The 115343-nt window shown below is 64.2% G+C and carries 96 protein-coding genes, 2 tRNA genes and 4 pseudogenes (1 of these 102 running past the window's edge); 45 read left to right on the forward strand and 57 right to left on the reverse strand.

The features are described 5' to 3' along the window. Positions 1-55: 55 nt before the first annotated feature. The 14 genes and pseudogenes from RT582_RS09055 to RT582_RS09120 all read right to left on the reverse strand — a co-directional run. Positions 56-499 (reverse strand): annotated as a pseudogene (locus RT582_RS09055) (hypothetical protein); the annotation flags it as partial. Positions 500-1084: 585 nt separating this feature from the next. After that, positions 1085-1843, reverse strand: a complete 759-nt coding sequence (locus tag RT582_RS09060) for a hypothetical protein (protein WP_313477191.1) — start codon at positions 1841-1843, stop codon at positions 1085-1087. Between the two features lie 480 nt (positions 1844-2323). Continuing rightward, positions 2324-3184, reverse strand: coding sequence for an XAC2610-related protein (locus RT582_RS09065; protein ID WP_313477192.1), 861 nt, complete (start codon positions 3182-3184; stop codon positions 2324-2326). After that, positions 3181-5499, reverse strand: coding sequence for a hypothetical protein (locus tag RT582_RS09070; protein ID WP_313477193.1), 2319 nt, complete (start codon positions 5497-5499; stop codon positions 3181-3183). Before RT582_RS09070 ends, RT582_RS09065 begins: the two co-directional genes overlap by 4 nt. Positions 5500-5552: 53 nt before the next feature. Further along, entirely contained in the window at positions 5553-7601 is a 2049-nt protein-coding gene (gene tssI / locus RT582_RS09075; RefSeq protein ID WP_313477194.1) for a type VI secretion system Vgr family protein, read from the reverse strand. A gap of 21 nt (positions 7602-7622) precedes the next feature. Then, a complete protein-coding gene (locus tag RT582_RS09080; RefSeq protein WP_313477195.1) occupies positions 7623-8600 on the reverse strand; it encodes a serine/threonine-protein kinase in 978 nt (325 codons plus the stop codon). Beyond that, complete coding sequence (locus RT582_RS09085) at positions 8597-9328, reverse strand: PP2C family protein-serine/threonine phosphatase (RefSeq protein ID WP_313477196.1); 732 nt, start codon at positions 9326-9328, stop codon at positions 8597-8599. The genes RT582_RS09080 and RT582_RS09085 overlap by 4 nt, the downstream gene beginning before the upstream one ends. Continuing rightward, on the reverse strand, positions 9328-12867 hold the full coding sequence (gene tssM, locus RT582_RS09090) for a type VI secretion system membrane subunit TssM (protein ID WP_313477197.1): 3540 nt from the start codon (positions 12865-12867) through the stop codon (positions 9328-9330). The genes RT582_RS09085 and tssM overlap by 1 nt, the downstream gene beginning before the upstream one ends. Before the next feature lies 1 nt (position 12868). After that, positions 12869-13750, reverse strand: coding sequence for a type IVB secretion system protein IcmH/DotU (gene icmH / locus RT582_RS09095; RefSeq protein WP_313477198.1), 882 nt, complete (start codon positions 13748-13750; stop codon positions 12869-12871). 5 nt (positions 13751-13755) lie between these two features. Next, positions 13756-15087 (reverse strand): type VI secretion system baseplate subunit TssK, encoded by a 1332-nt coding sequence (tssK, locus tag RT582_RS09100; RefSeq protein ID WP_313477199.1) that lies wholly within the window; start codon positions 15085-15087, stop codon positions 13756-13758. A gap of 2 nt (positions 15088-15089) precedes the next feature. Next, positions 15090-15572 (reverse strand): type VI secretion system lipoprotein TssJ, encoded by a 483-nt coding sequence (gene tssJ, locus RT582_RS09105; protein WP_312170431.1) that lies wholly within the window; start codon positions 15570-15572, stop codon positions 15090-15092. Between the two features lie 4 nt (positions 15573-15576). Next, positions 15577-16773, reverse strand: coding sequence for a type VI secretion system-associated FHA domain protein TagH (gene tagH, locus RT582_RS09110; RefSeq protein ID WP_313477200.1), 1197 nt, complete (start codon positions 16771-16773; stop codon positions 15577-15579). Between the two features lie 20 nt (positions 16774-16793). Further along, positions 16794-16928: a hypothetical protein gene (locus RT582_RS09115; RefSeq protein ID WP_014822124.1), complete on the reverse strand. Its 135-nt coding sequence runs from the start codon at positions 16926-16928 to the stop codon at positions 16794-16796. A 346-nt stretch (positions 16929-17274) separates the two neighbouring features. After that, positions 17275-17351 (reverse strand) — tRNA-Arg (locus tag RT582_RS09120). Positions 17352-17519: 168 nt separating this feature from the next. Between RT582_RS09120 and RT582_RS09125 the strand changes: the two genes are divergently transcribed. Then, entirely contained in the window at positions 17520-18215 is a 696-nt protein-coding gene (locus RT582_RS09125; RefSeq protein ID WP_172602790.1) for a cytochrome b/b6 domain-containing protein, read from the forward strand. A gap of 36 nt (positions 18216-18251) precedes the next feature. Here RT582_RS09125 and RT582_RS09130 read toward each other — a convergent pair whose 3' ends face one another. Beyond that, a complete protein-coding gene (locus RT582_RS09130) occupies positions 18252-18704 on the reverse strand; it encodes a c-type cytochrome (RefSeq protein ID WP_041015466.1) in 453 nt (150 codons plus the stop codon). A 313-nt stretch (positions 18705-19017) separates the two neighbouring features. On the opposite strand from RT582_RS09130, the gene gabD reads away from it, so the two are divergent. From gabD to RT582_RS09155, 5 genes are all read left to right on the forward strand, one after another. Then, positions 19018-20466, forward strand: a complete 1449-nt coding sequence (gene gabD, locus RT582_RS09135) for an NADP-dependent succinate-semialdehyde dehydrogenase (RefSeq protein ID WP_014822122.1) — start codon at positions 19018-19020, stop codon at positions 20464-20466. A 154-nt stretch (positions 20467-20620) separates the two neighbouring features. Then, entirely contained in the window at positions 20621-21826 is a 1206-nt protein-coding gene (locus RT582_RS09140; protein ID WP_313477201.1) for an HDOD domain-containing protein, read from the forward strand. A 232-nt stretch (positions 21827-22058) separates the two neighbouring features. After that, complete coding sequence (locus RT582_RS09145) at positions 22059-24164, forward strand: 3-hydroxyacyl-CoA dehydrogenase NAD-binding domain-containing protein (protein ID WP_313477202.1); 2106 nt, start codon at positions 22059-22061, stop codon at positions 24162-24164. Positions 24165-24207: 43 nt separating this feature from the next. Beyond that, positions 24208-25404 carry an acyl-CoA dehydrogenase family protein gene (locus RT582_RS09150; protein ID WP_179485239.1) on the forward strand — a complete coding sequence of 399 codons (1197 nt, stop codon included), beginning with the start codon at positions 24208-24210 and terminating at the stop codon, positions 25402-25404. 12 nt (positions 25405-25416) lie between these two features. Beyond that, positions 25417-26559 (forward strand): acyl-CoA dehydrogenase family protein, encoded by a 1143-nt coding sequence (locus RT582_RS09155; RefSeq protein WP_179485238.1) that lies wholly within the window; start codon positions 25417-25419, stop codon positions 26557-26559. A 352-nt stretch (positions 26560-26911) separates the two neighbouring features. Here RT582_RS09155 and RT582_RS09160 read toward each other — a convergent pair whose 3' ends face one another. The 5 genes from RT582_RS09160 to RT582_RS09180 all read right to left on the reverse strand — a co-directional run bounded on the left by RT582_RS09160 (position 26912) and on the right by RT582_RS09180 (position 33449). After that, positions 26912-27955, reverse strand: coding sequence for a hypothetical protein (locus tag RT582_RS09160; RefSeq protein WP_313477203.1), 1044 nt, complete (start codon positions 27953-27955; stop codon positions 26912-26914). Continuing rightward, a complete protein-coding gene (locus RT582_RS09165) occupies positions 27952-29850 on the reverse strand; it encodes a hypothetical protein (RefSeq protein ID WP_313477204.1) in 1899 nt (632 codons plus the stop codon). Before RT582_RS09165 ends, RT582_RS09160 begins: the two co-directional genes overlap by 4 nt. Continuing rightward, positions 29850-30734 (reverse strand): SH3 domain-containing protein, encoded by an 885-nt coding sequence (locus RT582_RS09170; RefSeq protein WP_313477205.1) that lies wholly within the window; start codon positions 30732-30734, stop codon positions 29850-29852. Before RT582_RS09170 ends, RT582_RS09165 begins: the two co-directional genes overlap by 1 nt. Positions 30735-31073: 339 nt before the next feature. Next, entirely contained in the window at positions 31074-32420 is a 1347-nt protein-coding gene (locus RT582_RS09175) for a spinster family MFS transporter (protein ID WP_313477206.1), read from the reverse strand. Positions 32421-32564: 144 nt separating this feature from the next. Then, complete coding sequence (locus tag RT582_RS09180) at positions 32565-33449, reverse strand: alpha/beta hydrolase family protein (RefSeq protein ID WP_104098343.1); 885 nt, start codon at positions 33447-33449, stop codon at positions 32565-32567. A 99-nt stretch (positions 33450-33548) separates the two neighbouring features. Between RT582_RS09180 and RT582_RS09185 the strand changes: the two genes are divergently transcribed. Further along, positions 33549-34127, forward strand: coding sequence for a TetR/AcrR family transcriptional regulator (locus RT582_RS09185; RefSeq protein WP_104098344.1), 579 nt, complete (start codon positions 33549-33551; stop codon positions 34125-34127). A 3-nt stretch (positions 34128-34130) separates the two neighbouring features. Here RT582_RS09185 and RT582_RS09190 read toward each other — a convergent pair whose 3' ends face one another. Then, the gene (locus tag RT582_RS09190; protein WP_023444207.1) at positions 34131-34916 is read right to left on the reverse strand and encodes an IclR family transcriptional regulator; all 786 of its coding nucleotides are present in this window, start codon (positions 34914-34916) and stop codon (positions 34131-34133) included. A 169-nt stretch (positions 34917-35085) separates the two neighbouring features. Between RT582_RS09190 and RT582_RS09195 the strand changes: the two are divergent. From RT582_RS09195 to RT582_RS09220, 6 genes and pseudogenes are all read left to right on the forward strand, one after another. Next, positions 35086-36712: pseudogene (locus tag RT582_RS09195) on the forward strand (AMP-binding protein). Positions 36713-37006: 294 nt separating this feature from the next. Next, positions 37007-37243, forward strand: coding sequence for a 50S ribosomal protein L28 (gene rpmB / locus RT582_RS09200; RefSeq protein WP_003284186.1), 237 nt, complete (start codon positions 37007-37009; stop codon positions 37241-37243). A gap of 11 nt (positions 37244-37254) precedes the next feature. After that, positions 37255-37410 (forward strand): 50S ribosomal protein L33, encoded by a 156-nt coding sequence (gene rpmG, locus RT582_RS09205; protein WP_003284185.1) that lies wholly within the window; start codon positions 37255-37257, stop codon positions 37408-37410. Positions 37411-37601: 191 nt separating this feature from the next. Further along, positions 37602-39752 carry an adenosylcobalamin-dependent ribonucleoside-diphosphate reductase gene (locus RT582_RS09210; protein ID WP_313477207.1) on the forward strand — a complete coding sequence of 717 codons (2151 nt, stop codon included), beginning with the start codon at positions 37602-37604 and terminating at the stop codon, positions 39750-39752. A gap of 61 nt (positions 39753-39813) precedes the next feature. Further along, positions 39814-40521, forward strand: coding sequence for a TSCPD domain-containing protein (locus tag RT582_RS09215; RefSeq protein ID WP_003284183.1), 708 nt, complete (start codon positions 39814-39816; stop codon positions 40519-40521). 361 nt (positions 40522-40882) lie between these two features. After that, a complete protein-coding gene (locus tag RT582_RS09220) occupies positions 40883-41755 on the forward strand; it encodes a DMT family transporter (RefSeq protein WP_313477208.1) in 873 nt (290 codons plus the stop codon). Positions 41756-41794: 39 nt separating this feature from the next. Here RT582_RS09220 and ppnN read toward each other — a convergent pair whose 3' ends face one another. From ppnN to RT582_RS09250, 6 genes are all read right to left on the reverse strand, one after another. Continuing rightward, positions 41795-43168 carry a nucleotide 5'-monophosphate nucleosidase PpnN gene (gene ppnN / locus RT582_RS09225; protein ID WP_313477209.1) on the reverse strand — a complete coding sequence of 458 codons (1374 nt, stop codon included), beginning with the start codon at positions 43166-43168 and terminating at the stop codon, positions 41795-41797. 202 nt (positions 43169-43370) lie between these two features. After that, positions 43371-44300: a phosphatidate cytidylyltransferase gene (locus RT582_RS09230; protein ID WP_313477210.1), complete on the reverse strand. Its 930-nt coding sequence runs from the start codon at positions 44298-44300 to the stop codon at positions 43371-43373. A gap of 1 nt (position 44301) precedes the next feature. Next, positions 44302-44922 (reverse strand): lysophospholipid acyltransferase family protein, encoded by a 621-nt coding sequence (locus tag RT582_RS09235; protein ID WP_313477211.1) that lies wholly within the window; start codon positions 44920-44922, stop codon positions 44302-44304. Positions 44923-44974: 52 nt separating this feature from the next. After that, a complete protein-coding gene (locus tag RT582_RS09240; RefSeq protein WP_228207810.1) occupies positions 44975-45601 on the reverse strand; it encodes a CDP-alcohol phosphatidyltransferase family protein in 627 nt (208 codons plus the stop codon). A 165-nt stretch (positions 45602-45766) separates the two neighbouring features. After that, positions 45767-46720: a homoserine kinase gene (locus RT582_RS09245; RefSeq protein WP_313477212.1), complete on the reverse strand. Its 954-nt coding sequence runs from the start codon at positions 46718-46720 to the stop codon at positions 45767-45769. Between the two features lie 24 nt (positions 46721-46744). Then, positions 46745-47029 (reverse strand): DUF2782 domain-containing protein, encoded by a 285-nt coding sequence (locus tag RT582_RS09250; RefSeq protein ID WP_003291686.1) that lies wholly within the window; start codon positions 47027-47029, stop codon positions 46745-46747. Between the two features lie 76 nt (positions 47030-47105). Between RT582_RS09250 and polA the strand changes: the two genes are divergently transcribed. From polA to RT582_RS09270, 4 genes are all read left to right on the forward strand, one after another. Further along, a complete protein-coding gene (gene polA, locus RT582_RS09255; RefSeq protein WP_313477213.1) occupies positions 47106-49850 on the forward strand; it encodes a DNA polymerase I in 2745 nt (914 codons plus the stop codon). Positions 49851-50378: 528 nt separating this feature from the next. Next, positions 50379-50897 carry an Hcp family type VI secretion system effector gene (locus RT582_RS09260; protein WP_003286458.1) on the forward strand — a complete coding sequence of 173 codons (519 nt, stop codon included), beginning with the start codon at positions 50379-50381 and terminating at the stop codon, positions 50895-50897. Positions 50898-51080: 183 nt separating this feature from the next. Beyond that, complete coding sequence (gene tssI / locus RT582_RS09265; RefSeq protein ID WP_313477214.1) at positions 51081-53228, forward strand: type VI secretion system Vgr family protein; 2148 nt, start codon at positions 51081-51083, stop codon at positions 53226-53228. A 3-nt stretch (positions 53229-53231) separates the two neighbouring features. Then, complete coding sequence (locus tag RT582_RS09270; protein WP_313477215.1) at positions 53232-54053, forward strand: DUF4123 domain-containing protein; 822 nt, start codon at positions 53232-53234, stop codon at positions 54051-54053. A gap of 137 nt (positions 54054-54190) precedes the next feature. Here the strand turns inward: RT582_RS09270 and RT582_RS09275 are convergent, their stop codons facing one another. After that, positions 54191-54832 carry a hypothetical protein gene (locus tag RT582_RS09275; RefSeq protein ID WP_313477216.1) on the reverse strand — a complete coding sequence of 214 codons (642 nt, stop codon included), beginning with the start codon at positions 54830-54832 and terminating at the stop codon, positions 54191-54193. Here RT582_RS09275 and RT582_RS09280 point away from each other — a divergent pair. Together RT582_RS09280 and RT582_RS22450 are read left to right on the forward strand one after the other, a co-directional pair. Continuing rightward, positions 54779-57823 (forward strand): hypothetical protein, encoded by a 3045-nt coding sequence (locus RT582_RS09280; RefSeq protein WP_313477217.1) that lies wholly within the window; start codon positions 54779-54781, stop codon positions 57821-57823. The two genes, RT582_RS09275 and RT582_RS09280, sit on opposite strands and share 54 nt — an antisense overlap. A 9-nt stretch (positions 57824-57832) precedes the next feature. Further along, positions 57833-58877 (forward strand): annotated as a pseudogene (locus RT582_RS22450) (hypothetical protein). 67 nt (positions 58878-58944) lie between these two features. Here RT582_RS22450 and RT582_RS09295 read toward each other — a convergent pair. From RT582_RS09295 to RT582_RS09320, 6 genes are all read right to left on the reverse strand, one after another. Further along, positions 58945-60900 (reverse strand): DUF7844 domain-containing protein, encoded by a 1956-nt coding sequence (locus RT582_RS09295; RefSeq protein WP_313477220.1) that lies wholly within the window; start codon positions 60898-60900, stop codon positions 58945-58947. Then, entirely contained in the window at positions 60897-61217 is a 321-nt protein-coding gene (locus tag RT582_RS09300; RefSeq protein ID WP_014822100.1) for a DUF2388 domain-containing protein, read from the reverse strand. Before RT582_RS09300 ends, RT582_RS09295 begins: the two co-directional genes overlap by 4 nt. A 43-nt stretch (positions 61218-61260) precedes the next feature. Continuing rightward, positions 61261-61557 (reverse strand): DUF2388 domain-containing protein, encoded by a 297-nt coding sequence (locus tag RT582_RS09305; RefSeq protein ID WP_278401652.1) that lies wholly within the window; start codon positions 61555-61557, stop codon positions 61261-61263. Positions 61558-61669: 112 nt separating this feature from the next. Next, positions 61670-61987 carry a DUF2388 domain-containing protein gene (locus RT582_RS09310; protein ID WP_023445583.1) on the reverse strand — a complete coding sequence of 106 codons (318 nt, stop codon included), beginning with the start codon at positions 61985-61987 and terminating at the stop codon, positions 61670-61672. Between the two features lie 108 nt (positions 61988-62095). Then, the gene (locus RT582_RS09315; protein ID WP_041015440.1) at positions 62096-62296 is read right to left on the reverse strand and encodes a DUF1127 domain-containing protein; all 201 of its coding nucleotides are present in this window, start codon (positions 62294-62296) and stop codon (positions 62096-62098) included. A gap of 165 nt (positions 62297-62461) precedes the next feature. Then, the gene (locus tag RT582_RS09320; protein WP_101276938.1) at positions 62462-63262 is read right to left on the reverse strand and encodes an AraC family transcriptional regulator; all 801 of its coding nucleotides are present in this window, start codon (positions 63260-63262) and stop codon (positions 62462-62464) included. A gap of 87 nt (positions 63263-63349) precedes the next feature. On the opposite strand from RT582_RS09320, the gene RT582_RS09325 reads away from it, so the two are divergent. Together RT582_RS09325 and RT582_RS09330 are read left to right on the forward strand one after the other, a co-directional pair. Beyond that, entirely contained in the window at positions 63350-64339 is a 990-nt protein-coding gene (locus RT582_RS09325) for a bile acid:sodium symporter family protein (protein WP_125860840.1), read from the forward strand. A 120-nt stretch (positions 64340-64459) separates the two neighbouring features. Continuing rightward, entirely contained in the window at positions 64460-65050 is a 591-nt protein-coding gene (locus RT582_RS09330; protein ID WP_003301920.1) for an NAD(P)H-dependent oxidoreductase, read from the forward strand. Positions 65051-65119: 69 nt separating this feature from the next. Here RT582_RS09330 and RT582_RS09335 read toward each other — a convergent pair whose 3' ends face one another. Genes RT582_RS09335 through RT582_RS09345 form a run of 3 tightly spaced genes read right to left on the reverse strand, consistent with a single transcriptional unit; the run spans position 65120 to position 68012 of the window. Continuing rightward, positions 65120-66556: an NAD(P)(+) transhydrogenase (Re/Si-specific) subunit beta gene (locus RT582_RS09335; protein WP_003301919.1), complete on the reverse strand. Its 1437-nt coding sequence runs from the start codon at positions 66554-66556 to the stop codon at positions 65120-65122. A gap of 3 nt (positions 66557-66559) precedes the next feature. Continuing rightward, on the reverse strand, positions 66560-66877 hold the full coding sequence (locus RT582_RS09340; protein ID WP_003284152.1) for an NAD(P) transhydrogenase subunit alpha: 318 nt from the start codon (positions 66875-66877) through the stop codon (positions 66560-66562). A 13-nt stretch (positions 66878-66890) separates the two neighbouring features. Then, the gene (locus RT582_RS09345) at positions 66891-68012 is read right to left on the reverse strand and encodes a Re/Si-specific NAD(P)(+) transhydrogenase subunit alpha (protein ID WP_313477221.1); all 1122 of its coding nucleotides are present in this window, start codon (positions 68010-68012) and stop codon (positions 66891-66893) included. A gap of 522 nt (positions 68013-68534) precedes the next feature. On the opposite strand from RT582_RS09345, the gene gspE reads away from it, so the two are divergent. The 9 genes from gspE (at position 68535) to RT582_RS09390 (ending at position 76197) form a co-directional block, all read left to right on the forward strand. Continuing rightward, on the forward strand, positions 68535-70049 hold the full coding sequence (gene gspE / locus RT582_RS09350; protein WP_313477222.1) for a type II secretion system ATPase GspE: 1515 nt from the start codon (positions 68535-68537) through the stop codon (positions 70047-70049). Positions 70050-70205: 156 nt separating this feature from the next. Next, entirely contained in the window at positions 70206-71420 is a 1215-nt protein-coding gene (gene xcpS, locus RT582_RS09355) for a GspF family T2SS innner membrane protein variant XcpS (RefSeq protein ID WP_313477223.1), read from the forward strand. Between the two features lie 5 nt (positions 71421-71425). After that, on the forward strand, positions 71426-71860 hold the full coding sequence (gene gspG, locus RT582_RS09360) for a type II secretion system major pseudopilin GspG (protein ID WP_101276930.1): 435 nt from the start codon (positions 71426-71428) through the stop codon (positions 71858-71860). A gap of 3 nt (positions 71861-71863) precedes the next feature. Continuing rightward, entirely contained in the window at positions 71864-72433 is a 570-nt protein-coding gene (gene gspH, locus RT582_RS09365; protein WP_313477224.1) for a type II secretion system minor pseudopilin GspH, read from the forward strand. Next, on the forward strand, positions 72430-72849 hold the full coding sequence (gene gspI, locus RT582_RS09370; RefSeq protein ID WP_102833377.1) for a type II secretion system minor pseudopilin GspI: 420 nt from the start codon (positions 72430-72432) through the stop codon (positions 72847-72849). The genes gspH and gspI overlap by 4 nt, the downstream gene beginning before the upstream one ends. After that, positions 72846-73559, forward strand: coding sequence for a type II secretion system minor pseudopilin GspJ (gene gspJ, locus RT582_RS09375; RefSeq protein ID WP_313477225.1), 714 nt, complete (start codon positions 72846-72848; stop codon positions 73557-73559). Before gspI ends, gspJ begins: the two co-directional genes overlap by 4 nt. After that, the gene (gspK, locus tag RT582_RS09380) at positions 73556-74545 is read left to right on the forward strand and encodes a type II secretion system minor pseudopilin GspK (protein ID WP_313474432.1); all 990 of its coding nucleotides are present in this window, start codon (positions 73556-73558) and stop codon (positions 74543-74545) included. The genes gspJ and gspK overlap by 4 nt, the downstream gene beginning before the upstream one ends. Positions 74546-74548: 3 nt before the next feature. After that, positions 74549-75682 (forward strand): type II secretion system protein GspL, encoded by a 1134-nt coding sequence (gene gspL / locus RT582_RS09385; protein WP_313477226.1) that lies wholly within the window; start codon positions 74549-74551, stop codon positions 75680-75682. Further along, positions 75682-76197, forward strand: a complete 516-nt coding sequence (locus RT582_RS09390) for a type II secretion system protein M (protein WP_046618123.1) — start codon at positions 75682-75684, stop codon at positions 76195-76197. Before gspL ends, RT582_RS09390 begins: the two co-directional genes overlap by 1 nt. 57 nt (positions 76198-76254) lie before the next feature. Here the strand turns inward: RT582_RS09390 and RT582_RS09395 are convergent, their stop codons facing one another. The 3 genes from RT582_RS09395 to RT582_RS09405 all read right to left on the reverse strand — a co-directional run bounded on the left by RT582_RS09395 (position 76255) and on the right by RT582_RS09405 (position 80731). Then, positions 76255-77658: an aminoacyl-tRNA deacylase and HDOD domain-containing protein gene (locus tag RT582_RS09395; protein ID WP_041015428.1), complete on the reverse strand. Its 1404-nt coding sequence runs from the start codon at positions 77656-77658 to the stop codon at positions 76255-76257. Between the two features lie 75 nt (positions 77659-77733). Beyond that, the gene (recG, locus tag RT582_RS09400) at positions 77734-79806 is read right to left on the reverse strand and encodes an ATP-dependent DNA helicase RecG (RefSeq protein ID WP_125878229.1); all 2073 of its coding nucleotides are present in this window, start codon (positions 79804-79806) and stop codon (positions 77734-77736) included. Between the two features lie 4 nt (positions 79807-79810). Further along, positions 79811-80731, reverse strand: a complete 921-nt coding sequence (locus RT582_RS09405; RefSeq protein WP_014822082.1) for a hydrogen peroxide-inducible genes activator — start codon at positions 80729-80731, stop codon at positions 79811-79813. A gap of 136 nt (positions 80732-80867) precedes the next feature. Between RT582_RS09405 and RT582_RS09410 the strand changes: the two genes are divergently transcribed. The 4 genes from RT582_RS09410 (at position 80868) to RT582_RS09425 (ending at position 84693) form a co-directional block, all read left to right on the forward strand. After that, complete coding sequence (locus RT582_RS09410) at positions 80868-81728, forward strand: SDR family oxidoreductase (protein ID WP_125878228.1); 861 nt, start codon at positions 80868-80870, stop codon at positions 81726-81728. A 145-nt stretch (positions 81729-81873) separates the two neighbouring features. Further along, complete coding sequence (locus RT582_RS09415) at positions 81874-83046, forward strand: zinc-dependent alcohol dehydrogenase (RefSeq protein ID WP_313477227.1); 1173 nt, start codon at positions 81874-81876, stop codon at positions 83044-83046. 66 nt (positions 83047-83112) lie between these two features. Further along, a complete protein-coding gene (locus RT582_RS09420) occupies positions 83113-83631 on the forward strand; it encodes a transcriptional regulator (protein ID WP_278401670.1) in 519 nt (172 codons plus the stop codon). A gap of 129 nt (positions 83632-83760) precedes the next feature. Next, positions 83761-84693 carry an AEC family transporter gene (locus RT582_RS09425; protein WP_313477228.1) on the forward strand — a complete coding sequence of 311 codons (933 nt, stop codon included), beginning with the start codon at positions 83761-83763 and terminating at the stop codon, positions 84691-84693. A gap of 103 nt (positions 84694-84796) precedes the next feature. On the opposite strand, the gene RT582_RS09430 is transcribed toward RT582_RS09425, so the two are convergent. Together RT582_RS09430 and RT582_RS09435 are read right to left on the reverse strand one after the other, a co-directional pair. Beyond that, positions 84797-85744: a class I SAM-dependent methyltransferase gene (locus RT582_RS09430; protein WP_313477229.1), complete on the reverse strand. Its 948-nt coding sequence runs from the start codon at positions 85742-85744 to the stop codon at positions 84797-84799. A gap of 22 nt (positions 85745-85766) precedes the next feature. Next, positions 85767-87188, reverse strand: a complete 1422-nt coding sequence (locus RT582_RS09435) for an iron-containing redox enzyme family protein (RefSeq protein ID WP_313477230.1) — start codon at positions 87186-87188, stop codon at positions 85767-85769. Between the two features lie 190 nt (positions 87189-87378). Here RT582_RS09435 and RT582_RS09440 point away from each other — a divergent pair, with 190 nt between their 5' ends. Beyond that, a complete protein-coding gene (locus RT582_RS09440) occupies positions 87379-87591 on the forward strand; it encodes a hypothetical protein (protein WP_014822075.1) in 213 nt (70 codons plus the stop codon). Positions 87592-87662: 71 nt separating this feature from the next. On the opposite strand, the gene RT582_RS09445 is transcribed toward RT582_RS09440, so the two are convergent. After that, on the reverse strand, positions 87663-88847 hold the full coding sequence (locus RT582_RS09445; RefSeq protein WP_313477264.1) for a lactonase family protein: 1185 nt from the start codon (positions 88845-88847) through the stop codon (positions 87663-87665). Between the two features lie 129 nt (positions 88848-88976). On the opposite strand from RT582_RS09445, the gene RT582_RS09450 reads away from it, so the two are divergent. Continuing rightward, entirely contained in the window at positions 88977-90134 is a 1158-nt protein-coding gene (locus RT582_RS09450; RefSeq protein WP_313477231.1) for an acyl-CoA dehydrogenase family protein, read from the forward strand. Continuing rightward, positions 90131-92917: a response regulator gene (locus RT582_RS09455; protein ID WP_313477232.1), complete on the forward strand. Its 2787-nt coding sequence runs from the start codon at positions 90131-90133 to the stop codon at positions 92915-92917. The genes RT582_RS09450 and RT582_RS09455 overlap by 4 nt, the downstream gene beginning before the upstream one ends. Here RT582_RS09455 and RT582_RS09460 read toward each other — a convergent pair. From RT582_RS09460 to RT582_RS09470, 3 genes are read right to left on the reverse strand one after another with little or no spacing between them, the layout of a single operon-like run. Next, positions 92880-93101: a hypothetical protein gene (locus tag RT582_RS09460; RefSeq protein ID WP_044314010.1), complete on the reverse strand. Its 222-nt coding sequence runs from the start codon at positions 93099-93101 to the stop codon at positions 92880-92882. The genes RT582_RS09455 and RT582_RS09460 overlap by 38 nt on opposite strands. After that, the gene (locus tag RT582_RS09465; RefSeq protein WP_313477233.1) at positions 93098-94225 is read right to left on the reverse strand and encodes a PepSY-associated TM helix domain-containing protein; all 1128 of its coding nucleotides are present in this window, start codon (positions 94223-94225) and stop codon (positions 93098-93100) included. Before RT582_RS09465 ends, RT582_RS09460 begins: the two co-directional genes overlap by 4 nt. Further along, positions 94225-96432 (reverse strand): TonB-dependent receptor, encoded by a 2208-nt coding sequence (locus RT582_RS09470; protein WP_313477234.1) that lies wholly within the window; start codon positions 96430-96432, stop codon positions 94225-94227. Before RT582_RS09470 ends, RT582_RS09465 begins: the two co-directional genes overlap by 1 nt. 277 nt (positions 96433-96709) lie before the next feature. On the opposite strand from RT582_RS09470, the gene RT582_RS09475 reads away from it, so the two are divergent. The 3 genes from RT582_RS09475 to RT582_RS09485 all read left to right on the forward strand — a co-directional run bounded on the left by RT582_RS09475 (position 96710) and on the right by RT582_RS09485 (position 98857). After that, positions 96710-97168, forward strand: a complete 459-nt coding sequence (locus RT582_RS09475; RefSeq protein WP_313477235.1) for a YybH family protein — start codon at positions 96710-96712, stop codon at positions 97166-97168. Positions 97169-97256: 88 nt separating this feature from the next. Then, on the forward strand, positions 97257-97613 hold the full coding sequence (locus RT582_RS09480) for a YciI family protein (RefSeq protein WP_041015414.1): 357 nt from the start codon (positions 97257-97259) through the stop codon (positions 97611-97613). A gap of 2 nt (positions 97614-97615) precedes the next feature. After that, positions 97616-98857 carry an RNA polymerase sigma factor gene (locus RT582_RS09485; protein ID WP_125860880.1) on the forward strand — a complete coding sequence of 414 codons (1242 nt, stop codon included), beginning with the start codon at positions 97616-97618 and terminating at the stop codon, positions 98855-98857. A gap of 266 nt (positions 98858-99123) precedes the next feature. On the opposite strand, the gene RT582_RS09490 is transcribed toward RT582_RS09485, so the two are convergent. Both RT582_RS09490 and RT582_RS09495 read right to left on the reverse strand, forming a co-directional pair. Further along, the gene (locus RT582_RS09490; RefSeq protein WP_301633100.1) at positions 99124-100467 is read right to left on the reverse strand and encodes a sigma-54-dependent transcriptional regulator; all 1344 of its coding nucleotides are present in this window, start codon (positions 100465-100467) and stop codon (positions 99124-99126) included. Between the two features lie 181 nt (positions 100468-100648). Beyond that, the gene (locus RT582_RS09495; protein ID WP_313477236.1) at positions 100649-102406 is read right to left on the reverse strand and encodes a sensor histidine kinase; all 1758 of its coding nucleotides are present in this window, start codon (positions 102404-102406) and stop codon (positions 100649-100651) included. A gap of 201 nt (positions 102407-102607) precedes the next feature. Here RT582_RS09495 and RT582_RS09500 point away from each other — a divergent pair. The 3 genes and pseudogenes from RT582_RS09500 (at position 102608) to RT582_RS09510 (ending at position 106078) form a co-directional block, all read left to right on the forward strand. Then, positions 102608-103822 (forward strand): annotated as a pseudogene (locus tag RT582_RS09500) (HD-GYP domain-containing protein). 292 nt (positions 103823-104114) lie between these two features. Continuing rightward, entirely contained in the window at positions 104115-105212 is a 1098-nt protein-coding gene (locus tag RT582_RS09505) for a SulP family inorganic anion transporter (protein ID WP_313477237.1), read from the forward strand. Positions 105213-105226: 14 nt separating this feature from the next. Beyond that, complete coding sequence (locus RT582_RS09510) at positions 105227-106078, forward strand: universal stress protein (protein ID WP_042922937.1); 852 nt, start codon at positions 105227-105229, stop codon at positions 106076-106078. Positions 106079-106117: 39 nt separating this feature from the next. On the opposite strand, the gene cfaB is transcribed toward RT582_RS09510, so the two are convergent. Next, positions 106118-107299, reverse strand: a complete 1182-nt coding sequence (gene cfaB, locus RT582_RS09515) for a C17 cyclopropane fatty acid synthase CfaB (protein WP_023444794.1) — start codon at positions 107297-107299, stop codon at positions 106118-106120. A gap of 154 nt (positions 107300-107453) precedes the next feature. On the opposite strand from cfaB, the gene RT582_RS09520 reads away from it, so the two are divergent. Further along, positions 107454-107828: a DsrE family protein gene (locus tag RT582_RS09520; RefSeq protein WP_313477238.1), complete on the forward strand. Its 375-nt coding sequence runs from the start codon at positions 107454-107456 to the stop codon at positions 107826-107828. Further along, the gene (locus tag RT582_RS09525; protein WP_313477239.1) at positions 107825-108289 is read left to right on the forward strand and encodes a glycine cleavage system protein H; all 465 of its coding nucleotides are present in this window, start codon (positions 107825-107827) and stop codon (positions 108287-108289) included. The genes RT582_RS09520 and RT582_RS09525 overlap by 4 nt, the downstream gene beginning before the upstream one ends. A gap of 95 nt (positions 108290-108384) precedes the next feature. On the opposite strand, the gene RT582_RS09530 is transcribed toward RT582_RS09525, so the two are convergent. The 8 genes from RT582_RS09530 to fdnG form a co-directional block, all read right to left on the reverse strand. Next, the gene (locus RT582_RS09530) at positions 108385-108702 is read right to left on the reverse strand and encodes a hypothetical protein (RefSeq protein WP_046618102.1); all 318 of its coding nucleotides are present in this window, start codon (positions 108700-108702) and stop codon (positions 108385-108387) included. Between the two features lie 132 nt (positions 108703-108834). Continuing rightward, positions 108835-108930, reverse strand: a tRNA-Sec gene (locus RT582_RS09535). A gap of 38 nt (positions 108931-108968) precedes the next feature. Next, complete coding sequence (selB, locus tag RT582_RS09540) at positions 108969-110885, reverse strand: selenocysteine-specific translation elongation factor (protein WP_313477240.1); 1917 nt, start codon at positions 110883-110885, stop codon at positions 108969-108971. Further along, positions 110882-112291 carry an L-seryl-tRNA(Sec) selenium transferase gene (gene selA, locus RT582_RS09545; RefSeq protein WP_313477241.1) on the reverse strand — a complete coding sequence of 470 codons (1410 nt, stop codon included), beginning with the start codon at positions 112289-112291 and terminating at the stop codon, positions 110882-110884. The genes selB and selA overlap by 4 nt, the downstream gene beginning before the upstream one ends. Beyond that, positions 112288-113205 carry a formate dehydrogenase accessory protein FdhE gene (fdhE, locus tag RT582_RS09550; RefSeq protein ID WP_313477242.1) on the reverse strand — a complete coding sequence of 306 codons (918 nt, stop codon included), beginning with the start codon at positions 113203-113205 and terminating at the stop codon, positions 112288-112290. Before fdhE ends, selA begins: the two co-directional genes overlap by 4 nt. A gap of 131 nt (positions 113206-113336) precedes the next feature. Next, positions 113337-113960 carry a formate dehydrogenase subunit gamma gene (locus RT582_RS09555; RefSeq protein ID WP_003284087.1) on the reverse strand — a complete coding sequence of 208 codons (624 nt, stop codon included), beginning with the start codon at positions 113958-113960 and terminating at the stop codon, positions 113337-113339. A gap of 57 nt (positions 113961-114017) precedes the next feature. Beyond that, positions 114018-114956, reverse strand: a complete 939-nt coding sequence (gene fdxH / locus RT582_RS09560) for a formate dehydrogenase subunit beta (protein WP_313477265.1) — start codon at positions 114954-114956, stop codon at positions 114018-114020. Continuing rightward, positions 114956-115343 carry the end of a formate dehydrogenase-N subunit alpha gene (fdnG, locus tag RT582_RS09565; RefSeq protein WP_313477243.1) on the reverse strand. The gene runs 2687 nt beyond the window's last position, so only the last 388 of its 3075 coding nucleotides appear in the window; the start codon falls outside the window, past its right edge — the gene reads right to left on this strand; the stop codon is at positions 114956-114958. The genes fdxH and fdnG overlap by 1 nt, the downstream gene beginning before the upstream one ends.

Below are 115343 nucleotides of genomic sequence, written 5' to 3' on the forward strand. Positions count from 1 at the left end.
CGCAGAATCGGCCGACTGCCTGCTCGTTTGAAGATGGAGTTTATGGAGCGCTTACGATACGAATGGCCTGACCCCCGTAGCGCAGCTCGCCGGTGTGGCAGGCCGCGCAGGTCACATCCAGATAGGCGCGACCGGTCTCATCATCCTCGTGGCGGGCAAAGCCCACCGGCAGGTTGCCGGGGTTCAGCGCGGTGGCTTTTTGCGCGGGATCGACCAGAAAGCCGAAGCGCGCGAGGTAGTCGGGCGTGGCGAACCTGTCCCGGCTGAAGGGCAGCTCCAGCGCACGGAACCAGTCGTACTCCAGTCCCTTAACCTGGGTGCCTTGCGGCGTGTAGTAATAGGTCTGCCGCTGCGTGGTGTCCCACTGCTCCAGATAATGCAGCGCTTCGGGCGCTTCGTACTCTGGAAGGTTCGGGTAGGCCACGAAATACAGCCCGACACCCACGGCCAGCACAGCCAACAACAAGACAGCCCCCAGGGCTCGGCGCAGCAATCGCATCGGTACATCCTTGTAGCGTCATGGCGAGTGCGCTTTTATGGCAGGGTTGTGGGGTGATGGCAATAAGATGTCGTATGTTTTGCACCACAGGCAACAAGTGGTCGCCGCTTTAGGTAATTATTCAACGTCAAGCAGGTTTCCGCGCACGGAGGCTGGAATGCATGAGGTATAAGTTAAGTATTTTGAATTTTTCTTAACTAGTATTCCGTGCTCGGGTATTTGAACATCAGCTACTCTGTTAATTCTGGATATCACTGTATGCGAGTAGGCTCCATTGGTGAACGTGATGGAGTTGCTCAGTTCGCTGCCAGTTGCGTTACCTATTAATATGTCAACCTCATCCACTAATCTATTTAATTCAAGCTCGGGTGTGCGACCCGGATACCCAAATTTATAGCTGATCGTATTGTTCTGTTTATATAACTCTAGGGTTTTATCGGATTTCGATTTGCAGTAAAAAAATGGTGGTAGACGTTCCGTTGCTGCTGTAAGTGGAACAGTCAGCACCACGATAATAGTATAGGTGATGGCGTGTATAAATCTAAGCATGAATATTGGGTGGGGTGCATCAGATGGTGAGAAAGTTCAGTTTTTCTTAATAGCTTGCAATAGCTCTGTAGCTGTCAGGCGCTTCAATGAATGTGCTATAGGGTCCGTTTCCACATCCAGAGCTGATGCTGTAGCACCATCGACGTCATACACCAAATAAGCGTTACCGATGGTCACTACATAAGTTTTCCCGGCTACTGACGCTATGGTTTTCGGAGTAGCAGACATTAGATCTTCGATCGAGTCGTAGCGCAGCGCAACAAGCACATTGCCTAGCTTGCCGAGGGATGTTACAGCGGCTTCAGCAGGCTCGGCCATAACAGATTGTAGGGACGCTCTATTAGATTCCTCAATCCAGGCGTCTGTGTAACGGAAAGCTGTATCCTGGTAATCGCTCGATAATATTTTTTTAAGGCAAACAGCTTTTCGAATGGAGGCACCATTCTGCCCGTTGCGAATATTGCTGTATATGCAGTCGATAAGAGGGATATTATCTTTGACTTTTAGGGTATAAAAGACTTCGAAATGTATATTCGATCCAGAGTTTTCATAGCTCAGTGCGGGCCCGCCATTGAACCGCACCAAAGTTCTGGCTGTCTGCCCTGCGTAGCCAACAATGTCGGCGATAATTGTCGTTTTCGTTCCCTGCTTGATCGTCAGAGTGCCCGCGTCCATGTCTGCTGTATAGATTTCCGCCACCCCGTCATCATTTAATGAAATGGTGTAAGCGCTTGCGTGTGCGCTGATGGTCAGCGTTAGTGAGATAAGCAGAGCTAAAAACCGTACGTGTTTCATGGAGCGAAGACTTCCTTTGCCGAGGACGTTTTTCTTAGATGGATTCAAACTTTCTTGCATAGCCGGCTATAAGTTGCTGCTGATCAGAGCCGTTGATTATTCTGCGAGCCTCTACATAATCTACCTCAACAGAATTAATATAGTCGCTTAGTTTTTTCCGGTAAAAATTACCTTCTTTCATATCCCGGATCATAATCGGACAGAATGTTCGGGCTCGGCTGCTTTATCCGGTTGGCTTACGAAATTGACATCGGCTTGTAGAGTGCGGGCGGATCGTAAGGTTGATACTCATCATTTGATTCAGCAGCCCCGGCGGGTTGATCTTGAACCTTCAGTCATTACTTGGCGCGCCGTGGGCATGGTTAGCGATAGCGGGCTACAGATGGTCCCCTTCGATTGCAATCAATTGAAGAACTAGAAGATTGATCGTTATGTTCTCCGTCCACCAATCCTTGTTCTGCTTTTTTGAAGATGGAGTACCTATAAGCCATCAGCTCCCATGGGAGTAAGATATTTTCGCTCGAAGTATTTCTGGCTTATTAATCTAGTTGTGGTTGTATTTGTTTTGAAATCAGTTACGCGTTCAACCCCTGTAAGCTTCTCATACTCGAATTCGGCAGAGTGCTTTTCGTGGCCCGCTGATTTGGAGGCGATGTAACGACAACAGCCATCTCGAGATAAGGATAGTATCGCCCTTTCGCTATGCAGGACCTTAGGGCTCGACAGTATTGACATTTCCTCAGAGTATTCAAATGCTTTTTTGCTTGGCTCGTAAGTCCATGCAATGTAAGTTGTATTGGAGCCAGTGCTGCTCTCGAGTACTCTCAAGTCAGGGAAGCCGTCGAAGTTGTAGTCCTCGAACACGATCGATGTGGTATCCGTTAGGGTCTCTATTTCAAAATTTTGGGCTCTGCCGTCTATAAATTTAATTGCTATATTAGTGTTTGGGTGATTTTTTGAAATGTCTATTCCGTTAATGAGATTTTTGTAGCTTTTGCTGAGGGCGCTGGCATGAATACTGTGGCTAATCCTGTCACCTTTCCAGGTGCCCTTCATCAATTGATTGTCAAGCTCGGCACTTATCTTTGCCTCGCCTAAGGTGGACTTTTCTATCAATATTATATGGTTGTTTTCAATTGAGCCTCGCAGCGGTATGGCTGTGCCATATTTTTTATAATGGTAGCCTCCTACAATATCGCCGTTAGTTTCCGATAGCGTCATAAAAATTTCGCTTCCAGCGACCTTGCCTTCATAGGCTATTATCTCTGTTACAGATGCAGTTTCAGCATGGCATACGTGCAGATAAGCTAATGAAAGAACTGCAGTGATAACTCTCTTCATAGAATTCCCAAAGCTCGCTTTGCTCGTTCCAGCATTTGCGCGCGGTGATGCATGTTGTTAGGTTCTTTGCTTCTGTTTGGGTAGAATGGACTTTCCTGCCTTGCCCATCCATTCACGTAGACTGATACCCAGTATAAGTCATCGCTATCAGCGGCTGCATTTAAGTTAGGTTTCAGCTTAGCCCAGTAGTAGCCGGATGCGAGTGCTGCTAGCTTTGGATTGTACGCCAGCTGCTCTGCGCGCTCAGTGGAACTTGTAATATCGAGGTTTTCGAATTCTTTTATGTTTTTTAGAAAGGCTTCGCAGGCTTCGTAATTGCTTCGCCCAGTTATTTGCAAGAGTCCGCGCCCCTTAAATTTTTGCCCGTCGCCTGCTTGGGTGTTGCCTAGGTCTGAACGACCTTCGTATTGTTTGCCAGAGCTGAGTTCCGCAGAGTACCGTAGCTCTCCGGTTTCATGCCCTATTTGAGACAAAAAATGTGCTATACGAAGAGGTGTATTTATTTCAAATGCTTCAAGCGTATTGTTGATCGGAAGAAGGTACTTATCGAGTATCTCGTCGGAAGCTGAGTTCATGATATACGCAAGCGTTGCTCTAGAAACCAGAAGAGCCCTGTTGGCGAAGCTTGATAAGAAACCGTTTGGTGAAATATTCCAAATTATTCCGCTTGTAGGAATCCCATGTCTCCCAGCCAGATCGTTCCACCAACTTAACTTCTCGATTCGCTGCTTTTCCACTTCCCAAACGAGGTTCGGCTTTCCGGACTCTTCCGCTAACAATGGATCGAGTTCATCCCACTTGTCCTTGTTCCAGAACCACTCGCTTTCATATTTGGCGACCAGTTGGCCAAGCACTTGAGCGTGCCAAGGCCTGGTCAGCGCTGCTTGGATTTCAGCGCTGGTCAATACGCCATCCTTGTCGGTATCGGCGATATCGTAGAGTCGAGCGAGCGTTACGATTGGGCCGCCATCGGCTTTGCTGATCTGCGCCCGGTAGTTGTGCTCTTCGTCTGTGCTTAGCAGGCCTCTGGCATTGAAGGCGTAGGTGAGCTTTTCGACGGGCGTTCCGGTTTCCTCGATGCACTGGAAGCCTTCCCACTCCCACGGACTGTGACGAGTAGTGATCAGCTCCTGCTCGGCGAGCCAGCCGTCGATGGGGTTACCGTTAGCGTCGGCGAACAGGCCGTCCAGCCGCCACCAGTGCATGGTGTTGTCAGCGCCATCCTTGACCTGGATTTTTCTCGAAGCGGAGAGTCCATCCAACAAGGACTGCGGAATGATCAGGTCGACGCCGATCTGCGTGCCATCGTCGTCCAATTTGGGCGGGTTCTCGGCATTGATGTCGTCCCGGTGCGGAATCAGCTTGCTTGCGCCTTTATAGACCTTGAGCAGGGTCTTCTGGTCGTCGGGCAAGCGGCTCGCCCAGGCGCGGCTCCGGGCGATGAATGCAGGCACATCGTCGCAGCTGAATAGTTCTACATGGACCATGTGCTGAGCGGCGCTGTCGTGGTTCTGGTACAGACCGGGATGGCCAATAAGTTCACCCGCCTTGATCGACACTCCGCTGTCGAGAACGACTACCTTGTCGTATTCCGCTGGCTCGCTGTGCGGTTTGAGCAAGCTGGTGGATACATAGCCGGGTAGGTGCCCCTCGTCGTCAGCTGATAGGGCGGGTTGTGCCGTCCCGCTGATCAGACTGACCAGCTTGCTGAATTCGCCCTCCGCTCTGTCGATGGTGATCTCGGCACCCTTGGACAGCTCCGACAGCTTAGTGGTGTTCTTGCTCGGCCCGGAGCGGACGCTCAGCCCATCCTGCTGCGTATTCACGGTGTAGCGTTTGGTTTCCCAAAAGGTGGGGCGCGGCAGGTCCGGTTGCGCTTGGTAGCCCGCCCAATCCAGCAGGTGCATGTACAGGCTGTAGAGAGTGAGGCTTGGAGGAGTTTGCCCTTCGACGATGCTGCCGTCAGCGTTCTTCAGTGGCGGCGGCTGCAGGCTGTGCTTGACCAGAACGAACCCCGTGGAAAAGGGTGCACGTTTGACCAAGGGGATGTCGTCTGTGAATTCGCTGACTGGGTAGCGCTCGTCGATGCGGTAGGCAATCACCTCTCCGTCGGCGATACAGCGCACGCTCGACTGGTCGAATGCAGCGGCCGTGCCTTCGTCGAAGTGGACGCCGCCATGCCATAAGCCGTTCTCGCCGGTGGGGTAGAACCCGCCCTTGGCCTGGGCCATATGTGTAAGCAGCTGCAGCGGATTGTTGCTGCTGTCCTTGCCAGGAAACGGGTATGCCCAGCTGATCGGGTTGGATTGGTTCATGTTCGATGCATCCTTGCGTTCGAGCCGGCGGGGCAGCCGGCTCTGTCCTTTTCTTAGCCTGAAAAATTGAGCGAGCGCTTGCGTTTGCTGAGCAGACTTTCCGCCTCACCTGGCATTGCCTGCTCCAGTAGGCTTCCGGCCTTGTCGCTATCGGCCATTCCCGGCAGCACCGGTGATTTGATCTTGATCCCCGAGCCCTTGCCCGGCGTGCCGCCGGCGTTTATTCGTGCCAGCGGGCCGGAGACGGTGATGCCGCCTGGGTCGAGCTTGATGAAGCTGCCGCCGGCCTTGAGGGTCAGTTCGATGCCGGCTTCGATGACCATTTTCTGCCCGGCCTTGAGGTGGATCTCGCGGCCGGCCTTGGTCAGATGGGCAGTGCCGAGCTTGATGTGCTGGGTATGGGCGACAGTGAGGTGGTCGTCGGGTTTGACTTCGACCTTGCGGTCGCCGGCAACGGCCAGGTGCTCCTCGGCGCGGAATTCGCTGTAGCTGTTGGCCTCCACCGTGTCGTGACGCTCGTGGCCGACGCGGATCTTCTGGTCGTGCTCGATGTTCTCGTCCCAGTCGCGCTGGGCGTGGAGGTAGATCTGTTCGGCGCCCTTGCGGTCTTCGATGCGCAGCTCGTTGTAGCCGCCACCGCCCGGGCTGCTCAGGGTCTTGAACACCGTGCGGGTCTTGTTCGCCGGCAGGTCGTAGGGAACCTGGTGTTCCTTGTGGTACAGGCAGCCGGTCACCAGCGGTTGATCGGGGTCGCCTTCGAGGAAGGTCACCAGCACTTCCATGCCAACACGCGGGATGGCGATGCCGCCGTAGCGGTCGCCGGCCCAGCTGGAGCTGACGCGCAGCCAGCAGCTGGTCTTGTCATCGGCCTGGCCTTCACGATCCCAGTGAAATTGAACGCGCACGCGGCCGTATTCATCGCAGTGGATTTCTTCGCCCGCCGGCCCGGTGACGACGGCGGTCTGGCTGCCGAGCACCTTCGGCTTCGGATGGTTCAATGGCGGACGGAAAGGAATGTCCCAGGGCGTGGCGCTGAAACGGTTGCGGTAGCCCTGGGCAAAGCCGTCACCGGTATCGACATGATTAGTGATCGACTCTTCCAACACCTGCGGCTGCTTGCCTTCATGCAGCACCTCAGTGAGCAGCCAGAGGTCGTTCCATTCCCGGCGTGGATGGTCGGATATCTCCAGCAGATGACCGCTGACCAGGCTGGGCTGATCGCTGCTGCCCTTGGCGAGGCGGCAATCGCTGCGATGGCGCTCCAGAGCGCGTTGCGACAGGTGCTTGCCACGGGCGCGCTCGGTGAAGCGACCCGGATAGTCGTAGTCTTCGAGGTCTGGTTGCGAGTTGGAGGCCTGTGCTGGCTCGGCGCGATAGGCCGCTTCCATCAGTAATCTGGGCTGTTCGAAATCATAGTCACGACGGCTGACGCGGCTGGTGCGTGTCGCGACACGCACGGCGAAGCGCTTGATCACCGGCTCGTCGGCCGTCATGCCGTTGTCCTGCAGATAGGCGGTCGGCTGACCGAGTCTGGCGAAGCTGGTCTGGTCATCGCCGAAAACCAGCACATGACCTCTGGTGCTGTGCTCGAAGTGGTAATGGATACCTTCTTCCTCACACAGGCGCTGGATGAAGTGCAGGTCGGTTTCGTCGTACTGCACGCAATATTCGCGCGGCGGGTAGATCACCGGGCCGAGCTGGAAGCGGTAGGCGTTGGCCTGGATGCCGTGCTCCTCGAGCACCTGGGCGACGATCTGCGGCACGCTGAGGTGCTGAAAGATGCGCTGGTTAGTGCGATGGGCGAGGTAGGCCAGTTGCGGAACGAGCGTAAGGCGATAGCGGGTCAAGCGTTTGCCCGATTCACCCTGGGCGATGCGGTGGACCAGGCCGTGGATGCCCATGGCGGCGGGGTCGAAAGCGAGAAAGGCGGGTTTATGCAGCAGCGCCTGCAGATCCAGATCAGGCAGCTCGCTGACCAGCTCGAGGTCGAAGCGATACGGTTGGCTGATGGCTTCCCGACCACTGAAGGCGAGGACCTGCAGGTCGTGCTCCACGCCCTCGAGCGTCAGGCTGAAGTGGGTTTCATTGGCCGCGTTGAACATGGGGCTTTCCTTGTCCTGATGTCATCCATGGGAGTGACCGAACCAGCGCTGCAAGCGGCTCGGTGCGGGGCGGCTGAAGGCGTGCAACAGACCTGCCGCATCGATGCTGCGCTGCGCTTCGTCGAATGCCAGCGCCAGACGCAGTGCCGGCCAGCAATGCGCGGGCAGCTGCGGTGGCCGCTGCAGCGCGCGGTCCAGTTCCATTGCCTTGGCCTGGCGGGCGCTGAGCCGACGATATGGGTGGCTGCCGCTGGCCAGCTCGTAGAGCACGCAAGCCAGCGCATAGATATCGGCGCTGGCGGTCAGCTCGCCGCCATCGAGCAACTCCAGTGCCGCATAACGCGGCGTCCAGGCTGCAAAACGCGTGCGGCACAGGCGCGGCAGACCGGGCAACAGGCCTTCCAGCGGTTGGCCAAGGCCGTAGTCGAACAGGCGCAGGCCGTCATCGGCGAGCATCACGTTGCTCGGTTTCAGGTCGCCATGCAGCACGCCCAAGCTGTGGGAGTAGGTCAGCGCTTCCAGCAGCGGTAACGCGATGCCCTGCAGTTCGCTCCAGGCCATGCCTTGCGGGCGTTCGCACAGCAACTGATCGAGGGTCGGCCCCTTGAGTAGCTCCAGCGTGATGAAGGCACGCTGGCTGGCCGGGTCGATATCGAAGTTGTACAGGCGCACCACGTGCCGATGGCTGAGGCGGGTGGTCAGCGCGTACTCGCTGTAGAGCAGCGCGCTGGCGTCGGGGTATTCGGCGAAATCCTCGCTGAGGGTCTTCAGCGCCACGTATGGTTCCGGATCACCAAACTGTTCGCGCAGCAGATCGCGCGCACGATAGACCGCACCCATGCCGCCGACGCCGAGCAGGCGCTCGATCCGGTAGCGGCCACCGAGCACGTCCGGCAGCTCGCCAGGGGCTGTCTTCGGTTTGACCGCTGCTGGCGTGGCCGCGGTGGACGCCAGGGCAAAGTAGGTGAGGTCGCTGGCCTGCAGTTGCGGTGCGTTCATCGGCGGATCACCACGGCGCTAAGGTTGTCCCGCGCCGGCCCCTTCAATGCCTGACGAAACAGCCTTTCGAGTGCCAGGTGAGTGGATGGCAGGCTGAGTGCAGCACCGAGGGCATCGGCGGACATGCTTTGATGAAGCCCATCGCTGCACAGCAGCAGCGTGTCACCGGGAAACACGTCGAACTCGAGGATATCCAGCTCCAGCTCTTCACGGGCCCCGATGGCGCGGGTCAGCGCATGGGCCGCAGGATGCCTGGCTGCTTGTTCGGGGGTCAGTTGTTGCTCGTCGAGCAGCTGCTGCAACAGCGAATGATCCCGCGATAGCTGATAGAGCCGCCCACTGCGCCACAGATAACAGCGGCTGTCGCCCGCCCAGATGCATGCCGCGCGGTCATCCTCCACGAGCAGGGCGACCACGGTGCTGCCGATCACCGGGTCCGGGCGTTCGGCGGTGACCGTAAGTTCCTGGCTGAGCCGACGATTCAGCTCGTGCAGACAGCGCCGCAACGCCAGCACCCGCTCCGGCAGGTCGCCCGTAGAGGACAGATCGGCCAGCTGCTCGACGATCAGGCGACTCGCCAGCGCGCCGTTCTGGTGTCCGCCCATGCCGTCGGCCACGGCCCAGAGGCCGGCCTGCGGGAGGTCGAGGAAGGCATCTTCGTTGCGCGCCCGCACCTTGCCAGTGTCGGTGCGCGCCGCGCTGCGCCAGCTACACGCCGTCGCGCTCATCACAGCGTCGCCGGCAGCTTGAAGCCGCGCAGCAGCGCGAGGTCGAAAGGATTCGGCGAGCGCTGCGCGTGCAGCAGGTAGTTAGCGCGCAGGCCGCCGAGATCGGCCTTGAGCATCAGCACGTCGCGGCCGCTGTGGTAGTCGACCTGCATCAGGTCGATCAGGCGGAACAGCGACCAAGGGCCGGTGTTCTTCTCGATGCCGACGCGACGCCCGCCGAGTTCTTCCACCACCAGGCTGGTGCGCCCGTCGTCGGCCTCGGCTGGCCAGCGGAATGCGGTCTGCACGATCGGACCGTGGCGATACTCCATCTGCTGGTTGCCGAAGCGGAAGTCGGCACGACCGAGGCTCGAATCCAGCGAATAGGGCTCCAGCTTGAACAGGATCAGCGGCTCGTTGGGGTTCTCGGCGAAGAAGCTGCGGCGAATGGTCTGCGCCCGGCTCATCTGCGCGAGGAACTGCTCGGACAGTGGCATGCCGCGACCGTCGACCCGGCGCAGTTGGTACTGACCGGCGCTGCCGCTGACGAAGGGTTTGAGGTAGCGCTCGAAGAAGCTGTCTGCCAGACCCTGGGCCTTGAAGAACTCGCGGAAGTCAGCGAGGGCGACGTCGCTGGCGCTGTGTGCGCTGAACGGATAACGCTCGCGCAGCGAACCGCGGTAGCTGGCGTAGAGCTCGTTGCGATAGCGCTGGTTGAGGTAGTGATAGGCGTCGCTGAGCACCAGCGACCAGCTGTCCTCGGCCAGCAGACCAAGCCACTTGCCGACTGGTTGCGGGAGCCGTGAAGCACTGCTGCGCAGCTGGTTGATGGCGTCGCGCTGACCACCCATGCGCGCCTTGGCCATCTCGAATGCGGCCTGTTCCGGTGCGCTGGCGTGGGCCAGTGAGGCCAGCTGCAATTGCAGGGCGTCGAGCGCCTGCAGGCTTGCCGTCAGCTCCGGCCCAGCCGCGCCGTTTTCGTCGAGCAGCTGGTGCAGCGGCGCGAAGCGGCGTTCGAGGGTCTTGCGTGCGGTGTCCGGTACGTTCTTCAGCAATGCAGCCTGTGCCTGCTCCGCCGCGGCGGTGGCAAGCTTGGCCGCCTTGCCAAGCTTGCCGCCAGCGTTCTGGGCGGCATCGGCCAGTTCGCCGGCCTCCGCAGTCGCTTCCGCGAGACCGGCGAAGCGGGTGTTGTCGCGCACCGCCAGCAGTAGTTGCAGCAGCGGCGAGTTGGCTGCGGTGAGCCCGGCGAGCTGCGCGGCACCCTGCGCCGCACTACCGGCCGGGAGGACGTTCAGCTGGGCGATTGCTTCGCTCCAGTGCGTGGCGTAGTCACGGAAGTAAAGCTGCTCCATTTCCACCAGCAGGCGGCCGAGGTCCTTGGCACTGAGGCTGTCACCTTCGCCCAGCACCCAGTTGTCGCGCAGGATTTCGCTGACCAGCTCGGCGCCTTGGGCGGCGAACAGCTTCTGATAGCCACGCTGGGTATAGAAGCCGGGAATCGCATAGTTGCCGCCGACGAACAGTGACGCCTGCGGGCCGAGCTGCGTGTTCAGACGGTAGTCGGGAAGGTTGCGCGCCTGATCGCGCAGCATGCGGTAGACCACTGCTGCCAACGATTCGCTGCGCAGCTGGGCGCGGGCCTTGGCCACCAGATTGTCGTTCAGCTGATAGGGCGCGAACGACTCCTCCAGCAGACGAGCAAAATGGGTGTTCAGGCCTTGCTGGGCAACTGCGTTGCCGCTATGGCGCAGCGACCAGTCGGCGGCCAGCCAGTCCTTGAGAAACGCCGCATCACGGCGCTCGGCCAGGTTCAACATGAGGTACGCGCGCAGGCTGCCGAGCAGCTGTTCGCGGTCGTTCAGGTTGGCGCGAATCTGCGCTTCCAGCTGCCGACCGACCCGTGGCAGCAGCAGCGTTTCCAGATTGCGACGGTAGGCGTCGTGCAATGTCGGGTCGACTGCCTCGCCTTGGTACAGGCCGCCACGGCGTAGCCAGGACACATCGTCCCTGGGCGGAAATATCTGGGTCGCCACGTAGCTCGCGTCCAGCGCCTTGAGGGTGCGCAGTGCCTCGTCTTCCGCTTCGATGGTCTTGCGTTCGCCACCCAGCGTCTGGGCGATGCCGCGCAGCTGTTCGAGGCGCTCGTGGTTGCTGGAGAAGTTCAGTGCCCAGGCGCCGCCGAACAGCACCAGGCAACCGAAGGCGCCTGCATAAAGCGCGCGCTGGCCCCAGTCGATGCGGCGAACCTCGCGCTGATCGAGGCCCGCCAGTTCGGCTTCGGGAAAGATCACCCGGCTGAGCAGTTGATTGATGAAGCGTGCACGGCCGCTGCGGAAGGTCGGCAGTGCGCTGCTGGCCAGGCCGAGCTGGCGGCCGATGCCGGCAGTGAGCGGGTCGAGACCTTCGCGTAGCTGCGGCGCGCTGGTCAGGTAGAAGCCACGTAGCTGGCTGGCACGCTGATAGCGGTTGCCGGCAAACGCGAGTTCGATGAACAGGCTCAGGCGCTCGCCGATCTGCCCCAGCTGATGGGGAAAGTCGAGGATGCGGCCGCGGCGCTGGGTGTCACGTTCCTGGTGCATGCGCATGATCACCTGGCTGTTCAGCCGGCGCAGGAGTTCCTCGAACTCCTCGCGCACCACCTGCGCATCGCTGCCATTCTGCTCCTTACGGAAGCTTGCACCGAGCACCTGATCGCTTTCCTCGCGGGACAGCTGATCGAAGAACTCGTCGAAACCGAGAATCCGATCGGCCTTGCTCAGCACCAGATAGACGGGTGCATCGACGCCCAGGCGCTGGTGGATTTCATGCAGGCGCTGGCGGGCCTGACGGGCAAGGTTCTCCAGCTCCAGTTCATTGCCGCCTAGCAGCTGATCCACCGGCAGGTTGACCAGCACGCCGTTGAGCGGTCGGGCACGGCGCTTGCGCAGCAAGCCGAGCAGGGTGTCCCAGGCGCTACCGTCGACGACGGCGTCGGACTGCGTCAGATAGCGGCCGGCGGTGTCGATTAGCACGGCATGATCGGCGAAGTACCAGTCGGCGTAGCGGGTACCGGAAACGTCCTTGGTCAGGCGCTGCTGTTCGCTGCGGTTGAGCGGGAAATCCAGGCCGGAGAAGTCCAGCAAGCTGGTCTTACCGCTGCCCTGCGGGCCGATCAGCAGGTACCAGGGCAGCTCGCTGCGCCATTTCTCGCTGCGCCCGCGGTAGAGGCTGGAGGTTTTCAGGGTGCGCAGCGCCTGCTTGAAGCGATGGCGCAGTTCCTGTTGCTCCTCGCCGATCAGACCGTCGCGGCGCAGCTGCTCCTGAATGTCCTGGTCCTCGGCGTCGCGCTTCTTGCGTGCGCTGGCGCGCCAGCTGGCGAAGACCATGGCCAGGCCCCAGCCGAGGAACAGCACGCTGATGCTCAGCAGACGGCTGCTGGATGACTCCCAGAAGCGGTGGTCATTCACCGCCAGCAGCGGCCCGACGAACCACACCAGAACCGCAAGCAGCAGGACCAGCAGCAGGCTCCAGACCCAGGTTCGGCGCAGCACGGCGCCGAGTTTGCCGAAGAACGTCTTCATCTCATTTCATCCCTGAAAAGGTGGAGCCGCCGGCGTCCATGTCCAGCGAGCGATAGGGTTGCAGCACGCTCTCGCGTTGTTCGCCGAGCACCCAGGCGAAACCGCCGTAGATCACCCCGAGGCACATCAGGGTGAACAGCGCGACCATCCACCAGGGCACGATGCGCACCAGGCGCCGACGGGTATCCTTCAGGCCCTCCCAGTGCGGCGACAGCTCGCGCGGTATGTCGCCACGCATCTGCCGGATCTGCCGGTAGAGGCTGTCGCGCACCGCTTCCAGTTCGAGCATGCCGCGCGGCAGCACGCGGTACTTGCCCTCGAAGCCGAGGGACAGGCACAGGTACATCAGTTCGAGCATCGGCAGGTGCTTGACCGGGTTGCGCGACAGCCGCTCGAGCAGCTGGAAGAACTTCTCGCCGCCGAAGGTCTCGTTGTGGAAGCTCGACAGCAGGCTCATCTGCGACCACTCGCTTTCGTTGCCCCAGGGCGTGGTCACCACGGCCTCATCGAGAGTGGTGCAGAGCACGTAGCGCGCTGCCATCACCTGGCTGCTCTCGGCACCATCGTGCAGGGCTCGGTGCTCGAACAGCTTGATCGCGCTGCTCAATTGCCGGTGCAGTGCCTGCAGGTCTTCGCTGTCCAGGCTGTGCTTGAGCCGTACCACTTCCGAGAGCAGCGGCGAGGCGGCAGCCACCAGCGGATTGAGGCTGATGTTGAACGTCTCCGCCGGGCGCAGGCGGGCGGCGTAGATCATCCGCTCCTCCAGCTGCTCGAAGCGCGGCGGGGTGTCGAAGTCGGTCAACGTGCTCTGTGCCGGGGCCTCGCCGGCGCGGTTGACGATGACCGTGTGGTCGTTCTGTCCGTAATCCATTTCCTTGATCATGTCGCTCAGTCCCTGACCGCCCAGAATTTCAGTTCGAGCCCGGCGAAGTCACCGGACACATGGAAGGCAAAGCCGCCGGAGCGCTCCAGCTGCGCCTGGTCCTCGGAACTGAGCTCCAGGGCGAAATAGGTTTTGCCGGCATGGAAGGGGATCTGCCGCGGCGCCACTGGCAGCGGCTTGAGGCGGATGCCCGGCAGATGCAGGTTGACCAGCTGGCGAATGCGCTCCACCGGGCCGATCTTCAGGTGCGCGGGCAAGCGGGTGCGCAGGGTTTCCGAATCGCACTGGGCGCTGGCGGCGAGCACGAAGGACGCCGTGCCGAGCAGCTTGTGATCGTGCAGTGGCGATACCTGGATGCCGTACTGGCGCTGCTGCAGCAGCAACTCGATGGCGTGCTGCTCGAGCACCATCGACAACACCTGGCGGATCGCGTCCATCAGCTTGCGGAAGCTCGCGCCCTGGTCACTGTGCTGGTAACGACCATCCAGGGCTGGGCGCTTGCTCTCGCTGGAGAAGGTCGCCAGCTCGCCGAGCAGGCCAAGCAGGTCGCGGTAGATCTGCTCCGGGTGCACCTGCTCCACGCCCAGGTAGTGGCGCAGCACCGGTTCGTGACGGTTGATTAGCTGCAGCATCATGAAGTCGCCGACCTCGGCGCCACCGACCTTGCCGGTGGCGCTGATGCGCTCGGCGAGGGTATCGCCGCGGTGGGCGAGCATGCTGATCACTTCCTTCAGGCAGGACAGCAGATAGCCTGAGGCCTGGAAGTTGACGTAGGTCGGAATGAACTCGGGGTCGAGGCTGATGACCCCGTCCGGCGTGGTGTCGAGCACCTCGCACAGCTGCAGTTTCACGTAGGCCTGGTCGCTCTGCTGCTCGCCCAGCAGCAGACGGAAATCCGGCAGCCCGGTGCTGACCTGGCTGGTGCTGCTGTCGCCGGAATTGGAGTCGGCGACATCCAGTTCATGGGCGGTGTAGCGCGCCAGCACGTCCTTCTGTTCGGGACGACGCGTTTCGATGTGGTTACCGGTAACCAGTGGCAGCGCGAGGTAGACCGGTGTACTGCCGGTGTTCGGCGGAATGTCCAGCGCCAGTGGCTCGCGCTCGCTGCCCAGCTCGAACAGCGTGCCATCCGGCAGGACGCCGCTGGCCTGGCTGAGCACCAGCTTGCCCATGTTGAGGAACTGACGGTCGATCTCCAGGTTGAAGAAACCCCAGGCGTAGTTGCCCAGCTTCTGGGTGCGCGCCTTGAGTTGGTGATCGTAGTAGCGATCGTTCTGCTGGAAGTGCTGCGGACGCAGCAGCATGCCTTCCTGCCAGACAACCTTGTGCAGGCTCATGCTTATTTTCCTTCTTCGGCGAGCGGGTCGAACAGCGCGATGCCGCGCTCATCCAGGCTCAGCGCGACGTGGGTGCGCTCTTGCGATGGCACGGCGATGACGTAGCGCCAGCTGGCTTCCGGCAGGTCGCGGTAGGCGGCCAACACGCCGACATAGCGGCTGCCCTCCTGCACCGATAGCTTCAGCTCGCGGCTTTCGCCGGGACGCAGTTCCAGTTCCTCGGAGGTCACCAGGTCTGGCGCCAGGGCTTCCTTGGGCCGCTGGTAGAGGGCGAAGAAGTCGCCGTTTTCGAACGCCACCGGATGCTTGAGCTCCAGCAGGCGCAGCACGATCGGCGATGGCCGGCCGTTGAGGTCGGGATTGAGACGGTCGCTGCCGTGCAGTTCGAGGTCGAGCTTGGTCAGCTTGGAGTACGGCGACAGCGCCGAGCAGCCGCCCAGCACGAGCAGCGAGGCCAGCATGGCCAGGGTGATGCGACGAGGCATGGGATCATCCTTGATGGGTTGAATCGAGCGTGGCGATCAGACGCACCTGCTCCTCATAGGTCTTGGCGAAGTCGCGGGCGAACAGCCGTTCGCTCCAGTCGGCGTCCTGGCCGAGGCTGTGATGTAAACGGCGATAGGCGCGCCAGCGGCTGCCGGCGGTAGCGATCAGCGGCTTGCGGCCCTCGCGTTCGAAACGCAGCGCCAGCTGTTCTGGCGCCAGCTGCTCGAACATGGCGTGGACGGCTGCGCGGCTGGCAGCCAGCAGTGCCACCTGATGCGCCTGCAGGTCGCGAAAGGCGCGGCCGATGGCCTGTTCGGCCGGCAGCTGGCCAGGCTTGCCGCCGCGCAGCAGGGCGGACATTGCCTCGCCCGCATCGGGGCTGTGCTTGAGTGGGTTGTTGCCGGCGCTCTGCACAGTGGTCAACGCCAGGCGCAGCTCGTTCTTCAGCTCGCTGCGGGTGCGCAGGCTCTGCTGCAGGCCGCCGACGCTCTGCTTGAGCAGGCGGGCGGCATTCAGCGCCAAGGCCTGGCGCTGTTCCTCGTCGAGATCGTCGAGATCGATGCCCAGCGCCTCGCCAAAACGCGCCCAGAATCCCTGCGGCAGTCGTTCGGGCTCGGCTTCGCGCTTGGCTTCCGGCGCTGCCTGCGGCATGACCAGCTCCGGCAACGGCAGGCTTTCCATATCGATGCGCGCGTAGTCGCGCTGTTGCGCCTGGCGCTGTGGCGCAGCCAGGGCGAGGTCGAGGTCGTCGACCTCGGCATAGACGCGCTCTTGCTGTTCCATTGCGACCAGCGGATCGAGATCGAGAAAAGCATCGTCGGGAATGATGCTGCCGGCCGGCTGCGGTCGGCCGATGTCGCCTTCGAACAGCGCTGGGTCCTGGATCAGTCGCGCGCGGATCTCGAAGTCGCCGAGACAATAGACGCTGCCATGCTCGATGCGCTGCGGCTGGCCCTTGACCAGGCTGGCGCCACTGTCCTTGAGCTGGATGCCGTTGCTGCTGGTGTCGGTGAGAAAGAAGGCTCCGTCGCGGTAGCTGATCACCGCGTGACGCCCGGAGAGGACGCGCTTGCGATCCGGGATCACCCAATCGCAGCCTTCGGCCCGGCCGATCAAGCCGCCGGCCTGCTTGAAGGTTTTGGTGGTCAGCAGACCCGGCACGAATTGCTGGGCGCCCACCATATCGAAGACCAGTTCCATGGTCGTGTTGCTCCTTGCGGTCACTGGCCGCGATTCAAAGCCTGCGGGTCGCCCAGCGGACGATATTGGTCATCGTTGAATTTGTAGTTGCCGGTGCAGCCGGTGAGCAGGGCCGCGGCGAAGAGCGAAACGAGGGCGTAATAGCGCACGGGCACGCGATTTCCTCCTTGAAGTCGTGTGTGGGGGCAAGGTGCGCATGGCGCGACCTGGTCGGCGCATTGAAGTTCAGTTGTCCTGCAGGCTCGGTGATCGGGTTCACAGAACACCCGTTGGATGCGTCTAAAACGAGCGTGAGGTCAGGTTGGCGCAGGCCGATGGCGCCGCATGGCAGGTTTCCCTTGCATCAGCTTCCCGATGCAGGCAGGGCGGCCTGCACTTGCCTGTGTTGGCTTTTGGCCGATCGAGGGCAACGGTCTGAAGATGGTGCGCAGAAACGACAAAGCCCGCAGTGAGCGGGCTTTGTCGGAGCGTTTCGAGCGGGACTCGAAACGACTATCTATATGGCGCATCCGGCGGGATTCGAACCCACGACCCCTGCCTTCGGAGGGCAGTACTCTATCCAGCTGAGCTACGGATGCGTTGCGGGGCGCAATCATACGCATGTCGTTGACGGGCGTCCATGCTGGTGCGGCCGGACGGATACGGTCCAGGTGCGGCTTTTTCGCAGCTGCCCGAGGCTGGTCCGGCTGGTACCCTTGCGTGTCGCGGCCGGGGGTCGTGGTTGTTCGAATGGCGAGGGGATGGAGATGTCGGGCCATATCAAACTCTGGGATGCGCCGCTGCGGCTGTTTCACTGGTTGTTCGCCGGGACGGTGATCGCGGCCGTCGTCACCGGCTGGGTGGGCGGCAATCTGATGCCCTGGCATGGCCGGCTCGGTCTGCTGGTGCTGGGGCTGCTGGTATTTCGTCTGGTGTGGGGCTTCGTCGGGTCGACCTACGCACGCTGGTCGCGGATCTTCGCGGCAACCGTCGGTGTGAAGGACTATCTGCAGGGCAACTGGCGCGAGGCCGGGCACAACCCGCTCGGTGCTTTTTCGGTGCTGGCCATGCTGCTGCTGGTGAGCTTTCAGGTGACCAGCGGCTTGATGGCAACCGATGACATCGCCTTCCAGGGCCCGCTTTATGCGTTGGTCAGCAGCGAAACCGGCAGCGCGCTGAGCGGCCTGCATCGGCAGGCAAAGTGGCTGCTGCTGGTGCTGATCGGCATGCACATCGGAGCCATCATCTATTACACGCTGGTGATGCGCCGTCCGCTGGTGCGCGCGATGATTGCAGGAAGAACGCAGCGCGAGCACCCGACCCAGCAGGATGCCCGCGGTGGTTCGCTGTTTGCGGCGGTCCTGGCGATTGCGCTGGGTGCGGCCTGCGTATGGGGTGTGCAAGCGGTAGGGGATTGGCTGGAGCCGGAACCCGCCGCGGTCGCACCGAGCCTGGACTGGTAAGCCAGCCGACGGGTTGGTGTCGCTGGCTGCGACGGGTCAGTCGGCGCGGAACTTGTCGTGGCAGGACTTGCAGCTGCCGCCGACGTCGCCGAAGGCTTTCTTGATGGCGGCCTGATCACCTTCCGCTGCAACCTTGGCGAGCTGGTTGGCGGCGGCGGTGAACTTGCGGCCGATCTGCCCGGCTTCGTCGAGGTTCTGGAAGAACTCAGGCTTCAGGCGGGTGGCCTTGCCCAGTTGCTCGGTGGTGGTATCCGGGCTGTACAGGCTGCCCATGCCGGAATTGGCGATGGCGGCGATGGCATTGGCGGCGGCGGCGACCTTGGCCTGGTCGTAGGGCTCCTTACCGTCGACCACCTGGGCCTTGATCTTGCCCATGTTCCAGGACATGAACTGGTAGCCGGCCTGGCGGGTTTCGACCATCTCTTCCGGCTTCATCTGCGCCTGGACGGCAGTGCTGGCCAGCAGGGCGGCGGCCACGGCGCCTGTCATCAATGCTTTCACGGTAACTCCTTATCGATCCTTGGTTATCGGCGGCCGAGGCCGCTCGCGCGCAACTATACCCCGGCCAGTAGTAGGGTTTGGGTAACAAGGCGTGACAGGCCGTGCGATGTATCAGGCTGGTCAATGGCGCGACAACGTCATGCGTCATGAGCTTGCCGGGCCAGTGGCTGCGGTCCTAGCATGGCCGTTCGCAGTGCAATGCGGCGACAGGAACCGGGCGGCGAAGGACGGTTCAGATGATCGTCGTATCAGCCAAACTTTCCGCAGCGGGCCTGCCGCTACGATGCCCGAGGAGACTGCCATGCAACTCAAAGACACCGCTCTGTTCCGTCAGCAGGCCTATATCGATGGCGCCTGGGTCGATGCCGACAGCGGCCAGACCATCAGCGTGAACAACCCGGCCACCGGCGAAACGCTTGGCACGGTGCCGAAGATGGGCGCCGCGGAAACCTGTCGCGCCGTCGATGCCGCCGAGCGTGCGTTGCCGGCCTGGCGTGATCTGACCGCCAAGGAGCGTTCGCAGAAGCTGCGCCGCTGGTTCGAGCTTTTGATGGAGAACCAGGACGACCTTGGCCGCCTGATGACCCTGGAGCAGGGCAAGCCGCTGGCCGAGGCCAAGGGCGAGATCGCCTACGCCGCCTCCTTCATCGAGTGGTTCGCCGAGGAAGCCAAGCGCATCTACGGCGATACCATTCCCGGCCATCAGAAAGACAAACGCATCATCGTCATCAAGCAGCCGATCGGCGTGACCGCGGCGATCACCCCGTGGAATTTCCCGGCAGCAATGATCACCCGCAAGGCCGGCCCGGCACTCGCAGCTGGCTGCACCATGGTGATCAAACCCGCTTCGCAGACGCCGTTCTCGGCACTGGCGATGGTCGAGCTGGCCGAACGCGCCGGGATTCCCAAGGGCGTGCTCAGCGTGGTCACCGGCTCGGCCGGCGACATCGGCAACGAGCTGACCGCCAACCCCAAGGTCCGCAAGATTTCCTTCACCGGCTCCACCGAAGTGGGTGCCAAGCTTATGGAGCAGTGCGCGCCGGGGATCAAGAAGGTGTCCCTCGAGCTGGGCGGCAATGCGCCATTCATCGTCTTCGACGACGCCGATCTGGACGAGGCGGTGAAGGGTGCCGTGCAGTCCAAGTATCGCAATGCCGGGCAGACCTGTGTCTGCGTCAATCGCATCTATGTGCAGGATGGCGTGTATGACGCCTTCGCCGAGAAGTTTCAGGCGGCGGTGGCCAGGCTGCGGGTCGGTAATGGCCTGGAGGAGGGCACGGATCTCGGCCCGCTGATCGATGATCGCGCTGCCGCCAAGGTCCGCGAGCATATCGAGGATGCCGTCGCCCAGGGCGCGCGACTGGTGGCGGGCGGCCAGGCCCATGCGCTTGGCGGCAGTTATTTCGAACCGACCGTGCTGGTCGACGTGCCGGACAGCGCCAAGGTGGCCAAGGAAGAGACCTTCGGCCCGTTGGCGCCGCTGTTCCGCTTCAAGGACGAGGCCGATGCGATCGCCAAGGCCAACGACACCGAGTTCGGCCTGGCCTCCTACTTCTACGCGCGCGATCTGGGCCGGGTGTTCCGCGTCGCCGAGGCGCTGGAGTACGGCATGGTCGGCATCAATACCGGGCTGATCTCTACTGAAGTGGCGCCGTTCGGCGGCGTGAAGTCCTCCGGTCTCGGCCGCGAGGGCTCGAAGTACGGCATTGAGGATTACCTAGAGATCAAGTATCTCTGCATGGGCATCTGAGCCACCTGCGACAGCTGGCCTCAGGGGCCGAGGCTGGCTGTTTGCTATAGGTCAGTGCAGAATCGCGCCCCCACTGGCGCGACCCCCTCAAGGATCTTTCGCCATCTACCTACACCGTCGCTAGGCTGTGGTGACATCTCCAGCGAGCAGTGCAGTGAGCATCTCCGCCCAAGTTTCATTCGTTCTGGTTGCCTACAACGAGCCCTGGCGCGCGGATCAGCTTTGTCAGCTGGTGCGCGAACTGCGCCCCGGTATGCGCGTGCAGCCAGCGGCCGATGGGCATGCCGCGCTGGAACTGTGCAAGCGTCAGGTGCCCAGCCTGTTGATTGTCGATGGTGAGCTGGATGGCCTTGATGGCCGCCAACTGCTGCGCGAACTGCGTCGCCACGGTCCGACCCAGCGCCTGCCCTGCGTGCTGATCAGCGCGCGCACCGATACCGCCAGCGTACGCACCGTGCTGCCGTTGGCACCCGCCGCCTACCTGGGCAAACCCTATGATCTCGACGACTTGCGCCAGCGCCTGGACAAACTGTTGCCGCGTTCGGCCGGTCGTGCAGGGATAACGACGCCCGCATCGACAGACAGCGTGGACAGTTTTCTTGAGCGCATGCGCCCGCATAACCGCGGCGCGCCGCTGCAGGAGGGGGTGCTGGTGGCACTGCAGCGTCTGCAGAGCGGCGATCAGGATTTCGCCGAGCTCGAAGAGCTCTTGGCCCGCGACCCGCAGGTGACCGCGCGGCTGATCAGCATCGCCAGCAGCGGTACGCAACAGGCCGCACCATGCCTCAGCCTGGGCGAGGCACAGCGCCGACTCGGCGCTGCGCGCAGTCTCCAGCTGGTGACCGAGCTGGCGCTGCAGCACAACGCCCGGCTGATCGAGCCACGTCTGGCCGAACTGGGTGCGCAGCTTGGCGCGCAGGCGCTGCGCACCGCACGCCTGGCCAGCTGGTTGGCGCGGCAGCTGAAGCTGGACAGAGAGCTCTGCTTCAGCGCCGGCCTGCTGAGGAACATCGGTGAACTGGCGCTATTACGCAGCCTGCAGGACTGGCTCGACAGTGGCGGTGAGCTGGATGAGTCGAGTCTTCAGCGCTGCCTGCGGGAACGGGCCGCAGGCTTTGGCTCGGCGTTGCGCGCGCAATGGGCGCTGCCGCTGGAGTTACGCCAGGTGATCGCGGCCTACTACGCACTGGGCGCCGGCGCACTCAGCCGCGAAGCGCTGGTGCTCAACCTGACGCGCCTGCTGATCGATCTGCCGGAAGGCGGCGAGCCCGCCTCCCTTTCCGGCGAGCGGACGGTGCGTTTGCTGCGTATCGACCCCGACCTGCTCGCTCGCGCCCCGCGGCATGCCGTTTCCAGCTGAAACCGCCGCGCCCGTTTGGCGGCGACATTCCTCTGACTGATAGTGCTGTCCGACGCCGGTCCGGCTGCCGGCAATATCAAGCGCTGACGCGCATTACGCGCCTTTTCCCCGCCTGATTGCGGGCCATTCCGGCCTATCGACATGCATAACGTGACTCCTTTATTCTGCTGTGCGAAACATGATTCCGTGAAATTACAATTCCAATCAGCATTTCACTCAGCGGAGGCCAGTCATGACAGATGTCGTACGGCTCGAAATTCAGGGCGATATCGCGCTGATCACGGTCAACAATCCACCAGTCAATGCCCTCTGCCAGGCGGTGCGTGAGGGGCTGCAGAAGGCCTTTCAGCTCGCCGAAGCGGACCAGCAGGTCCGTGCCGTGGCGTTGGTGTGCGAGGGCAGTACTTTTATTGCCGGCGCTGACATCAAGGAATTCGGCAAGCCCCCGCAAGCGCCGAGCCTGCCGGAGGTGATCGAGGTTATCGAAGGCTGCAGCAAGCCGAGCGTCGCCGTCATTCATGGCACCGCGCTCGGTGGGGGCCTGGAAGTCGCGTTGGGCTGTCATTACCGGATCGCCCGCAAGGACGCCAAGGTCGGCCTGCCCGAAGTGAAGTTGGGTCTGTTACCCGGTGCCGGTGGTACCCAGCGATTGCCGCGTTTGGCAGGCGTCGAGAAGGCGCTGGACATGATTGTCAGCGGCACGCCGATCAGCGCTGCCGAGGCTGTCGAGCACAGCATCGTCGACGAGCTCTTCGAGGGTGATTTGGTGGACGCTGGCCTGGCCTACGCCCGTCGTATGGTCGAGGAAGGCCGCGCCCCGCGACGCACTGGCGAGCAGTCTCAAGGCCTTGAGGGCGCCGACAACGAGGCGCTGATCCGCGCCAAGCACGCCGAGGTGGCCAAGCGCATGCCTGGGCTGTTCTCGCCGCTGCGCTGCATTGCGGCGGTCGAGGCCGCGACAAAGCTGCCGCTGACCGAGGGCCTCAAGCGTGAGCGTGAGCTGTTCGCCGAGTGCCTGAACTCGCCGCAGCGGGGTGCCTTGGTCCATTCGTTCTTCGCCGAACGCCAGGCGGGCAAGATCAACGATCTGCCCTCCGATGTGAAACCGCGGCCGATCAACTCCGCCGCGGTTATCGGCGGAGGCACCATGGGTGTTGGTATCGCCTTGAGCTTCGCCAATGCCGGTGTTCCGGTGAAGCTGCTTGAAATCAATGACGAAGCGCTGCAACGCGGCCTGCAGCGTGCCCGCGACACCTATGCGGCGAGCGTCAAGCGCGGCAGCCTGACTGAAGAGGCGATGGAAAAGCGCCTCGCGCTGGTCGAAGGCGTCACCGAGTACGCCGCGCTGGCCGATGCCGATGTAGTGGTCGAAGCGGTCTTCGAGGAAATGGGCGTCAAGCAGCAGGTCTTCGAACAGCTGGATGCCGTGTGCAAGCCCGGTGCGATCCTCGCCTCGAACACGTCATCGCTGGATCTGGACGCCATCGCCGCCTTCACCAAACGGCCGGAAGACGTGGTCGGCCTGCACTTTTTCAGCCCGGCCAATGTCATGCGCCTGCTGGAAGTGGTACGCGGCGCGAAGACCAGCAATGAGGTGCTTGCCACCGCCATGGCCATCGGCAAGCAGCTGAAGAAGGTCTCGGTGGTGGTCGGTGTCTGCGACGGCTTCGTCGGCAACCGCATGGTCTTCCAGTACGGCCGCGAAGCGGAGTTCCTCTTGGAGGAGGGCGCCACGCCGCAGCAGGTCGACGCTGCGCTGCGCAATTTCGGTATGGCCATGGGGCCGTTCGCCATGCGTGACCTGTCCGGCCTCGACATCGGTCAGGCGATCCGCAAGCGCCAACGCGCAACCCTGCCGCCTCACCTGGATTTCCCCACCGTCTCCGACAAGCTCTGCGCCGCCGGCATGCTCGGGCAGAAGACCGGCGCCGGCTACTACCGCTACGAACCGGGCAACCGCACCGCGCAGGAGAACCCCGACCTTGCGCCTATGCTGGAAGCAGCGTCGCAAGAGAAAGGCATCGAGCGCCAGGCGCTCGACGAGCAGTACATCGTCGAGCGCTGCATCTTCGCGCTGGTCAACGAGGGCGCGAAGATTCTCGAAGAGGGTATCGCCCAGCGTTCCAGCGATATCGACGTCATCTACCTGAACGGCTACGGCTTCCCGGCCTTCCGTGGTGGCCCGATGTTCTATGCCGACAGCGTCGGCCTGGACTGGGTGCTGGCGCGGGTCAAGGAACTGCACGCACGTTGCGGCGACTGGTGGAAGCCAGCGCCGCTGCTGGAAAAACTGGCCGCCGAAGGCCGCACCTTTACCGACTGGCAGGCCGGGCAATGAGTGCCGCCCGCCTGCAAACCGAACGCAGCATGAGGACTTTCCCATGAACGTCAACTACACGGCCGAAGAGCTCGCCTTTCGCGATGAAGTGCGCGCCTTCCTGAAAAGCGAGCTGCCGGCGGACATCGCCGCCAAGGTCAAGCTCGGCAAGCACATGTCCAAGCAGGATCACGAGCGCTGGCAGCAGATTCTGGTCAAGCGCGGCTGGTACGCGCCGGGCTGGCCGGTGGAACTGGGCGGCACCACCTGGGGCCCGGTTGAGAAGCACATCTTCGACGAGGAATGCTCGGCCTTCGGCGCGCCGCGTACCGTGCCCTTTGGCGTCAACATGGTCGCCCCGGTGATCATCAAGTTCGGCACCCAGCAGCAGATCGACCATTACCTGCCGCGCATTCTTTCTGGCGAGGACTGGTGGTGCCAGGGCTATTCCGAGCCGGGTGCCGGCTCTGACCTGGCGAGCTTGAAGACCCGCGCCGTGCGCGCCGGCGACCACTACGTGGTCAACGGCCAGAAGACCTGGACCACCCTCGGCCAGCACGCCAACATGATCTTCTGTCTGGTGCGCACCGACCCCGAAGCCCAGCAGCAGCGCGGCATCAGCTTCCTCCTGATCGACATGAAGAGCCCGGGCATCAGCGTGCGGCCGATCATCACTCTGGACGGCGACCACGAGGTCAACGAAGTCTTCTTCGACAACGTCCGCGTGCCGGTGGAAAACCTCGTCGGCGAGGAAAACCAGGGCTGGACATGCGCCAAGTATCTGCTGACCCACGAGCGTACGGGCCTGGCCGGCATCGGCTCGTCCAAGGCGGTGTTGGCGCATCTGAAGCGCATCGCGATGAAGGAAGTCTGCGACGGCAAGCCGATGCTCGAAGACCCGCTGTTCCGCGCCCAGGTCGCGGAAGTGGAAATGCAGCTGATGGCCATCGAGATGAGCACCCTGCGCATCCTCGCCGCGGCGAAGGAGGGCGGCGTGCCCGGCGCGGAGTCCTCGATCCTCAAGGTCAAGGGCACCGAGATTCGCCAGGCGATTACTCACCTCTTGCGCAAGGTCATCGGCCCCTACGCGTTGCCGTTCCTCGAAGAGGAGATGCAGCTGGACTACGACGGCGATCTGTTGCACGCCGACTACAGCGCGTCGCTGGCCGGTGACTACTTCAACATGCGCAAGCTGTCGATCTTCGGCGGCTCCAACGAAATCCAGAAGAACATCGTCTCGAAGATGATTCTCGAGCTGTAAGGGGGCACCGCAATGGACTTCAAACTGACTGAAGAGCAGCAAATGCTGCAAGACACCGCGGCGCGTCTGGTGCGCGACGCCTACCCGTTCGAGCAGCGCGAGAAATTCAGCGAGTCGGAACTGGGCTTTTCCGCCGAGTTCTGGTCGCAGCTGGGTGAGCTGGGCCTGACAGCCGTGCCGTTCGACGAGGAGATCGGCGGCTTCGGCGGCGGCGGCGTGGAAACCATGCTGGTGATGACCGAGCTTGGTCGCGGCCTGACCCTGGAGCCCTACCTGCAATCGGTGATCTTCGCTGGCGGGCTGCTCACCCAGCTGGGCAGTGACGCACAGAAGGAGGAGCTGCTGCCGCAGGTGGCGGCCGGTTCGCTGCAGCTGGCGGTGGCGCTGGACGAGCCGCAGAGCCACTACAACCTCAACGACGTGCAGACCAAAGCCGAGGCGGTCGACGGCGGTTATCGCCTGTCCGGACGCAAGGCAGTCGTCATAGGTGGACACAGCGCCGGGCAGATCATCGTCTCCGCGCGCACCGCCGGCGACAGTCGCGACGAAGCCGGCATCAGCCTGTTCTTGGTCGATCCGAACGCTCAGGGCGTCAGCCGTCGCGTGTACCCGACCATCGACGGGCGCAAGGGCTGCGAGCTGTTCCTCGACAACGTGCAAGTCGGCGCCGACGCGCTGCTCGGCGAAGTCGGCAATGCGCTCTCTGCGCTGCGTTACCAGCAGGGCCGCGCCATCGCCGCGCAGTGCGCCGACGCGCTGGGCAGCATGGACGAAGCCTGCAAGCTGACCCTCGACTATCTGAAGACGCGCAAGCAGTTCGGCGTGCCGATCGGCAAGTTCCAGGTCCTGCAGCACCGCATGGTGGACATGCAGACCGAGCTGGAGCAGGCCACCAGCATGGCGATCCTCGCCGCCACCTTTGCCGATGGCGAAGACAACGACGACCGCAGCCGTATCATCGCCGCCGCCAAATACATCTGCGCCCGCGCCGCGCGCAAGGTGGCCGAGGAAGCGATACAGCTGCACGGCGGCATCGGCATGACCTGGGAATACAACCTCGCCCACCACGCCAAGCGCTTGGTGATGATCGCCCACCAGTTCGGTGACGATGACCATCATCTGAAGGCTTATGCGAAGTTGATGCAGGTGGCATAACGCACCAACCGCCACACCACGACCGGGCCTCATGGCCCGGTTTTGCTTTGCGGAGATAGGGTCAGATGCTTAGCCGACTGCGGGCAGGTGTGGCGACGCATCGTCTTCATTATCGTGGTGGGCGTTCCGCTTCAGCTCGCCGCCAGCACACAAACGTTGGGCTGAAGCCCACCATACGGCGCTGCGCGCAAGGCGGCAGCCTGGTAGGGTGGACGTCGCCTTTACATCCACGCGAAGCAACTTGGGTCGCGTCTCGGTGGTTTATCCAGTGGGCGGTTATCGCTCCGGCAGTGAGTCATTTGATCCGGACATAAAAAAGCCGGGCAAATGCCCGGCTTTTTTTGCGACGCGATCAGATGCTGTCGAGTTGCGGATTCAAGCGGTCCAGCAGACGCTTGCTGCGGCGGCCGTCCTGCAGGTCGCCCAGATCTGTCAGGCGCACTCGATCCTTCGGCTCGACCTTCAATTCCACGCCGTTGACCTTGCCGAGCAGAGCCTTGCTGAGCAGTTCGCAGCCGTCTTTCATGCCCTTTGGCAGGTTCTTGAATTCACGGCTGCAGCTCTTTTCGGCTTGTTCAACGACCTTCTCGTAATGTGCCTTGCGCTGTTTTTCGGCGCTGCCTTCGGTGGGGTTCATCGGGGTGTTGTAGCGCTGATACAGAGCAATGCTGCGCTCGGCCATGCCGCGATCCTTGACGCTGAACGAGGCGCTTTGCAATTCGGCGCGCTCGACGCTCGATGCCAACTCGCCTAGCTCGCTCATGAATGCCCGCTGCCCCCGGTCGTCGCCACCGAAGCTTTCGCTCAGGCGCTGCAGCTTGCGATTCAAATCCCGCAGGTTGCTCAGCCGGTAGCTGACACGCGAATCGAACAGTTCTGGCAGGTCGACAGCCAGCTCGGTTTCCAGGGTGCCGGCATCGTCATCGATATCCACGTAGATTTCGACGTCGAAGGGCTTGAGTTCGGCCAGCCCGCTGATCAGCGCTGGCTCGAAGCCATGAGCGGCGGCCATACCCCGGCCGAAGCCGCCGCCTGCCATCGCGCCTAGGCTGCTCAGGCCGCCGAGGGCGCGGCTATCGGCCTCGACACCGTTGAAGCGCAGGCGCAAGCGGGTCCGCTCGTCGTTTATGGAGCGGTCGCTGATGATCAGTTCGGCCACTTGCAGGCTTGGCTCGCGTCCACCGGCTTCCACTTGCAGCTCGGAGATCGTCACGCGGCCGCCGAATGGGCTGGACGACACCGACTTCCAGCGCATGGTGTCTTCAAGCTCATGCTCGTAGACCCAGTCTTCGATCAGCTTCTCCGCTTGGCTGCTGCTGTAGGCGCTCAGGCCAAAGTAGCCGGCCACCAGTACGGCAACGGCAGCGCCGGCGATCAGGGGTAGGCGCTTGCTCATTCGTCATCTCCTTGGAGCTCGGCACGCTCGGGCCAGGCTTGTTGTATCAGCGATTTGGCCTCTTCCGGCGTCCAGTCCGGGTCACCGATTTCATGTCGTGCAAGTTTCAGCGGGTCGCGCAAGTCGGCGCAGCCCTTCTCGCTGCAGGCCTGCAACGTGGTGGCGCTGATCAGCGTCAGTGGCAGGTTTTGCTCATCCTTGCGCGATGCGTCCAGCCGCGCCTCGCCCTTGACCAGGAACCAGCCCTTGTCGGCATTTTGCTCACTGTCTTTGGTTTCCAATACAGCAGGGTACGGGTAGTCCACCTCCCAGCCGTCATCGGTTTTGCCATCGATATGCACGATCTGGCTGTAGCCCTGCGCGCGGCCTTGCATCATCGCCGCATAGCCGCCGCCACTGAACGGCGTGTAGCTGGCATCGCTGAGGATGCGTCCGTAGAGCTCTTCGGGTTTGCGGGTTTCACGGCGCAGCTGGCGATACAGTTGCAGCTGTTGCTCTGCCTGGCGAGCAAGCAGTTCGCGCTGACGCTGGGCTTCACGCTCGCGCTCCAGCTCGGCTCGGCGCTGCAGTTCAGCTTCCTTGCGCTCGTACGCGAACAGGTGGTTATCGGCCCGAGCCGGGTCATATTCCCATTTCTGCGTGCGGTAATGACGTGACAGCGATATGTCGTAAAGCCAGAAATCTCTATCGCCTTCGTGCAGCCCTTTTTCCAGATCACGCATGCCGTAGAAATGGATGGCTCTGATCTTCGGCGCGCTCTTGTCCAGGTGTGCAGTGGCGAGGTCGATTGTCCGGCGAATGCTTTCCAGATCGCGGAACAGCTCACGGTTTTCGGTCAGTGCGATCAGCGTGACGCTGCCGGCATTCCAGTGGCCGTTATAGCTATGGCCCATGCGCAGCAGGTAATGCACCTTGCTGGCAGGTTCGCTATGCAGCAGCAGCAGCAGATTCTTGCGTTGGTCGATGCCTACTACCGGAAGCCGCGGCGCCTCGTCGTAGATTTCCAGGCCATCGAGGAAGCTGCCTTTGAACTGATGCAGACGCACGCCATCGCGGCGGTTGAGCGTCAGCGAGCCGGAGCCCTGCGCGTAACCATCCGGGCCGCATGTCACGCCGCTGGATGTCGCGGAGATGTTCGCTATGTCGTCCTCGGGCTTGAAACCCAGGCGGAAGCGGCAGCCGTTCTGATCAGCGATCTCTGTGATGAAATCGGCCTTGGCAAAAACGTCCCGTGCCAGCGGCGGTTGCCAGCCACCAACGCTGAACTCTTTGGCGACAACGGGGGCGGCGGCCACGGCCTGCGCAGCCGGAACTGGCGTTTCTGCCGGCTCAGCGGGTTGGGCATCGGCCACAGGCGCTGGTGATGCGGCTTGGGGCTGTGGTGCTTCAGCCTGGGCTTGCGTCGGCTTGGCCGGTTCCGGCTCCGCGGTGGCCGGAGCTGTCTCGCGCGCAGCAGGTGCGGCGGAAGCGGGGGCTTCAGCAGGCGCTTGGGCGACGGTGGGCGCAGGGGCTTGCTCGGCGGCTGGTTGCGGGGCTGCGGGGGCAGTACTCGCCGCTTGTGCCACCCAGCCGGTGGCCTGGCTGGCATTACCGCTCGCTTGCGTCTTGCCTGTGCTGTTTACACTGGCCCAGCTCAGTTGCGTGGCGCTCGCGCACTGGCTCGCAAACAGGCCACCAAGTTTTGGTAGCAGACGATCAATGGCGTCCTGATCGGCCTCACCGGCAAAGGCGAAACGCAGCTTCAGATTCTCGCTGCACCAAGGCTGGCCATCGGCATGGTCGACGAACACCTCGACGTTTTCCGCCTTGGAGTAGGCCAGGCGGTGGCTGGCAGCCTGGGCCGATGCCGCTACGGCCAGGCCGAGTGCCAGCAGGGAAATATTGCGTACATTCATCAGATCAGCTCCCAGGCACCGTCGGCTGCCTGGCAAGCCTTGGCAGTCTGCTGCTCGTTGCTGCCTTGAGCGGTCACGTCATATTTGATCGTTCGGCAGGTGGTCTGGGCGGTCATGGCCTGCTCGACCGGGACAGCATCCAGGTCGATTGCGTCAAGGTCGATGCCCTTGGAGGCTGCGCTGGCGACATCAAGGCTGTCGAGATCGGTAGCCGTATCGGCAGCAGCGGTCTGGGCCGACCGGGCAGGCTTTTTAACCTGAGCCACCAACGGCGCGTAGACATAGCCGATGGTTACGCCGCGGCGGCCCACCATGATCCAGTCATTGTCGGTACGGCCAATCGCGGAAAAGGTGGTGCCGGCTGGCAACCCTGCAACCTTTTCGGCCTTGAGGTCGGGCGCATTGCGTACGTTCGCCGATTTAACCGCCTGGTAGGGCTGGTTGATCAGCGTCATGTTCGCTACCGGCTGCACCTTGGGCGTGCGTTTGACGGCGACTTCACGCTGCACGGTTTCGGTCTTGATCGGGGTGATGGTGGCTTTGGCATCGCTGTGGCTCGACGACCACTGGGTGGCCTGGCCATCCTGAGTGTGCTGCAGCGCCTGTTGAGTCTGCAGTGCCAGCGCCTCGCGATCCCGCACATCCAGCTTCGCGCCGATGGTCTTGCCAAGGTAACCACCGGCCAGCGCGCCTGCGATCATCGCCGCGGTACGACCGCTACCGTTTCCGACCTGGCTGCCGATGAGAATGCCTGCTGCGGTGCCGACCAGGGTGCCGATGTTCTCTTTGTTCGCCCACTCGTTTTCGGCCATGTTGGCGCAACCGGCGCTGAACACGATGGCACTGCTGAGCAACAGCACGCTGGTTTTTTTCGCGAAGCCCATGAGGTAGTCCTTATCTGAATGGCTGGCAGGGAGCATTCAGGACTGACTCGACGGCCGATGCCGTACCAACGGGGCTGCCGTTTCAATCCATGAAATGGCCGGCAATTACACACAAATATGGCCTGCATCACAAACCTAAATCGGTCTAGATCGGCAACTTCAGCGCGAACGGTACTGCCTGAGGCCCGCATGCCTACGGCACCATAGGCTGCACTTCGAAGGTCTGAAACGCCACGGTAGCGAGATGTCGCTCCATACGGCTCATCGTGTGAATGAGATCAGGAGTAGGCAGGCGGCCAGTGCGTGGTTTAGATGCACCGGCCGCTATGCGGCGATTCGTCACGCAGGGGCCGGTGTGGCGCCACCCTGAGGCTTCCATTCCTGCAGCCGGTCCAGGCTGCCGCGGTAATGCTTGAGCCCCATGCCGAGCAGGACTATCGCGCCGACCAGCGCAACGCCGGTGACGATCAGCAGCGAGTAGCGCAGGGCGTTGTCGTCGCCAAAGACGAAGTCGGTGCCCAGCGCCACGGCGGTCGGGCCGATGCCGAGGCCGACCATGGTGATGACGAACAGGTACACCGCCGAGGCCTGGCCGCGCATGGAGTTGGGCATGATCTCCTGGATCGCCGCTGGGCCGACGCCGAAGGGCATGGCGATGGTGAATACGTGCAGGGCGATCAGCGCCAGCGCCAGTTCACCGGTGCCGGCCAGGTAGGCGAGATTGAGCGGCAGGGTCAGCGCGGCGGAGATGATGCCGACGCGCAGCGGTGCGTCGCGATAACCGCGGCGATGCAGCAGGTCCGACAGCCGTCCGCCGGCGATGATGCCGATCGAGCCGGCCACCGCTACTACGGATCCGTAGAGCACGCCGACGTCGCTGGCCGACCAGCCGTAGGTGCGGATGAAGAATGTCGGAATCCACGCCGAACTGCCGTAGGCGGCGAACGCCAGGCAGGCGAAGCCGAAGTTGTGGCAGAGCACGGTGCGGCGGTTCTGGCGAATGTAGCCGGCCACTTCGCTGAGTGGCACTTCGACGCCGGCGCCAACGCCCTTGCGCGACGGCTCGCGGATCAGCAGGAGCACGGCGGTGAACAGCACGCCGGCTGCACCGAGTACGAGGAAGATCAACTGCCAGGGGCGGACCATGCCGAGCACCGGCAGCTCCACGTCGCCCTGTGCCGAGGCGAACTTGACCACCAGCCCGCCGAGCAGAAAGGCCAGGCCGGAGCCGATGTAGATGCCCATCGAATAGACGCTCATCGCGGTGCCGCGCAGCTTGGGCGGGAAGCTGTCGGCGATCAGCGAGTAGGCCGAGGGCGATAGCGCGGCCTCGCCGACACCGACTCCGATGCGGAACGCGAGAAACTGCCAGAAGGTTCGCGCGGTGCCGCACAGCGCGGTCATCAGGCTCCACACCAGCACGCCGATGGCGATGATGCCGCGGCGGCTCTTGCGGTCGGCCAGGCGCCCGATGGGCACGCCGCAGATGGTGTAGAACACCGCGAAGGAGAAGCCCATGAGCAGGCTCATGTGGGTGTCGGTGATGTCCAGATCTCGGCGGATCGGTTCGACCAGCAGGTTGAGGATCTGCCGATCGACGAAGGACAGCACATAGGCGAGCATGAGGATGGCGACCGTGGCCCAGGCGCGGGTTTGCGAGGGGTAGCCGTTATTGTTGTTGTGCATGGCAAGGCTCCATTGGCGAGGAGGGCTGTAACCAGCCCATCCTCACTTTTGTCGGAGATCAGCCATCCGGCAAGGTGAATAACCCCTGCATATGTTTCGAAATATGCTAGCAATGTTCCGCTCTGCGAAATTAACGATTATGGGTCACGCCACCGTTTGTTGTTGGCCTGGCATCAGCTCTGGCAACAGATGTGGCGCCCAGAGGTTGTCGGCGAAACTGCGACGGAAGAAGCCGAAGTGGCCGATCCGCGTGGCGCCGATTTCCGCGGGCGCGATGCGCTGCATGGTTTTCGGTGCCGAGCTGTAGAAGCCATGCAGGGATTCAGTGTTGCGCGCCGACATCATTTCGTCGTCGCTGAAGGACAGCGAGGTCAGGGGTGTGCGCACCGCCGCGAAGGCCTGGCGCACGGGCTCGCCTTCAACACCGACCAGGTAGTCCGGATGCAGGCACCAGCGCCGCCACTGGCGAATCACCCCGGCGGGCAGGTCGCCGACCGCCCCGATACGACCGCCCGGGAAGTAACCCGCGACCGCGGTCAGCACCGGGGCCAGGCCATGCCAGAGCAGCCAGGCCTTGTTGCGGATCTGCGGGCTGTTCTCGCGCCAGTAGCCGCTGCCGGCGGCAATGGTGACGATGCGGGTCAGGCGCTCATGGCCTTTGACCAGTGGCAGGATCTGCGCGCCGACACTGTGGCCGATCCAGTACAGCGGCAGCTCACCGGCAACCTCGGCCGCCGCGGCGAGCACCGAGCTGCAGTCGTGGCGCGCCCAGTCGAGGATGTCCACGTTCAACTGGCGAAGCGGCATTCGCCGCGAGCGGCCCATGCCCAGGTAATCGAAGGTCACCACCTGATAGCCGCGCTCGGCGAGCCAGTTGGCGAAGTCGGTGTAGAAGCGCTGCGGCACGCCCATCGCCGGCGCGATCAGCACGACGCCGCATGGCAGGCTGCTCGGCTGATACCAGTAGCTGGACAGGGCATGGCCGTTGCCGTTGTCGATGGAGCGTTCTTCAACCTGTATCGTCGCCATCTTGTTGTTCTCCGCGCTTCTGCGATTGCTGCGATCGGTGCAGTATACGAAGGGTAGAAGATAATTCTAGAAAAATATTCTAGTCAGATTGGAGGCCGGATGGCCCGTAGTAGCCGCAAGCAGGAAATCCTTCAGGCCGCACTCGCCTGTTTCACCGAGTTCGGCGTGGAGGCGGCCACCATCGAGATGATTCGTGATCGCTCCGGCGCCAGCATCGGCAGCCTCTATCACCACTTCGGCAATCGTGAGCGGATCATCGCCGCGCTGTATCTGGAAGGCATCGGTGAGTACGCCGCGCTGCTCGAAGCCGGGCTGATCGAGACGCTGGACGCGGAAGCCTGCGTCCGGCTGTTCGTCACCAGTTACATCGACTGGGTAGTGGCGAACCCGGACTGGGCGCGCTTCGTTCTGCACAACCGCGGGCGGGTCGAGGCCGGGGAGATGGGCGAACGGCTGCGCGAGGTCAATCGCGCCCACGGCGAGCGGGTCGGAGCGATTCTGCGGCGCCATCGGGAAAGCGGAGCCTTTCGGCGGATGCCCGGCGACTGCTTTCTCGCGGTGGTGATCGGACCCTGCCATGACATGGCGCGTAATTGGCTGGCGGGCCGTTCCCGCACCGCGCTGGCCGACTGCCGCGAGCTGCTCGCGGACATCGCCTGGGCCAGCGTCAGGGCCTGACGATCAGACGCCGAGGCTTTCGATATCCCGAGCGAGCATTTCCAGCTGGTGGGCCAGCGAGTTCTTCAGGGTTTCCTCGCTGAGCTGGAATGACGGCGCGCCGCAGGTCAGCGCCATGATGCTGCCATCGGCCAGGTGCAGCGGCACACCGGCGGCCATCACGTTGCGGTCCCAGTCGCCGAGCGACAGGCAGAAGCCGTGCTGCACGAACTCCTCGAACGAGGCGTGCAGTGAAGCCTCGATGGCGGCCCAGTCATCACCGTACTTGCTGGCCAGAGCGGCCATCAGATGCTCGCGTTCCTTCTCCGGGGTGGCGGCGAGAAAGGCGCGGCCAGCGGCGGTGGTGGCCAGCGGCAGACGCACGCCGGCGTCCATGCGCAGGGTGGTGACCTCGGCCGGGCGGCAATTCTCCACGTAGATCATCGACAGCCGGTCGCGGCAGGTCAGGCCCACGGTGGTGTTGGTGCGGCGGGCGAACTCGTCCATGTACGGCTTGGCCAGCTGGCGCACGCGCAGGTTGGAAACGTAGGCATAACCGAGCGCCAGCACGCCGGAATCGAGTTGGTACTTCTCCAGCTGCTGCGAATAGCTGAGGTAGCCGAGCTTGGTCAGCGTGTAGGTCATGCGCGACACGGTGGGCTTTGGCAGCCCGGTGATGCGTGCGATGTCCTGATTACCCATCACCACCGAGCCATGGGTGAAGGCACGCAGCACGTCCAGCCCGCGGGCGAGGGCCTCGACGAACTTGCGATCCTTGGGTGTGCCGGTGTCTTCGATGTCGTCGCTCATGGTCTCGGTCTGTCTGGCTAGTGGGCAGCGGTGGCGAACGATAGCAGATCGCCCGACGCGGGGCAGTGCGGCCATTGGCGATCATTGCGACGGAAAAAGCGATCTACTACTATCGGATTCGACATCCAGTTTCGCACAGTAAAACAATAATTCATTTTGGAGAATGTCGATGTCCGCTTCCGTGCAAGGCTACGTGGCTAACGAACTCGCCCGTGGCGGCTACCAGAACGTCCATGACCTGCTGGCTCAGGCCTGCGCGAAGCATCCGCAGCGCGCGGCATTTTCCTGTGGCGACGACCAGCTCACCTACGCCGAGCTGGGCAGTCTTGCCGACGCGTTCGCGCGCTACCTGCGGCATCACGCCGGGCTGCAACCCGGTGACCGGCTGGCGCTGCAGCTGCCCAATTCGTTGCAATATCCCATCGCCGTGTTTGGCGCACTCAAGGCCGGGCTGGTGATCGTCAATACCAATCCGCAGTACACGGCCGTCGAAGCCCGCCATCAGTTCCGCGATTCCGGCGCCAGGGCGATCCTTGTGCTCGATCGGCTGCTGCCGCTGGTACGCGCGGTGCAGGCGGACACCGAGCTGGAGCACGTAATGCTCACCAGCGTCGATGATCTGCAGAGGCCGATTCACGAAGGCAGCGAGGCGGGAACGCAGCGCTTCATGCAGGCCCTGCGGCTGGGGGCGGAAAGCCCGCCGCTGGAGCGCGAAGCAGGCCTCGACCGGCTGGCGTTGTTGCAGTACACCGGCGGTACGACCGGTGTGTCCAAGGGCGCGATGCTCAGTCACCGCAATCTGCTAGCCAATGTGCTGCAGACCATCGAGCTGTTCGACAAGCCGGGTCTGCTGGAGCCTGAAAAGGACGTGCGCATCGCGCCGCTGCCGCTGTATCACATCATGGCGTTTGCCACGAACTGCCTGAGTTCGGTGGGTATGGGCCTGCACACCGTATTCATCCGGGACGGGCGCAATCTGGACGAAACCATCGGTGCCATGCAGCGCTATCCGTTCAGCCTGCTCAGCGGCATCAACACGCTGTTCGTCGGGCTGATGAATCACCCGGAGTTTCGCAGCATCGATTTCTCCCATCTGAAGTGGGCGACGTCCGGCGGCGCGCCGCTCAACAGTGAAGTCGGGCGTCGCTGGCAGGAACTGACCGGGGCGCCGATCCGCGAAGGTTTCGGCCTGACCGAGGCCTCGCCTGTTGTGGCGACCGGTACACAGCTGAGCCCTTACCGCGAGGGCTACATCGGCCAGGCGCTGATCGAGACCGAGCTGCGCACCGTGGATGACGAGGGCAACGACGTGCCGCCGGAAACGCCGGGCAAACTGTGGCTGCGTGGCCCGCAGGTCATGCAGGGCTACTGGCAACGTGCGGACGAGACGGCCAAGGTGCTCACGCCCGATGGCTGGCTGAAGACCGGCGATATCGCGCTGCTGGATGCCGATGGCTTCGTGAAGATCGTCGACCGCAAGAAGGACATGATCCTGGTGTCCGGCTTCAACGTGTTCCCCAACGAGATCGAGGATGTGCTGATGCAGCATCCATCCGTGCGTGAATGCGTGGCGGTGGGCGTGCCGGATGCGCGCAAGGGCGAGGCGGTGAAGGTCTTCGTCAGCCTCAAGGACGATACGGTTGATGAGCGGGCCTTGCTCGAACATTGCCGGCAATACCTCACCGGCTACAAGACGCCGAGCTTTCTCGAGCTGCGCGACGAGCTGCCGAAGACAGCCGTGGGCAAGTTGCTGGCGTCGTCAGCTGCGCGACGAGGCGCGGGGCAGCGCAGGTTGATTGCGACCTATATATAGGTGGTGAGCTGACGAGCGGGCTGCAGTGCTCAGGCCCCGGTCGGCATCGGGCAGCAACTCTCGAAGGCACGGCAGTCGGGCGGAAATTTCAATCCGCGCTTGTTGCCCTAGGGGGTTTCTGATATAAAGCAGCGCTCTTTTCTAGGGGCCCGGTATCTTCGTTCGCAACGTGGCCGGTAAGACCCCCATGAAACGTGGCGCTGAGCGCCGAACTGACAAGTGAATTCAAGCGGCCAACCCATGCCGGGTTGGGCATGTGGTTTTAGAGGGCTGAGGCATGTCGAGAGTCTGTCAAGTTACCGGTAAGGGTCCGGTAACCGGGAACAACGTTTCCCACGCAATGAACAAAACCCGTCGTCGTTTCCTGCCGAACCTGCAGCATCATCGCTTCTGGGTCGAGTCGGAGAACCGCTTCGTTCGTCTGCGCCTGAGTGCCAAAGGCATGCGCATCATCGACAAGCGCGGCATTGACGTCGTTCTGTCCGAGCTGCGCGCCCGCGGCGAAAAGGTTTAAGGAGAGCAATCATGCGTGACCTGATCCGTTTGGTGTCCAGCGCCGGTACCGGCCACTTCTACACCACCGACAAGAACAAGCGCACCACCCCCGACAAGATCGAAATCAAGAAATTCGATCCGGTCGTACGCAAGCACGTGATCTACAAGGAAGCCAAGATCAAGTAATTGATCGGCCCTTGAAGAAAGAACCCGCCTCTCGGCGGGTTTTTTCGTTTCTGGCGAACGCTTGGTGTCGATGCCTGACACCAGTCGTCGTTCGCGTTGCCTAGTTTGATATGCATCATGTACGGCGCCTGTCGAATTCGCCTATCGTGCGAGCCTTCTTTTCCCACTTTCGGCACGAGGATGCGCAGCGCATGGCGAAGACGGACGGGCCCATCGCGGCAGACAGCAAGAGCACTTCCAGCATCGCCCTACAGGCGGCTTCCGAAGATATCTGGGCACAGAAATACCGTCTGACCAGCAAGGACGGCACGCCGATCGATGACAGCGTCGACGCCACCTGGCAGCGCGTCGCCCGCGCCCTGGCTGACGTCGAGCCGGCCAAGCAGCGCGAGCACTGGCACGAGCGTTTCCTCTGGGCGCTGCGCAACGGCGCCATCCCGGCCGGACGGATCATCTCCAACGCCGGCGCGCAGGATTACAAGCCGGCTACCTCGACCATCAACTGCACTGTTTCGGGTTCGATCACCGACTCGATGGATGACATCCTCGGCAAGGTCCACGAGGCCGGTCTGACGCTCAAGGCCGGTTGCGGCATCGGCTACGAGTTCAGCACCCTGCGTCCGCGCGGCTCCTTCGTCTCGGGTGCCGGTGCGCACACCAGCGGCCCGCTGTCGTTCATGGATATCTTCGACAAGATGTGCTTCACCGTGAGTTCGGCCGGCGGCCGCCGCGGCGCGCAAATGGGCACCTTTGATGTCGGCCATCCGGATGTGCGCGAGTTCATCCGCGCCAAGCGCGAAGACGGCCGACTGCGCCAGTTCAACCTCAGCCTGTTGATCACCGATGAATTCATGCAGGCGGTGGAGGTCGACGGCGAGTGGCCGCTGATCTTCCCGGTGCACGCCAAGGAAGCCGCCGAGCTTGACCTGGCGGACGCCGAGCATGTGCTCTGGCGCGAATGGCCTGTGCATGACGGCTATATCGTGCGCGACGATGGGCTGGTTGCCTGCAAGATCTACGGGCGGGTCAAGGCGCGGCATCTGTGGGACATGATCATGGTCTCCACCTATGACTACGCCGAGCCGGGCTTCATCCTCATCGACCGCGTCAACCAGCTGAACAACAACTGGTGGTGCGAAGCGATCCGTGCGACCAACCCCTGTGGTGAGCAGCCGCTGCCGCCGTACGGGTCGTGTCTACTGGGCTCGATCAACCTGACCAACTTCGTGATCGACCCGTTCGGTGCGGACGCGCGCTTCGACTGGAACAAGTACCGCGAAGTCGTACGCGTCTTCACCCGCATGCTCGATAACGTAGTGGAGATCAACGGCCTGCCACTGGAGCAGCAGCGCCACGAGATCGAAAGCAAGCGTCGCCATGGCATGGGCTTCCTCGGCCTCGGCTCGACGCTGACGCTGCTCAAGATGCGCTATGGCAGCCCGGAAGCCTGCGTGTTCACCGAGGAAGTCGCGCGCGAAATGGCACTGGTCGGCTGGGAGCAGGCGCTGGAGCTGTCCAAGGAGAAGGGCCCGGCGCCGTTGCTGAGTCAGACCTTCGAAGTCACCGCCGAGATGCTGCGTAAGCGTCCGGAAATGGCGAAAGACGGCTACAAGGTCGGCGATCAGATCGCCGGTCGCGTGCTGCACGCCAAGTATTCGCGTTACATGCAGAAGGTCGCCGAGTACGCGCCCGAGCTGATCGAGGCGCTGGCCGAGCAGGGCGCGCGCTTCACCCACCACAGCTCGATCGCGCCTACCGGCACCATCAGCCTGAGCCTGGCCAACAACGCTTCCAACGGCATCGAGCCGAGCTTCGCCCATCACTACTCGCGCAACCTGATCCGTCCGGGCCGCAAGGCCAAGGAGAAGATCGAGGTGTTCAGCTACGAGCTGCTGGCCTATCGCACGCTGATCAACGAGCGCGCCAAGCCGGGCTCCGACGAGCCGGGCGAGAAGCTGCCGGACTACTTCATCACCGCCGATGACGTCAGTCCGACCCAGCACGTGGATATCCAGGCCGCCGCGCAGCGCTGGGTCGATTCGTCTATCTCCAAGACCGCCAACGTGCCGACCGATTATCCATTCGAGGCGTTCAAGGACATCTACCGCTACGCCTGGCGCCAGGGCCTCAAGGGCTGCACCACCTTCCGCTTCAATCCGGCGGCCTTCCAGGGCGTGCTGGTCAAGGAAGCCGATCTGGAAAAGACCCTGTACCGCTTCACTTTGGAGGACGGCAGCGTGGTCGAGCTCAAGGGCAACCAGGAGGTCGAGTACGACGGCGAGGTGAACACCGCCGCCAACCTGTTCGACGCCCTCAAAGAAGGCTATTACGGCAAGTACTGAACCGAACTGCCAATCGTATAAGCGCCGGGCCATCGCTGCGCCCGGCAGGAGAATCTGCACAATGACCGTAAAGATCACCCAGCGCATCAAGGGCTTCAAGGTCGTCGACGAGGCCCTCGAACGCCCCGCGGCCGCTGCCGCCAGCACCGATAACAAGGCGAGCAAGGCCGTCAATGTGGTGGAAATGGACGAGAGCCTGCAGCGTCCGGAAACCCTAATCGGCATGACCTACAAGATCAAGTCGCCGCTGTTCGAACACGCGCTGTACGTCACCGTGAACGACATTGTGCTCAACGCCGGCACCCCGCACGAGCAGCGCCGGCCGTTCGAGATATTCATCAATTCGAAGAACATGGACCACTTCCAGTGGATCGTGGCGCTGACCCGCATCATGTCTGCGGTGTTCCGCAAGGGTGGCGACTGCACCTTCCTGGTCGAGGAGCTGAAGGCGGTGTTCGATCCGCGCGGCGGCTACCTGAAGAAGGGCGGCGTCTACATGCCGTCGATCGTGGCCGAGATCGGTGCGGTGCTGGAGCGCCATCTGATCGCCATCGGCATGCTCGAAGGTCATGCGCTGGACGAAACCCAGCTCAAGTACCTGGCCGAGAAGCGCGCCGCCTACGAAGCCAGCCAGGGCGCGGTGGCGGTCGAGCCGGGCGAAGGTTTCCCGGCCGGCGCGCAGCTGTGCAACAAGTGCAATACCCAGGCCGTGGTGCAGATGGACGGCTGCGCCACCTGCCTGAACTGCGGCAACTCCAAGTGCGGCTAAACGGCTTGCGCTGATTTCGCCTGCCGTGACGCTCGTCAGGCTCGCTTTACCCGGCGGGCCTGGCTCTGCTAGTTTTCGTTCTCCATACCGCCGTCCGGCCGTTGACCCAATGTCTTCCACTGCTCACAGCCTGTTACCCATGAAGCCAGCCGATCTCGGCGCGGCCCGGCTGTGCGCAATCGCTCCACCTCCCTCTGTCGTTGCCGATCTGGCAATCGCGCCACCACCTCCACAGGCGGTTGCGCTGGGCTGATCCGCCCACATTTCGCAGCTCCGGTTTTCGCTTCCGATCCTTCCGGGTCGGTGCGCGCACGCTTTCGGCGTTCGCTGGAGCCTGTTTCGCTTCGACAGGTAATCACTGATGACTTTCAACAAATCGTTGTGGACGTCCTATGGCGTCATGACTGTGTTCGTATTGCTGTGGGGCAGTGCGGCCATCTTCACCCGCTGGGGACTGGACCACGCTACCCCCTTCGCCCTGCTGATCGTGCGCTTTGCTCTGGCGCTGACTGCAGTTCTGCTTATCGGCCTCTACCGTAGGCGCTGGCGGCCAGCGCTTGGCGCTGCTTGGCAGACGGCGGCGACCGGGCTGCTGATGATCGGCTGTTATTCGATCTGCTATTTCCAGGCCATGGCCCATGGCGTGACGCCGGGTGTGATCGCGACGCTGCTTGGCGTGCAGCCAATTCTCACCCTGTTGCTCCTCGAACGACGCTTCTCGCCGCTGCGTCTGCTGGGATTACTGGTGGCACTGGCCGGGTTGGCCGCGGTGGTATTTCAGAGTCTGGTGCTGGCGCGCTTCTCGCTCGCCGGGATGCTCTTCGCCCTCGGCGCGCTGCTGTGCATGACAGTGGGCGCGATTCTGCAGCAGCGCGTTCGCCAGAGCCCGGTGGAGGTGCTGCCGACCCAGTACGGGGTCAGCCTGCTGCTGTGCCTTGCGTTCGTGCCGTTCCAGCCGATCCGCCTGGGAGCGGTGACGGGCTTCATCATTCCGGTGCTGTGGTTGGGTCTGGTGATCTCGGTGGCGGCGCAGCTGCTGCTGTACCGCATGATCCAGACCGGCAATCTGGTGAACGTCACCAGTCTGTTCTACCTGGTGCCGGTGGTGACCGTGGGGATGGATTACCTGTTCCTCGGCAATCAGCTGTCGCGCACCGGCTTGCTGGGAATGGCGGCCATTCTGCTGGGGTTGGCGCTGGTGTTCAGGGCCGCACCGCAGCCGCATCGCGGATGAAAAAAGGCCGGGCGGTTGCCGCCCGGCCTTTCGGCAGCTTCAGCTGACCACGCGGTAGCACGGCGTGTAGGGCACGCCGCCGGGCAGCTTCATGCGGTGCTGCTCGACGAAGGCCTGCAGCAGCTTGTCCAGCGGTTGCATGATCGCCGTGTCGCCGTGGATCTCGTAACGGCCGTATTGCTCGATGCGGCGGATGCCCTTGTCCTTGACGTTGCCGGCGACGATGCCGGAAAACGCGCGGCGCAGGTTGGCGGCCAGCTCGTGGGGCGGCAGGTCGCGGCGCAGCGGCAGGCTGGCCATGGCCTCGTGGGTCGGATCGAAGGGTCGCTGGAAACCTTCCTCGATCTTCAGCAGCCAGTTGAAGTGGAAGGCATCGTTGCGCTCGCGGCGGAACCGTCGTACTTCGCGCAGGCCCTCGGTCATCTGCCGGGCCACTTCGGTAGGGTCGTTGAAGACGATCTGGTAGCGCTTCTGGGCTTCCTCACCAAGGGTCGCGCCGACGAAATCGTGCAGCTGCTGCAGATAATCCGCCGCATCGCTAGGCCCAGTGAGAATGACCGGGAACGGCACTTCACGATTGGCCGGGTGCAACAGAATGCCGAGCAGGTAGAGGAACTCCTCGGCCGTGCCGACGCCGCCGGGGAAGATGATGATGCCGTGACCGACGCGGACGAAGGCCTCCAGACGTTTCTCGATGTCCGGCAGGATCACCAGCTCGTTGACGATCGGGTTCGGTGCCTCGGCGGCGATGATGCCCGGCTCGGTCAGCCCCAGGTAGCGGCTGCCAACGCGGCGCTGTTTGGCGTGGGCAATGGTGGCACCCTTCATCGGCCCCTTCATCACGCCCGGACCGCAGCCGGTGCAGACATCCAGGCTGCGCAGGCCCAGCTCATGGCCGACGCGCTTGCTGTACTTGTACTCTTCGGTGCTGATCGAGTGGCCACCCCAGCACACCACCATGTTCGGCTCGATGCCCGGGCGCAGCGTGCGGGCGTTGCGCAGCAGATGAAAGACGTAGTCGGTAATGCCCTGGGAAGTGCTCAGATCGATGCGAGCGCTGCTCAGTTCGCTCTCGGTATAGACGATGTCCCGCAGCGCGCTGAAGAGCATCTCGCGGGTGCTGGCGATCATCTCGCCATCGACGAAGGCATCGGCCGGCGCATTGAACAGCTCGAGGCGTACGCCGCGATCCTGCTGCAGGATGCGCACCTCGAAGTCCTCATAGGCTTCGAGGATGGTCTTGGCGTTATCGATGCGCGTGCCGGTGTTGAGGATTGCCAGGGCGCACTGGCGGAACAGCTTGTGCGTGCTGCCGGAACCGACTTCGCTCAGCTGCTGTACTTCGCGTTGCGACAGGGTTTCCAGGCTGCCTTTGGGGGTAACCGAGGCGTTGATTACGTTGCGTTGGTTCATTGGTGATTCCTGAATTCGATGGCGACACCATCGCGGAGCTGGTGCACCGAAACGGCGGCTGCGTGCCGCCATCTTAACGCGGTGGCGCAGCGGCGGTGGGCGATCCGTTCGGTAGGCGAGAGGCAAATCGCTCCGAGAGCCGTGGCAGGTTCGACCCTCGGGGCAATCGGCGGTTCGCCGGGCAGCGCAAGTGCCGGGCTGGTCAGGTCCAGCCGTAGCGCACCAGGTGGAAGAAGATCGGCGCGGCGAAGCAGACCGAATCGAGCCGGTCGAGCATGCCGCCATGGCCCTCGATCATGTGCCCCCAGTCCTTGACGCCACGGTCGCGTTTGATCGCCGACATCACCAGGCCGCCGAAGAAGCCCAGCAGGTTCAGCAGCAGCGCCATCAGCGCCGCCTGCCACCAGGCGAACGGGGTGATCCAGAACAGCGCCGCGCCGATCAGTGTTGCGAGGAAGATCCCGCCGACGAAGCCTTCGACGGTTTTGGACGGCGACAGGCGCGGGGCGATCTTGCGCTTGCCGGCCAACTTGCCGCACACGTACTGCAACACGTCGGAGAGCTGCACGACGATGATCAGCCAGGCGATCAGCAGCAGGTTGCGACCTTCGTAGCCGGCAATTTCCAGGGTGAGCAGGGCAGGGACGTGGGAGACGCAGAAGACTGCGATCATCAGGCCCCATTGCACCTTCGAGGCACGTTCGAGAAAACGCGTGGTGTCGCCGCCCAGCGACGCCAGGATCGGCAGCAACAGGAAGACGTAGACGGGAATGAAGATGGCGAACAGGCCGTACCAGCCGACCGCCACCAGCAGATACTGCAGCGGCAGCACCAGGTAGAACGCCGCGACCAGCGCCGGATAGTCGCTGCTGCATGTCGGCGTCAGTGTCATGAATTCGCGTAACGCGAAGAACGACACCAGGTAGAAGAGGATCACCACGGCGGTGTGGCCGAGCCAGAAGGCGATGCCAATCAGCGCGACCATCACCCACCAGGCATTGATGCGGGCGTTGAGGTTGTCGATCACCGGACTCTCGCCGCCGCTGCGACGCTTGAGGACGAAGCCGATCAGCGAGGCCAGGGCGAGCAGGGCGCCGATACCGGCGAACAGCAGCAGGGTATTGCGATCCATGTCAGTCTTCCTTCGGGGCCAGTTCTAGCAAAGCCAGGCGAGCGCGCTGCAGAAACGCGTCCTTGTCCTCGTCCTTTTCGATGCACATGGGCGCGCCGAAGCTGACGCTGCACAGCAGGGGCAGCGGCAGGCTGCTGCCCTTGGGCATCACCCGATTGAGGTTGGCGATCCACACCGGCACCAGCTCCACGTCCGGACACGCCAGGCCCAGGCGATACAGCCCGCTCTTGAACAGCAGCAGGCCTTCTTCCAGATTGCGCGTGCCCTCGGGGAAGAGGATCAGTGAATCGCCGCCGGCCAAGGCGTCGAGCATCGGTTGTAGCGGATTCGACTCCGGGCCGCTGCGCTCGCGATCCACCAGCACACCGTTGAACAGGCGATGGATGACGAAGCGGCGCAGCGCGCTGCTCTGCCAGTAATCGGCGCCGGCGACGGGCCGGGTCCTGCGCCGCAGGTCAGGCGGCAGCGATGCCCAGAGCAGCACGAAATCACCGTGGCTGCTGTGGTTGGCGAAATAGATGCGTTGCCGGTTGAGCGGCGCGCAGCCGATCCAGAGGCTGCGTGTACCGGTCAGCAGGCGTGCAACGGAAGTGATCGCGAAGGCGAGCAGGGCGCCGAACATGGGATGTTCCTCGGTATCGGGCGGAAAGTCGGTGGTGCGGGCGGGTGGCGGTTCAGTCCGCTTCGGCTGGCGCCGCTGCGGTTTCCGCCAGGCCTTGTCTGACCCGGTTGCTCAGCGTGAGGATCGACAGCCCGGCGATCAGCAGCAACAAGCCGTTGATCCAGGCGGCTGGCAACAGGCCCAGGGCGACGCCGGTGGCCAGCACGCCGAAGGCGAAGGCCCTGTCGCTCTTGCCCATCGGGCCGTCGTAACGGCGTGAGGCGCCCACCATTGGACCGAGTACACCGGCGTACTCGGTCAGCGCTGCGAGCACCACCACCAGCACCACGGCAGCTGGCCAGACGCCGGTCACCAGCGCGAGCGGCAGGTAGAGCGCCGCATCGGCGGCCACATCGCAGAGTTCGTTGAGGTAGGCGCCGAGCTTCGATTGCTGGCCGAATTCTCGCGCCAGCATGCCGTCGATGGCGTTCAGTGCCATGCGCAGCAGCATCCACAGTGGGATCAGCAGGAAGATCCAGAGGTGCTCGATCAGCAGCGCGACCGCCGCTGCGACTGCCAGCGACACGACCAGCGCTGCCAGCGTGACCTGATTGGCCGTGATGCCGCTGTCATGGAGGCGCTGGACCAGTGGGCGCAGTAGTGCCTGAAAACGGGGTTTGAGCTGATAGATGGAGGGCATGCATCGATTCCTTTCGATGATCGGCGAGTCGCGCGTTTCGGCTAACGCCAGCGCGCATCCTGTGCGCCCGGCACTTTGGGGTAAAGCCCCGGCGGTCGCAAGCTGCTCTGGAAAATTTGCGAGGTGTTGAACGCTTTCGCGCGGGGTTTGTGTCTGGGATTCGATTTAGAAAGCGAAAGGCAGCGCGCTGGACGGATGCTGGCGCGCCTTCAGCAGGCGGTGAAACTCATCGGGATCTTTCACCTGCACGTCCGTCTTGCCTTCGTGACGCTGCGCCGCGATCAGTCGCGATAGCCAGAAACGCACGCAGGCCACGCGCAGCATCGGCTGCCAGAGCTCGGCTTCGGCCGGGGTGAAGCGGCGCAGTGCGGAGTAGGCCGCCAGCAAGGGTTCGCTGCGTTCACCGTCGATCTCGCCATTGGGGTGCGAGCACCAGTCGTTCACGGCGATGGCCAGGTCGTAGAGCATCGGCCCGGAGCAGGCGTTGTAGAAGTCGATCACACCGGTCAGGTGGCTGCCTTCGAACAGCACGTTGTCGCGGAACAGATCGGCGTGCAGGTTGGCGCGCGGCAGGGCGAGGAGTTTCGGCCGCAGCTCGGCGATCTCTGCCAGGCCTTCGCGCAACAGCGGCAGCTGGTCCTCGGACAGGCTCAGCGCCAGGCTTGGCCCCTGTTCCTGCATCCACTCCAGGCCGCGGTCGCTGGTGCGTTCGAGGATGTGCTCGCGAGTGGCCAGATGTAGCCGCGCCAGCAGCCGGCCGACCTCGGCGCAATGGTGCGGATTGGGCGCCATCACATGCTTGCCGGGCAGGCGCGGCTGCAGCAGCGCGGGCTTCTCCGCCAGCTTGCGCAGCGCCTCGCCCTGCTCGCTGCGCAGCGCATAGGGCACCGGCAGGCCGGCGCGGTGCAGCACGTCGAGCAGCTCAATGAAGAACGGCAGGTCCTGGGTCGGACCACGCTCGATCAGCGTCAGGACGTATTCGCCCTGTTCGAGGCTGACGAAGAAATTGCTGTTCTCGCTGCCTGCGACGATGCCCTGGAAGTCGCGCAACCGGCCGAGCCGGTACGGCGCCAGAAAGGCTTCCAGTTCATCGCGTTGCAGGGGCGTGAATACCGACATGCTGTGCTCCCGGCGGTTGATGGGTTACCAGCTGAAGATCTTCCAGGAGGGGATTAGCATGTCCGGCTGGTCGGAACGGACGAAGTTGCCGTCGTTGCCGTCTGCACGCACCAGAAAGTACGGTTTGCCATGCTTGGGCGTGACTTTCACGGCATAGAGGAAGCCATTGACGCGGTATTCCTCGACGGTACGGTCGCCTTCCTGACGGATGGTTACGTCGGGCTCGCCGTCGACCGACTCCTGGGCAAAACCGGCCAGGGGAGCGCACGCCAGCAGGCTGGCCAGCATCAGGTGTTTGAGAGCGCGCATGGTAACCTTGTCCCTTTGTCGATAAGTGGTCCTTGGCATTCTAGCTCCGGGCCCGCCGAAAAGGTTGATTCCGCTCATGAGCCAAGCTCCCCTCATCCTGGTGGACGGTTCGTCCTACCTCTATCGCGCCTTCCATGCCCTGCCTCCTCTGGCCACCTCCACCGGAAAGCCGACCGGCGCGGTCAAGGGCGTGCTGAACATGTTGCTCAGCCTGCGCCGGCAGTATCCGGACAGTCCGTTCGCGGTGGTTTTCGATGCCAAGGGGCCAACCTTCCGCGACGCGCTGTTCGAGAACTACAAGTCGCACCGCCCGCCGATGCCGGATGATCTGCGCTCGCAGGTCGAGCCGCTGCATGCCAGCGTCCGCGCCCTCGGCATGCCGCTGCTGTGCGTGGAAGGCGTGGAGGCCGACGACGTCATCGGCACCCTGGCGCGCCAGTGCGCGGCGCTCGCCCGCGACGTGATCATCTCCACCGGCGACAAGGACATGGCGCAGCTGGTCTGTCCGCACGTCACGCTGGTCAACACCATGACCGGCAGCGTTTATGACATCGAAGGCGTGAAGAACAAGTTCGGCGTTGGCCCGGAGCTGATTATCGACTTCCTCGCGCTGATGGGCGACAAGGTCGACAATATTCCTGGCGTGCCAGGCGTCGGTGAAAAGACTGCGTGCGGCTTGCTCAACGGTATTCCCGGCGGGCTCAAGGGGCTTTACGACAACCTCGACCAGGTCGCCGGCCTGCCGATCCGTGGTGCCAAGTCATTGGGCGCCAAGCTCGCCGAACACCGCGACGCCGCCTTCATGTCCTATGAGCTGGCGACCATCAAGCTCGACGTGCCGCTGGACGTCGAGGTCGCCGACCTGATGCCCGGCGAGCCGCACCGCGAGGCGCTGATCGCGCTGTACCGCGAGCTGGAATTCAAGAACTGGCTGGACGACCTGCTGCGCGAGGCCAAGGCCGCGGGCGAGAACTGCGAGGTGCAGCCAGAAGGCTGCTCGATCCAGGCCGAAGCCGAGTACACCACGATCCTTGATCCGGCCGAGTTCGATGCCTGGCTCGAGCGCCTGAAGAACGCCGAGTGCTTCGCCTTCGATACCGAAACCACCAGCATCGATGCTCAGCGCGCCGAGCTGGTCGGCGTGTCGTTCGCCGTCGAGCCGGGCCAGGCGGCCTACGTGCCGCTGCGTCATTCCTATATGGGTGTGCCGCAGCAGCTCGAGCTTGATGCCGTGCTTGGCGCGCTCAAGCCGCTGCTGGAGGATCCGGCGAAGACCAAGATCTGCCAGCACGGCAAGTACGACATGAACGTGCTGATGCACTACGGCATCGAGATGCGCGGCATGACCTTCGACACCATGCTCGAATCCTACGTGCTCGACGCCACCGCCACCCGCCACGACATGGACAGCCTGGCGCTCAAGTACCTCGGCCGCGGCACCATCCGTTTCGAGGACATCGCCGGCAAGGGCGCCAAGCAGCTGACCTTCGACCAGATCGCCATCGAGCAGGCCGGCCCCTACGCCGCCGAGGACGCCGATGTCACCCTGCGCCTGCACCAGACCCTGCTCGGCAAGCTGGAACAGACGCCATCGCTGCTCAAGGTGCTGAGCGAGATCGAGATGCCGCTGGTGCCGGTGCTGGCGCGCATAGAGCGCAACGGGGCGCTGGTCGATGCGCAGCTGCTCGGCCAGCAGAGCGTCGAGCTGGGCGACAAGCTGGTTAGGCTGGAACGCGAGGCCTTCGACATCGCCGGCGAGGAGTTCAACCTCGGCTCGCCCAAGCAGCTGGGCGCGATTCTCTACGACAAGCTCGGTTGTCCGGTGATCTCCAAGACCGCCGGCGGCCAGCCGTCCACCGCGGAAAGCGTGCTCGCCGAACTCGCCGAGCAGGATTACCCGCTGCCCAAGGTGATCATGCAGCACCGCTCCTTGAGCAAGCTCAAGGGCACCTACACCGACAAGCTGCCGCAGCAGATCAACCCCCGCACCGGGCGCATCCACACCAGCTACCACCAGGCGGTGACCGCCACCGGCCGGCTGTCCTCCAGCGACCCGAACCTGCAGAACATCCCGATCCGCACCGCCGAGGGGCGACGGATCCGCCAGGCCTTTGTTGCGGCGCCGGGGTACAAACTGCTGGCGGCGGACTACTCGCAGATCGAGCTGCGCATCATGGCTCACCTGGCGCAGGATGCCGGCCTCTTGCACGCCTTCCAGAACGACCTGGACGTGCACCGCGCCACGGCGGCCGAGGTGTTCGGTGTACCGCTGGAGCAGGTCAGCAACGACCAGCGCCGCAGCGCCAAGGCCATCAACTTCGGCCTGATCTACGGCATGAGCGCCTTCGGCCTGGCCAAGCAGATCGACGTCGGCCGCAAGGAAGCGCAGGAGTACATCGACCGCTATTTCGCCCGCTACCCCGGCGTGCTCGCCTACATGGAGCGCACCCGCACCCAGGCCGCGGAGCAGGGCTACGTCGAGACGCTGTTCGGTCGGCGGCTGTACCTGCCGGAGATCAATTCGAAGAACGGCGTCATGCGCAAGGGCGCCGAGCGCACCGCGATCAACGCGCCGATGCAGGGCACCGCGGCGGACATCATCAAGCGCGCCATGATCGCCGTAGACGGCTGGCTGCAGCAGAGCGGGCTGGATGCGCGGGTGATCCTGCAGGTCCACGATGAATTGGTGCTGGAAGTGCGCGAAGACCTGGTCGAGCAGGTCCGCCAGCAGATCTGTCCGTTGATGAGCGAGGCGGCCCAGCTGGACGTACCGCTGCTGGTCGAAGCGGGCGTTGGCAACAACTGGGACGAGGCGCACTGACCGGGCTGCCGAAAAATGTCGGTAGTCGACGAAATTTTTTTCGTCCGCATTGAACTTCCGCTGCAACCATCCGGTCAGAGCATGCGAAGGGTGTAAAAGCCCTTCGATGCTCCTTGTTGTGTTAAGTGTTGGCAGATCTCTGGACCCCGCCCTAGCGGTCCGGATTTAGACCTCGAACTTCCCCCTCCCCCAATGAAGTTCGAGGTTTTTTTTGCCTGCAGAAAAGTGGATGAGGCCTCACCAGGGGCAATGGCTTGCGCAATTTCTTGCGCAGCATTCTGTGGATAAGTTTGTGGGTAAGCTGTTCGCAGTGCGATGAGTCGCGAGCTTGGTGGGCGTTGCGCAACTTGTTGCCATGTCTGCGCAGGAACTTGCGCAGCTTTCTGTGTCGGGCATCACTTCTGCTATTCGGTTTGAGTGGTGTAAATTAAATATCTTTTTGATAAATAAGCATTTTTTTATTTTTGGTACGGCGCTTGTTGTTACGAAATGGCCATTTGGCACTCATTTCAGACAAGGAGAGCACCCATGCCAACACCCGCGTATCTGTCCCTCGAAGGCACCAAGCAAGGCCTGATCACCGCCGGCACCTTCACCGAGGACTCGGTTGGCAACATCTTCCAGGAAGGCCATGAGGACCAGATCCTGGTGCAGGCCTTCCAGCATCAGGTCATCATCCCGCGTGACCCGCAGTCCGGCCAGCCGACAGGCCAGCGCGTACACAAGCCGCTGATGATCACCAAGGTATTCGATAAGTCGTCGCCGCTGATCTTCAACGCTCTGACTTCCGGCGAGCGCCTGAACAAGTGCCGTCTGGAGTGGTACCGCACCTCGTCCACCGGCACCCAGGAACACTACTTCACCATCGAACTGGAAGATGCGGTGATCGTCGACGTGCAGTCGCGCATGCCCAACTGCCAGGACCCGAACATGTCCCATTTCACTCATCTGGAAGATGTGTACTTCACCTACCGCAAGATCGTCTGGACCCACGAGGTTTCCGGCACCTCCGGCTCCGACGACTGGCGCACCCCGATCGCTGGCTGATTCGCCGCGGTCCCGCTTCGGCCAGGCTCGCCTGGCCGAACGCTTTTTGCGAAGCACTGAACAGATTCCGCCATCGTCGTTCTGGAATGCGCGAACCATGCATTCTAGAGCGGCCGGCCTGTGTTACACGGGGCTCCGCAAGCGCCCATGCGCTGATACATGGACTGAACAGGAGGAACATGGATGTTCGCCCCAGCCAACCAGGCCCATTTCACGCTTTCCCTCGAGGGCATCGAGCACGACTTCAAGGTGCTCGAATTCCAGGGCCGCGAGGCGATCAGTCAGCCCTATCGTTTCGACCTGGAACTGGTCAGCGAACACCCCGACCTGGATCTGGAACGCCTGCTGCATCGCCCGGCCTTCCTCGCCTTGGCGCCGGACGGCAGCGGCATCCACGGGCTGGTACATCAGGCTGCGCAGAGTGAGTCCGGCCAGCGCCTGACCCGCTATCGGCTCACGCTTGTGCCGCAGCTGGCCTATCTCGCGCATCGCATCAACCAGCGCATCTTCCAGCACCTCAGCGTGCCGCAGATCATCGCCCAGCTACTCGAGGAGCATGGCATCCAGGCCGATGCCTACCGCTTCCAGCTCGGCCCGGTGATTTACCCGCCGCGCGAATACTGCGTGCAGTACGACGAAACCGACCTGCACTTCATCCAGCGCCTGTGCGAGGAAGAAGGCATTCACTATCACTTCCAGCACAGCGCGGCCGGTCATGCCCTGGTCTTCGGCGATGACCAGACCGTCTTCCCCAGGCTCGCTGCCACCGCCTATCAGCAGGACAGCGGCCTGGTCGCCGACCAGCCGGTGATCAAGCGCTTCGGCCTTCGTCTGGAAACCCGCACCAGCCGCGTCACGCGCCGCGATTACGATTTCGAGAAGCCACGTCTGACTATGGAAGCCGCGTTTCATAGCGACTTCCAGCCCGACCTTGAAGACTACGATTACCCCGGTCGCTTCACCGAGCGCGCCCGCGGCAAGCACCTGTCGCAACGCGCCCTGGAGCGCCACCGCCACGACTACGAACTGGCCGAAGGCGAAAGCGACCAGCCGCAACTGGCGAGCGGGCACTTCCTCCCGCTCGGCGAACACCCCCGCAGCGACTGGAACCAGCTCTGGCTGCTGACCGAAGTGCTGCATGAAGGTAAGCAGCCACAGGTGCTGGAGGAATCAATTACCAATGTCCCGGCTCACGACGAACTGGCCTTCTCTCCCCTATGGGGAGAGGGCAGGGGTGAGGGGGCTCTTGCCAGCCTCGACTTCCAACAAGGCTACCGCAACCACTTCACTGCCACCCCCTGGGACATCCCCTTCCGCCCGGCTATGAAGCATCCGAAGTCGAAGGTGCTCGGCAGCCAGACCGCCGTGGTCACCGGCCCGGCCGGCGAAGAAATCCACTGCGATGAATACGGCCGCGTGCGCGTCCAGTTCCACTGGGACCGCGAAGGCCAGGCCGACGACAAGACCAGCTGCTGGCTGCGCGTCAGCTCCAGCTGGGCCGGCGACCGCTACGGCGGCATCGCCATCCCGCGTGTTGGCATGGAAGTGCTGGTGACCTTCCTCGAAGGCGACCCCGATCAACCGCTGGTGACCGGCTGCCTGTACCACAAGGAACACCAGGTTCCCTACGACCTGCCGGCGAACAAGACCCGCACGGTGTTCAAGACCCTGAGCAGCCCGGGCGGTGGCGGCTACAACGAGCTGCGCATCGAAGACCGCAAGGGCGCCGAACAGATCTACCTCCACGCCCAGCGCGACTGGGACGAGAACATCGAGCACGACCAGAAGATCCGCGTCGGCCACGAACGTCACGACACCGTGGAGGCCAACAGCTACAGCGAATTCCGCGCCGAAGAACACCGCACCACCCACGCCGACCGCAAAACCGAAATCCGCGCCAACGACCACCTCACCGTGGGCAATACCCAGCACCTGAAGATCGGCACTGGGCAATTCATCGAGGCGGGCAATGAAATCCACCTCTCCAGCGGCCTCAAGGTCGTGCTCGAAGCGGGCAGCGAACTGACCTTCAAGGCTGGTGGCAGTTTTATCAAACTCGATGCCAGTTGCATCACCATGGTCGGGCCTTTGATCAGGATGAACTCGGGTGGAAGTCCGGGAAAGGGATCGGCCGCGGCGCCGGTATTGCCGGGGAAGGTGAAGGCGGCGGATGCGGATATGCCGGGGGCGGTGCTTGAGCATCGACTTAAGCAAGCGAGATTCAGCCATACACCGCTAATCGAATTGTGTCAGAAGCCTCGGGGCGGTACGCCAATGCAATGCCCGCTGACCAACTGTCCTTGTCGTCATGCCGCCCAGTTAGGGAGCTGATTGATGTCTGTACAGATACTCGCAGGGCTTCCCAATCTTTCTACCCCACTCTTCATGCTGCTCGAATTGGATGAGCCGTTGCTGCGGCGGATTTACCAGCTAGAGCCTGATCCACGACCGGAAGCTCTGTTTGCTGATACCGAGCTGGGCGCTCATGTCGAACTAGGACCTTGGCTGATACAACTGACGCCGGATAGCGCCTGGTTGACTGCGTATCGCCAAGCACCAGAGCAATGGCCTGGCGTGTTATTGAGTTCCGGGCGGCCAGTTGATGAGCTGTTGGCCCATCTGCGCGCAATGCTGGTCGTGCAGTTTGACGGTGAGCGCAAGGGGATACTGCGCTATTACGACCCACATGTGGCCAGTTACCTTTTCGCGGCGACCGAGGCCGTTATCACTTGGCTAGGCCCCATCGAGCAATTGTTCTGGCATGGCGCCACCTGGGCAGACCGCAGCGAGAACATCAGCCATTGGCGCAGCCTACGGAGCGAGTCGAACAATCATGGGGCGCCACCGAAAGGCAGGCTGATACTCGACAGAGTGCAGATCGCTGCTCTCGAACGGCAGCAACTAGAGGCATTCGCCTATGAGTGCTGGCAGGAGCATTCACAGGCTGAGTTCAACCAGATATTGGGCTATCTGCAGCAGGGTCTTGCCTCTGGGTTCGACGACGAGAAGAGCCTGGGCGCATACCTCGAAGCCCGGCTCACCTATCCCCAGCACCTAAGCCATCCCCAAATCGCATCGGGCCAGGTGCAGTTTCGTCTGCAGCAACTGCAATCCTGGCTGGAAGCCACACCAGCCACCACGGAGAGTCAAGGATGAATGCCAAAGTAGGGAGCCTGTCCGGCAGTCCGGCCTGTGAAGCTGGCAAGCTGATCGTCGAAGTGATTGGCAAGGATCATCCGCCGCAACAACGAGTGGTGGTCTATGACGCAACCGATCATGAGCTGCAGGAGTGGCTAACACAGCAGGCCAAACAAGAGCTTGTAGCCGATTCTCAGCGGAGCAGTACGCTGCATATCTGGGACTGGGAACAGCAACCGAAGCGCCATCTCTGGCTGGAGATCGAAGCAGAGCGCGGCAGCCCCATCCGCGTACCGCTGATGGATGACACACGCATTACCCCGCGCCAGCGTGAGCGGCAGTGGAACTGCATCGTCCCTGTAGTGCCCATGAGCACCATGCTCGGTATCAGCGCCAACCACCAGCATCGTGAATACCCCGTGCATGTGCGCCCCGGCTTCATCTACCTGTTCTATCGCGGCAAAGTGTGGCGTGAACTGGAGATTCGTCAGGCTGAGGGGCAGGTGACTTATCACGACGTACGCCTGAGTGACTTTCGCAATGGCGACCGCTTTCGAGATGGCGCCCGCACGGCCAGTGGCAAAGGGCTGAGTGAGATTTGGCTGCCAGCCAGATGGAACAACCGCGCGGCCCCGGATATCGAGGTAGCTTATGCCGAGGTGCAATGGCCTGCCGTTCGCCTGAACGCCATGGAGCGCAATGCTCGCCTGCGTCGCGCTCGCTGCAATCGCTTGGGCCTGGCCGTGGCCGAACGCAGCTTCGGTAATACCACTTACAGGGCCCCAAGCCAGCAGCAAGCCTTCTACCTGCAAAATGTCCCCGCTCACCGCCTACGTGATCCCGCCCGCGAATGGTTGTTCGATCAGCCGCTCAAGTATCTGCACGATCTGAGCGGCCAGTACCCGGTGCAGAGCCAGCAGTATGCTCAGCAGGTTCATCAACGTCACGAGCGCGGTGAGTCCACCCCAGGGCCAACGCATCCACAGCAGACGCAGGATGACCTACGCCCGGAGACCGGCGCATGGGCTGTAGAGCTGGGCGACACGCTACAGAACCTCCAGCATGTCTGCAGCGCGACAAACGAACGTGAACACTGGCAGGCCGCTGCGGCTGAAACCGACATGCTGGCCACGGTCAAAAAACGCCAGATCGCCGGTGTACTGGTGGAAGATGGCCTCTGCCGCATGCGCCACCTGCTGGCGCGTACCAACCAGGCCCAAGCGGTGCTGCAGCTCTGCGCGCAACGGGCCACCTTCCATAGCCATCACGCCTCGGCACTGTTGATTCAGCGCATGATGGTTCCACCGCATATCGGCGGGCAGAGCAACCCGCTGCACCGCTTCATCGGCCAGGTCAGCCAAGAGGGTCGTCAACAGATCGACCTGTGTTCGGGCCAGCATGCTCGCCAGTTGGCCATGACCTGCCTCAAGGCCGCACAAGATAACCTTGCCGCCTGGCTGGAACAGGCAGCCAACCAGCATGCGCTGGGCGACCATTTTTGCCTGGAGGGGCTCGACTACGCCGGCGCCTTCCAGCTTTGCAGTCAGCTATTCGTCTGCCTGGCGCGCACGGCCGAACAACAGGATCCATTCCTGGCGGCAGGCGATGCCTCACGCACAAGCGCAGGCAGGAGACTGCTATGCAAGATTGCGCAGAGCGCCAGCCAGCCTCTGCACCGGATGTTGTGGCCAGAGGCGGACGACGACACCCTGCTCAAGCCCTATCAAGCGTTGCAAACACCGAACAACGGCGAAGGCCATTATCGTGCCGATGCGTTAAATCAGGTGGCGCAGCTCAATGCACCGCCCAGCGAAGAGCCGGCGACCCTGGAAGGCAACACGCTCGCAGGCTTGATGCAACAGCCGGACTTTCTGCTCCTGCCTTCCGCCAAAAGCGGCGCCGCAGCGCTGTTAACCGTATGGGAGAACCTGAGCAGCGCCCTGCAAGAGGCACAGAAAAGCCTCGCCAGCGCAACGGCCGAGAACAGCCAGGCGACCACCGAGAGCCGACGCAGCCGGGTTGAGGTGAACCAGCGCGAAGGCGAGCTAAGCCGCGAACAAGAGCAGATTTCCCGGCAAAGAGAAGCGTTGGGTAACGAGGCATTTCCTGCAAAATATCGGATGTATACCAAGGACCTACAACTGCTGCGCAGCATGCTGCAACAGGACTTCGGTGACATGGTGTTCATTCGCCGCACGACCGCTAACCAGAAGAACTACTACTTCTTCGGTTTGACTGACCTCCCAGCAGCACCGCAAAACGCGCGTCGGATCTTTGGTGAACTGCTGGATATGGAGGGTCAGTTACTGGCCAGCAGCAATGGTCGCACAGCCAATCGGGCCAGCATCGACCAGCAGGCACAAGAACTCTTGTTACTGGCCATCCCCAAGAACCACCGCACCGCCCGTCTGATCAGTGAGCTGAACCGGCAGATGGCCGAAGAGCTGCGTATCCACAACGACCTCCAGCAGGCACGAGAGCGCCGGGAAGCCGCGCGTGGTCGCATGAGCGAAGCCAACAATGCCCTGAAACAGGCGCAAGAGCGGCTGGCCCAACAAGAACGCGGCTGGCGCCGAAGCGCACGCGGTGTGCTCGGTTCCAAGGCCTTCCCGGCTGGCGTGTTGATTCTGGAGTTGTTTAATGTGCAGGCGGAAGCTGAAGCGGCAACTGCCAACATGAGGAATAAAGGTCTTGGCAGGGTGTTCTTTGGGTCGTTGAGCGCAGGCGTTGATTTAGTGTTAGCTGTAGAGTTCCTCGCTAATAAGGTCGCGCACAATCACCCACGAGTTCAAACATTTCAAAAGCGGATAGTTGATCGGGTGCTCTTTAACCCTGGGCCAGGCCTGCAAAAACTCTTTGGCGGTCGACTGGTGAGCTTGACCGGCAAACTGGCCTTCCAAACCTTTGCCGGTACGCTCTTCGTGGGTATCAGCATTTACGATGCCTTGCACGAAGCCAGCCTAGGTGACGACGCCGCCTGGGGCTATGGCCTGATGGCCGTGGGTGGCCTGGTGGGGGTGATTGGCGGCTTCTTTACCGCCAGTGGTGCGGCATTCCTGGGCATGGGCCCTGTTGCCTGGGCCACTCTGCTTCTGATTCTGGCGGGGGCGGCGCTGGTCTGGTGGCTGGACGACAGCCCCATCGAGGAGTGGCTGGCCAACGGCCTCTTCGGCAGCAACCGCAGCGCCAAGGTGCCCCACCTCTGGAACGACCCGCAGGAGGCCTTCTACCGACTGGTCAGCCTATTTGCCGGCATCCGTGTCAGTATCGGCACCAACCCGGAACAGACTCGCTTCAGCGGCGCCATGGGCCTGCTTGACCCTGCCGAATACCACTCGATGCGCCGCGCCAATACCCGAGTGCGTATTGAAAGCAACCTGCCCGGGTTGGCCACCACCCTGGGTAGTGCCAATATCCGCGCCCATAGCCAGCTGCGTAGCAGCAGTCATCACCTTAGCCATAGAGACATGGCGACTATTAGCAGCCATAGCCTAAGTCCCATCCAGCCCCTGGCCCAGCGCCTGTCCCCCGACGCCCTTGAACTGTTTTATGAGGTGCCCCTTTCCCAGAGCATGCCGCGCACGTCCCCGCATCGATGGCAGACTTACGCCCTGACCGTACGAGCACAGGTGATCCTGCAGGGAGAGGATCAAACGTGGGTGTTCCCGGCGCCAGCGCCAACTGATGTCCTGCGTTACAACCCCAATCGGCATGGCGAACCCGTTTTCAGCCAAACTAAGCAACCCTTCTGGGCCGATGAACAGACCCACCCGGACAGCCAGCCGTAAGGATGCCCCATGACTGCCCACTACAGCCCCAGCGCCTACCAGCCGGCGCGCATTCCCGATCAGCCGGCAGCGGTCAAGCGCAGTTGGTTGTTCCGTTTTGGCAGCTCGCGCCTGCCCTGGGGCCATACCGAAGAAATCGTGCCCCATAGCATGCTGAGCCAGCCATCACCTGCTGGTCTGCGAGATGTTGAACGCCATGAGCACGCGCTGGCAACGGGGGCGAAAAAGCGCCAGGCATACGAACTTCTGGATTACCACCAGATCATCGATCACGAACGCTATCGACATGCGCCACTCTCCAAACGCAGCCTGTTCTGGTTTTATCTATGGGGGGGGGGGGCGCTTTGTTTTTTGGGTTATGGCGCTTTTATCTCCAGTTATCTGGGCGTGGCTATCTTGGGTTCTTGATGGCGAATACACGACCAACTTATGGATGTTCGCCAAAGAAACAACATGGTATCTGACGGTTCCTCTCGCCTGCTGGGCCATAGGTTCCCTAGTCGTTCACAAGCTCACCAACTGGGTCGTTCGCCCTTCCAAAGGTCCGCTGTGGGAGTTCAACCGCCGCACCGGCATGGTCACGATCTTCGATTACGCCAATATGGGCGAGTACAAACGCAGCGGCACCATCGGTGAGTTCACCTACCCCTTCTATGAGTTCGATGCCTATATCAGCAGCGGCCCAGACCGCCAGGGGCTGATCTGGCATCAGTTGCATCTGGTGCATCGCTATCACGACCTGGCCATCGACCTCAGCCCCATCGTGTCCAAGGACTCCAGCATGGCCCCGCATTTCGCCGCCTGGGATTTTCTGCAGAACTACATGGACACCAGCCGCCCGCTGCCGGATATCCCGCTGTTCGAGCAGCACCGCGCGAACGATCCGGTAACCGCCGAACATGACCGCCGCACGGGCCGCCCCGAGCGCTACTGGCGTGATATGGACGATGAGACCTGGGAGGCGCAACTGAAGCAGAACCTGGGCCGCGTCAACGCCTATGACATCACCGGCCGCCTCAACCTCATGGACCGTCATGTGCGGTATATCGATTGACGGCGGATGGACGGGGGGCTCACGTTCCCGCCGTATTCTTTCCCGGTAGGCATATCGGAACCAGGATCTAAGGCAACTCCAACCCACCCCCAGCCTTGTGTAACCCACGCAGATGCTCGCCGATCTGGGCCAGGTTCACTTCGATCGCTTCGAGCTCCTCCCGCCGCTCGTCCCCCAGCAGCACCCGGACTTCCTGGTCCAGTTCTTCGCTCAGCTGATTCAGGCGCAGTTGGCGTTGTTCGCTCTCGCGTTCGAGGCGGGTCCATTCGCTGGGCTGTGGCAGGCCGTAGCCTTGGCCGTCGAGCAGTTCGGCGGGGCGGCTGAGGTAGCCGCTGCTGGCCAGGATTTCCTGCAGGGCGCCGTCGGCCTTGTTCAGGCTGGCGTCGCGCCCGCGGCCGCCGAGGTAGCGGTTCTTCAGCTCGTCCTGGGCGAGGAGCAGCTGGCGGCGCAGGGCGGCCTGTTCGACCAGCAGCAGGGCGGCGGAGGCGCGTAGATCGGCGCGGTCGATCCATGGCTGGCGTTCAGCGGCACTGAGTTCCAGCCACTGTTCGACGCTGTCCTGCGGTAGACCGAGGCGGTCCTTGAGGATGGTGAACATGGCCTGGTAGCGATCGCGGTAGGAGTCGAAGCGATAGCCCAGGCGCAGCGCCTCGCGGGGGTCGTCGAGCACGCTGGCGTCGGCCAGGTCGCGGTGGATCAGCACCTCCAGCAGCCCGTTGGGCATGATGCTGTCCAGGGCGACGAGTTCGTCGCGTGTGGTTCCGCTGCGTAGCAGCTTGAGGGTTTCCACCGCGCAGTTGTTGGACAGGAAGTAGTAGTCGCCGTCGTAGCTCCAGTGCAGCTCGGCGCTACGCTCGACCAGTGCGCGAATCTCTTCGTGCTGCAGCTTCAGCGGCACCGAGGCCAGCCCGCGCAGCTCCACCTTGGTGTATTCGTCGATCACCTGGCCCAAGGGCAGGATGAACAGCCGCGAGGGGTAGACGCCGGTGAGGCCGTCCCAGCTGGACAGCTGCACATCGTCGACGAAGGCGCGGAAGGACAGTACCAGGTGGTGATCCAGATCCAGCCGGCAATCGGGACCGGGCTCGCGGCCGGGCGCGCAGATCACCAGGCGCAGCATGCTGTGGCCCCAGCGGCTGACCCAGGCCTCGTTGGCTTCGGCGAACAGGTAGTCGACCTCGTAGACGCGCGACGGATCGAGGCTCAGCAGTGGCGTGCGGCCGAATTCGCGGCCCGCGTTCAGAAATGGGTAGTCATCGGCGCAACCGGCAGCGTTTGCTGGCGCCCAACCGAAGTGTTCACGCAGGTAACGGTGCAGCGAAGGGCGCCGGCAGGCGTAGCTGGGGTCGAGCAGGAAGTACTCAAGGTTCACCGCGACGAATTCCAGCGGGCTGGTCAGCTCGTACGGATCTGGGCTGCGCGCCAGCTGCGCGTTTTCCTGTTCGCGCAGGCCGCGCTTGCCGACGCGTTGTGGCCAGCCGGCCAGATCGAGCAGGCGGGGATCGTCGCTGAGGGTGAAGCGGCGGTCGATCTGTCCCCGGCAGTGATCCGGCAGGCCGACCTGCCCGAGGTGGCTGGCGCGCTGACGGCACTGGCCCTGCAACAGGTGCTCACTGGGCGACCACAGTCGCGCGCGGTCATAGAGATGCGCCACTTCGTGAGTGACGGTGGCGAGCAGCTCGCGGCGCACCGTCCCGTGGGGGCGATTGGTCTTCTCGCTGGCAGCGCTGCCATCGGTCAGTGTCGGCAGTAGACGGCGATTGAGCTGAAGACGGTTACCGCCGGCGCGGCCATAGGCCTGTTCCGGCAGATCATCGCGCCACTGCACGCGCACTTCGCGATCGAGGCTCTGCACCAGGCGGGGTGGCAGTGCGGCCATGGCTTCGTCCAGCAGCGCCTGGCTGGCGGCGCGTTGCTCGGCGTCCAGTGTGCGTGAGTCGAGAACCAGGCGCAGGTCGGCCTGGGCTACACCTGCAGCAAGGCTCAGGCAGCCTGCCAGCAGCCAGGCGCCGAGGCGTATCACAGGGCGAGGATGGCTTCGGCCAGTTGAAGGTCGCTGGCATTGCGCGCTGCAGGGAGTTCGCTGCGCAGGGTGCCGATCGCGGCTTCCAGATGCGCACCGCGGATCTCGCCGGCGCTGGCGACGAAGCTGGCGGCGTCTTCACGGGCTTCGACGACGACTTTCATGTCACTGATGCGACTGGTCACATCGGAGGTGAAATTGATGCTGCGGTCCAGGGCACGCACGACGATGTTGCTGGTGGCGACGAGGGTCTGCGCCTGGGCTGTGCCCGCGGCGACGGCCAGCGCCAGCGGGGCGGCGAGCAATAGCTTGTTCATCGGTTGGAATCTCTCACGGTCGGGGCACCGGCAGGCGGTGCGGTTATTGGACGAGGATCGCTTCGGCCAGTTCCAGGTCGCTGGCGGCAAGCTCCGGGTGTTCCTGGCGCAGCCGCGCCATGGCCGCTTGCAGGCGAGCCGCGGCGAGCTGGCCTTCGCTGGCGACGAAGCCGGCCGCGTCTTCGCGGGCCTCGGCGATCAGCTTGTTGTCGAAGGGAGCACTGGTCAGCTGGCTGCTGACATAGCTGGTCTGCACGACACCTGCGGTGGTGACATCGAAAGCCTGGGCGGCGCCAGCTGTGAGGCTGAGAAATAAGAGAACGATTGAATACGAACGCATGCGGAACCTGTTGCCGGGAAAAACGGCGCCAAGGCTAGCGAAACGCCGGCTGTAGAGCCAGCGCCCGGTTGCTTCCGCAGGTTGCAGCAGCGCTCATGCGCTGCTGCACGCATCAGAGCGCCAGGATCGCCTGAGCCAGTTGCAGATCGCTGGCGCCCAGTTCTGGCTGCTGGCTACGAATGTGGCGCAGCGCCGCTTCGAGGTGGGCGCCGCGCAGATCGCCCTGGCTGGCAACGAAACGCGCCGCATCGTCGCGAGCATCGAGCACCAGTTTGTCGTCGCGCAGCGACGAGGTCAGGTCCGAGGTTGCGTCCACGGTATTGATCAGGCCGCCGACCACCATGTCGGTGGTAGCGGTGAAGCTGGCAGCGGACGCGCCGCCGCTCAGCAGCAAGCCGGCAGCGAAGAAGGGGAGCAGGATTCGGGACATGGCAGATCTCCAGTGGTGAGGCTCTAGACCGCGCCATGGGTGCGACGTTCCCGTTGCTGCGGCCTTGTAGCACGCAGCATAGGCTCGAATCGGTGGGCGCGGAATGCCTCAGCGCCAGAACGGCTTGTCCAGCTCTGCCGAGCGGTCGCTATGGCTGATGCCGACATCGGCCAGCTGGCGGTCGTCAAGCTGCGCCAGTTGCTGGCGGGTACGGTAGTTGCGTTGCCAGCGCTGCAATACTTGCAGCAGCTGTAGCCAGTTGCGGCGGGCGCGGGTGGCGACATACGGACGAGACAGCGTGCGATCCATGCTGCGCTCCTTCCCGGTGTGACCGGGTACGGGTTATGGGAGAACAGGATCGCGCGCGTCAGCCAAGTGCAACAGCCACAGGGATTCTCGATTGTGCCGGTGCAGTTCCAGAAATGGATGCAACTGTATTGGTCGCGAACGAGCCAACTGTTTTCGCTGCGCTGCTTATCGGTCCGGTGTGCGTGCCAGAGCGCCTGGTGTGGTGCCGAACTGTTGGCCGAACGCGGCGATAAACGCCGAGGTGGATTCGTAGCCGCAGGCCAGCGCGACATCGGTAACCGGCTGGCCCTGCTCCAGCAGAGGGAGCGCGCTGAGCAGGCGCAGACGCTGGCGCCAGGCGCGGAAGCTGAGGCCGGTGTCACGCTGGAACTGGCGGGTCAGGGTTTTCTCCGAGACCTGCAGGCGCTCGCTCCATTGCTTCAGGCTGAGTGAAAGATCGGGCTGCTCATAGAGCGCTTCGCACAGCTGACGAAGCCGGGCATCCCCGGGCCAGGGCAGGGAATAGCCGATTGCCGGCGCCGCCCGCAGCTGGTCCAGCAGCACCGCTGCCAGGCGGCCTTCGGCACCTTGCTCGTCATACTCCGCCGGCAGCGCGCCAAAGGCGCGGATCAGCTCGCGCAGCAGTGGGCTGACCGCAAGCACCTGGCAATGCTCGGGCGCCCAGGCCACGGCGCGCTGGTCGATGTACAGGCTGCGCATCTCGGTATGCGGCGAGCTGATCACCTCGTGCAGCAGGCCCGGCGGAATAAGGATGGCGCGCTGCGGCGGAGCGAGAAAGCGCCCGCGCTCGGTATGCACGCGCAGCACGCCGCTGATGGCGTAGGACAGCTGTGCCCAGGGATGGCTGTGGCGTGGCGTGGTGGTGCGTTCAGCCAGGGATTCACTGCGGGCGAAGAGCGGGCGCGGCAGTGCATCCATGGCTGGGATGCTGCGTTGCACGAGGCTGCTTTGTCCTTTTCTCGACATTTGTCTGACTTATGGCGTTAGTCGGATATGCAGCGCGACAGTAGACTCGCTGGCAACCTGCCGCAAGCCACACAATCAGGAGCGCCCATGGCCAGACCTCGCCTGTTACCGGACAACTTCACTCTGGCCCTGCTCGGTGCGGTGGCCATCGCCACGCTGCTGCCAGCGCGGGGGCAGGGCGTGGCGGTATTCGAGTGGATCACCAACCTGGCCATCGGCCTGCTGTTCTTCATGCACGGCGCCAAGCTCTCGGGCAGTGCGATCCTCGCCGGCATGGGCCATTGGCGCCTGCATCTCCTGGTGTTCAGCTGCACCTTCGTGCTGTTCCCGCTTCTCGGCCTGGCGCTGCGCCCGCTGCTGACGCCGATGATCGGCGCCGAGCTGTACCTGGGCATGCTCTACCTCTGTGCCTTGCCGGCCACGGTGCAGTCGGCCATCGCCTTCACCTCGTTGGCGCGCGGCAACATCCCAGCGGCGGTATGCAGCGCGGCGGCTTCCAGCCTGATCGGCATCTTCCTCACGCCGCTGCTGGTACTGCTGCTGATGGGCGCGCAGGGCGAAGGCGGCTCGACGCTGGATGCCATCGGCAAGATCGTCGTGCAGCTGCTGCTGCCGTTCATCGCCGGGCAGATCGCGCGGCGCTGGATTGGCGACTGGGTGGCGCGCAACAAGGGCTGGCTAAAGAACGTCGACCAGAGCTCTATCCTGCTGGTGGTCTACACCGCGTTCAGCCATGCGGTGGTCGAGGGCATCTGGCAGCAGGTGCCGCTGCCGCAGCTGCTGGGTCTGGTGCTGGCCTGCTGTCTGCTGCTGGCGCTGGCCCTGCTGATTACCTGGCTGGCGGCGCGCTGGCTGGACTTCGATCTGGAGGACCGCATCACCATTCTCTTCGCCGGCTCGAAGAAGAGCCTGGCCACCGGCATCCCCATGGCGCAGGTGCTGTTCGCCGGCGGTGCGCTGGGCACGCTGATCCTGCCATTGATGCTGTTTCACCAGATTCAGCTGATGGTCTGCGCGGTACTGGCGCAGCGCTATGCGTCGCGACCAGAAACAACAGCGGTCGCAAAAGCGGGCTGAATCGGAGCCAATCAGCGGCGGATTCGTGACTGCAGCGCAAAGATCATTTGCCCGTTACGGTCTGGGAGCGGTGCGCAGGGGTGGCTAAGCTGCGCGCCATTCTGTTGCTGAGGCATTCCCATGAAGAAGATTCTGCTACTCAACGGCGGCAAGGCCTTCGCCCACTCGGCCGGCCAGTACAACGCCACGCTGCATCAGGCAGCCATCGAAACCCTGACCGCGGCCGGCTTCGAGGTCCGCACCACCGAGATCGATGCCGGCTACGACGTGCAGCAGGAAGTCGAGAAGATTCTCTGGGCGGATGCGCTGATCTATCAGATGCCCGGCTGGTGGATGGGCGCACCCTGGACGGTGAAGAAATACCTGGACGAGGTGTTCACCGCCGGCCACGGCAGCCTCTACGCCAACGACGGCCGCACCCGCTCCGATGCCTCGCAGAAGTACGGTAGCGGCGGTCTGTTACAGGGCAAGCGCTACATGATTTCCGCGACCTGGAACGCGCCACAGCAGGCCTTCGACGACCCCAGCGATTTCTTCGCCGGCAAGGGCGTGGATGCCGTCTACCTGCCGTTTCACAAGGCCCACGAGTTTCTCGGCCTGCAGGGCCTGCCGACCTTCCTCTGCGTCGATGTGATGAAGCGGCCGCAGATCGAGGCGGATGTCGAGCGCTATCGGCGGCACCTGGGCGAGGTGTTCGGCTTCAGCGTCTGACCTTCGACAGGCAAAGAAAAACCCCTCGCGGTTTGGCTGGGAGGGGTTTTTCGTTTCAGCGCGAGGCGATCATTCCACGGCCTTGACCATATCCTCGACCACCTTCTTGGCGTCGCCGAAGACCATCATCGTCTTGTCCATGTAGAACAGTTCGTTGTCCAGACCGGCATAGCCGCTGGCCATGGAGCGCTTGTTGACGATGACTGTCTTGGCCTTGTACGCCTCGAGGATCGGCATGCCGGCGATGGGCGACTTTGGATCGTTCTTCGCCGCCGGGTTGACCACGTCGTTGGCGCCAAGTACCAGCACCACGTCGGCCTGGCCGAACTCGGAGTTGATGTCCTCCATCTCGAAGACCTGCTCGTAGGGCACCTCGGCTTCGGCCAGCAGCACGTTCATGTGCCCCGGCATGCGGCCGGCGACCGGGTGGATCGCGTACTTCACGGTCACGCCCATGTGCGTCAGCTTCTCGGCCAGCTCCATCAGCGCGTGCTGCGCGCGGGCCACCGCCAGGCCGTAGCCGGGAACGATGATCACGGTGTCGGCGTTGGTCAGCAGGAAGGCGGCGTCGTCGGCCGAACCGGACTTCACGTTGCGCTCCAGCTGCGCGCCCGCCGGGCCGCCGGCATCGGCGTCGGCACCGAAGCCGCCGAGGATCACGTTGAAGAACGAGCGGTTCATCGCCTTGCACATGATGTACGAGAGGATCGCGCCGGAAGAGCCCACCAGCGAGCCGGCGATGATCAGCATCGAGTTGTTCAGCGAGAAGCCGATACCGGCGGCCGCCCAGCCCGAATACGAATTGAGCATCGACACCACCACCGGCATGTCCGCGCCGCCGATGGGGATGATGATCAGCACGCCGATCACGAACGCCAGCGCCACCAGGATGGCGAAGGCGGTCAGGTTGCCGGTGAAGGTGTAGACCAGGCCCAGGCCGACGATCGCAAGGCCCACGGCCAGGTTGACCATGTGCTGGCCCTTGAATACCACCGGGGCGCCCTGGAACAGGCGGAACTTGTACTTGCCCGAGAGCTTGCCGAAGGCGATCACCGAACCGGAGAAGGTGATGGCACCGATGGCCGCGCCGAGGAACAGCTCCAGGCGGTTACCCACCGGAATCGCGTAGCCGATCTGCTCGACGATGCCCAGCGACTGCGGCTCGACCACCGCGGCGATGGCGATGAATACCGCGGCCAGGCCGATCATGCTGTGCATGAAGGCGACCAGCTCGGGCATCTTGGTCATCTCGACGCGCTTGGCCATGACGGTGCCGACGCTGCCGCCGATCAGCAGGCCGACGATCACGTAGCCGATGCCGGCGGTGGCCAGCTCGCTGCCGAGCTTGAAGATCAGGCCGACCGTGGTGAGCACGGCGAGGCCCATGCCGATCATGCCGAACAGGTTGCCGCGTCTTGAGGTGGTGGGGTGGGAAAGGCCCTTCAGTGCCTGGATAAAGCACACCGAGGCGACCAGATAGAGCAGGGTGATCAGGTTCATGCTCATGGCTTACTTGCCCTCCGCCTTGGCCGCGCTGCGGTCCTTCTTCTTGAACATTTCCAGCATGCGACGAGTGACCAGGAAGCCCCCGAACACGTTGACCGCGGCCAGCGCCACGGCGAGGGTGCCCATGGCCTTGCCCAGCGGGGTGACGGTGAGCGCGGCGGCCAGCATGGCGCCGACGATGACGATCGCCGAAATCGCGTTGGTGACTGCCATCAGCGGGGTGTGCAGGGCCGGGGTGACGTTCCAGACCACGTGGTAGCCGACGTAGATCGCCAGCACGAAGATGATCAGGTTGTAGATGCCGTCCGAAATCAGATCCATGTTCGCGTCTCCCTTAACCGTTGGTCCGCACGACCTGGCCGTCGCGGCACATCAGGCATGCGGCGACGATGTCGTCTTCGAGGTTGAGCTGGAACTGGCCGTCCTTGTCGATGACCAGCTTGAGAAAATCCAGCAGGTTGCGGGCGTACAGCGCCGAGGCGTCGGCCGCGACCAGCGTCGCCAGGTTGGCGTGTCCGACGATGGTCACACCGTGGCGCACCACCACCTGGTCGATCTCGGTCAGCGGGCAGTTGCCGCCGTGGCCGGCTGCCAGGTCGACGATCACCGAGCCGGGCTTCATCTGCTCGACGGTGGCTTCCTGCAGCAGCGTCGGCGCCTTGCGGCCCGGGATCAGCGCGGTGGTGATGACGATGTCCGACTGCAGCGCACGGTCGTGCACGGCCTGTGCCTGACGCGCCATCCATGAGGCCGGCATCGGCCGCGCATAGCCGCCGACGCCTTCGGCGCATTCGCGCTCCTCGTCGGTCTCAAGCGGCACGTCGACGAACTTGGCGCCGAGCGATTCGATCTGCTCCTTCACCGCCGGACGCACGTCCGAAGCCTCGACCACTGCACCCAGGCGCTTGGCTGTGGCGATGGCCTGCAGCCCGGCGACACCGGCACCGAGGATCAGCACGCGTGCGGCCTTCACCGTACCGGCGGCGGTCATCAGCATCGGCATGAAGCGCGGGTAGTGATGGGCACCGACCAGCACCGCCTTGTAGCCGGCGATGTTGGCCTGCGACGAGAGCACGTCCAGGCTCTGTGCACGGGACGTACGCGGCGCCGCCTCGAGGGCGAAGGCGGCGACGCCGCGGGCAGCCATGCGCGCGATGCAGTCATTGTCGAACGGGTTGAGCATGCCCAGCAGCACGCTGCCGGACTGCATCTGCGCCAGTTCGGCATCGTCCGGCGCATTGACCTTCAGCACCAGCTCGGCGGCAAAGGCCGCGGCGGCATCGCCGATGGTTGCGCCGACCGCCTCATAGGCGCTGTCCGGCACGCTGGAAAGCAACCCGGCGCCGCTTTGCAGCGTCACCCGGTGCCCTTGGCCGATCAGTTTCTTGACGGTTTCCGGGGTTGCGGCGACGCGCGTTTCCCCGGAGTGGGTTTCGAGAGGAACACCGATGTGCATTGTTGTTGTTCTCCTGCGTGATCATGACCGGTGCTGCGGCGAACCGCGCACCGACGTGCTTTTCACCCGCCCGCTGCTCTGGCGAACGGGGTATGGAACAGGTGAAGCCAGCCGGGCGATGCGCAAAAACGGATCGCCCGGCGCGGCATTCTGCAAGCCTTGAAAAAATCAAACAACTGTTTCAATCAAACGATTGTATTTGACGCGCCGGTCGCAGGATGACTGCCTGTTTTCCGTGCTTCGCTGCAGATTGCGTCCTGTTTGGCTCTGCGTACGACCAGTTCGTCCGCGCCAGGCACACGACACGGCCGCATCATGAATGACGCGCCATTGACAGGGTATTCGTCAGCGGTGCCAAGCATCTCCGACCTTGGTGTCGGGTTAAGTCGGGTATGCATGAAAAACGCGCGCACGTTGAAATGTCATTCAATCCTTGTAGTCCAACTAGGCTGGTTGGACCCGATTGGAGTGTTTCGAACGCAGTGACGTCGGGTCGCTGCGTATCGCTGGTGGAGCTGGACGATGCCCGAACTCGATGTAAACGAAGTCACCACGCTGCTCGAACAGCCGGCCCAGCGCCGCCTGCCGTTCGCCTTTGCGCGTCGGCACGGCGTGATCCTGCTGGAGCGTGGCGGCGAGCTGCACCTCGGCCTGCGCGAGGGCGCCGCGCTGACCGCAGTGCAGGAGGCGCAGCGGGTCGTTGGCATGCGGCTGCCGATGCAGTGGCTGGCCCAGGCGGATTTCGATCAGGCGCTCGGTGCCGCCTACCAGCACGACTCCTCGGCGGCGATGCTGATGGTCGAGGGGCTGGGCAACGACCTCGACCTGGCCAGCCTGGCTGATCAGATCCAGGAAACCGAGGACCTGCTGGAGCAGGAGGACGACGCGCCGATCATCCGCCTGATCAACGCGATCCTCGGCGAGGCGATTGCCGAGAACGCCTCGGATATCCATATCGAAACCTTCGAGAAGCGCCTGGTGATCCGCTTTCGCGTCGATGGCATCCTCCGTGAAGTGGTGCAGCCCAAGCGCGAGCTGGCGGCGCTGCTGGTGTCGCGGATCAAGGTCATGGCCAAGCTGGACATCGCCGAGAAGCGCATCCCGCAGGACGGGCGCATCTCGCTGCGCGTCGGCGGCCGCGAGGTCGACATCCGTGTCTCCACGCTGCCCTCGGCCAATGGCGAGCGGGTGGTGTTGCGTCTCCTGGACAAGCAGGCCGGTCGCCTGACCCTGCGCCATCTGGGCATGAACGAGCAGGATCGCGAACACCTGGAGCGGGCGGTGAAGAAACCGCACGGCATCATTCTGGTCACCGGCCCCACCGGGTCGGGCAAGACCACCACGCTCTACGCCGCGCTGACCACGTTGAATGACCGCACGCGCAACATCCTCACCGTCGAGGACCCCATCGAATACCACCTCGAAGGCATCGGCCAGACCCAGGTCAACACCAAGGTCGACATGACGTTCGCCCGCGGCCTGCGCGCCATCCTGCGCCAGGACCCGGACGTTGTGATGGTCGGTGAGATCCGCGACCAGGAAACCGCCGACATGGCGGTGCAGGCCTCGCTCACCGGCCACCTGGTGCTTTCCACGCTGCACACCAACAGCGCCATCGGCGCCGTCACACGGCTGGTGGACATGGGCGTCGAGCCGTTCCTGATCTCCTCCTCGCTGCTCGGCGTACTGGCCCAGCGCCTCGTGCGGGTGTTGTGCAATGACTGCAAGCGCGCCTACGTCGCCGATGCCGCCGAGTGCGAGCTGCTCGGGGCCAGCCTGGCCGAGGCGCCGACGCTGTATCACGCCGAAGGCTGCGAGCAGTGCCGGGCCCTCGGTTACCGCGGGCGTACCGGCATCTATGAGCTGGTGCTGTTCGACGACGCCCTGCGCACCATGGTGCACACCCGCGCCAGCGAGCAGGACATGCTGCGTCACGCTCGGGTACTGGGGCCGAGCATCCGCGACGACGGCCTGCGCAAGGTGCGCGAGGGCGTGACCACCATCGAGGAAGTGCTGCGGGTGACGCGTGAGGAGTGAGGGGATGGGGTTGTTTCCGGCTCGCCTGGAGAGGCATCTGCAGCCTGACCGACGCTGCACGGTGACGCCATTCGCGGCCAAGGCGGCTCCCATGGCTTTGCGGTGCCTGCGTGGGAGCGCTCTTGACCGCCAATCGCCCCTGTTGGAGACCGCCTGATGGCTGCCTTCGAATACCTTGCCCTCGACCCGCGTGGCCGTGAGCAGAAGGGCCTGATCGAAGCTGACAGCCCGCGTCAGGCGCGCCAGCTGCTGCGCGAGAAGCAGTGGGCACCGCTGGAGGTGAAGCAGGCCAAGTCCAAGGAAGACGTCAGCCGCGGCGGTTTCAGCTTCGGTCGTGGCCTGTCAGCGCGCGATCTGGCATTGGTCACCCGGCAGCTGGCGACGCTGGTGCAGGCTGCGCTGCCGATCGAGGAAGCCTTGCGCGCGGCAGCGGCGCAGTCCACCTCGGCGAAGATCAAATCGATGCTGCTGGCCGTGCGTGCGCGGGTGATGGAAGGCCACAGCCTGGCTGCGGCCTTGCGCGAATATCCGTCGGCGTTTCCCGAGCTCTATCGCGCCACCGTGGCGGCGGGGGAGCATGCCGGCCATCTCGGGCTGGTGCTCGATCAGCTCGCCGACTACACGGATCAGCGTCAGCAGTCGCGGCAGAAGATCCAGCTGGCGCTGCTCTATCCGGTGATCCTGATGGTCGCCTCGCTGGCCATCGTCGTGCTCCTGCTCGGCTACGTGGTGCCGGACGTGGTCAAGGTATTCGTCAACACCGGTCAGGAACTGCCGGCGCTGACCCGCGGGCTGATCGCCACCAGCGACGTGGTGAAGAACTGGGGCTGGCTGATCGTGCTCGGAATTATCGCCGCCTTGATGGCCATGCGTGCGGCCTTGCGCGACCCGGCGCTGCGCCTGCGCTGGCATGCGTTCATTCTGCGGATACCGCTGATCGGTCGGCTGAGCCGGGCGACCAATACCGCGCGCTTCGCCTCGACCCTGGCGATCCTCACCAAGAGCGGCGTGCCGCTGGTGGAAGCGCTGTCCATCGCCGCCGCGGTGATCGCCAATCTGCGCATCCGCGAGCGGGTGGTGGAGGCGGCGCAGAAGGTGCGCGAAGGCAGCAGCCTGACCCGCGCGCTGGATGCCACCGGCGAATTCCCGCCGATGATGCTGCACATGATCGCCAGCGGCGAGAAATCCGGTGAACTGGATCAGATGCTGGCGCGAACCGCGCGTAATCAGGAGAACGACCTCGCCGCTCAGGTGTCTCTGCTGGTCGGCCTGTTCGAACCGTTCATGCTGGTGTTCATGGGGGCTGTGGTGCTGGTCATCGTGCTGGCGATCCTGATGCCGATCCTCTCTCTCAACCAACTGGTGGGGTAACGACAATGAAGTTGCAACGACGCACGCAAGGGGGCTTCACCCTCATCGAAATCATGGTGGTGGTGGTCATCCTCGGCATCCTCGCCGCGCTGGTGGTGCCGCAGGTGATGAGCCGCCCGGATCAGGCCAAGGTCACCGTGGCCAAGGGCGACATCAAGGCCGTCGCCGCCGCGCTGGACATGTACAAGCTGGACAACTTCGCCTACCCGAGCACCCAGCAGGGGCTGGAGGCGCTGGTGAATAAGCCTTCCGGCAACCCGCAGCCGAAGAACTGGAACCGCGACGGTTACCTCAAGCGCCTGCCCAAGGACCCGTGGGGCAACGACTACCAGTACCTCTCGCCAGGTACCCAGGGCCAGTTCGACCTCTACTCCTTCGGCGCCGACGGCAAGCCCGGCGGCAGCGACCTCAACGCCGACATCGGTAACTGGGACCTCTAATCGATGCGGCAGCGCGCCCGCGCCTTCACGCTGATCGAACTGCTGGTGGTGATCGTCCTGTTGGGCATTCTGGTCAGCGTGGCGGTGCTCAGCGTCGGCGGTTCGAGCACCTCGCGCGAGCTGCGTGACGAGGCGCGACGACTGGCTGCGCTGATCGGCGTGCTCAGCGACGAGGCGGTACTCGACAGTCGCGAATACGGCCTGCTGGTCAACAGCGAGGGTTACCGGGTGCTGCGCTACGACGAGGCGGCCACGCGCTGGCTGGAAGTCGAGCGACGCAAGGTGCACAAGGTGCCGAAGTGGATGCGCCTGGATCTGGAACTGGACGGCACGCCGCTGGAACTGGTGGCCCCAACCCAGCGCGAGGACGACCGCGCCGGGCTGCCGCGCGAAGGCGAGCGAACCGAACGTCGTGCGCCGCGGCTGGAGCCGCAGTTGCTGATCCTGTCCAGCGGCGAGCTGTCGCCGTTCAGCCTGCGCCTGTCCGAACGCAAGCCGCGCGGCGGTGGCTGGCTGGTCACCAGCGACGGCTTTCGTCTGCCTGAGGCAAAAGTCATCGAGGACAGGCGATGAGCGGGCGCTCGGCCAGGGCCGGCCGCGGTTTCACCCTGCTGGAAGTGCTGGTGGCACTGGCGATCTTCGCCAGCGTGTCGGCCGTGGTGCTCACCGCGGCCGGGCGCAGCCTGAGCAACGCCGGGCGGCTGGAGGAACTGACCCTGGCCGGCTGGATCGCCGACAACCGCATCAGCGAACTGCAGTTGCAGCAGACCCCGCCTGCCATCGGCCGCGAAACCCAGGCGCTGGAATACGGCGGCCGCCAGTGGCAGACCCTCAGCGAAATCGAGGCCAGCGCCGATCCGGGCCTGCTGCGGGTGACCGTCTGGGTTGCGCTGCAGACATCGCGTGGCCGCAGCGATCCGGTACCCGAGCGCGCGGTCACCAGCCTCACCGGATTCATCGGTGTCGGCCCGGGAGCCGCGCGCCAATGAACGCTCATGCGCGCACCAGCGCCGGGTTCACCCTGCTCGAGCTGTTGATTGCCATCGCCCTGTTCGCGCTGCTTGGCCTCGGCACCTATCGCATGCTCGAAGCGGTGCTGCAAAGCGATGAGGCGGTGCGTGCCCAGGAGCTGCAGCTGCGCGAGCTGGGCCGCGCGGTGTGGGCCTTCGAACGTGACCTGCAGCAGGTGATCGGGCGGCCGATCCGCGATGAGTTCGGCGACGAGCGCAATGCCTTCATCGGGCAGCTCGATGGCGAAGATGGCGCGCCGGTGCTGGAGCTGACCCGTGCCGGCTGGCGCAATCCCACCGGGCTGCGTCGCGCCAATCTGCAGCGGGTGCGCTGGCGCCTGGCTGGCGACAACCTCGAGCGCGTCTACTGGGTGGTGCTGGACCGTGACCTCGACAGCGAGCCGCGCGTGCAGCGGGTACTGGAAGACGTGCAGGGCCTGCAGTTGCGCTACCTGGACGAAGAGGCGGTGTGGCACGAGGAGTGGCCGCCGTTCGATTTCGGCCGCGGCAGCCCGGAGAATGCCGCCGAGCGCCTACCGATCGCCCTGGAATTGAATATCGAGCACGCCCGCTACGGCCGTATCACCCGTCTGCTGCGCCTGCCCGACGCCGTCGAGCAGACGACGCAGCAGGCATTGCCCGGCGCCGAAGGCGTGCCCGAGCCGTTCGAAGGGGAGCTGCCGCAATGAGGTGCCAGCGCGGCGTTGCCCTGATTACCGTGCTGCTGGTGGTGGCCATCGTCACCGTGGTCAGCGCGGCGATGGTCGCGCGCCAGCAGCTCAGCATTCGTGCCAGCAGCAACCAGCTGCAGGCACGCCAGGCCTGGCACTACGCGCTGGGCGGCGAAGCGCTGGCCCAGGCCATGCTCGCTCGCGATCTGCGGGCTGGCGCGACGGGCGAGACAGGCGCCAATGGTGAGGCCGCGGCCGTCGATCATCTGCTCGAGCCCTGGGCGCAGCCGCTGCCGGCATTCGAGATCGATCAGGGCGAGATCCTCGTGCGTATCGAGGATCTCGCCGGACGCTTCAACCTCAACGACCTGCTGCGCGACCAGCAGCCCAACCCCGCCGCGGTTGAGCAGTTCCGCCGGCTGCTGCTGCGCCTGCAGATCAGCGCGCCCTATGCCGAGCGCCTGCTCGACTGGATCGATCCCGACCAGCAGCCGAGCGGCGAGCTGGGTGCCGAAGACAACGCCTATCTCGGCCTCGATACGCCCTATCGCAGCGCCGGTCGCCGGCTCCACGACCTGTCCGAGCTGCGCCTGCTGCTGGACATGCGCGAAGAGGATTTTCAGCGCCTGGCGCCCTATGTCGTAGTGTTGCCGCCCAACGTGCCGCTGAACGTCAACACGGCGAGCGCGATGGTGCTTTCCAGCCTGAGCGACAACATCAGCCTTGGCGCGGCCGAGTCGCTGGTCGAGCTGCGCCGCGCCGCGCCGTTTCGCAACAGCGCGGCGTTCCTCGCGCAGCCGGCGCTGGCCGGGACTACGCTGCAGGGCACTGCGCTGGCGGTTGGCAGTCAATTCTTCCAGGCCACCAGTGAAGTGCGCCTGGGCGACCGCCGGCTGGCGCTGGTCAGCCTGTTGCAACGTGAGCAGGACGGCAGCGTCCGCGTGCTCGCGCGAAATCTCGGTCAGCCGGCCCGGCAGACCCTCCCATCCGACGGAGAACGTTAGACCATGGATTGCCTGTTTCTGCCCGCCGACTGCCCGGCCCGGCTCGATGCCGAGACCCGCGTCTACTGGCTGCCAAAGGACGAACCCGGCCGCTGGCAGCCACTGGGCGAATGCGCCGCAGGCAATGGCGCGATCAGCCTGATCCTGCCGGCGGAAGTCTGCAGCTTTTTCGCCGTCACCCTGCCGACGCGCAAGGCGCGCTGGATGCAGCAGGCGCTGGCCTACGCCGCCGAGGAACTGCTGGCGGAAAACGTCGACGATCTGCATCTGGCCCTCGGCGAAGCACTGCCGGACGGCCGCCTGCGGGTCGTAGCGATCCGCCGCCAGCTTCTGGATGACTGGCTTGGCCAGTTGCGCGAGCTGGGCCTGCTGATCGTGGCGATTCATGTCGACGCCGATCTGCTGCCGCGGGACGGCACGCAGCTGTTGTTCATCGGTGAGCGTGGCCTGCTCGGCGGCGTCGGCGAAACGCGCTTGGCATTCGCCACCGAGGATTGGCCGCAGCTGTCCGGCCTCTGCCCGGCGCCCTGGCATGCGCAGGGCAGCGAAAGCGAGCCGCCGCTGGCGCTCGACGACTACCGGCAGGTGGACGATCCCTATGCGCTTCTCGGTTCGCAGCGCGCGGCAGCGATCAACCTTGCCCAGGGTGACTTCGCCGTGGAGGTTGGCAATACCGGCCTCGGTTACTGGAAACCGCTATTCGCCGTGGCCGGCCTGATCCTGCTGGTGCAGCTGGGCTTCAACCTGAGTCAGGCCTGGTATTTCCAGCGCCAGGGCGATGCCTACGCCGAGGCCAGTCTGGCGCTGTATCGCGAGCTGTTTCCCGAAGACATCCGCATCGTCAACATGCGCGCGCAGTTCGATGATCATCTGGTCCGCGGCAGCGGTGGCCAGACGGGCTTTCTGCGCCTGCTCGACCACGCCGCCGCGGCACTGGAGGACGGCATTCCGGTGACCATCGGCCAGCTCGACTACAACCAGGATCGCGGCGATCTGGCGCTGCAGGTGCAGGCCATGGACTTTCCCACGCTGGAAACATTGCGCCAACGCCTGGGTGACACCGGTCAGAGCGTGCAGCTGGGCTCGGCCAGTCGAGAAGGCGATGGCGTCAGCGCGCGCGTGGTGATCGGAGGCTGATGATGAATCTCAAGCAACAACTGGCCGTGCGCCTCGCCGATTCGCCGCTGTGGCAGCGCTGGCAGCGCCTGGCGCCCCGTGAGCGCACCTCGCTGAGCCTGCTCGGCGCCTTTCTGCTCGCCGTGCTGTTCTATCTCTGGCTGTGGCTGCCGGCGCAACGCCAGGCCGCCGACGCTCGCGAGTATTACCAGGCGCAGCGCGAACTGCATGCCTACATGGAGCAGAACACCGATCTGGCGCGCCAGATGGAGCGCAGCAACCAGGTCGAGCTGGCGCCGGAGCAGCTGCAGGGGGTGATCACCGAAAGCGCGCAGCAGGGCAACCTGCGAATCGAGAGCTTCGACAATGGCAGCGACGGCAGCGTGCAGGTGAGCCTGCCGGGGGCATCGTACGCATTGCTGTTGCGCTGGTTCGACACCCTGCAGGGGCAGGGCGTGAGCATTGCTGACGTCAGCCTGGAGCGCGCCGGTGAAGGGCTGGTGAATGCGCGGGTGAGCTTTCGCGCGGGGAGTTGATGGCGCCCTGATCCATCGCCGGGCCTGCGCGAGGCACAGACCCGGCGGCGCGAGCTGTCAGTGTGGTGAGTTGAACTGCATCGCCAGGGCGCGCAAGGCGGCTTCAGCGGCGAGTACCTTGGCAATCGCGTCGTTGGCCTTCTCGCGGGTGATACCCAGGCGATCGAACAGCTGCTGCGGCACCTCGGCATCCGGCCCGCTGCCGATGCCGCGGTTGCGCAGCATGCGTACCGCCAGGCAGACCAGGTTCGGATAGGCCGCATCTTCGCCGTCATAGCCGGGGTCGTTCTGGAAACGCAAGGCGGCCGCCAATTCCTCGGGCATGCCCCACAGACGCATCAGCCAGGCACCGATCTGCTCGCGGGTGATACCCAGCAGATGCTGCTCGACGTGACTGTGCGACAGGTGCGGGTTGGCTTCCAGGTGCCGGCAGATCAGCGAAAAATGCGGTGGAAAGACGTGCGCCAGTACCAGATAGCCGAAGTTGTGCAGCAGTCCGGCGAGGTAGCTCAGGCCGGGTTCCGGGCGCTGTTCGCGGGGGATCGCACGGGTCAGCCCCTCGATGACCGCGGCTGTGTAGATCGCCTGTTGCCAGTAGGGCGTGGCGTCCTGTGGCTTGTCGTCCGGCAGGCTGATGGTCTTGCCCAGCGCTAGACCAAGGGCCAGGTTGATCACCAGGTCGAAGCCGAGCACGCGGACGATGGCGTCTTCCACCGAGCGGATGCGCCCGGGAGCGGCGTAGTAGGGTGAGGCCGCCCAGCTGATCACCTGCGCCGCCAATGCCGGGTCGGTTTCCACCACGCCGGTGATGTCGTCGACCGTGGCGTCGGGGTTGACCCGCAGCTTGATGATTTTCTGCGCCGTATGCGGCAGCGGCGGAATCTCGATGGTTTCTTCCAGACGCTTCTGGATGCGTCGCGCGGTGAAACTCTGCACCGCCTGACTGATCTCGGCGCGGTCGTCGTCCGGGCGGTCCAGGTTCGGCCGGATGCTGCTCAGCGGTACGGCGAAGCTACCGGCCGTGGCCTTGCTCAGCAGACGCTTGAAGTCGCCACTGCTGACCTCCACCAGCAGGCCAGGCTGGCCGGATTCAACCAGTAGCCGTGGCTGCTGCATCAGGCACTCTTCGTACAGGCAGGGCGAGCTGGTCAGTGGCGGCAGGCCGGGCAGGCGGCTCAACTCGTGCTTGGCGAGCATGCGCGCCAGCCGCTCCGGCTTGACCGCGGCCAGCTCGCGGCCGGTGAGTTCGGCCAGGCGTGCAAGGTCGAGCAGATGATCCTGCGGGAAGAGCACCAGCATCGCGCCGATGCTGTCGTCCAGCAGCACCGCCTGCACCCGCTGCGCAGCGGGAATGTTGGGGCGATCGCGCTGGATCTGGTAGCTCACACCGAGGTCTTTCAACAGCTTGGTGATCAGGAGGGGCAGTTCGGAGCAGCTTTCGGTGTCGACAGCAGAATTCATGAGCGGACCCGTTGTAGTGACCTGCCGGAGTATAGCGAAGCCGTCAGCCACGGATGATGTGGCGACGGATGGTTGTCATACCTGGCCGTATTCCTGGCCATGACGCAGCCAACGCTCGAGCAGCGGGCTGACGTGCTGCGGCCAGCGCGCCAGCAATTCCTGGGCGGCATCGCGCACCGCCGGGAGCAGCTCGGCATCGCGCATCAGATCGGCGACCTTGAACTGCAAGAGGCCGGTCTGGCGGGTGCCGAGCATCTCGCCGGGGCCGCGCAGTTCCAGGTCTTTCTCGGCGATCAGGAAGCCGTCACAGGTCTCGCGCATGATCGCCAGCCGCTCGCGGCCGAGCTGCGACAGCGGCGGATGGTACAGCAGCACGCAATGACTTGCCGCACTGCCACGGCCGACCCGCCCGCGCAGCTGGTGCAGCTGGGCCAGGCCCAGGCGCTCCGGGTTTTCGATGATCATCAGGCTGGCGTTAGGCACGTCGACGCCCACTTCGATGACGGTGGTGGCGACCAGCAGTTGCAGCTCGCCACGCTTGAACTGCTCCATCACCGCGGCCTTCTCGGCCGGTTTCATGCGCCCGTGGATCAGCCCGACGCGCAGCCCGACCAGCGCCGCCGAGAGGTCTTCGAAGGTGGTTTCCGCGGCTTGGCAGGTCAGCTCTTCGGATTCCTCGATCAGGGTGCACACCCAGTACGCCTGGCGCCCCTCGTTGCAGGCGATGCGCACCCGCTCGATCACCTCCAGGCGCCGACTATCTGCGATTACCAGGGTGTTCACCGGCGTACGCCCTGGCGGCAGTTCGTCGAGGATCGAGGTATCGAGATCGGCGTAGGCACTCATCGCCAGGGTGCGAGGGATTGGCGTGGCGGTCATGATCAGCTGGTGCGGGCAGAGTCGACCGTCGATGCCTTTCTGGCGCAGGGCCAGGCGCTGCTGCACGCCGAAGCGGTGCTGCTCGTCGATGATCACCAGCGCCAGGCGCTTGAACACCACCTCGTCCTGAAACAGCGCGTGGGTGCCGACCACCATCGGGCAGCCACCGGCGATCTGTTCCAGCGATGCGGCGCGGGCCTTGCCCTTGAGCTTGCCGGCGAGCCAGGCGACCTCGATGCCGAGCGGTTCGAGCCACTTGCTGAAGTTGAGAAAATGCTGCTCGGCGAGGATTTCTGTCGGCGCCATCAGCGCCACCTGGTAGCCGGCTTCCAGCGCCTGCAAGGCAGCGAGGGCGGCGACCACCGTCTTGCCAGCGCCAACATCACCCTGCACCAGGCGCAGCATGGGCTCGTCCTGCGCCAGGTCATAGGCGATCTCGGCACCGACGCGCTGCTGCGCGCCGGTTGGAGCGAAGCCGAGGTTGGCGAGAAAGCGCTGTGGCAAGCTTTTCGCTGCTGGCAGCGCCGGTGCCTGCTGGGCGCGAACCCGCTCGCGCAGGCGCTGCAGCGACAGCTGATGGGTCAGCAGTTCCTCGAAGGCCAGGCGGTGCTGGGCCCAGTGGCGGCCTTCGGCGAGTTCTTCCAGATTGGCGTCGGCGGGTGGCCGGTGCAGGTAGCGCAACGCCTGATCCAGCGGGCCGAGCCGATAATCACGGGCCAGCTCGGCGGGCAGCCAGTCCGGCAGGCTGTGCGGGCCGAGCCGCGCCAGCGCCTGCTCGCTGAGGTTGCGCAGGCGCTGCTGGGTCAGGCCTTCGGTGGTCGGGTAGATCGGCGTCAGGGTCTGTTCCACCGGTGCCGGCTCGCCGGTCAGTGCGCGGTATTCCGGGTGATAGATCTCCAGCCCCGAGGCACCGGGACGCGCCTCGCCGTAGCAGCGCAGCTGGGTGCCGCGCTTCATGGCTTCCTTCTGCGCCTGGCTGAAATGGTAGAAGCGCAGGCTCAGGGTGCCACTGCCGTCCTGCAGGCGCACCAGCAGGCTGCGGCGGCGACCCATGACGATATCGGCGCCGGACACCACGCCTTCGATCACCGCGTCCTGCCCCGGGCGCAGGGCTCCGATGGGCACCACGCGGGTGCGGTCCTGGTAACGCAGCGGCAGGTGGAAGAGCACGTCCTGCAGGGTTTCCAGGCCGACCCTGGCGAGCTTCTCGGCCAGTGCGGCGCCGACGCCCTTGAGTGCGGTGACCGGAACGGTCGCCAGTTCGCTCATGGCCTCAGGCTTTCGCCGATGGCGGCTTGCCTACCGAACACAGGCGGATCGAGTCAGCGAGGATCTCGATGGCCTTGGGCCGCGGAAAGCTGGCGCGCCAGGCAATCGCCACGGTGCGGAACGGCACTGGCGGCGTCAGGGGGCGGGTCTCCAGCACACCGGGGGAGTAGTGGTGGCTCTCCACCGCCGACAGCGGCAGGATCGACACGCCCAGGCCCGAGGCGACCATGTGGCGGATGGTTTCCAGCGAGCTGGATTCCACCGTGGTGTGGCTCGGCGCCTCGCCCTTGCGGGTGGTCGGACAGGCTTCGAGCACCTGATCGCGGAAGCAGTGGCCTTCACCGAGCAGCAGCAGGCTCTTGTCGTTGAGCATCTCGGCGTCGATGGTTTCCTTTGCCGTCCACGGATGGTCGGCCGGCATCAGTACGTAGAACGGCTCGTCGTAGAGCGGCTTGGTCAGCACGTCGGCTTCCTGGAACGGCAGCGCAACGATGATCGCGTCCAGCTCGCCGGTGCGCAGCTTGTCGCGCAGGATGTGGGTGAAGTTCTCTTCGATGTACAGCGGCATGTCCGGCGCCACACGATGCAGCTGCGGAATCAGGTGCGGGAACATGTAAGGGCCGACGGTGTAGATGGCGCCGACCTTCAGCGGTGCGGCCAGCTGATTCTTGCCGACCTGGGCCAGCTCGCGAATGCTCTGTGCCTGCTCCAGCACCTTCTGCGCCTGGGTGACGATGCCTTCGCCGACCGGCGTGAGGCGCACTGCGCTCTTGGTCCGCTCGAAGATCAGCACACCGAGCTCGTCCTCGAGCTTCTTCACACCGACCGAAAGGGTCGGCTGACTGACGTGGCAGCGTTCAGCGGCGCGGCCGAAGTGCTGTTCCTGGGCAAGGGTCACGATGTAGCGCAATTCGGTCAGAGTCATAGTCAGCATCCATCAATGTGCCGGCAAGCATAGCCTTTTGCGCAGCGCAGAACCAACCGGTCGGCCAGGCTTCGAAAGTCGGTACACTCGGGTTTCGTGCGGCCCGCGCGGCGGGTTACAACTGAGGGAGCAGAACATGGGCAAGCGCCTAAGCGTATTGATCGCAGGCTGTGGCGACCTTGGCAGTCGTCTCGGTCTGCAACTGAGTCGGGACGGCTGGACGGTGTATGGCCTGCGGCGCAACGCCGCCCAGCTGGCAGTGCCGATCCTGCCGGTCAACGGCGACCTTTCCGAACCGACCTGTCCGCGCTGCTGGCCCAACGGCTCGCTGGACTATCTGGTCTATGCCGCATCCGCCACCGAACATGACGAAGCCGGCTATCGCCAGGCCTATGTCGAAGGCCTGCGCAATGTGCTCGGTTGGTTACAGCAGCGCGGCCAGCGCCCTCGGCGGCTGCTGTTCGTTTCCAGCACCGGTGTATATGCCCAGCGCGACGGCGAGTGGATCGACGAGGACTCGGCCACCGAGCCCGGCGGCTTCACCGGTCGGGTGATGCTCGAGGCCGAACAGCTGGCGCTCGACTGCGGCCTGCCGGTAACGCGGGTGCGTCTGGGTGGGCTGTACGACCCGAAGCGCCCCTGGCTGCAGAATCAGGTACGCGCCGGTTTGCGTGTCGAGCGCGATCCGCCGCAGTACAGCAACCGCATCCATCGCGACGACGCCGCCGGGCTGTTGGCGTTTCTGCTGCAGAGCGACGCCAGTGGTGCTGCCCTGGAAGATTGCTATCTCGGCGTCGACGATGACCCGGCGGCGCTGCACGAGGTGGTCGACTGGCTGCGCGAGCGTCTGGGCGTCACTCACTGGGCCGAGCAGAGCATGACCCGCCGCGCCGGCAGCAAGCGCTGCAGCAATGCCCGCGCCCGTGCGCTGGGCTGGAAACCCAGGTACCCCAGCTATCGCGACGGTTACGCTTCGCTGGATCGCAATCGGCATTAGTGCAGCCCGTCGGTAATCGGGCAACTCTGGTGCGGCGCTGCTTACTAAAACCCTGACAGCACGCCGCACCGGCTACAGAGGAGCTACGAGGCAGCAAAGGAGAATCACCGAGACGGCGTTTCCGAAACCCGACAGGAGATTGTCCATGAGAGCCCTCCGCTGGCACGGCAAGCACGACATCCGCTGCGACGACCACGTCCCCGATCCCTCCATCGAAGACCCTCGCGACGCCATCATCAAGGTGTCGTCCTGCGCCATCTGCGGCTCCGACCTGCACCTGTACGACGGCTTCATGCCCGGCATGCAGCACGGCGACATCATGGGCCACGAGTTCATGGGCGAGGTGATGGAGGTCGGCTCGGCGAACAAGAAGCTCAAGGTTGGCGACCGCGTGGTGGTGCCCTTCACCATTGTCTGCGGCGAGTGCGACCAGTGCCGGCGCGGCAATTTCTCGGTGTGCGAGCGAACCAACCGCAACAAGGACGTAGCTGACAAAGTCTTCGGCCACACCACCGCCGGCCTCTATGGCTACACCCACCTCACCGGCGGTTATGCCGGTGGTCAGGCTGAATACGTCCGCGTGCCCTACGCCGATGTCGGTCCCGTGGTGATCCCCAATGGTCTGACTGACGAGCAGGTATTGTTCCTCGGCGACATCCTGCCCACCGGCTGGCAGGCCGCGGCGCAATGCGACATCCAGCCCACCGACACCGTGGCAGTCTGGGGGGCCGGGCCGGTCGGCCAGTTCGCCGTCCGCAGCGCGGTGATGATGGGCGCCGAGCAGGTCATCTGTATCGACAACGTGCCCGAGCGCCTGTCCATGGCCCGCGCCGGCGGCGCCATCACCATCAACTTCGATGAGGAAAGCGTGCTCGAACGCCTCAAGGAGCTGACCCGCGGCAAAGGCCCGGAGAAGTGCATCGACTCGGTGGGCATGGAGGCGCACGCGGCGCGTTCGATCGATTCGATGTACGACCGCGCCAAGCAGGCGCTGATGCTCGAGAGCGACCGCCCGCACGTGCTGCGCGAGATGATCTACGTCTGCCGCCCGGCCGGCATCATTTCGATTCCTGGCGTCTACGGCGGGCTGATCGACAAGATCCCGTTCGGCGCGGCGATGAACAAGGGCCTGACCTTCCGCATGGGCCAGACCCACGTCAATCGCTGGACCGACGACCTGCTGCGGCGCATTCAGGAAGGCGAGATCGATCCGAGCTTCGTCATTACCCACAGCGTCAGCCTCGAGCAGGGTCCGGAGATGTACAAGACCTTCCGCGACAAGCATGACGGCTGCATCAAGGTCGTTCTGAAACCCTGAAGCCTGCAGATCGCCGATCCCTAAAGTAGGGATCAGCCGAGCCACGTTATCGAGCGAGGAGTCTTCATGAGCATTCCACGTCAAGTCACCCGGCCCAACCATTCCGCGCGCACGCTGGCGCGGGGGCTGGGCTGGTTCAGTATCGGTCTGGGCGTCGTCCAGTTGGTGGCGCCGCGGCAGGTCGCTCGCTTTATCGGCATGTCCGGCAGCGAAGGGGTGGTCCGTGCCTGCGGGCTGCGCGAGATCGCCACGGGTGTCGGCATCCTGCTGGCGGATGATCCGAAACCCTGGATCTACGGCCGTATCGGCGGCGATGCGCTGGATCTGGCCGGTCTCGGCTGGAGCATCGAGCACGGCAGCGAGCCGGCCAATGCCGCCATCGCCGCCGGCGCGGTGGCCGGTATCACCGCGCTGGACCTGAGCTGCGCCAAGGGTCTGGATGCCGAGCAGGTGCCGGTGGTCGAATGGGACTACAGCGACCGCAGCGGTTTCCCCGGCGGCACTGCGCAAATGCGTGGCAGCGTCGAGACCGAGTTCGCCGCCGCGCGGGCCGAGCCCAACGGCTATTCGCCGGCGCTTCATTGAGCTGAAACCCAGGGTCGGCTGGGTAGTGCCTGGTCGACTCTGAGCGCGACGATCCGCCGCATTTGCTATGGTGGCCGGCCGTTTCGGTCGTGGCCCTGCGCCGCGCCGCCAGCTTGCAGATGAGAGTCCATGTCTTCGGTCGTCAATGTCGTCCTGCCCGTCTTTGCGCTGATCCTGCTCGGTTACCTGTGCCGCCGTAGCGGGCGGATGGGGCCAACCGGCGCTTCCGAACTCAATCGGTTCGTGGTCTGGCTGGGCCTGCCGGCGCTGCTGTTCAGCGTGGTTGCCACCTCGACCTGGGATCAGCTCTGGCAACCCGGCTTTATCGCCGCCTTTGCCATCGGCTGCCTCGGCGTGTTCGCCTTCACTCTTGCGTATCGCATGTTGCAGAAGCAGCCGCTGGTCGACGCCAGCCTGGACGCGCTGGGTGCGTCCTACGCCAACACCGGCTATGTCGGGATTCCGCTGTGCATGCTGGTGCTGGGCGACGAGGCGCTGCAGCCGGCGATGGTCGCCTCGATCGTGGTGGTCTGTGTGCTGTTCGCCATCGCCCTGGCCTGCGTCGAGACCGGCCTGCATGCCGGGCAGGGCGTGTTGCGCACGCTGGGCAAAGTCAGTAGTGCGCTGGTACGCAATCCACTGGTGATCGCGCCGCTGCTCGGTGCGCTGTGGGCGGCGACTAGCCTGCAATTGCCGGTGCCGCTGGCGACATTGCTCAAGCTGCTGGGGGCGGCCGCAGCGCCTTGTGCGCTGGTTTCGCTGGGGCTGTTCCTCGCCCAGCCACAGCCGGGAGCCAGGGTGCAGGGCGTGTGGCCGCTGGTGGGGCTGAAGCTGGTGGTGCAGCCGCTGATTACCTGGTATCTGGCTTTTCAGGTATTCGAGCTGCCGACGCTGTGGGCCTATTCGGCGCTGCTGCTCAGCGCGTTACCCACCGGGACCGGGCCGTACATGCTCGCGGAATTTTATGGACGCGAGGGCTCGCGGGTGTCGCGGGTGGTGCTGCTGTCGACGCTGGGCTCGTTGATCAGCCTGTCGCTGATTCTGGTGTTGTTGCCGGTCTGATATGCGCGCTCACTTGCGCGTGGATAAGCCTGCGGCGTTATCCACCCTACGCCTGGCCAGTCGTAGGGTGGATAACCGCGAAGCGTTTTCCACACGGGAACGTTCAGCTCGTCGCCCGCGTCACTTCCAGCACCACGGCAGCGATGCGATCGCACTGGGTATAGGCCCCGCCAAGCAGCTCCTCGCCAAACACGTCCGGGTCGATCTCACGGTAGCCCCACTGCAGGTCGGTACGCTCCAGGCGCTGGCGCACCTCGTCCAGGAAGGGGTCCTGGTTGTCGATCATGGCGACCCCGGTATACAGCAGTAGCGTGCCGCCCGGCGCCAGGCGGCCGAGCGCAGCATCCAGAATCGCCAGCGACAGCCCGGCACCGAGCGGCCCGCCGCCGTGGCGATAGGCGCGCTGGTCGGTATCGACCAGATAAGGAGGATTGGCCAGCACCAGATCGAACTCGCCCTGCGCGTTGCTCAGCAGGTCGCTGCGTTCGGCGCGCAGGTTGCTCGCCCCAGCCAGCGCTGCGTTGATACGCGTCAAGCGCAGCGCTTCCGGATTGATATCCACCGCCAGCACTTCGGCTTGCGGTCGCGCCAGGGCAGTGAGAATGGCGCCGGCGCCCGAGCCACAGCCGATGTCCACCACGCGGCGGATCTCGCCGGCATGCTGGTTGAGATGGCAGCAGATGGCGCTGGCGAAACGGTAGGTGTCCGGGCCGAAGAACACCGCGTCGGTGGCTTCGGTGGGAAAGGCCGAATGCAGGAACAGCTGCCCGTCGAGGCTGGACAGGCGCACCTTGGAGCGCCAGCGCGAGCCGTAGGGTTCCAGCACGTCAGCCTGATCCATCAGGCTGAACAGCGGTGGTGGCAGCAGTTCGTGCTGAAACGGGCGGCTCCAGCCGAAAACCCCGGGCAGGTCATCGGCGAGCGCATTTTCCGGACGCTGATTGACTCGTTCATGGGTCAGCGGTGTGGGCGTGATGAAGTGATAGCCGCGATCCCGCAGGGCCTGGCCCAGGTGCAGCAGCGCGCGGTCCTGCGCATTGTCCATGATCATCGTCGCGTTCCTTGGTGTGCCTTCAGTTGAACAGTCCGTTGAACAGCCGCGTGGCCAGCAGGCCGGCGGCGGTGTGGTGTCGTTGCGGAGCGAGCAGCGGCAGCAGCAGGCGCATGCACGCGGCGCGATCGGGCAGGCGCGCCACCTGCTGCTCGAGCAGCTGCAGTTCCTCGTCGAAATCGTTGCCGCTGACGCTTTCCGCCGGTTGCGGTGCGCTCGGCTCCTGTGGCGCGCGGCGCGCGTTGAACAGCGCCTGCCGCTGCAGCAAAGCACCGCGCGGGCTGCGCTTGCTGTCGGCCTGCCAGTCGCCAGCGATCCAGTCATGGATCATCTGCTGTTCATAGGCGCTGAAGACGCCGAACATCGGCGCCTGTTCGCCGGCGATCAGCTGCCAGAAGCGGCTTTCCTGCGGGTCATGGCCGCGCTTGATCCAGCCGCGCTTGTCCAGCACTGCGAGAAACTGTTCGACGTCTTCGGCCAGCCACTGATTGACCGTGCGGCCTTCGAAACGGCAGTAGTCGGAGTGCACGAACTGGCCGACCGCCGCCTTCTTCTCGAGGATGCGCTGCACCTCCCGGGACAGATCGAAGTCGCCGATCACCGAGACGGTGCTGGCGCCGAGGTCGTTGAGCCGGTAGCCGTTGCGCACCCGTCGATAGAACTCCGCGCTGTCGCCGACCTGCGGCAAGGCATCCAGCACGCCCTGCACGGCTTTCTTGGCGTGGCCGTTGTCGGCGTTGTCGACGGTGACATGCAGGGTGAAGTAGTAGGGGTCGATGCCCAGCTCGGTCAGCTCGTAGGAGGTGATCAGCAGGTGCAGCGGTAACTGTTCGTAGCCCAGGTTGAAGCCGATCACTTCCGGCAGGAACTGCTCGGCATGCTCGGCCAGTGCCAGCTGGATGGCGCCCTGGACGAAGTGCTCGTCGTCCAGCTCCTGCCAGTCATCGCAGCCCTGGCTGGCCAGCAGCTTGCGGTAGAGCACCACATGGTTCTTCTCCGGCAGGCCTTCGCCGAGCTCTTCCAGATAGGTCTGGATCAGTGCGGTGAAGCGCGCATCGTCCCAGCGCTGCAGCAGGCCATAGAGCCAGGCGCCATCGACCAGCTTGGTCGGCGCCACCCCGCGGAGGAAATGCAGTGCATGGGCCTTGCTGGTGAAATAGCGGCGCGGACCGCCGGCACGGCGCTGGTCCAGGTAAGCCTGATACTGGCGTCCGACCACTTCGGTGCGCCGCATGACCCAGGCTTCCAGGCTGGCCGGGTCCTCCGGCAGGTCGGACGGCAGCGCAGCCGCGGCCTCGAGCTGCGCACGCAGGTACTCCGCAGCGCTGTCGCGCGATTGCGCGTCGACCTCGCGGGCAAGGGCGAAGTACAGCGCCCGTGAGGGCTGATCCTGCGCTGGGTGAAGGGCAGGAGTGATCGGCAGGCTGCGAGAAGTCAGTTGCATGATTCTGTTCTATGGCAGTTCTAGTCCAGTTTTGGCTGCCGGGCCTGTGGTTTAGTTCAGCTGCACCGCTGAGCGGCCATCGGTCCAGAAAAGCGCCTTTACGTTGCAACTTCCGCCACCACGTCTCCTCCCAATCGATAGAGCCACCCGGACGGGCCGGGCATGGCTACAGATACGCGAGGAGCAGCTGATGAGTCAGAACGACCAGGGTCGCGAGAGCATCGAGTCAATCGACCAGAGCGGCGATGCCCACGAGCAGAATCCGGAAACCACGTCCACCCAGGGCGAGGTCGCCGGTGGTGACGAAGCCGACGTACCCGGCGGCGCCTACAATGTGCCGCCGGGCCTGGCCGAGGAGGTGAGCGAAGAGGACGCCTCGCGCGAGTCGCAACGCAAGCCTTGATTGTGAGCGCCGATGTCAGGCTCAGCCGGCACGCGGTCCGGCTGGCCTGCTGCTAATACCGCTGCTCGGCGTCAGGGTTTGGCAAGGAACTTGATATCCGACGGGCGCTCGACCGGCAGGGTCTGCAGCGTCTCGCCGAGCTTTCCGCTGTCTGGGTCGCGCCCGATCACCACCACGTCATCGCTCAGCTGATTGGCGATCAGCAGGAAACGGCCGTCTGGGGCGATGGCGAACTCTCGTGGTTCGCGGCCTTCAGTGGGGCGGCGCTGGATTTCCCGCAGGGCGCCGTCGCTGTCGATGGCGAAGACGATGATGTGGTTGTAGTCGCCGCGGTCGCTGACATAGAGGAAACGGCCATCGGCCGAGGTGTGGATCGCCCCCGGTGAATGACGCACCTCGCTAGCGGCATCTTTCAGGTCCAGCAGTTGCCGACGGATCAGGGTGCCGTTCGTGTAGTCGAAGCTCGCCACCTGGGCGCTCAGCTCGAGGGCGAGATAGGCGTGCTTGCCATTGGGGTGGAAGACCAGATGGCGCGGGCCGCTGCCCGCTGGCAGCTCGATGCTGGCGGGTTCGTCGGGTTGCAGGGGACGTTCGGCATTGCGCGGGTCGTAGCGGTAGACGAATACATGATCGGCGCCCAGGTCGCTGACCAGCAGGCGCTTGTCGTCCGGGCTCGGTACGGCGGAGTGCACATGCGCCGCCTGCTGCCTCTCGGGGTGCACGCCGCTCGACTGATGCGCGAGAAGCTGCGTGACCGGCAGTGGCCGGCCATCCTCGGCCAGCGGCATCACCGCCAGGCTGCCGCCCGGGTTCGGTCGCGCCCCGTAATTGCTGATGAACAGGTAGCGCCCGTCATGGCTGAGGCTGGCATGGGTCGGTTCGTCGCCCAGGCTGATGTTCTGCCCGATCAGCTGGTGCTCGCCGCTGCTGTCGAGTTGCCAGGCGCTGACACGACCGACCGGGTCGGCGTGCGTTGGGCTGTTCTCGTTGGTGGCATAGAGGCGCCCGCGCTGCTCGTCCAGCACCAGCCAGGAGGGATTGTGGCTGGCGAGGGTCTGCAGCGGTTGCGGGTCGATCCAACCTTTCGCCGGATCGAAGCGCAGGCGCAGAACGCCCGGGCTGTGGCTGTCGTGCGTGTAGCTGCCGATCAGGATGTGCATGTCGTCGGTCTCGGCTCGCGCGCCGGCAGACAGGGTCGCGCCGATCAGCAGAGCGAGAGCGAGGCGAAGCAGTACGGGGCGTTTGCGCGCGGTCATTGATGTCATGCCACTATGACCACCGTGGGCGCCCAACGCTCCCTAAGACGTTGTTCGAACAATACCCGACTGTCAGGGTCTGATATGCACCTGGGCGGACGCCAGCCACCCGCGAATTCAGGAAGATTCATGGACCACTTGCTACCCGTTCAGCTCGTCGAATTGCAAAACGTCACCGCCGATCTGGCTGAAACCGTCATTGCGCCGCTGGCGGCCGAGGTTGATGCCGACTGCCGCTGGCCCGCCCATTCGCTGCGAGCACTTGGCGACGCCGGGCTGCTCGGGCTGCAGGTGCCGAGCGAACTGGGCGGCCTGGGGCAGGGGCTGCTGGGCTTGTGCGTGATTACCGAAACCATCGCCCGCGCCTGCCCGTCGTCGGCGCTGTGCTACGGCATGCATTGCGTGGCGACCGCGGTGATCGCGGCCAAGGCCACCGAGCATCAGCGCGAACACTACCTGCGGGAGATCGCCGCGGGACAGCACATCACCACGCTGGCGCTCTCCGAGCGGGGCACCGGCGCGCATTTCTACCTGCCGGAAACCCATCTGGATGCCGACGGCGAAGATTTCCTGGTCGACGGTACCAAGCAGTTCGTCACCAACGGCGACCATGCTGACTCCTACGTCGTGTCCACCGTCGCGGCGGGCGCCGAGGCGGGGGATTTCAGCTGCCTGATCGTCGATCAGGGCAGTGCCGGCATGAACTGGCTCGAGCCCTGGGCCGGCTTTGGCATGCGTGGCAATTCCTCGCGGCCGTTGCAGCTCGATCGCGTCCGGGTACCGGCGCGCAACCTGCTCGGCGAGCCGGGCGATCAGGTCTGGTACGTGTTCGAGGTGGTCGCGCCGTTCTTCCTCATGGCCATGGCCGGCACCTATCTGGGCGTTGCCCAGGCGGCGCTGGACGAGGCGAGCCTGCATCTGCGCTCGCGGCATTACAGCCATTCCGGCGAGTCGCTGCGGGATGTGGAAAGCCTGCAGATCCGCTATGGCGAACTCTGGACCGAGCTGGTCAAGACCCGCGCGCTGGTGCGCGAAGCCGCACGCCGGGGCGATGGCGCCCACCCCGAAGCGTTGTCGTTCATCCTGGCGTGCAAGGCCGATGCGGCGGAGACCGCAGTGCGTCTGGCCAACGAGGCGATGACCCTCTGCGGCGGCGCGGCCTATCGCGAGAACAGTCGTGTCGCCCGTCTGCTGCGTGACGCGCGGGCCGCGCACGTGATGACCCCCACCACCGGCCTGCTCAAGCTCTGGACCGGTCGCAGCCTGCTGGGGCTGCCGCTGCTATGAGCGAGTTGCTGCTCGATCAGATCGCGCTGCTGGAGGCAGGCGATGCCACGTTGCGCGAGCAGATCGACAGCTGGGCGACAGCCCACGGTCTGCAGGTGCGCAGCCTTGATCCAGGCGCGTTGCTGCCCGACGAGAACGAGCCGGCGCTGGTGCTGCTGGCGCCCGGTCTGCAACGCCCGGTGGCGCAGGCCCGGCAGCTGCGCAGTCGCTGGAAGGCCACCCAGTTGCTGTTCCTCAGCGATGAGGCGGGCGTCGACTCGCTGCACCGCGAGCTGGGCCCGGCGCCGTTGCTCGGGCCTCACTGGTCGATCGTCACCCTCGGCGCCAGCGCGCTGGCGCAGCTTGATCAGGCCTTGGCCAGCGTGCGGCGGCGGGCGCGCCTGCGCACCACGTTGGCGCAGGCCAACGCGATGGTCGATGGCGGGCAGTTGAGCAAGCGTTCGTCACCCACGGCAGAGCTCTATCTGCATCATTTTATCGACGCGGCACGCGACGCCATCGTCGGTCTCGACCGCGCCGGGGCGGTGCTCTACTGGAGCGCCGGTGCCGCCGAGCTGTTCGGCCTGGGCCGTGGCGAGGTGCTACGCCGTGCGGCGAGCGGGCTGCCGTTCTGGAGCGACGAGCTGGGCCAGGCCCTGGCGCAGGTCCAGGATTGCGACACGACGCTGACCCTGCAGCATGAAGACGCGGCTAACGGGCGAACGCTGGAGATCGTCGTCGCCGCCGTGTGTTCTGCGGATGGCGCGGTGGTGGGTGCGGCGCTGACCTTGCGCGATGTCTCGGCGCTGGTCGCGGAGCGTCGCGCCAACGAGTTGCATGGTCGTCAGCTCAGCGAGGAGCGCGCCCACCTGCAACGGCTGTTCGACCAGGCGCCGGGCTTCATCGCCATCACCGAAGGGCCGCAGCACGAGCTGAAGATCGCCAATCGCGCCTTCCACCAGCTGGTCGGCGCCCGCGAGCTGCTCGGGCGTCCGGCGCTCAAGGCGTTTCCGCAACTGGAAAGCCGCGCGCTCTCTGACTTGCTACAGCAGGTCTATGTCACCGGGCGGCCCTATATCGGCCGCGACATCGCCGTGCGCGTGCGCCCGCAGGCCGGCGGTAAGGCCGAGCGTCACTATGTGAATTTCATTTTCCAGCCGGTGTTCAGTGAGGACGAGCAGGTCAGCGGCATCTTTTGCCAGGGCCATGATGTCACCGCCCAGGTGCTGGCGCAGCAGGCGCTGCAGCGCTCCAGCGAGCAGCTGCAGGAGCTGGTCGAGGAGCGCACCCGCGAGCTGGAACTCAGCCGCCAGGCGCTGTATCAGTCGCAGAAGCTCGAGGCCATCGGCAAGCTCACCGGCGGCGTGGCACACGACTTCAACAACGTGCTGCAGGTGATCGCCGGCAATCTGCAATTGCTGCAGCCGCTGGTGGAGGCCAACCGTGGCGCGGCGAAGCGGGTCGATGCGGCCAGCTCCGCCGTCGAGCGCGGTGCCAAGCTGGCGCGGCAACTGCTGGCCTTCGCCCGTCGGCAGCCGCTGCGCCCGCAGCCGACCAACCTTAGCCGGCTTTTGCGCGACCTCGACGAGCTGCTGCGCCAGGCGTTGGGCGAGCGCATCGAAATCGAAACCGTGGTGGCGGGCGGGCTGTGGACGACGATGGTCGACCCGAACCAGCTCGAACAGGTGGTGCTGAACCTGGCGATCAATGCCCGCGATGCCATGCCTGATGGGGGCAAGCTCACCCTGGAGCTGGGCAACGCCATGCTCGACGAGCACTACACCGGTACCCAGATCGACGTCGCGCCAGGGCAATACGTGTTGCTGGCGGTGTCGGACACAGGCGTTGGCATGCCCGCCAACATTATCGAACAGGCCTTCGAACCGTTCTTCACCACCAAGCCAGAAGGGCAGGGCACCGGGCTGGGGCTGAGCATGGCCTACGGCTTCGCCAAGCAGAGCGGCGGGCATATCCGCCTGTACAGCGAACCGGGGGCCGGCACGAGCGTGAAGCTCTACCTGCCGCGCACCGAGCAACCCGAGGTACAGGCGCAGCCATCCACCGTCGGGCCGGTGGTGGGCGGCAGCGAAACCATCCTGGTGGTCGAGGACGATCTGCCGGTGCAGGCCACGGTGATCGAGCTGCTCACCGGCCTCGGCTATTCGGTGCTGCGCGCCAACGATGCGCAGAGCGCCCTGAGCATCCTGCAGAGCGGCCTTTCCATCGACCTGCTGTTCACCGATGTGGTCATGCCGGGGCCGCTCAGCAGCACCGAACTGGCGCGCCAGGCTCGCGTGTTGCTGCCGGATATCGCCGTGCTGTTCACCTCCGGCTACACGCGCAATGCCATCGTGCATGGCGGGCGTCTCGATCCGGGCGTGGAGCTGCTGAGCAAGCCCTATCGGCAGGAAGACCTGGCGCGCAAGGTGCGCCAGTTGCTGGGCACGCAGCACAGCGACGACAAACCCGTCGAGCAGCAGTGGGTGATGGTGGTGGAGGACCAGCCGCAACTGCTGGTGCTGGCCTGTGAGATGGTCGAGGAGCTGGGCTACCGCGCCTGCGGCTATCCGAATGCTGAAGCGGCCGCGCAGGGGCTGCACGAACAGCGCTTCGATCACCTGTTGCTGGACGTCAATCTGCCGGGCCGATCAGGCCCCGACTTCGCCGCCGAGGCCTTGCGAACCCAGCCATGGTTGCGGCTGGTATTCGTCTCCGGTGAAGGGCGTATCGAAAGCAACCTGCCGGCGCGCTCGCTGCCCAAGCCGTTCAGCTTCGACCAGCTCGCCGAGATCCTGCAGGGGTAAGGGCCTCGCCGCGTGCCTGGGGGCGGGCGCCGCTGCGCGACAAGCCATGCAGGCCGATGGCGACGGGCGCCGCCAGGGCCAGCCAGCTCAGCCAATCGCCCGCGCCTTCGGACACCAGCCCGGCGATCAGCCCGAGCATGGACAGCACGCCGATCAGCACCGGCCACAACCAGATGCGCATCATGAGCGCATCTCCGTCGTGCCGCGCTTGAGCCACAGGTACAGGCCGCTGCCCAGCACGACGATGGTGAGGATATCCAGCAGCCCCCATAGAATCTTCAGCGGCAGGCCGCCGTAGTCACCGAAGTGCAACGGTTCTGAGAGCTGCAGCGCGGTGACGTACCAGGGCCGGGCGCCGGCTTCGAGCACTTCGCCATTGACCGGGTCGACCAGCAGCGCCTGGGTCAAGCGGGAAGTCAGCGGCGTGTCGCCGCGCAGGATCACCGCGACGTGCTCCGGTGTGGCGCGCAGTGTGCCGGGGTAGGCAATCATCGACACCGCCATGTCCGGCGCTGCAGCCAGCACGCGATCGACCGCAGTCTGCAAGGAGCCATCAGCGGCAGGCGCATCACTGGCATCGGTGGCCAGCAGTACCCGCGTTTCACCGGCTTGCAGTGCGGCGACCTGTTCGGCCTGCCAGGCCTGGAAGATCAGGTCCGCCCAGGTATTGATCACTCCGGTGAAGCCCACCGCCAGGGCCCACACCAGGGTGACGATGCCGAGCAGGTTGTGCAGGTCCAGCCAGCGGGTGCGCGGCGTGCGTTCCTGGCGCACCTCGCCGAAGCGCAGCTTGCGCATGAAGGGCGCGTAAAGCACCACGCCGGAGACGATCGCCACCATCAGCAGCAGGCCCATGAAGCCGAGAAACAGCTTGCCGGCCAGCCCCGCGTAGAGGTCCACGTGCAGGCGGTACATCACGCTCATAAAGCCTTCGTCGAAGTTCGGCGCGCCGAGCACCTCGGCCGTGCGGGCATCGGAGAGGATCAGGGTCGATTCGCTTTCATCGGTGTCGACCCGGGTATCGAGCTTGACGTACCAGACATCCGGCGCGTCTTCCTCGGCGAAAAAGTACAACGGCACGAGGCCCGGATAGGCCTTCACAGCTTCGGCCGCAACCCGGTCGACCGCAGCGCGCGGCGTGCCCTCGGGCATCGCCGGCGCCTCGATCTCGTTGCCGGTGAGGTGATCGATCTCGTGGGAGAAGATCAGCGGCAAGCCGGTCAGGCACAGCATCAGGATGAACAGCGTAGAGACGAGGCTGGACCACTTGTGGACCCAGCCCCACCGCCGCAGGGTGATTGCCTGCATCAGAAGTCGACCGTAGCGCTGACCGAGAGCGTGCGTGGGACGCCGAGGACGAGGTAGTTAGCGCCCGGATAGCCACCGGCGGAGGCCCAGTAATCTCTGCCCGTGGCGTTGTCCAGACGGGCTCGCAGAGTCACGTCGCGGTCGTCGATCGTCATTCGATAGCGAGCGCCGAGGTCCAAGCGGGTCCAGGACGGCAAACGGAGGTCATTGCTGGCGCTGGCGTACTGCTTGCCGGTATGTACCACCAGACTGGTCAGCGTCAGCCCCCCCACACCGGGCACGTCCCATTCGCCGCCGAGGTTGGCCTGCACCTTGGGAACGCCGATGGCATTGTTGCCATCGTTTGCGCCGTTCAGCGTCTTCCTCTGTTCGGCATCCAGCAGCGTTAGTCCCCCCAGCAAGCGCGTCCCGTAGATGGGCTCGCCGAAAACCGACAGCTCTATACCGCGATTGCGTTGCTCGCCTCCCTCGCGAAACACCTGATTTTCAACAATGCCGAAGGGTCGCTCGGTACTGAAAACCGCAATGCTGCCACCCAGATTGCCGCCATCGTACTTAAGACCGATTTCTGTCTGTTTTGCGACATATGGCGCCAGCGAGGTTCCGGCATTGAGTACGGGCAGGTTATTGGCCGTCGCCGTTGCGGTATCGCCCTTGGTCAGCCCCTCAATGTAGTTGGCATAGACCGACAGTTCGTTGTTCAGCTGGTAAACGATGCCGGCCACCGGAGTGGTTTCATAGGCGTCGTAACGATCGACGCGATTGCCCGTAGCGGCCGCGTAGCTCCTGGTTTCGATGCCTTGTCGGCGGGCGCCCAGCGTGACCCGCAGGCGATCATCGAGAAAGCCCAGTGTGTCGGCAATCGCCAGACTCTGCGTACTGACCTGTTCAGTGCGTTTTGGATCAGAAAGATCGCCTCCGGGGAAGGTCACCGTCGTTGGTAGCGGCGCAGCGAACGGATCGTAGATATTGCCGATCACAGGACCGAAGAAGGTGAAGGCATTCTTCTCCTCGAAGTCGTGCATTGCGGCCGAGGTCACGATCTCATGTGAGACCGTCCCGGTTTGCACACGGAAGCGCATGCCGATTTCACCTGTGTAAACGCGGTCTTTGCGGTGATTGTCGAACCTCGACGCCGTAGTTGAGCCCTCGGAGGTAGCTCTAGGGTTGGAGAGCCGATTCTGTTCTTCTCCGTCACGCACGCCAGCGGCCGCCCAGCCGGTGATCGAGTCGGCGAAATCGTATTCGGCGCGGAAGGTGCCGAAGGTCTGCTTCTCTTTCGAATAGGTCCAGGGCTGTGCGAAGTTGTCGTCGGCGTCCGGAGCGCTGGGAATTCCGCCATTTGGCGTCACGCTCGGCCGAGGATTGTCGAGGAAGTGATACTGATGGCCGATGTCTGCCGACAAGCGCAGACGGTCACCTTGGTAGTCCAAGCCCAAGGCGAACATGTCCAGCGTCTGGTCCTCGTCCTCAACGCCTGTTTCGCCGGCGCGCTTGGCGGCGTTGAGGCGAACGCCAAACTGGTTCTGCTCACCAAAGCGGCGACCCAGGTCAGCGGCAACCGTGCCCTGACCGCCGGAACTGGCGCCAAATGTCATGCGAGTCAGGGGCTCGTTCGGTGCACGCTTGGGCAGCAGGTTGATAGCGCCGCCAAGACCCGTACCACCCGGTGCGGCGCCATTGAGAAAGGCGCTTGCACCACGGAATACCTCCGCGCGCTCGATGAACTCCGCGGCCACATACTGGCGCGGCAGCAGACCGTAGAGTCCGTTATAGGAAATATCATCGGAATACAGCGGGAAGCCGCGCACGACATACAGCTCCTGCATGTTGCCGAAGCCACGCGCCACGCGCACCGAAGGATCGTTCTGCACGATGTCTGACACGCTACGTGCCTGCTGATCCTGAATCAGCTGCGAGGTATAGGAGGTCGAGGTAAACGGCGTTTCCATGTAGTCGCGGTTGCCGAGAATACCAACGCGCCCGCCGCGGGCTACCTGTTCGCCAGCATACGGCTGGGTCAGGCCATCGGCCGAGGCGTCGGCGCTGGCGGTGATCTCTACCGATTGCAGTTCGACCGGCTCGGCAGCACTGCCTTGAGACTGATCTTCGAGTTGCTCCTGAGCCATGAGCGGCGAGCCAGCGAAGCTGGCGGCAAGGCAAACGGGCAGCAGTGCGGTTTTACGCGGGAAGCGAAGAGTGGGCATACGGACCTGACCGGACGTTGAGCTGTGAGGGTGTCGGATGATGGCGCGATGGGCAGTTGAGAGTCTGTGCCATCTGAGAGCCACTATCATATTTCAATGCTAATAATTCGCAACCGTATTCCGTCCGATGGAGCCGTGGCATGCTCGCGCGCCGCCGGCGCAGGGCGTCTGGCATGCGGGCCGCGCCTGCGTAGAAAAAAATGATTGGGTCTGTCGATTCGGGAATACACCAGACGACTAGCTGGTGAACCCGTTCATCCGATCAGAGGAAAAGGACATGAATAGCCAGAACAGCCAGGTCGAGAGCGCCATTCGCCAGCTGCACGAAACGTTCGAACAGGCCACCAAGGCCAAGGATCTCGACCGGATCATGGCGCAGTACGCCGACGACGTAGTCGCCTTCGATGCGGTTGGCGCGCTGCAAATCAAGGGCGTTGACGAGTACCGGGCGCATTGGCAGCGCTGCTTCGAGTTCTGCCAGGGCGAAGGCTTTTTCGAGAGCCATGAGCTGCATGTGGATGTTGGCGGCGAGCTGGCCTGCAGCCGCATGCTTACCCATTGTGGCGGACCCAATGCCGAAGGCGAGATGCAAACGGCCTGGATGCGCGGCACGCGGGTCTGGGCGCGGCGCAACGGTGAGTGGAAGGTGATCCACGAGCACTTTTCGATGCCCTTCGACATGCAGACCGGCCAGGTATGCATGGATCAGACACCGTCGCAGCAACATACCGGTTGAGGCTGGCCCGCGGTCTTCGTCGCGCGATCGGGCGAGGTCGCTCAATGGCTGCTAGCTTTGCTGCGTTGCCGGCAGACGGAGCCCCGCCATGAACTACCTGTGCCTGATTTATTACGATGAACAGCGTGTGGATGCGATGACCGACGAGCAGTGGCATGCGCTAGTCGCGCGTTGCCTGAGTTGCGGCGAGGAGCTGCGCGCCAGTGGCCACATGCTCGCCGGCGAACCGCTGCAGTCGGTGCGCACCGCGCGCACGGTGCGCGTGCGTGATGGCGTCACCTCGGTGGTCGACGGCCCCTTCGCCGAAACCCGCGAGCAGCTGGCGGGCTTCTACCTGATCGAGGCGGCGGACCAACAGGAGGCCGAGGCCATCGCGGCGAAGATTCCGCCGGCCAGCCTTGGCTGCGTTGAGGTCCGGCCGTTGCGCCAGCTGCCGCAGCGCTGAGCATGCCGCTGACCGGACATTTCACGGCGGCGCGGGTCGAGGCGGTCTATCGCAGCGAGTCGCGGCGCGTGTTGGCCACGCTGATCCGTCTGCTGGGCGACTTCGATCGCGCCGAAGAGGCCTTGCATGACGCCTTTGCCGCGGCCCTGCAGCAGTGGCCGCGCGATGGGATGCCGGACAACCCGCGTGCCTGGCTGGTTTCCGCCGGCCGCTTCAAGGCCATCGATGCCCTGCGCCGCCGTGCGCGCTTCGATGCCTCGCTGCGGCTGCTGGCCGAACAACTGGAAGACGCGGCGCAGGCAGTGGAGGTCGATGAGATGGAAGACGACCGTCTGCGGCTGATCTTCACCTGCTGCCACCCGGCCCTGCCGGCCGATGGCCGCGTGGCGCTGACCCTGCGTGAAGTCTGCGACCTAACCACCGAGGAGATCGCCCGCGCCTTTCTCGCTCCACCGGCCACCATTGCCCAGCGCATCGTGCGCGCCAAGGCGAAGATCCGTGACGCCCGGTTGCCGTATCGGGTGCCCGAGCGTGACGAGCTGCCGGCGCGGCTGGAGAGCGTGCTGCGGGTGGTCTATCTGGTGTTCAACGAAGGCTACACCGCATCGGCCGGCGCCGAGCTGACCCGCGCCGACCTCTGTGCCGAGGCGATTCGCCTGGGCCGACTGCTCCTCGAACTGCTGCCCAACGCCGAGGTGATGGGGCTGCTGGCGCTGATGCTGCTGCACGATGCCCGCCGGGCTGCGCGTACCGATGCTACCGGTGAGCTGGTGCGGCTGGATGAGCAGGACCGCAGCCTGTGGAGCCGCCAGCAGATTGCCGAAGGATCGCAGCTGGTGCAGCTGGCGTTGACCAGTCGCGCGTTCGGCCCCTATTCGTTGCAGGCCGCCATCGTCGCGGTGCATGCCGAGGCGCCGAGCGCCGCGCAGACCGACTGGCCGCAGATCGTGCGGCTCTACGATGTGCTGCTGCAGTTGAGCCCGTCGCCGGTGGTGGAACTGAACCGCGCGGTGGCCGTGGCCATGCGCGACGGGCCCGAGGCCGGCCTGCTGTTGGTGGATGAACTCCTCGGGCGCGGCGATCTGCAGGACTACCACCTCAGCCACGCCACCCGCGCCGATTTGTTGCGCCGGCTGGCGCGTATCGACGAGGCTCGCGAGGCCTATCGCAGCGCGCTGCGCCTGGTGCAGCTGGAGCCCGAAAGGCGTTTCCTGCAGCGGCAGCTGGATGAGTTGGGCGACTGACCGTACCCAGAAACCTTTTGTGGGAGCGGTCTCGACCGCGAAAGGCGACCGGTGCGCTGATCCCATGCTCTAGCCCGCCGGGCGGCGGCACAAAAGCTTCGCGGCCAAGGTTGCCCTGAGGTTTGTTCGGGGTGCGAGCTGGATGCTGATGTTCAATGCCGCTAAGCCTTGAATGGCCTGGCGACAAAGCCTGCGGGTCAGCTGCGGTGCGGCGTTCGACGTTGCGCGGGGACCTCTGCCGGAAGTTCTGCAGCTCGGCTAACTGCTCAGCTATCCGTGCTGCCCGCCGGCAAATAGTCGCTGCGGCTCAGGCCGTGACGCTGCATCTTCTCGTTGAGGGTGCGGCGCGGCAGCTGCAGCTGGGTCATGACCTCGGTGATGTTGCCTTTGCATTGCTGCAGGGCGTTGTGCAGGCATTGCGCCTCGAAGGCTTCCATCTGCTCGGCCAGCGACTGGCCGCCGCTGCTCGCCGGGGCCGGCGCGCTGAGGCCGAGGGCGTGGCGTTCGGCGGCGTTGATCAGCTCGCGCACGTTGCCCGGCCAGTCATGGGCGAGCAGTTGCGTCAGCTCGCCGGGCGTCATCGGTGGTGCGGCGCGGCCGTGGCGCTGGGCGGCCTGGCTGGCGAAGTGTTCGAACAGCAGCGGAATGTCCTCGCGACGCTCGCGCAGTGGCGGGATATGCAGTTCGGCGACGTTCAGCCGGTACAGCAGATCCTCGCGGAAGCGCCCGCCGCGCACCTCTTCGAGCAGGTCCGGCTTGGCCGCGCTGATCACCCGCAGGTCGACCTCGATGCTGCGGTTCGAGCCCAGCCGTTCCAGAGTCTTTTCCTGCAGCACGCGCAGCAGCTTGACCTGCTGGGCCAGCGGCATGCTTTCGATCTCGTCGAGGAACAGCGTGCCGCCGGCGGCGTGTTCGATGCGGCCGATGCGCTTGCCCTGGGCGCCGGTGAAGGCGCCGCTCTCGTGACCGAACAGCTCGCTTTCGAAGATGGTTTCCGGGATCGCTGCGCAGTTCAGCGCCACGAACGGCCCGCCGGCGCGCGGGCTGAAGTCATGCAGGCAGCGCGCGACCTGTTCCTTGCCGCTGCCGGTCTCGCCGCGGATCAGCACGTTGACGTCGGTCCCGGCCAGCTCCAGCACCTGTCGCCGCAGGTTATCCATGGCGCGGGATACGCCCAGCAGCTGCGATTCGATGCGGCCCTTGCGGGCGAACTGCTCGCGCAGCTGGCGGTTCTCGCAGACCAGCCGGCGCTTGTCCATCGCGCGGCGCACGCTGTCGAGCAGGCGTTCCGGGGTGAAGGGTTTTTCGATGAAGTCGTAGGCGCCCTGGCGCAGCGCCTGCACCGCCATGGGCACGTCGCCGTGGCCGGTGACCATGATCACCGGCAGGTCGGCGTCCAGCGCCACCAGCTGTTCGAGCAGGCCGAGGCCGTCGAGATCGGGCATGCGCACGTCGCTGATCAGCACCCCGGGAAAGTCGCGATCCAGCGCCGCCAGCGCCTCGCGCGCGCGTGAGAAGGTGCGCACCTGGAAGCCGGACAGCTCCAGCCACTGCTGCACGGCCTGGCGGATCGCCGCCTCGTCGTCGATGAAGATTACCTGCCCGCTCATTGCCTGCTCCCCGCGGTCGCGTCGCGGCAGTTTACTCGGCGGCGTGCCCTTCGGGGCAGCTGGTAAAAGATCGACGAGACCGACAGCGCAAGGCAAAAGCAGGGGGGAAAGCGCAGTTCACGAGGTGTAAACCAGCATGTCGAGTCTGCATTCAACGCGGCGTTGACAGCGTAGATGGTTGCTAACGCTGCTCCTCGGCAGCCGGCAGCGTCAGGGTGAACACCGCGCCGTGCTCGTCGTTGCTGACTTCCAGCGCGCCGCCCATCTCACGCACGATGCCGTAGGACACCGCCAGCCCAAGGCCGAGGCCCTGGCCGACCGGTTTGGTGGTGAAGAAGGGCTCGAACACCTGATCCAGATGTTCGCTGGCAATACCGCCGCCGTTGTCGCCCACGCTGAGCTGCCAGCGGTCACCGTTGAGCTGGCAGAGGATGCGCAGGCGCCGCTGCGGGCGCTCGGCCATGGCATCCAGCGCGTTGTGCAGCAGATTGATCAGCACCTGCTCGAGGCGGATGGCGTCGCCGCTGACCGCGGCCTCGGCCGGTACCTGGCGGAACACCTCGACCTGCTCGCTGCGAATGCGCGGCGAGAGCAGCTGCAGGGCCTGCTCCAGCACCTCGGCCAGGCTCAGACGCTGGCGCAGCCCGGCCGGACTCTTGCGAGCGAAGGTCTTCAGGTGGCCGGTCAGCGCCGCCATGCGTTCGAGCAGGCCTTCGACATGCCCGAGGCCTTCGCGCACCTCGCCGTCGCGGCCGCTGTCGAGCAGCAGGCGCAGGCTGGCGAGCTGCATGCGCAATGCGGTCAGCGGCTGGTTGATCTCGTGGGCGAGGGCGGCGGACATCTGCCCGAGGGCGGCCATGCGCGCCGCATGCACCAGTTCGTCCTGGGCGGTGTGTAGCTCACGGGTGCGCTCGTGCACCAGGCGCTCCAGCTCGCTGCGGCTGCGCTGTTCGACGCGGCGGGTCTTGCCGCGTTGCGCCAGGTAGAGCAGCAGAAAGGCCAGGGTCATCCACACGCCAGCCGCGGCCAGGCGATAGCTGCGCACGCTGGCGACCACCATCTGTGGGTCGTGCAGCAGGTGCAGGGTCCAGTCGTCTTCCGGCAGCGCCAGGCGTTGCCAGAGGTATTCGCGGCGGCCGTCCGGGCCATCCACCAGGCGTCGCTCGCTGCCCTCGGCGAGTTGCTGCACGCGGCTGCTCGGCAGCGGCTGCAGCGTCTGTTCGGCATAGCGTCGGGCATCGATCAGGCGGCTGCGCACCTCGTCGCTCAGCGGGCGCAGATAGCGGAAGCGCCAGGCCGGGCGGTTGGTGAGGATGACGATATCCAGCGAGTCGGCGATCAGCAGGATGCCCGGCTGGCCGACCCAGTCGCGCTGCATCTCTTCCAGCTCGAGCTTGACCACCAGCACGCCGAGCACCTCGCCGGCGGCATTCTTCACCGAGCTGGAGAGGAAGTAGCCGGGAATGCCGGTGGTGACGCCGACGGCGAAATAGCGGCCGCTGTCGTTGCTCACCGCATCGCGGAAATACGGGCGGAAGGCGTAGTTGTTGCCGACGAAGCTGCTCCAGTCGCGCCAGTTGCTGGCGGCGATGGTCTCGCCGTCGCGGTCGAGCAGGTACAGCACCGAGGAGCCGGCTGCGTGGTTCTGCTGTTCCAGGCGCTGGTTGAGCTGGCGGCGCAGCGCGCGGTTGCCCGGTTCGGCGAGCAGCGCCTGGATGTCGCTGTCTAGCGCCAGTAGGGCCGGCACCGAGCGGAAGCGTTCGACCTGGGTGTGGATCGCCTGGGCATAGAGTTCCAGCTGCCCCTGCGCTTCCTGGGCACGCTCGGCCCAGGCGCGCTGCTCGGCCAGGCGCCCGGCCCAGTACATGCTCAGCAGCAGGCCGATGAGGATCAGCGCAACGATCAGGGTTACCCGCAGGCGGTTGGACAGTGCTGGCATGACGACGCTCGCGACAGGACCCGACGATGGTAAGCGATAGTCGGCAGCGGTGGCGCATCGCCGAGCCTTGGCATAGCACCAAAGTCTTGATCTACCCCAATAGAGGCATAGTGACATCATCGCTATACTGCGGGGAGTTACTTTCAGCTTCAGCAGGGATCGCTAGTACGGAACGGCCAGCCGCTCCAGTCGAGGTCCGCCTTGCTCAGAAAAATCCTTGTCAGCCAACTCCGCTTCGGCATGTACGTCCATGGGCTGGACGGCAGCTGGTTCGATCATTCCTTCTGGCGCAGCAAATTCTTGCTCACAGACCCCGCCGACCTGCAGGCGCTGCGCAGCAGCGGCGTCAAGGCGCTGTGGATCGATACGGGCAAGGGCGTCGATGTCGAAACGGCAACGCCCCCGGCCGCCGAGTCTCCACAGCTGGTCTCCGACGCCGTGCCGGTTGCGCCTCGGCCGACCGCCACGTCGGCCCAGCAATGCAGCGTTCAGGAAGAAATGCAGCGCGCCGCGCAGGTGCTCAAGCGTTCCAAGCAGCAGGTGACCTCGCTGTTCAACGAGGCGCGGCTGGGCAAGGCCGTCGACCCGCAGCAGTGCCTGCCACTGGTCGAGCAGATTTCCGCATCCCTGGCGCGCAACGGCTCGGCATTGCTCAGCCTGGCGCGGCTGAAGACCAAGGACGAGTACACCTACATGCATTCGGTGGCGGTCTGCGCGCTGATGGTCGCGCTGGGCCGGCAGCTGGGCCTGAGCGAACAGTAAGTCCAGGAAGCCGGCTTTGCCGGGCTGCTGCACGACATCGGCAAGATGGCCATGCCGCTGGATGTGCTGAACAAGCCGGGCAAGCTCAGCGACGACGAATACGCCGTCATGCGCAGCCACCCCGAGCGTGGTCACGCGATCCTGCTCGGCGCAGGAGCGGCCGTGTCCGAGGCGGTCCTGGATGTCTGCCTGCATCATCACGAGAAGATGGACGGCACCGGCTATCCGCACCGGCTGGCCGGCGAGCAGATCAGCCGGCTGGCGCGCATGGGCGCGATCTGCGACGTGTATGACGCCATCACCTCGGATCGTCCGTACAAAACCGCCTGGGATGCTTCGGGCTCGCTGGCGCGCATGGCGCAGTGGCAGGGGCACTTCGATACCCAGATCCTGCATGCCTTCGTGCGCACGGTGGGTATCTACCCGCTGGGCTCGTTGGTACGGCTGCAGTCCGGGCGGCTCGGCGTGGTCATCGAACACAACGCGCAGCAGCTGACGGCGCCGCGCCTGAAACTGTTCTATTCCACCCGCGCCCGCGCGACGATCGTGCCGGTGGAGCTGGACCTCTCCAGCCCGCAATGCAGCGACCGCATCGTCGGCCGCGAAGACCCCGCCGCCTGGGGCTTCAGCAATCTGGATGCGCTCTGGACCTAGATTGGCGGTCGTAAACGGGGGGCGATGCGACTAGAATGTCGCCCCCCGAATGCGATCCGCCCGGCGAGTCGCTCAGAGAAGAGCTTGTAATGCCCATGACCTGGCTGCCTAGTCCGCCATAGCGCTGCGCCCCCTCGCGTCACTTTGCGACTGCCTGTCATGGGGTGGTCGTGCGCTGCTGTCCGTGCGTTTCGTCGACTGACAGCCGAATCAATCACACCAAAAATCTCGTCTTGTATCGCTGCCGGCCGTCCGCGGTCTGCATGGTGGTGCTTTTGCTCTGGATAGTCCGATGCTGCAATCGATCAAACAAAACTGGTTCTCCAACGTCCGTGGCGATGTGCTGTCCGGCCTCGTCGTCGCGCTGGCGCTGATTCCCGAAGCCATCGCCTTCTCCATCATCGCCGGGGTCGATCCGCGGGTCGGCCTGTATGCCTCCTTCTGTATCGCCGTGGTGATCGCCTTCGTCGGCGGCCGCCCGGGGATGATCTCTGCCGCCACCGGCGCCATGGCGCTGCTGATGGTGACGCTGGTGCGCGAGCACGGCCTGCAGTACCTGCTCGCAGCGACGCTGCTCTGCGGCCTGTTGCAGATCGGCGCCGGCTACCTGCGCCTGGGTTCGCTGATGCGCTTTGTCTCGCGTTCGGTGGTTACCGGTTTCGTCAACGCGCTGGCCATCCTGATCTTCATGGCCCAGCTGCCGGAACTGACGAACGTCACCTGGCACGTCTACGCCATGACCGCCGCGGGCCTCGGCATCATCTACCTGTTCCCCTATGTGCCGAAGCTCGGCAAGGTCATCCCGTCGCCACTGGTGTGCATTCTCAGCCTGACCGCCGTGGCCATGTACTTGGGCCTGGATATCCGCACCGTCGCCGACATGGGTGACCTGCCCGACACCCTGCCGGTCTTCCTCTGGCCGGAAGTGCCGCTGACCTTCGAAACCCTGGCGATCATCTTCATGGTCGTCACCGTGGTGGTGGTGGTCTTCACCCACAACCTGGCCTACGGTGTTCTGGCGGGCGTGCTGCTAGCGGCGATGTTCTTCGCCAACAAGGTCGGCCACTACCTGCACATCGGTTCGGAGCTGGATGCCGCCGGCCATCAGCGCACCTACAGGGTGGTCGGGCAGGTATTCTTCAGCTCATCGGACAAATTCACCGGTGCGTTCGATTTCAAGGAAGCGCTCGGCAAGGTCACCATCGACCTGTCCCGCGCACATTTCTGGGACATCACCGCCGTGGCGGCGCTGGACAAGGTGGTCATCAAGTTCCGCCGCGAAGGCACCGAGGTCGAGGTGCTGGGTCTGAACCAAGCCAGCGCGACCATCGTTGACCGCTTCGGTGTGCATGACAAACCCGAGGCCATCGACAAGCTCATGAGCCACTGACCAGGAGAACGACAATGACCCACGTAATGGCTTGTATCGACGGATCACCGCAGGCCGCGGCGGTTTGCGACTGTTCGGCCTGGGCCAGCAAGCGCCTGGATGCGCCCCTGACGCTGCTGCATGTGCTCGACCGCCAGCAGTATCCGGTGTCGGGCGACCTGAGCGGCATCATCGGCCTCGGCAGCCGCGAATTCCTCCTGCAGGAGCTGGCCACGCTGGACGAGAAACGCGCCAAGCTGGCGCTGGAGGAGGGCCGCATGATGCTCGATTCGGCACGTCAGCGGGCGATCTCCGCCGGCGTCGCCCAGCCCGAGTGCCGGCAGCGCCACGGTGATCTGGTCGAGTCCCTGCGTGATCTGCAGGACGAAACGCGCCTGCTGGTCATCGGTCGTCAGGGCGAGGACAGCGGCGATGCCATCCAGCACATCGGCAGCCAGCTGGAAAACGTCATCCGCACCATGCAGCGGCCGATCCTGGTCGCCCCCAACGATTTCAGCGCACCGCAAAGCGTGATGCTCGCCTTCGACGGTAGCGCCACCAGCCGCAAGGGCGTGGAAATGCTCGCCGGCAGCCCGCTGTTCAAGGGCATGCCGATTCATCTGGTAATGGTCGCGGCCGACACCGCCGACAATCAGGCCCAGCTGGAAAATGCCCGCGGCGTGCTGACCGCCGCTGGTTTCAACGTGGAAATCGCCATCCGCGCCGGTGAAGTCGAGCCGACCCTGCATGCCTATCAGGCCGAGCACGGCATCGACCTGCTGGTGATGGGCGCCTACGGCCACTCGCGCATTCGCCAGTTCTTCGTCGGCAGCACCACCACCAACATGATCCGCACCACTTCCACGCCGCTGCTGTTGCTGCGCTGATCACCATCCGCTGCGCGCCCGTCTCGGGCGCGGCAGCCGTCAGCTGTAAAGGTCGGCCCGGCTCCAGGGCAGCTCGTGTGAGCCATCCGCCAGCGGCTTGCTGGCGAGGATTTGGTGCAGGTTGATCCAGTTGTGACGGAAGCCGTAGGCGCAACCGGCCAGATAGAGGCGCCAGATGCGCAACGCGCGTTCGGGAACCATCCGTTTTGCCTGCTCCAGCTGCGCTTCCAGCCGCTCACTCCAGAATTCCAGCGTACGCGCGTAGTGCAGGCGCAGGCTTTCCACGTCGACGATTTCCAGCCCTGCATCGCTGATGCAGCTGCTGATGTTCACCAGGTGCGGTAGCTCGCCGTGGGGGAATACGTAGCGGTTGATGAACTCGCCGGCGCCATGTCCGACCGGGCGGCCATCGATGTGTCGGGCGGTGATGCCATGGTTCATCACCAGCCCGCCGGGGCGCACGGCGTCGAACAGCCGCTGGCAGTAAAGCGGCAGGTTGGCGTGGCCTACATGCTCGAACATGCCGACGCTGACGACCTTGTCGAAGCGGCCATCCTGCGGCAGATCGCGGTAGTCCATCAGCTCCAGAGTGATCTGCTTCGCTAGGCCTTCCTCGACCACCCGTTCGCGAGCCAGTTCGAGCTGCTCGCGGCTCAAGGTGATGCCGAACACCTTCGCGCCGAACTCGCGTGCGGCATAGCGAGCCAGACCACCCCAGCCGCAGCCGACATCCAGCAGGCGCTCGCCAGGCTTGAGCCGCAATTTGCGGCATAGGTGGCGCAGCTTGGCCTGCTGCGCCTGTTCCAGATCCTCGCTGCCGGTTTCGAAATAGGCGCAGGAATAGACCATGTCCCTATCCAGCCAGAGCCGATAGAAATCGTTGGACAGGTCGTAGTGATAGGAAATGGCTTCGGCGTCGGTCGCCTTGTCATGCGCCTCGCGCGAAGGCAGCGGAAAATCGTCCTGGCCCAGCGCCCTTGTGATCACATCGCCGATCCGAATGACCTCACCCACTGGCCCAAGCAGGTCGATCTGCCCCTCGACGTAGGCCGCGCCTAGTACGTCCAGGCTCGGCTGCCTCAGCCGGGTAACCAGGCTGGGATCCTTGATCACCAGCGTGACGCAGGGAGTTGGGCCGATCTCGATCTCGTTGCCATCCCATAGCTGCAGCTTCAACGGCAGGGCGAGTTCTTTAAGGGCCGGTAGCAAGGTTGCCAACATGCTCGATCTCCTTTTCTTTTCAGTGCACGAAGAAAATCCTAGACCATCAAACGGCAACCGGTAGGCTATGGTTATGATAGTTTCGCGCTATGGTTCGAACGGCGGCGAACGTGCATTTGACGGCTTAACTCGCCGGGCTACCGCATGAGGGCTTATGAAACACAACGATTCACAACGCGTACTGATTCTGGTCGCCAGCGGCCCCAGTACCCCGGCGCGCTGCGCCGCGCCTTTTCATATCGCCACGCTGCTGGCCTGCATGGATGCCGAGGTAACCCTCTACCTCACCGGTGAAGGCACGCAGTTGGCGCGCCGCGAGGTGGCCGAATCGCTGCGCGCGGTGGAAGGTGGCGAGCCGCTGCTGCACTTCATCTGCAACGCCAAGCAGGCTGGCGCGCGCTTGCTGATGTGCCGCCAGCCCGGGGTTCAGCTCGACCCCGCCACGCTGATCGCCGAGCTCGATGAAATCTCCAGCGGCGGTGAACTGGCGCAGATGATCCTCGAATACGAACGGGTGCTGACCCTATGAATGTGCACGGCCTGGAATTCCCCGACTCGCTGCGCTACGCCCCGGAGCACAGCCTGTGGCTGCGCGAGGAGGCCGACGGCAGCCTGACCATCGGCCTGACCGCCTACGGCTGCGCACTGTACGGCCAGATATTCGCCTTCACCCCCAAGCGCGTCGGCGCACGTATCGAGCGCGAGCGCAGCTTTGGCGTGGTCGAGTTCGCCAAGGCTGCCTCGTCGGCGCGCAGCCCGGTGAGCGGTGAACTGCTGGCGGTGAACGAAGCACTGCTCGAGCGTCCGGCGCTGATCAATCAGGATTGTTATGGGGAGGGCTGGATGGTCCGCCTGCAACCCGCGGATTGGGTCACCGTGCGCGACCGATTCCCACTGGGCGAAGCCGCCGAAGCCGCCATCGCCGAACGCATGCGGCTGGACAACTTCGACCCCGCCAACGCCCATGTGCAGGCGTTGCAGTGGAAATAGTGGGTGCTTGAGGTGGGTTAGGAGCGGAGGCTTTCAGCCAGCCGCCCCGACGCTATGCCAGGGCGCAATGCTGGCAATTGCCGCGGGATAGGAGCTCAGGGCTCGTCCGGCGTGGACAGGTCGAGCACCTTCACACAGCTCGCCTTGATCGCATGGTCCAGCTGGCGGATGCAGATATCGATCGCCATATTGCGCGTGCGCTTGTTCGTCCACTCCAGCTCGGCCAGCGTCTCGATCAGATCCTGATGGCCGCTCTCGTTGACCAGCATGCCGTGCTGCACTGTCAGCGTCCGGCCCTGAAAGCTCAGCTGCACCGGGTCGCGCCCGACGAGGGATGCACCTTCAGCCAGCAGACAATCGATATGGTCACGCAGCGCGTGTAATGCACGGCGCTCATCTGGCGGGTTACCCACGACACCTCTCCTATCCCTGGAAAGAAAAACCGCGATTGTGACGCGCTTCGCGCTAGAGCGCGATGGCTTTTTGATATTGCCAAGTGGGGCGGGCTGTCGCAGGGTGATGAGGAGGGTAGAGGGAAGTGTAGATGGCGGAAGGCAGTGAGAGTCGAACTCACCCGGGAGCGGCTGCCGCCCCCAACCGGGTTTGAAGCCCGGCCGCACCACCGGGTGCGATTGCCTTCCTTATGTGGTCCAGAAGCGAAAAGGAAGCGGCGACCAGCCTACCCCAGGCCTGACTGGATCGCCAAGGCGCTGTCCTGGCGGACTTTGCGTTCGTTGCCGAAGCGGCGTGTGAGGCCGATGCGGTCGAAGTGTTCGAGCAGCTGGATGCTGCGTTTGCGGCCGAGCTGGATGCGGTCGCGGAAGGCGGCGGCGCGGATCACGCCGCTTTGCGCTTCCAGTTGCAGTAAATGCCCCGCGAGTTGGCGAATGGTGAACTCGGGGTAGAACAAATCTTTCACCACCTGTTGCAACAGGCCGAGGCGGGCGAGCTTGCGCAGCAGGTTGCGCATCTGCGTTTCGTCGACACCGAGGTCGCGGGCCAGGTCGCGGACCCAGGGCGGGTCGAACTGGCCGGCTTCGAGCAGCGGCCACAGGCGTTCCTTCAAACCTTCTTCCGTATCGCTCAGGCGCACCCGGTGATCGGGGCGGTGCAGCCAGGGGCCGCTGGTTTCGATGCTGCGGGCGGCCAGTGCCTGCTCCAGCAGGGCAATGAACACCGGCCGTTCCAGTTGCGGCAGCGCATAGCGGCGCAGGCGGTCGCGATCGGGGCCGAGTTCGTCGGGTTGTTCTTCGTGAAAACGCTGCAGGGCGGCGAGCAGGGTGGCTTCGAGTTCGCTCCAGCGGGCCTGATCGAATAGCCGTGGCCCAAGCCGAGTGCCAATCTCCAGTACGCCTTGCGGCAGCTGCCAACCTTGGCGCGGGCGGTTGAATTGGCGTTCCAGGCTTTGCGGATCGATGCCATTGGTGGCGCTGGCGAGCAGTGGCGGCAATGCATGCTCCAGGCTTGGCTGGTTCAGCGCTCGCAATTGCTCCAGTCGCGCGACGCGGCGGCGATTGCGCGGTGGTGCGTACGGGTCGAGCACTCGGCCGCCGCCAAGGGTGCGCTGGGCGGATTGATCGCGCAGGACGATGCGATCGCCATGCACGGCGTGGCTCGGTGCGTTCAGCAGGAGCTGCGCAAAGGCGTGTTCGCCCGGCACCAGGCTCGCATCTTCGAGCAGGGCGACGCGCGCGGTGACGTCCTGGGCGCCGAGATGCACGTGCACCGGCGCCCAGTGCTTGAGCTCGTGGGCTTCGCCGGGCAGCAGCTTGAAGTCGATATCGATGCGTTGCGTCGGCGCGTGCAGCAAGGGGTGCAGTAGCCAGTCGCCGCGATGGATCTGTTCGACGGCCAAACGCTCACCGGCAAGATTCAGCGCCACGCGCTGGCCGGCATGGGCTTCGGCCGTTTCACGGTTCTGCGCGTGCAGGCCGCGGACGCGCACGCGTTTGCCGGCGGAGCCGAGCAGCAGTTCGTCGCCGATTCGCACTCGCCCGGCAAAGGCGGTGCCGGTGACCACCACACCGGCGCCGGTGACGCTAAAGGCGCGGTCGATGGCCAGGCGGAAGTGGCCGCTGTCGCCGCGTGCGGCGGTGCGTGCGACTTCTTCGATCAGCGCGGCGCGCAGGGCGTCGATGCCATCGCCGCGGATGCTGGAAACCGGGAAGATCGGCGCGCCGGCCAGTGGTCCGGCGGCCAGCAGGGCTTCGATCTGCTGCTGAACTTCTGTGATGCGCACCGGCTCGACGCGGTCGATCTTGGTCAGCGCTACCAGCGCGCGACGGATGCCGAGCAGCTCGACGATGGCCAGGTGTTCGCGGGTCTGCGGCATCACGCCGTCATCGGCAGCCACCACCAGCAGCACGCAGTCGATGCCGCTGGCGCCGGCCAGCATGTTGTGTACGAAACGCTCGTGGCCCGGCACGTCGATAAAGCCGGTGAGGCTGCCTTCACCGAGGTCGGCGTAGACGTAGCCGAGGTCGATGGTGATGCCGCGTTCGCGCTCTTCGCGGCGGCGGTCGCCCTGTTGCCCGGTGAGGGCTTGCAGTAGCGCGGTCTTGCCATGGTCGATATGGCCGGCGGTACCGACGATCAACGGGCGAGCTCCTCTTGCAGGTGCGTCAGTTGCTGGAGGAAGGCCGGTTCGTCGTCGAGCTGGCGCAGGTCGAGCCAGAGGGCGTCGTCGTCGATGCGCCCGAGTACCGGAATCGGCAGGCAGCGCAGGGCTTCTTCCAGCTGGCGCAGGCTGCGGCCGCGCAGGCGCTTGGGCTGCTGCGGGCGGATGCACAGCGCTGCGCTGGGTAGGCGTGCCACCGGCTGCGCGCCGCTGCCGATCATGCCCAGGGCATCGGTTACTGCGACTTGCCAGGTTTCGCCGAGCACGGCGGCCAGTGCCGGGGCGATGCGTTCGGCCTGGATGCGAATCTCGGCCTGCGGGCGGCTGAGCAGGCGCAGGCTGGTGAGGCGTTCGGCCAGGCGGTCGGGATCGCGATAGAGGTTAAGCACCGCTTCCAGCGCGGCAAGGGTCAGCTTGTCGACGCGCAGGGCGCGCTTGAGCGGGTTCTTCTTGATCTTCTGGATCAGCGCCTTGCTGCCGACGATCAGCCCGGCTTGCGGGCCGCCGAGCAGCTTGTCGCCGCTGAAAGTGACGATATCGGCGCCGTCGCGTAGCGCTTCCTGCACCGTGGGTTCCTTTGGCAGGCCCCAGCGCGAGAGGTCGAGCAGGCTGCCGCTGCCGAGGTCTTCCAGCAGCGGCAGATCGTGGGTATGGGCGATGCGCGCCAGTTCGGTGGTGGCGACGCTGGCGGTGAAGCCCTGCACGCTGTAATTGCTGGTGTGCACACGCATCAACAGGCCCGAGCGCGGGTTGATCGCCGCTTCGTAATCCTTGGCGTGGGTGCGGTTGGTGGTGCCGACTTCATGCAGCTTCACGCCGGCGCGGGCCATGATGTCGGGGATGCGAAAGGCGCCGCCGATCTCGATCAGCTCGCCGCGGGAAATGATGCCTTCCTTGCGTGCGCCGAGACTGTTCAAGGCCAGCAGCACGGCGGCGGCGTTGTTGTTGACCACGGTGACGGCCTCGGCGCCGGTCAGTTCGCGGATCAGCCCTTCGATGAGGTCGTCGCGGTCGCCGCGCTTGCCAGTGGCGAGATCGAATTCCAGATTGAGCGGGTAACGTGCGGCGAGGGTGATCGCCTCGATGGCTTCATCCGGCAACAGGGCGCGGCCGAGGTTGGTGTGCAGCACCGTGCCGGTGAGGTTGAATACCCGGCGTACGCGGCTCTTGTGCTGGTTGGCCAGGCGTTCGCCGGCGCGCCCGGCGAGCACCGCTTCGGACAGTTCCAGCGCGGCCAGCTGGCCGTGGCGGGCCGGTTCTCGCAGTTCATCGAGCAGATCGCGCAGGGTGCTCAGCAATGCCTGGCGGCCGTAACGCTGCTGCAGCGGCTGACAGGCTGGGTCGCGCAGCAGCTTGTCGACCGAGGGCAGGTGGCTGCTGCTCATGCATCGCCTCCCGGCGCCAGCAGCAGGTTGGGGGCCTGGCGCTGAAAGCCCTGCTCGGACAGCAGCATGTCCAGGTCGAGGGTGGCGAGGTCGGCGGAGAGGCTTTCGCCATCCGGCGCCAGGTCCAGGTAGAGCTGCTTGAGGTAGCCATTGCACTCAGGGCAGACCTCGGCCTTGACGCCTTGCGGCGAGCCTTCGAAGTGCAGGTAGTCGAGTTTCTTGGTGCTGCGGCAGAGGCTGCATTTGACGCGCACGTAATGCCACTCGCAGGCGCACAGCGAGCAGACCAGATAACGCAAGCCGTTGAGCTGGCCGCGATGGCGGATGATGCCTGCCATCGGTGGCGCACCGCAGCAGGGGCAGTGGGTCTGGTCTTCGCGCTCGCGCATGTCGGAGAGGTCGAGCTGCAGCAGCCAGTGGCTCCAGGCCAGCTGCAGGGCGGCGCCGAGGAAGGGCACCAGTGCTGGCGGCAGGCTGTCGTACTGGCCACTGACCAGTGCCACGGCCCATGCCTTGCGCTGGCCGCTTTCGGCCTCGCGCAGTTGCTCGATGGCAGCCACTACCGCGGGGCTTTCCGGCGCCACGAAGGCATCCAGCCAGGCATCCAGCATCGTCAGCCAGGCATCGTCGCGCACCAGAGTATCGGCAGCCAGCGGCGGCAGGTTGTGCCTGAGACTTTCGCGGGTGCGGTGTTCGTCCAGCGGCGCGATTGTCGGCGGGTTGTCCAGCACCTGCTGTTGCGCCTGGCACACCGCTGCCAGCAGGCGCAGGTAGTCGGCGAACGGATGGCCTTCGGCGAGCTTGGTCAGGCGCTCGCTGCGCAGGGCGAACAGGTTGCGCGGCGGCAGGTTGAGGAAGGGTGGTTTGCTGGCAGCGGCTTCGATCTGCCCAGGTTCGAGAATGGTGCCTGCCACGCAGGACTCCTTATTCTTGGGGTTGTGCCGAACAGCATAGTCCGTCACCGGCTGTCGCTCGGCTTTCGATGATGCGCGAGGCCGAAGATTCCCGCGCGTGTGCGGGGAATCTTCGGCTTACAGCGGTGTGCTTATTTGCGCTCGGTGATCTCCCGATACCAGGCCGGATGGTGCTTGCGCGCCCAGGCGCGGCTGACAGTGCCGTAGAGCATGGCGCCCATCGAGCCCTTGAGCCAGATGGCGGCGTAGATGTGCACGATGATGCTGACGATCAGCACAAAGGCGGCGATGGCATGCAGCAGGCTCGCCCAGCGCAGCGAGACGATGCCGAAGAAGCTGCTGAAGTACTCGCGCCAGATGACGATGCCGCTGAGCAGCAACACCAGCATGCTGACGATCAGCACCCAGAACAGCACCTTTTGCCCGGCGTTGTAGCGGCCGACTTCCGGCAGTTTTTCCTCGCGGTTGTGCACCACGTCGTTGATCTGCCTGAGCCACTGGCGGTCGCGTGCTTCGATGCGGTTATGCCCGGCGAAGCGGATCGCCAGCCAGAGGAAGAAGACGAACATCGCGACCCCGATGAAGGGGTGCAGGATGCGCGTCCAGGTGCCGCCGCCGAACAGCCCGGAGAGGCCGAACAGCGCCGGATGGAACAGCGCCAGGCCGGACAGCGCGGCGAGTACGAAGAGGATGGCAACGATCCAGTGATTGGTCCGCTGCGAGGGGTTGTAGCGTTCGATGTCGTTGTTATTCATCGTTGGCTCCTTGAGCGATCGACTCCGAGGATGGCCCCGCGAGCGGGGCCGCCGGGATCAGGGGCGCGGTTCCTTGGGGTCGACCACATGCACCGAAGGATCGACCTGGTGCACCACGGGCTCGCTGAGTTCGGCCTTGTCATCCTCTTCCTCGACGCGGATCGGCCCGACTCGTGTGTAGTGGAAGAAGCCGGCCAGCACCGCCGCGCCCATGCCCAGCAAGGCGAGGGGCTTGGTCACGCCTTTCCACAGGCCGACCAGTGGACTGATGGTCGGCTCGTTCGGTAGGTCGTTGTACAGCGAGGGCTGATCGGCATGGTGCAGCACGTACATCACGTGCGTACCGCCGACACCATCGGGGTCGTACAGGCCGGCCTGGTCGAAACCGCGTTCCTTCAGATCGGCGATACGCCCGGCCGCGTGATCCTTCATATCGTCCTTGCTGCCGAAGACAATTGCCCCGGTGGGGCAGGTCTTCACGCAGGCCGGCTCGAGCCCGACCGACACGCGGTCGGAACAGAGCGTGCACTTGTAGGCCTTCTTGTCCTTCTCGGAGATACGCGGGATGTCGAACGGGCAACCGGTGATGCAGTAGCCGCAGCCGATGCAGTGGTCCTGGTTGAAGTCGACGATGCCGTTGGCGTACTTCACGATGGCCCCCGGCGCCGGGCAGGCCTTGAGGCAGCCCGGGTCGGCGCAGTGCATGCAGCCGTCCTTGCGGATCAGCCACTCGAGGTTGCCGCTGCCGGGGTTCTCGTACTCGGCGAACTTCATCACCGTCCAGGATTCGGCGGTGAGGTCGATCGGGTTGTCGTAGGTCCCGTTGCTGGTGCCGACTTCATCACGCAGGTCGTTCCATTCCGAACACGCCACCTGGCAGGCCTTGCAGCCGATGCACTTGGAGACGTCGATCAGTTTCGCCACATCGCCGATCTCGCGGATCGACGGCCGCTCGGTAGTCGTGGCGGAGCGGGCAATCACGTCTTGAGTAGCCATCATGCCTTCTCCACGTTAACCAGGAACGACTTGAACTCCGGCGTCTGGGTGTTGGCGTCACCGACGAACGGCGTCAGCGTGTTGGTCAGGTAACCGTTGCGCGCCACCCCGGCGAAGCCCCAGTGCAGCGGGATGCCGATGTGATGCACGGTCTGGCCGTCCACCGTCAGCGGCTTGATGCGCTTGGTCACCACCGCCACCGCCTTGATGTAGCCGCGGTTGGACGACACCTTGACCCGCTCGCCGGCCTTGATGCCCAGCTCGTTGGCCAGCACTTCGCCGATCTCGACGAACTGCTCGGGCTGGGTGATCGCGTTGAGCCGGCAATGTTTGGTCCAGAAGTGGAAGTGCTCCGTCAGCCGGTAGGTGGTGGCCGCATAGGGGAAG

Source organism: Stutzerimonas kunmingensis (genome assembly GCF_032106285.1).
In the GTDB taxonomy this organism is placed as follows: Bacteria; Pseudomonadota; Gammaproteobacteria; order Pseudomonadales; family Pseudomonadaceae; genus Stutzerimonas; species Stutzerimonas kunmingensis_B.

Bases quoted from the DNA above. Each gene is read 5' to 3' on its own strand.
- RT582_RS09060 (WP_313477191.1), bottom strand. From the start codon at position 1,843: ATGAAACACGTACGGTTTTTAGCTCTGCTTATCTCACTAACGCTGACC.
- RT582_RS09065 (WP_313477192.1), bottom strand. From the start codon at position 3,184: ATGAAGAGAGTTATCACTGCAGTTCTTTCATTAGCTTATCTGCACGTA.
- RT582_RS09070 (WP_313477193.1), bottom strand. From the start codon at position 5,499: ATGAACCAATCCAACCCGATCAGCTGGGCATACCCGTTTCCTGGCAAG.
- tssI (WP_313477194.1), bottom strand. From the start codon at position 7,601: ATGTTCAACGCGGCCAATGAAACCCACTTCAGCCTGACGCTCGAGGGC.
- RT582_RS09080 (WP_313477195.1), bottom strand. From the start codon at position 8,600: ATGAACGCACCGCAACTGCAGGCCAGCGACCTCACCTACTTTGCCCTG.
- RT582_RS09085 (WP_313477196.1), bottom strand. From the start codon at position 9,328: ATGAGCGCGACGGCGTGTAGCTGGCGCAGCGCGGCGCGCACCGACACT.
- tssM (WP_313477197.1), bottom strand. From the start codon at position 12,867: ATGAAGACGTTCTTCGGCAAACTCGGCGCCGTGCTGCGCCGAACCTGG.
- icmH (WP_313477198.1), bottom strand. From the start codon at position 13,750: ATGATCAAGGAAATGGATTACGGACAGAACGACCACACGGTCATCGTC.
- tssK (WP_313477199.1), bottom strand. From the start codon at position 15,087: ATGAGCCTGCACAAGGTTGTCTGGCAGGAAGGCATGCTGCTGCGTCCG.
- tssJ (WP_312170431.1), bottom strand. From the start codon at position 15,572: ATGCCTCGTCGCATCACCCTGGCCATGCTGGCCTCGCTGCTCGTGCTG.
- tagH (WP_313477200.1), bottom strand. From the start codon at position 16,773: ATGGAACTGGTCTTCGATATGGTGGGCGCCCAGCAATTCGTGCCGGGT.
- RT582_RS09125 (WP_172602790.1), top strand. From the start codon at position 17,520: ATGTCGGGCCATATCAAACTCTGGGATGCGCCGCTGCGGCTGTTTCAC.
- RT582_RS09130 (WP_041015466.1), bottom strand. From the start codon at position 18,704: ATGACAGGCGCCGTGGCCGCCGCCCTGCTGGCCAGCACTGCCGTCCAG.
- gabD (WP_014822122.1), top strand. From the start codon at position 19,018: ATGCAACTCAAAGACACCGCTCTGTTCCGTCAGCAGGCCTATATCGAT.
- RT582_RS09145 (WP_313477202.1), top strand. From the start codon at position 22,059: ATGACAGATGTCGTACGGCTCGAAATTCAGGGCGATATCGCGCTGATC.
- RT582_RS09150 (WP_179485239.1), top strand. From the start codon at position 24,208: ATGAACGTCAACTACACGGCCGAAGAGCTCGCCTTTCGCGATGAAGTG.
- RT582_RS09155 (WP_179485238.1), top strand. From the start codon at position 25,417: ATGGACTTCAAACTGACTGAAGAGCAGCAAATGCTGCAAGACACCGCG.
- RT582_RS09160 (WP_313477203.1), bottom strand. From the start codon at position 27,955: ATGAGCAAGCGCCTACCCCTGATCGCCGGCGCTGCCGTTGCCGTACTG.
- RT582_RS09165 (WP_313477204.1), bottom strand. From the start codon at position 29,850: ATGAATGTACGCAATATTTCCCTGCTGGCACTCGGCCTGGCCGTAGCG.
- RT582_RS09170 (WP_313477205.1), bottom strand. From the start codon at position 30,734: ATGGGCTTCGCGAAAAAAACCAGCGTGCTGTTGCTCAGCAGTGCCATC.
- RT582_RS09175 (WP_313477206.1), bottom strand. From the start codon at position 32,420: ATGCACAACAACAATAACGGCTACCCCTCGCAAACCCGCGCCTGGGCC.
- RT582_RS09180 (WP_104098343.1), bottom strand. From the start codon at position 33,449: ATGGCGACGATACAGGTTGAAGAACGCTCCATCGACAACGGCAACGGC.
- RT582_RS09185 (WP_104098344.1), top strand. From the start codon at position 33,549: ATGGCCCGTAGTAGCCGCAAGCAGGAAATCCTTCAGGCCGCACTCGCC.
- RT582_RS09190 (WP_023444207.1), bottom strand. From the start codon at position 34,916: ATGAGCGACGACATCGAAGACACCGGCACACCCAAGGATCGCAAGTTC.
- rpmB (WP_003284186.1), top strand. From the start codon at position 37,007: ATGTCGAGAGTCTGTCAAGTTACCGGTAAGGGTCCGGTAACCGGGAAC.
- rpmG (WP_003284185.1), top strand. From the start codon at position 37,255: ATGCGTGACCTGATCCGTTTGGTGTCCAGCGCCGGTACCGGCCACTTC.
- RT582_RS09210 (WP_313477207.1), top strand. From the start codon at position 37,602: ATGGCGAAGACGGACGGGCCCATCGCGGCAGACAGCAAGAGCACTTCC.
- RT582_RS09215 (WP_003284183.1), top strand. From the start codon at position 39,814: ATGACCGTAAAGATCACCCAGCGCATCAAGGGCTTCAAGGTCGTCGAC.
- RT582_RS09220 (WP_313477208.1), top strand. From the start codon at position 40,883: ATGACTTTCAACAAATCGTTGTGGACGTCCTATGGCGTCATGACTGTG.
- ppnN (WP_313477209.1), bottom strand. From the start codon at position 43,168: ATGAACCAACGCAACGTAATCAACGCCTCGGTTACCCCCAAAGGCAGC.
- RT582_RS09230 (WP_313477210.1), bottom strand. From the start codon at position 44,300: ATGGATCGCAATACCCTGCTGCTGTTCGCCGGTATCGGCGCCCTGCTC.
- RT582_RS09235 (WP_313477211.1), bottom strand. From the start codon at position 44,922: ATGTTCGGCGCCCTGCTCGCCTTCGCGATCACTTCCGTTGCACGCCTG.
- RT582_RS09240 (WP_228207810.1), bottom strand. From the start codon at position 45,601: ATGCCCTCCATCTATCAGCTCAAACCCCGTTTTCAGGCACTACTGCGC.
- RT582_RS09245 (WP_313477212.1), bottom strand. From the start codon at position 46,720: ATGTCGGTATTCACGCCCCTGCAACGCGATGAACTGGAAGCCTTTCTG.
- RT582_RS09250 (WP_003291686.1), bottom strand. From the start codon at position 47,029: ATGCGCGCTCTCAAACACCTGATGCTGGCCAGCCTGCTGGCGTGCGCT.
- polA (WP_313477213.1), top strand. From the start codon at position 47,106: ATGAGCCAAGCTCCCCTCATCCTGGTGGACGGTTCGTCCTACCTCTAT.
- RT582_RS09260 (WP_003286458.1), top strand. From the start codon at position 50,379: ATGCCAACACCCGCGTATCTGTCCCTCGAAGGCACCAAGCAAGGCCTG.
- tssI (WP_313477214.1), top strand. From the start codon at position 51,081: ATGTTCGCCCCAGCCAACCAGGCCCATTTCACGCTTTCCCTCGAGGGC.
- RT582_RS09270 (WP_313477215.1), top strand. From the start codon at position 53,232: ATGTCTGTACAGATACTCGCAGGGCTTCCCAATCTTTCTACCCCACTC.
- RT582_RS09300 (WP_014822100.1), bottom strand. From the start codon at position 61,217: ATGAACAAGCTATTGCTCGCCGCCCCGCTGGCGCTGGCCGTCGCCGCG.
- RT582_RS09305 (WP_278401652.1), bottom strand. From the start codon at position 61,557: ATGCGTTCGTATTCAATCGTTCTCTTATTTCTCAGCCTCACAGCTGGC.
- RT582_RS09310 (WP_023445583.1), bottom strand. From the start codon at position 61,987: ATGTCCCGAATCCTGCTCCCCTTCTTCGCTGCCGGCTTGCTGCTGAGC.
- RT582_RS09315 (WP_041015440.1), bottom strand. From the start codon at position 62,296: ATGGATCGCACGCTGTCTCGTCCGTATGTCGCCACCCGCGCCCGCCGC.
- RT582_RS09320 (WP_101276938.1), bottom strand. From the start codon at position 63,262: ATGTCGAGAAAAGGACAAAGCAGCCTCGTGCAACGCAGCATCCCAGCC.
- RT582_RS09325 (WP_125860840.1), top strand. From the start codon at position 63,350: ATGGCCAGACCTCGCCTGTTACCGGACAACTTCACTCTGGCCCTGCTC.
- RT582_RS09330 (WP_003301920.1), top strand. From the start codon at position 64,460: ATGAAGAAGATTCTGCTACTCAACGGCGGCAAGGCCTTCGCCCACTCG.
- RT582_RS09335 (WP_003301919.1), bottom strand. From the start codon at position 66,556: ATGAGCATGAACCTGATCACCCTGCTCTATCTGGTCGCCTCGGTGTGC.
- RT582_RS09340 (WP_003284152.1), bottom strand. From the start codon at position 66,877: ATGGATCTGATTTCGGACGGCATCTACAACCTGATCATCTTCGTGCTG.
- RT582_RS09345 (WP_313477221.1), bottom strand. From the start codon at position 68,012: ATGCACATCGGTGTTCCTCTCGAAACCCACTCCGGGGAAACGCGCGTC.
- gspE (WP_313477222.1), top strand. From the start codon at position 68,535: ATGCCCGAACTCGATGTAAACGAAGTCACCACGCTGCTCGAACAGCCG.
- xcpS (WP_313477223.1), top strand. From the start codon at position 70,206: ATGGCTGCCTTCGAATACCTTGCCCTCGACCCGCGTGGCCGTGAGCAG.
- gspG (WP_101276930.1), top strand. From the start codon at position 71,426: ATGAAGTTGCAACGACGCACGCAAGGGGGCTTCACCCTCATCGAAATC.
- gspH (WP_313477224.1), top strand. From the start codon at position 71,864: ATGCGGCAGCGCGCCCGCGCCTTCACGCTGATCGAACTGCTGGTGGTG.
- gspI (WP_102833377.1), top strand. From the start codon at position 72,430: ATGAGCGGGCGCTCGGCCAGGGCCGGCCGCGGTTTCACCCTGCTGGAA.
- gspJ (WP_313477225.1), top strand. From the start codon at position 72,846: ATGAACGCTCATGCGCGCACCAGCGCCGGGTTCACCCTGCTCGAGCTG.
- gspK (WP_313474432.1), top strand. From the start codon at position 73,556: ATGAGGTGCCAGCGCGGCGTTGCCCTGATTACCGTGCTGCTGGTGGTG.
- gspL (WP_313477226.1), top strand. From the start codon at position 74,549: ATGGATTGCCTGTTTCTGCCCGCCGACTGCCCGGCCCGGCTCGATGCC.
- RT582_RS09390 (WP_046618123.1), top strand. From the start codon at position 75,682: ATGATGAATCTCAAGCAACAACTGGCCGTGCGCCTCGCCGATTCGCCG.
- RT582_RS09395 (WP_041015428.1), bottom strand. From the start codon at position 77,658: ATGAATTCTGCTGTCGACACCGAAAGCTGCTCCGAACTGCCCCTCCTG.
- recG (WP_125878229.1), bottom strand. From the start codon at position 79,806: ATGAGCGAACTGGCGACCGTTCCGGTCACCGCACTCAAGGGCGTCGGC.
- RT582_RS09405 (WP_014822082.1), bottom strand. From the start codon at position 80,731: ATGACTCTGACCGAATTGCGCTACATCGTGACCCTTGCCCAGGAACAG.
- RT582_RS09410 (WP_125878228.1), top strand. From the start codon at position 80,868: ATGGGCAAGCGCCTAAGCGTATTGATCGCAGGCTGTGGCGACCTTGGC.
- RT582_RS09415 (WP_313477227.1), top strand. From the start codon at position 81,874: ATGAGAGCCCTCCGCTGGCACGGCAAGCACGACATCCGCTGCGACGAC.
- RT582_RS09420 (WP_278401670.1), top strand. From the start codon at position 83,113: ATGAGCATTCCACGTCAAGTCACCCGGCCCAACCATTCCGCGCGCACG.
- RT582_RS09425 (WP_313477228.1), top strand. From the start codon at position 83,761: ATGTCTTCGGTCGTCAATGTCGTCCTGCCCGTCTTTGCGCTGATCCTG.
- RT582_RS09430 (WP_313477229.1), bottom strand. From the start codon at position 85,744: ATGATCATGGACAATGCGCAGGACCGCGCGCTGCTGCACCTGGGCCAG.
- RT582_RS09435 (WP_313477230.1), bottom strand. From the start codon at position 87,188: ATGCAACTGACTTCTCGCAGCCTGCCGATCACTCCTGCCCTTCACCCA.
- RT582_RS09440 (WP_014822075.1), top strand. From the start codon at position 87,379: ATGAGTCAGAACGACCAGGGTCGCGAGAGCATCGAGTCAATCGACCAG.
- RT582_RS09445 (WP_313477264.1), bottom strand. From the start codon at position 88,847: ATGACCGCGCGCAAACGCCCCGTACTGCTTCGCCTCGCTCTCGCTCTG.
- RT582_RS09450 (WP_313477231.1), top strand. From the start codon at position 88,977: ATGGACCACTTGCTACCCGTTCAGCTCGTCGAATTGCAAAACGTCACC.
- RT582_RS09455 (WP_313477232.1), top strand. From the start codon at position 90,131: ATGAGCGAGTTGCTGCTCGATCAGATCGCGCTGCTGGAGGCAGGCGAT.
- RT582_RS09460 (WP_044314010.1), bottom strand. From the start codon at position 93,101: ATGATGCGCATCTGGTTGTGGCCGGTGCTGATCGGCGTGCTGTCCATG.
- RT582_RS09465 (WP_313477233.1), bottom strand. From the start codon at position 94,225: ATGCAGGCAATCACCCTGCGGCGGTGGGGCTGGGTCCACAAGTGGTCC.
- RT582_RS09470 (WP_313477234.1), bottom strand. From the start codon at position 96,432: ATGCCCACTCTTCGCTTCCCGCGTAAAACCGCACTGCTGCCCGTTTGC.
- RT582_RS09475 (WP_313477235.1), top strand. From the start codon at position 96,710: ATGAATAGCCAGAACAGCCAGGTCGAGAGCGCCATTCGCCAGCTGCAC.
- RT582_RS09480 (WP_041015414.1), top strand. From the start codon at position 97,257: ATGAACTACCTGTGCCTGATTTATTACGATGAACAGCGTGTGGATGCG.
- RT582_RS09485 (WP_125860880.1), top strand. From the start codon at position 97,616: ATGCCGCTGACCGGACATTTCACGGCGGCGCGGGTCGAGGCGGTCTAT.
- RT582_RS09490 (WP_301633100.1), bottom strand. From the start codon at position 100,467: ATGAGCGGGCAGGTAATCTTCATCGACGACGAGGCGGCGATCCGCCAG.
- RT582_RS09495 (WP_313477236.1), bottom strand. From the start codon at position 102,406: ATGCCAGCACTGTCCAACCGCCTGCGGGTAACCCTGATCGTTGCGCTG.
- RT582_RS09505 (WP_313477237.1), top strand. From the start codon at position 104,115: ATGCTGCAATCGATCAAACAAAACTGGTTCTCCAACGTCCGTGGCGAT.
- RT582_RS09510 (WP_042922937.1), top strand. From the start codon at position 105,227: ATGACCCACGTAATGGCTTGTATCGACGGATCACCGCAGGCCGCGGCG.
- cfaB (WP_023444794.1), bottom strand. From the start codon at position 107,299: ATGTTGGCAACCTTGCTACCGGCCCTTAAAGAACTCGCCCTGCCGTTG.
- RT582_RS09520 (WP_313477238.1), top strand. From the start codon at position 107,454: ATGAAACACAACGATTCACAACGCGTACTGATTCTGGTCGCCAGCGGC.
- RT582_RS09525 (WP_313477239.1), top strand. From the start codon at position 107,825: ATGAATGTGCACGGCCTGGAATTCCCCGACTCGCTGCGCTACGCCCCG.
- selA (WP_313477241.1), bottom strand. From the start codon at position 112,291: ATGAGCAGCAGCCACCTGCCCTCGGTCGACAAGCTGCTGCGCGACCCA.
- RT582_RS09555 (WP_003284087.1), bottom strand. From the start codon at position 113,960: ATGAATAACAACGACATCGAACGCTACAACCCCTCGCAGCGGACCAAT.
- fdxH (WP_313477265.1), bottom strand. From the start codon at position 114,956: ATGGCTACTCAAGACGTGATTGCCCGCTCCGCCACGACTACCGAGCGG.